98 protein-coding genes, 1 tRNA gene and 1 other RNA gene (2 of these 100 cut by a window edge) are annotated in these 115,343 nt (G+C 66.1%); 72 read left to right on the top strand and 28 right to left on the bottom strand.

All coding sequences use genetic code 11. The features are described 5' to 3' along the window. Together gap and tkt are read right to left on the bottom strand one after the other, a co-directional pair. Positions 1–714, bottom strand: partial view of a type I glyceraldehyde-3-phosphate dehydrogenase gene (gene gap, locus LC062_RS07745; protein ID WP_224910465.1) — the 5' portion only. Its footprint begins 294 nt before the window's first position; 714 of the gene's 1,008 nt are visible here — the first part of the coding sequence; it begins with the start codon at positions 712–714; its stop codon lies off the left edge, out of view. Positions 715–827: 113 nt separating this feature from the next. Beyond that, entirely contained in the window at positions 828–2,816 is a 1,989-nt protein-coding gene (tkt, locus tag LC062_RS07740) for a transketolase (protein WP_224910464.1), read from the bottom strand. Positions 2,817–3,326: 510 nt separating this feature from the next. Here tkt and LC062_RS07735 point away from each other — a divergent pair. The 7 genes from LC062_RS07735 to LC062_RS07705 all read left to right on the top strand — a co-directional run bounded on the left by LC062_RS07735 (position 3,327) and on the right by LC062_RS07705 (position 8,487). Next, positions 3,327–3,638: a DUF4164 domain-containing protein gene (locus LC062_RS07735; RefSeq protein ID WP_224910589.1), complete on the top strand. Its 312-nt coding sequence runs from the start codon at positions 3,327–3,329 to the stop codon at positions 3,636–3,638. An 8-nt stretch (positions 3,639–3,646) separates the two neighbouring features. Then, entirely contained in the window at positions 3,647–4,024 is a 378-nt protein-coding gene (locus LC062_RS07730; protein ID WP_224910463.1) for a cell division protein ZapA, read from the top strand. 153 nt (positions 4,025–4,177) lie between these two features. Further along, a non-coding RNA gene (gene ssrS, locus LC062_RS07725) (6S RNA) lies at positions 4,178–4,333 on the top strand. 149 nt (positions 4,334–4,482) lie between these two features. Beyond that, positions 4,483–5,115 carry a 5-formyltetrahydrofolate cyclo-ligase gene (locus LC062_RS07720; RefSeq protein ID WP_224910462.1) on the top strand — a complete coding sequence of 211 codons (633 nt, stop codon included), beginning with the start codon at positions 4,483–4,485 and terminating at the stop codon, positions 5,113–5,115. A 16-nt stretch (positions 5,116–5,131) separates the two neighbouring features. Then, complete coding sequence (locus LC062_RS07715; RefSeq protein ID WP_224910461.1) at positions 5,132–5,959, top strand: TIGR00282 family metallophosphoesterase; 828 nt, start codon at positions 5,132–5,134, stop codon at positions 5,957–5,959. 140 nt (positions 5,960–6,099) lie between these two features. Continuing rightward, complete coding sequence (locus tag LC062_RS07710; RefSeq protein WP_224910460.1) at positions 6,100–6,849, top strand: YebC/PmpR family DNA-binding transcriptional regulator; 750 nt, start codon at positions 6,100–6,102, stop codon at positions 6,847–6,849. 288 nt (positions 6,850–7,137) lie between these two features. Continuing rightward, positions 7,138–8,487 carry a globin-coupled sensor protein gene (locus tag LC062_RS07705; protein WP_224910459.1) on the top strand — a complete coding sequence of 450 codons (1,350 nt, stop codon included), beginning with the start codon at positions 7,138–7,140 and terminating at the stop codon, positions 8,485–8,487. A 2-nt stretch (positions 8,488–8,489) separates the two neighbouring features. Here LC062_RS07705 and LC062_RS07700 read toward each other — a convergent pair whose 3' ends face one another. Beyond that, entirely contained in the window at positions 8,490–9,266 is a 777-nt protein-coding gene (locus LC062_RS07700) for a sulfite exporter TauE/SafE family protein (RefSeq protein WP_224910458.1), read from the bottom strand. Positions 9,267–9,534: 268 nt separating this feature from the next. Between LC062_RS07700 and ruvC the strand changes: the two genes are divergently transcribed. The 16 genes from ruvC to serA all read left to right on the top strand — a co-directional run bounded on the left by ruvC (position 9,535) and on the right by serA (position 27,235). Beyond that, complete coding sequence (gene ruvC / locus LC062_RS07695; RefSeq protein ID WP_224910457.1) at positions 9,535–10,056, top strand: crossover junction endodeoxyribonuclease RuvC; 522 nt, start codon at positions 9,535–9,537, stop codon at positions 10,054–10,056. Next, the gene (gene ruvA, locus LC062_RS07690) at positions 10,053–10,667 is read left to right on the top strand and encodes a Holliday junction branch migration protein RuvA (protein ID WP_224910456.1); all 615 of its coding nucleotides are present in this window, start codon (positions 10,053–10,055) and stop codon (positions 10,665–10,667) included. The genes ruvC and ruvA overlap by 4 nt, the downstream gene beginning before the upstream one ends. Beyond that, complete coding sequence (ruvB, locus tag LC062_RS07685) at positions 10,664–11,728, top strand: Holliday junction branch migration DNA helicase RuvB (protein ID WP_263625530.1); 1,065 nt, start codon at positions 10,664–10,666, stop codon at positions 11,726–11,728. Before ruvA ends, ruvB begins: the two co-directional genes overlap by 4 nt. After that, complete coding sequence (ybgC, locus tag LC062_RS07680) at positions 11,715–12,197, top strand: tol-pal system-associated acyl-CoA thioesterase (protein ID WP_224910455.1); 483 nt, start codon at positions 11,715–11,717, stop codon at positions 12,195–12,197. The genes ruvB and ybgC overlap by 14 nt, the downstream gene beginning before the upstream one ends. A 238-nt stretch (positions 12,198–12,435) precedes the next feature. After that, positions 12,436–13,098 carry a protein TolQ gene (gene tolQ, locus LC062_RS07675; protein ID WP_404829694.1) on the top strand — a complete coding sequence of 221 codons (663 nt, stop codon included), beginning with the start codon at positions 12,436–12,438 and terminating at the stop codon, positions 13,096–13,098. A 6-nt stretch (positions 13,099–13,104) separates the two neighbouring features. Further along, on the top strand, positions 13,105–13,551 hold the full coding sequence (gene tolR, locus LC062_RS07670) for a protein TolR (protein ID WP_224910453.1): 447 nt from the start codon (positions 13,105–13,107) through the stop codon (positions 13,549–13,551). A 218-nt stretch (positions 13,552–13,769) separates the two neighbouring features. Then, positions 13,770–14,750 (top strand): TonB C-terminal domain-containing protein, encoded by a 981-nt coding sequence (locus tag LC062_RS07665; protein WP_224910452.1) that lies wholly within the window; start codon positions 13,770–13,772, stop codon positions 14,748–14,750. Between the two features lie 160 nt (positions 14,751–14,910). Then, entirely contained in the window at positions 14,911–16,260 is a 1,350-nt protein-coding gene (gene tolB, locus LC062_RS07660; RefSeq protein WP_224910451.1) for a Tol-Pal system beta propeller repeat protein TolB, read from the top strand. A 210-nt stretch (positions 16,261–16,470) separates the two neighbouring features. After that, entirely contained in the window at positions 16,471–16,956 is a 486-nt protein-coding gene (pal, locus tag LC062_RS07655; protein ID WP_224910450.1) for a peptidoglycan-associated lipoprotein Pal, read from the top strand. A 182-nt stretch (positions 16,957–17,138) separates the two neighbouring features. Next, positions 17,139–18,098, top strand: coding sequence for a tol-pal system protein YbgF (gene ybgF / locus LC062_RS07650; RefSeq protein WP_224910449.1), 960 nt, complete (start codon positions 17,139–17,141; stop codon positions 18,096–18,098). Then, a complete protein-coding gene (tilS, locus tag LC062_RS07645; RefSeq protein WP_224910448.1) occupies positions 18,085–19,446 on the top strand; it encodes a tRNA lysidine(34) synthetase TilS in 1,362 nt (453 codons plus the stop codon). Before ybgF ends, tilS begins: the two co-directional genes overlap by 14 nt. Before the next feature lie 128 nt (positions 19,447–19,574). Next, the gene (gene ftsH, locus LC062_RS07640; RefSeq protein WP_224910447.1) at positions 19,575–21,503 is read left to right on the top strand and encodes an ATP-dependent zinc metalloprotease FtsH; all 1,929 of its coding nucleotides are present in this window, start codon (positions 19,575–19,577) and stop codon (positions 21,501–21,503) included. Positions 21,504–21,739: 236 nt separating this feature from the next. Then, the gene (gene glmM, locus LC062_RS07635) at positions 21,740–23,086 is read left to right on the top strand and encodes a phosphoglucosamine mutase (protein ID WP_224910446.1); all 1,347 of its coding nucleotides are present in this window, start codon (positions 21,740–21,742) and stop codon (positions 23,084–23,086) included. Positions 23,087–23,408: 322 nt separating this feature from the next. Beyond that, a complete protein-coding gene (locus tag LC062_RS07630) occupies positions 23,409–24,197 on the top strand; it encodes an outer membrane protein (protein ID WP_224910445.1) in 789 nt (262 codons plus the stop codon). A 182-nt stretch (positions 24,198–24,379) separates the two neighbouring features. After that, entirely contained in the window at positions 24,380–25,558 is a 1,179-nt protein-coding gene (locus LC062_RS07625) for a phosphoserine transaminase (protein WP_224910444.1), read from the top strand. A 90-nt stretch (positions 25,559–25,648) separates the two neighbouring features. Then, a complete protein-coding gene (serA, locus tag LC062_RS07620) occupies positions 25,649–27,235 on the top strand; it encodes a phosphoglycerate dehydrogenase (RefSeq protein WP_224910443.1) in 1,587 nt (528 codons plus the stop codon). A gap of 107 nt (positions 27,236–27,342) precedes the next feature. Here serA and LC062_RS07615 read toward each other — a convergent pair whose 3' ends face one another. The 3 genes from LC062_RS07615 to LC062_RS07605 all read right to left on the bottom strand — a co-directional run bounded on the left by LC062_RS07615 (position 27,343) and on the right by LC062_RS07605 (position 31,953). Then, complete coding sequence (locus LC062_RS07615; RefSeq protein ID WP_224910442.1) at positions 27,343–29,145, bottom strand: hypothetical protein; 1,803 nt, start codon at positions 29,143–29,145, stop codon at positions 27,343–27,345. A gap of 81 nt (positions 29,146–29,226) precedes the next feature. Then, entirely contained in the window at positions 29,227–30,519 is a 1,293-nt protein-coding gene (locus LC062_RS07610; RefSeq protein WP_224910441.1) for an adenylosuccinate synthase, read from the bottom strand. Positions 30,520–30,684: 165 nt separating this feature from the next. Further along, the gene (locus tag LC062_RS07605) at positions 30,685–31,953 is read right to left on the bottom strand and encodes an MFS transporter (protein ID WP_224910440.1); all 1,269 of its coding nucleotides are present in this window, start codon (positions 31,951–31,953) and stop codon (positions 30,685–30,687) included. Positions 31,954–32,338: 385 nt separating this feature from the next. Between LC062_RS07605 and LC062_RS07600 the strand changes: the two genes are divergently transcribed. Next, positions 32,339–33,244 (top strand): DMT family transporter, encoded by a 906-nt coding sequence (locus tag LC062_RS07600; RefSeq protein WP_224910439.1) that lies wholly within the window; start codon positions 32,339–32,341, stop codon positions 33,242–33,244. Here the strand turns inward: LC062_RS07600 and LC062_RS07595 are convergent. The 3 genes from LC062_RS07595 to LC062_RS07585 form a co-directional block, all read right to left on the bottom strand. Then, positions 33,241–35,478, bottom strand: coding sequence for a CHASE2 domain-containing protein (locus LC062_RS07595; RefSeq protein WP_224910438.1), 2,238 nt, complete (start codon positions 35,476–35,478; stop codon positions 33,241–33,243). The genes LC062_RS07600 and LC062_RS07595 overlap by 4 nt on opposite strands. A 134-nt stretch (positions 35,479–35,612) precedes the next feature. Beyond that, positions 35,613–36,506: an RNA polymerase sigma factor RpoH gene (gene rpoH / locus LC062_RS07590; RefSeq protein WP_181760746.1), complete on the bottom strand. Its 894-nt coding sequence runs from the start codon at positions 36,504–36,506 to the stop codon at positions 35,613–35,615. A gap of 126 nt (positions 36,507–36,632) precedes the next feature. Next, a complete protein-coding gene (locus tag LC062_RS07585) occupies positions 36,633–37,679 on the bottom strand; it encodes an RluA family pseudouridine synthase (RefSeq protein ID WP_224910437.1) in 1,047 nt (348 codons plus the stop codon). Between LC062_RS07585 and LC062_RS07580 the strand changes: the two genes are divergently transcribed. The 3 genes from LC062_RS07580 (at position 37,678) to LC062_RS07570 (ending at position 40,953) form a co-directional block, all read left to right on the top strand. Next, positions 37,678–38,034, top strand: a complete 357-nt coding sequence (locus tag LC062_RS07580; RefSeq protein WP_181760744.1) for a hypothetical protein — start codon at positions 37,678–37,680, stop codon at positions 38,032–38,034. The genes LC062_RS07585 and LC062_RS07580 overlap by 2 nt on opposite strands. A 112-nt stretch (positions 38,035–38,146) precedes the next feature. Then, a tRNA-Glu gene (locus LC062_RS07575) sits at positions 38,147–38,222 on the top strand. 490 nt (positions 38,223–38,712) lie between these two features. Further along, the gene (locus LC062_RS07570; RefSeq protein WP_224910436.1) at positions 38,713–40,953 is read left to right on the top strand and encodes a PAS domain-containing protein; all 2,241 of its coding nucleotides are present in this window, start codon (positions 38,713–38,715) and stop codon (positions 40,951–40,953) included. Positions 40,954–41,027: 74 nt separating this feature from the next. Here LC062_RS07570 and LC062_RS07565 read toward each other — a convergent pair whose 3' ends face one another. Beyond that, positions 41,028–42,143 (bottom strand): coiled-coil domain-containing protein, encoded by a 1,116-nt coding sequence (locus LC062_RS07565; protein ID WP_224910435.1) that lies wholly within the window; start codon positions 42,141–42,143, stop codon positions 41,028–41,030. Between the two features lie 131 nt (positions 42,144–42,274). Further along, positions 42,275–42,883, bottom strand: coding sequence for a DUF1134 domain-containing protein (locus LC062_RS07560; protein WP_404829693.1), 609 nt, complete (start codon positions 42,881–42,883; stop codon positions 42,275–42,277). Positions 42,884–43,088: 205 nt separating this feature from the next. Between LC062_RS07560 and LC062_RS07555 the strand changes: the two genes are divergently transcribed. From LC062_RS07555 to LC062_RS07525, 7 genes are all read left to right on the top strand, one after another. Then, on the top strand, positions 43,089–43,538 hold the full coding sequence (locus tag LC062_RS07555; protein ID WP_224910434.1) for a YHS domain-containing (seleno)protein: 450 nt from the start codon (positions 43,089–43,091) through the stop codon (positions 43,536–43,538). 107 nt (positions 43,539–43,645) lie between these two features. Further along, positions 43,646–44,290 carry a histidine phosphotransferase ChpT gene (gene chpT / locus LC062_RS07550; protein ID WP_224910433.1) on the top strand — a complete coding sequence of 215 codons (645 nt, stop codon included), beginning with the start codon at positions 43,646–43,648 and terminating at the stop codon, positions 44,288–44,290. Positions 44,291–44,420: 130 nt separating this feature from the next. Continuing rightward, on the top strand, positions 44,421–47,183 hold the full coding sequence (locus LC062_RS07545; protein WP_224910432.1) for a hybrid sensor histidine kinase/response regulator: 2,763 nt from the start codon (positions 44,421–44,423) through the stop codon (positions 47,181–47,183). Further along, positions 47,180–47,659 (top strand): chemotaxis protein CheW, encoded by a 480-nt coding sequence (locus LC062_RS07540; RefSeq protein ID WP_181760739.1) that lies wholly within the window; start codon positions 47,180–47,182, stop codon positions 47,657–47,659. Before LC062_RS07545 ends, LC062_RS07540 begins: the two co-directional genes overlap by 4 nt. 57 nt (positions 47,660–47,716) lie before the next feature. Next, the gene (locus LC062_RS07535) at positions 47,717–48,082 is read left to right on the top strand and encodes a response regulator (RefSeq protein ID WP_181760758.1); all 366 of its coding nucleotides are present in this window, start codon (positions 47,717–47,719) and stop codon (positions 48,080–48,082) included. A gap of 22 nt (positions 48,083–48,104) precedes the next feature. Beyond that, positions 48,105–49,322 carry a protein-glutamate methylesterase/protein-glutamine glutaminase gene (locus LC062_RS07530; protein WP_224910431.1) on the top strand — a complete coding sequence of 406 codons (1,218 nt, stop codon included), beginning with the start codon at positions 48,105–48,107 and terminating at the stop codon, positions 49,320–49,322. Further along, on the top strand, positions 49,319–50,179 hold the full coding sequence (locus tag LC062_RS07525) for a CheR family methyltransferase (RefSeq protein WP_224910430.1): 861 nt from the start codon (positions 49,319–49,321) through the stop codon (positions 50,177–50,179). The genes LC062_RS07530 and LC062_RS07525 overlap by 4 nt, the downstream gene beginning before the upstream one ends. Before the next feature lie 99 nt (positions 50,180–50,278). Here LC062_RS07525 and LC062_RS07520 read toward each other — a convergent pair whose 3' ends face one another. Further along, complete coding sequence (locus LC062_RS07520; protein ID WP_224910429.1) at positions 50,279–50,734, bottom strand: DsrE family protein; 456 nt, start codon at positions 50,732–50,734, stop codon at positions 50,279–50,281. 165 nt (positions 50,735–50,899) lie between these two features. Further along, positions 50,900–51,589 carry a response regulator transcription factor CtrA gene (gene ctrA, locus LC062_RS07515; protein WP_181760736.1) on the bottom strand — a complete coding sequence of 230 codons (690 nt, stop codon included), beginning with the start codon at positions 51,587–51,589 and terminating at the stop codon, positions 50,900–50,902. A 370-nt stretch (positions 51,590–51,959) separates the two neighbouring features. Here ctrA and fliI point away from each other — a divergent pair, with 370 nt between their 5' ends. From fliI to LC062_RS07500, 3 genes are all read left to right on the top strand, one after another. Then, positions 51,960–53,285, top strand: coding sequence for a flagellar protein export ATPase FliI (fliI, locus tag LC062_RS07510; RefSeq protein ID WP_224910428.1), 1,326 nt, complete (start codon positions 51,960–51,962; stop codon positions 53,283–53,285). Between the two features lie 29 nt (positions 53,286–53,314). Beyond that, positions 53,315–53,731: a flagellar export protein FliJ gene (gene fliJ, locus LC062_RS07505; protein WP_224910427.1), complete on the top strand. Its 417-nt coding sequence runs from the start codon at positions 53,315–53,317 to the stop codon at positions 53,729–53,731. Between the two features lie 152 nt (positions 53,732–53,883). Continuing rightward, positions 53,884–54,324, top strand: a complete 441-nt coding sequence (locus LC062_RS07500) for a paraquat-inducible protein A (RefSeq protein ID WP_224910426.1) — start codon at positions 53,884–53,886, stop codon at positions 54,322–54,324. A gap of 59 nt (positions 54,325–54,383) precedes the next feature. Here the strand turns inward: LC062_RS07500 and LC062_RS07495 are convergent, their stop codons facing one another. Next, positions 54,384–55,397 (bottom strand): DUF2336 domain-containing protein, encoded by a 1,014-nt coding sequence (locus tag LC062_RS07495; RefSeq protein WP_224910425.1) that lies wholly within the window; start codon positions 55,395–55,397, stop codon positions 54,384–54,386. Between the two features lie 636 nt (positions 55,398–56,033). On the opposite strand from LC062_RS07495, the gene LC062_RS07490 reads away from it, so the two are divergent. The 7 genes from LC062_RS07490 to LC062_RS07460 all read left to right on the top strand — a co-directional run bounded on the left by LC062_RS07490 (position 56,034) and on the right by LC062_RS07460 (position 65,392). Beyond that, positions 56,034–58,427: a mechanosensitive ion channel domain-containing protein gene (locus LC062_RS07490; RefSeq protein WP_224910424.1), complete on the top strand. Its 2,394-nt coding sequence runs from the start codon at positions 56,034–56,036 to the stop codon at positions 58,425–58,427. A 359-nt stretch (positions 58,428–58,786) separates the two neighbouring features. Then, entirely contained in the window at positions 58,787–60,391 is a 1,605-nt protein-coding gene (locus LC062_RS07485; protein ID WP_263625524.1) for an ABC transporter substrate-binding protein, read from the top strand. A gap of 107 nt (positions 60,392–60,498) precedes the next feature. Continuing rightward, positions 60,499–61,506, top strand: coding sequence for an ABC transporter permease subunit (locus tag LC062_RS07480; RefSeq protein WP_224910423.1), 1,008 nt, complete (start codon positions 60,499–60,501; stop codon positions 61,504–61,506). Between the two features lie 15 nt (positions 61,507–61,521). Continuing rightward, the gene (locus LC062_RS07475; protein ID WP_224910422.1) at positions 61,522–62,436 is read left to right on the top strand and encodes an ABC transporter permease subunit; all 915 of its coding nucleotides are present in this window, start codon (positions 61,522–61,524) and stop codon (positions 62,434–62,436) included. Between the two features lie 5 nt (positions 62,437–62,441). Then, positions 62,442–63,299, top strand: coding sequence for an ABC transporter ATP-binding protein (locus tag LC062_RS07470; protein WP_224910421.1), 858 nt, complete (start codon positions 62,442–62,444; stop codon positions 63,297–63,299). Beyond that, positions 63,296–64,126 carry a dipeptide ABC transporter ATP-binding protein gene (locus LC062_RS07465; RefSeq protein WP_224910420.1) on the top strand — a complete coding sequence of 277 codons (831 nt, stop codon included), beginning with the start codon at positions 63,296–63,298 and terminating at the stop codon, positions 64,124–64,126. The genes LC062_RS07470 and LC062_RS07465 overlap by 4 nt, the downstream gene beginning before the upstream one ends. 150 nt (positions 64,127–64,276) lie before the next feature. Beyond that, entirely contained in the window at positions 64,277–65,392 is a 1,116-nt protein-coding gene (locus tag LC062_RS07460; protein ID WP_224910419.1) for an ATP-dependent DNA helicase, read from the top strand. Positions 65,393–65,469: 77 nt separating this feature from the next. Here the strand turns inward: LC062_RS07460 and LC062_RS07455 are convergent, their stop codons facing one another. Beyond that, positions 65,470–66,033 carry a fasciclin domain-containing protein gene (locus LC062_RS07455; protein ID WP_224910418.1) on the bottom strand — a complete coding sequence of 188 codons (564 nt, stop codon included), beginning with the start codon at positions 66,031–66,033 and terminating at the stop codon, positions 65,470–65,472. Positions 66,034–66,241: 208 nt separating this feature from the next. Between LC062_RS07455 and LC062_RS07450 the strand changes: the two genes are divergently transcribed. Beyond that, positions 66,242–68,695 carry a Tex family protein gene (locus tag LC062_RS07450; protein ID WP_224910417.1) on the top strand — a complete coding sequence of 818 codons (2,454 nt, stop codon included), beginning with the start codon at positions 66,242–66,244 and terminating at the stop codon, positions 68,693–68,695. Between the two features lie 59 nt (positions 68,696–68,754). Here the strand turns inward: LC062_RS07450 and LC062_RS07445 are convergent, their stop codons facing one another. Together LC062_RS07445 and bfr are read right to left on the bottom strand one after the other, a co-directional pair. Continuing rightward, positions 68,755–69,615: a 2-keto-4-pentenoate hydratase gene (locus LC062_RS07445; RefSeq protein WP_224910416.1), complete on the bottom strand. Its 861-nt coding sequence runs from the start codon at positions 69,613–69,615 to the stop codon at positions 68,755–68,757. A gap of 55 nt (positions 69,616–69,670) precedes the next feature. Next, positions 69,671–70,156, bottom strand: coding sequence for a bacterioferritin (gene bfr, locus LC062_RS07440; protein WP_224910415.1), 486 nt, complete (start codon positions 70,154–70,156; stop codon positions 69,671–69,673). Positions 70,157–70,365: 209 nt separating this feature from the next. Between bfr and LC062_RS07435 the strand changes: the two genes are divergently transcribed. Further along, the gene (locus tag LC062_RS07435) at positions 70,366–70,764 is read left to right on the top strand and encodes a DUF2177 family protein (RefSeq protein WP_224910414.1); all 399 of its coding nucleotides are present in this window, start codon (positions 70,366–70,368) and stop codon (positions 70,762–70,764) included. A gap of 122 nt (positions 70,765–70,886) precedes the next feature. Next, entirely contained in the window at positions 70,887–71,645 is a 759-nt protein-coding gene (locus LC062_RS07430; RefSeq protein WP_224910413.1) for an SDR family oxidoreductase, read from the top strand. A 41-nt stretch (positions 71,646–71,686) separates the two neighbouring features. On the opposite strand, the gene urtE is transcribed toward LC062_RS07430, so the two are convergent. The 7 genes from urtE to LC062_RS07395 all read right to left on the bottom strand — a co-directional run bounded on the left by urtE (position 71,687) and on the right by LC062_RS07395 (position 79,870). Beyond that, the gene (urtE, locus tag LC062_RS07425) at positions 71,687–72,388 is read right to left on the bottom strand and encodes an urea ABC transporter ATP-binding subunit UrtE (RefSeq protein ID WP_224910412.1); all 702 of its coding nucleotides are present in this window, start codon (positions 72,386–72,388) and stop codon (positions 71,687–71,689) included. A gap of 25 nt (positions 72,389–72,413) precedes the next feature. Beyond that, positions 72,414–73,202, bottom strand: a complete 789-nt coding sequence (urtD, locus tag LC062_RS07420; RefSeq protein ID WP_224910411.1) for an urea ABC transporter ATP-binding protein UrtD — start codon at positions 73,200–73,202, stop codon at positions 72,414–72,416. 10 nt (positions 73,203–73,212) lie between these two features. Continuing rightward, complete coding sequence (gene urtC, locus LC062_RS07415) at positions 73,213–74,364, bottom strand: urea ABC transporter permease subunit UrtC (RefSeq protein WP_224910410.1); 1,152 nt, start codon at positions 74,362–74,364, stop codon at positions 73,213–73,215. Between the two features lie 37 nt (positions 74,365–74,401). Beyond that, positions 74,402–76,060 (bottom strand): urea ABC transporter permease subunit UrtB, encoded by a 1,659-nt coding sequence (gene urtB, locus LC062_RS07410; RefSeq protein WP_224910409.1) that lies wholly within the window; start codon positions 76,058–76,060, stop codon positions 74,402–74,404. Between the two features lie 134 nt (positions 76,061–76,194). Next, the gene (urtA, locus tag LC062_RS07405) at positions 76,195–77,490 is read right to left on the bottom strand and encodes an urea ABC transporter substrate-binding protein (RefSeq protein ID WP_224910408.1); all 1,296 of its coding nucleotides are present in this window, start codon (positions 77,488–77,490) and stop codon (positions 76,195–76,197) included. 245 nt (positions 77,491–77,735) lie between these two features. Continuing rightward, positions 77,736–78,968 (bottom strand): CaiB/BaiF CoA transferase family protein, encoded by a 1,233-nt coding sequence (locus LC062_RS07400; RefSeq protein WP_224910407.1) that lies wholly within the window; start codon positions 78,966–78,968, stop codon positions 77,736–77,738. A 119-nt stretch (positions 78,969–79,087) separates the two neighbouring features. Then, positions 79,088–79,870, bottom strand: a complete 783-nt coding sequence (locus tag LC062_RS07395; RefSeq protein WP_224910406.1) for a DeoR/GlpR family DNA-binding transcription regulator — start codon at positions 79,868–79,870, stop codon at positions 79,088–79,090. Positions 79,871–80,038: 168 nt separating this feature from the next. Between LC062_RS07395 and LC062_RS07390 the strand changes: the two genes are divergently transcribed. Next, complete coding sequence (locus LC062_RS07390) at positions 80,039–82,489, top strand: GcvT family protein (protein ID WP_224910405.1); 2,451 nt, start codon at positions 80,039–80,041, stop codon at positions 82,487–82,489. 19 nt (positions 82,490–82,508) lie between these two features. Here LC062_RS07390 and LC062_RS07385 read toward each other — a convergent pair whose 3' ends face one another. Then, positions 82,509–83,393, bottom strand: coding sequence for a LysR substrate-binding domain-containing protein (locus LC062_RS07385; protein ID WP_224910404.1), 885 nt, complete (start codon positions 83,391–83,393; stop codon positions 82,509–82,511). Positions 83,394–83,630: 237 nt separating this feature from the next. Between LC062_RS07385 and LC062_RS07380 the strand changes: the two genes are divergently transcribed. From LC062_RS07380 to LC062_RS07295, 18 genes are all read left to right on the top strand, one after another. Next, positions 83,631–84,668: a putative 2-aminoethylphosphonate ABC transporter substrate-binding protein gene (locus LC062_RS07380; RefSeq protein ID WP_224910403.1), complete on the top strand. Its 1,038-nt coding sequence runs from the start codon at positions 83,631–83,633 to the stop codon at positions 84,666–84,668. 80 nt (positions 84,669–84,748) lie between these two features. Beyond that, complete coding sequence (locus tag LC062_RS07375) at positions 84,749–85,942, top strand: putative 2-aminoethylphosphonate ABC transporter ATP-binding protein (RefSeq protein ID WP_224910402.1); 1,194 nt, start codon at positions 84,749–84,751, stop codon at positions 85,940–85,942. After that, positions 85,939–87,645, top strand: coding sequence for a putative 2-aminoethylphosphonate ABC transporter permease subunit (locus tag LC062_RS07370; RefSeq protein ID WP_224910401.1), 1,707 nt, complete (start codon positions 85,939–85,941; stop codon positions 87,643–87,645). Before LC062_RS07375 ends, LC062_RS07370 begins: the two co-directional genes overlap by 4 nt. A 265-nt stretch (positions 87,646–87,910) precedes the next feature. Continuing rightward, positions 87,911–89,575 carry a Na/Pi cotransporter family protein gene (locus LC062_RS07365; protein ID WP_224910400.1) on the top strand — a complete coding sequence of 555 codons (1,665 nt, stop codon included), beginning with the start codon at positions 87,911–87,913 and terminating at the stop codon, positions 89,573–89,575. A 236-nt stretch (positions 89,576–89,811) separates the two neighbouring features. Beyond that, positions 89,812–91,005 (top strand): 2-aminoethylphosphonate--pyruvate transaminase, encoded by a 1,194-nt coding sequence (locus tag LC062_RS07360; RefSeq protein WP_224910399.1) that lies wholly within the window; start codon positions 89,812–89,814, stop codon positions 91,003–91,005. 36 nt (positions 91,006–91,041) lie between these two features. Then, positions 91,042–92,295 (top strand): phosphonoacetate hydrolase, encoded by a 1,254-nt coding sequence (phnA, locus tag LC062_RS07355; RefSeq protein ID WP_224910398.1) that lies wholly within the window; start codon positions 91,042–91,044, stop codon positions 92,293–92,295. A 40-nt stretch (positions 92,296–92,335) separates the two neighbouring features. Next, positions 92,336–93,784, top strand: coding sequence for a phosphonoacetaldehyde dehydrogenase (phnY, locus tag LC062_RS07350; RefSeq protein ID WP_404829696.1), 1,449 nt, complete (start codon positions 92,336–92,338; stop codon positions 93,782–93,784). Positions 93,785–93,849: 65 nt separating this feature from the next. Further along, a complete protein-coding gene (gene pbfA / locus LC062_RS07345) occupies positions 93,850–95,214 on the top strand; it encodes a (R)-1-hydroxy-2-aminoethylphosphonate ammonia-lyase (RefSeq protein WP_224910396.1) in 1,365 nt (454 codons plus the stop codon). 10 nt (positions 95,215–95,224) lie between these two features. Next, positions 95,225–96,064: an EamA family transporter gene (locus LC062_RS07340; RefSeq protein ID WP_224910395.1), complete on the top strand. Its 840-nt coding sequence runs from the start codon at positions 95,225–95,227 to the stop codon at positions 96,062–96,064. Positions 96,065–96,217: 153 nt separating this feature from the next. After that, positions 96,218–97,036, top strand: a complete 819-nt coding sequence (locus tag LC062_RS07335; RefSeq protein WP_224910394.1) for a phytanoyl-CoA dioxygenase family protein — start codon at positions 96,218–96,220, stop codon at positions 97,034–97,036. A 98-nt stretch (positions 97,037–97,134) separates the two neighbouring features. Then, entirely contained in the window at positions 97,135–98,796 is a 1,662-nt protein-coding gene (aepX, locus tag LC062_RS07330) for a phosphoenolpyruvate mutase (RefSeq protein ID WP_224910393.1), read from the top strand. A 7-nt stretch (positions 98,797–98,803) separates the two neighbouring features. Then, positions 98,804–99,961 carry a phosphonopyruvate decarboxylase gene (gene aepY, locus LC062_RS07325; protein ID WP_224910392.1) on the top strand — a complete coding sequence of 386 codons (1,158 nt, stop codon included), beginning with the start codon at positions 98,804–98,806 and terminating at the stop codon, positions 99,959–99,961. After that, entirely contained in the window at positions 99,954–101,063 is a 1,110-nt protein-coding gene (locus LC062_RS07320) for a 2-aminoethylphosphonate--pyruvate transaminase (protein ID WP_224910391.1), read from the top strand. Before aepY ends, LC062_RS07320 begins: the two co-directional genes overlap by 8 nt. Before the next feature lie 583 nt (positions 101,064–101,646). Then, positions 101,647–102,885, top strand: a complete 1,239-nt coding sequence (locus LC062_RS07315; protein WP_224910390.1) for an aminotransferase class I/II-fold pyridoxal phosphate-dependent enzyme — start codon at positions 101,647–101,649, stop codon at positions 102,883–102,885. A gap of 57 nt (positions 102,886–102,942) precedes the next feature. Continuing rightward, positions 102,943–103,578 carry a DUF4833 domain-containing protein gene (locus tag LC062_RS07310; protein WP_224910389.1) on the top strand — a complete coding sequence of 212 codons (636 nt, stop codon included), beginning with the start codon at positions 102,943–102,945 and terminating at the stop codon, positions 103,576–103,578. Between the two features lie 120 nt (positions 103,579–103,698). After that, positions 103,699–104,811 (top strand): inositol-3-phosphate synthase, encoded by a 1,113-nt coding sequence (locus LC062_RS07305; protein ID WP_224910388.1) that lies wholly within the window; start codon positions 103,699–103,701, stop codon positions 104,809–104,811. Positions 104,812–104,813: 2 nt separating this feature from the next. Continuing rightward, positions 104,814–105,641 (top strand): SDR family oxidoreductase, encoded by an 828-nt coding sequence (locus tag LC062_RS07300; protein WP_224910387.1) that lies wholly within the window; start codon positions 104,814–104,816, stop codon positions 105,639–105,641. Beyond that, positions 105,638–106,561, top strand: coding sequence for a phosphatidate cytidylyltransferase (locus LC062_RS07295; protein WP_224910386.1), 924 nt, complete (start codon positions 105,638–105,640; stop codon positions 106,559–106,561). Before LC062_RS07300 ends, LC062_RS07295 begins: the two co-directional genes overlap by 4 nt. Before the next feature lie 15 nt (positions 106,562–106,576). Here LC062_RS07295 and LC062_RS07290 read toward each other — a convergent pair whose 3' ends face one another. Beyond that, positions 106,577–107,032, bottom strand: a complete 456-nt coding sequence (locus tag LC062_RS07290; protein WP_224910385.1) for a phosphatidylglycerophosphatase A family protein — start codon at positions 107,030–107,032, stop codon at positions 106,577–106,579. Between the two features lie 163 nt (positions 107,033–107,195). Here LC062_RS07290 and LC062_RS07285 point away from each other — a divergent pair, with 163 nt between their 5' ends. Together LC062_RS07285 and LC062_RS07280 are read left to right on the top strand one after the other, a co-directional pair. Next, positions 107,196–108,413, top strand: a complete 1,218-nt coding sequence (locus LC062_RS07285; protein WP_224910384.1) for an LptF/LptG family permease — start codon at positions 107,196–107,198, stop codon at positions 108,411–108,413. Continuing rightward, positions 108,410–109,633 (top strand): LptF/LptG family permease, encoded by a 1,224-nt coding sequence (locus LC062_RS07280; RefSeq protein WP_224910383.1) that lies wholly within the window; start codon positions 108,410–108,412, stop codon positions 109,631–109,633. The genes LC062_RS07285 and LC062_RS07280 overlap by 4 nt, the downstream gene beginning before the upstream one ends. Before the next feature lie 16 nt (positions 109,634–109,649). On the opposite strand, the gene LC062_RS07275 is transcribed toward LC062_RS07280, so the two are convergent. Continuing rightward, positions 109,650–110,441 (bottom strand): phosphocholine cytidylyltransferase family protein, encoded by a 792-nt coding sequence (locus tag LC062_RS07275; RefSeq protein WP_224910382.1) that lies wholly within the window; start codon positions 110,439–110,441, stop codon positions 109,650–109,652. An 82-nt stretch (positions 110,442–110,523) separates the two neighbouring features. Between LC062_RS07275 and LC062_RS07270 the strand changes: the two genes are divergently transcribed. Both LC062_RS07270 and LC062_RS07265 read left to right on the top strand, forming a co-directional pair. After that, positions 110,524–111,243, top strand: a complete 720-nt coding sequence (locus tag LC062_RS07270; protein ID WP_224910381.1) for a CDP-alcohol phosphatidyltransferase family protein — start codon at positions 110,524–110,526, stop codon at positions 111,241–111,243. Further along, positions 111,240–112,370: a glycosyltransferase family 4 protein gene (locus tag LC062_RS07265; protein WP_224910380.1), complete on the top strand. Its 1,131-nt coding sequence runs from the start codon at positions 111,240–111,242 to the stop codon at positions 112,368–112,370. Before LC062_RS07270 ends, LC062_RS07265 begins: the two co-directional genes overlap by 4 nt. A gap of 28 nt (positions 112,371–112,398) precedes the next feature. On the opposite strand, the gene LC062_RS07260 is transcribed toward LC062_RS07265, so the two are convergent. Next, positions 112,399–113,379: a stealth conserved region 3 domain-containing protein gene (locus LC062_RS07260; RefSeq protein ID WP_224910379.1), complete on the bottom strand. Its 981-nt coding sequence runs from the start codon at positions 113,377–113,379 to the stop codon at positions 112,399–112,401. A gap of 156 nt (positions 113,380–113,535) precedes the next feature. Here LC062_RS07260 and LC062_RS07255 point away from each other — a divergent pair, with 156 nt between their 5' ends. Next, positions 113,536–115,098 carry a xylulokinase gene (locus LC062_RS07255; RefSeq protein WP_224910378.1) on the top strand — a complete coding sequence of 521 codons (1,563 nt, stop codon included), beginning with the start codon at positions 113,536–113,538 and terminating at the stop codon, positions 115,096–115,098. A 53-nt stretch (positions 115,099–115,151) separates the two neighbouring features. Further along, on the top strand, positions 115,152–115,343 hold the 5' end (the start) of the coding sequence (locus LC062_RS07250; protein WP_224910377.1) for a CDP-alcohol phosphatidyltransferase family protein. 435 nt of this gene lie beyond the right edge of the window; the window shows 192 of its 627 coding nt (coding positions 1–192); it begins with the start codon at positions 115,152–115,154; its stop codon lies off the right edge, out of view.

Here is a 115,343-nt window from a genome sequence, read left to right as displayed (position 1 = left end):
CGGCGTGGGAACGCGGATGGAAACGCCATCCAGCTTGCCGTTGAGCTCCGGCAGCACCAGGCCCACGGCCTTGGCTGCGCCGGTCGAGGTCGGGATCATCGACAGGGCCGCCGCGCGGGCGCGGTAGAGATCCTTATGCATGGTGTCCAGCGTCGGCTGGTCGCCAGTGTACGAGTGGATCGTCGTCATGAAGCCGGTTTCGATGCCGATCGCCTCGTTCAGCACATAGGCCACCGGTGCCAGGCAGTTGGTGGTGCAGGAGGCGTTGGAGACGACCGTGTCGGCGCTGGTCAGGCTGTCATGGTTGACACCAAAGACGATGGTCTTGTCCGCGCCGCCGGCCGGGGCGGAGACCAGAACGCGCTTCGAGCCGTTGGCCAGATGGGCGGAGGCCTTCTCGCGGTCGGCGAAGATGCCGGTGCATTCCATCGCCACGTCGACGCCCAGCTCGCCCCAGGGCAGTTCCTTGGGATCGCGGATGGCGGTGACCTTGATCGGACCGGTGCCGACGTCGATGGTGTCGCCGTCGACCGTCACGGTGCCGGGGAACCGGCCATGCACGGAATCATAGCGCAGCAGATGGGCATTGGTCTCGACCGGGCCGAGGTCGTTGATCGCGACCACCTGAATATCGGTCCGTCCGGATTCCGCGATTGCGCGCAGAACGTTGCGGCCAATGCGTCCAAAACCGTTGATGGCAACTTTCACGGTCATGTGTCACTCCCCGAATGCGGCGCCTTGCGCCTTCATGTCCGATCCCGCTGGGCACGGGTCGACTGGAAAAATCCCGGCCCGCCGCCAGGGCAATGCGGGCCGGTCCGTTGAAATCAGCGTCCCAGACGCTCCTTCGCGGCGGTCACCACCGCCTTGCTGGTAATGCCGAAGTGCTCGTAGAGCGCCTCGAAGGGCGCACTCGCGCCAAAGCTGTGCATGCCGATGAAGATACCATCATTTCCGATAAAGCGATCCCAGCCCATGCGAATTCCGGCCTCGACCGCAACCTTGACGGTGCCGGTGCCGATGATCTCAGCCTGATAATCGGCGGACTGCTGCTCGAAGCGCTCCATGCAGGGCACGGAGACGACCCGGGTGGCGATGCCGTCGCCTTCCAGAACGTCGCGGGCCTCAAGGGCGATGGCGACCTCGGAGCCGGAGGCGAAGATGGTCACGTCCGGCTCGTTCTCGCTGTCGGCCAGCACATAGGCGCCGCGTGCACAGGCGTTGTCTTCCTCGTAGGTCTCGCGCACGGGGGCGAGGTTCTGCCGGGTCAGCGCCAGAACGCTCGGCGTCTCGCTGCTTTCCAGCGCCAGCTGCCAGCACTCCAGCGTTTCGGTGACATCGGCCGGACGGAAGAAGGCAAGGTTCGGGATCGCCCGCAGGGCGGCGTAATGCTCGACCGGCTGGTGGGTCGGGCCATCCTCGCCCAGGCCGATGCTGTCATGGGTCATCACATGGATGACGCGTTGGCGCATCAGGGCCGAAAGGCGCATGGCCGGACGGGCATAGTCGGAGAACACCAGGAAGGTGCCGGAGTAGGGAATCACGCCGCCATGCAGCGCCATGCCGTTCATGGCCGAGGCCATGCCATGCTCGCGAATGCCCCAATGGACATAGCGGCCGGTGAAATCCTCCGGCGTGATGGCGGTGGTCTGCTTGGTGCGGGTGTTGTTCGAACCGGTGAGGTCGGCGGAGCCGCCGATGGTCTCCGGCACCGCCTCGTTGATCATGCCGAGGACGTATTCGGAGGCCTTGCGGGTGGCCATCACCGGCTTGTCGGCGGCGATCTGCTTCTTCAGCGCCTGCACCGCGTCAGCAAAGCCGGAGGGCAGGTCGCCGCGAATGCGCCGCTCGAACTCGCCGCGGGTTTCCGCGTCCGTGGCCGCCAGCCGCTTCTCCCACTCCTTGCGTTCCTGGCCGGAGCGCAGGCCGGCGATGCGCCAGTTGTCCAGCACCTCGGCGGGCACGTCGAACGGCTCGTGGTTCCAGCCAAGCGCCTTGCGGGTCGCCGCCAGTTCCTCGGCGCCGAGCGGGGCGCCATGCACCTTTTCCGAGCCGGCCTTGTTCGGCGCGCCGAAGCCGATGGTGGTCTTGGCGGCGATCAGGGTCGGGCGATCGCTTTCGCGGGCGGCGCGCAGGGCGTTGGCGATGGCGACCGGGTCATGGCCGTCGATGGAGACGGTTTCCCAGCCGCTGGCCTCGAACCGGGCGATCTGGTTGGTCGAATCGGTGATCGACACCTTGCCGTCGATGGAGATGCCGTTGTCGTCCCAGATGACGATCAGGCGCGACAGCTTCAGGTGACCGGCGAGAGACAGGGCTTCCTGGCTGATGCCTTCCATCAGGCAGCCGTCGCCGACCAGCGCATAGGTGTGGTGATCGGCAAGCTCCGCGCCGAAGGTCTCGCGCAGGTGCCGCTCCGCCATCGCCATGCCGACCGCGTTGGCCAGGCCCTGGCCGAGCGGGCCGGTGGTGGTTTCGATGCCGGCGCCGTGGCCGTATTCCGGATGGCCGGCGGTCAGCGCGCCGAGCTGGCGGAAATTCTTGAGCTGGTCGAGGGTGAAGTCCTCGGAGCCGAGCAGGTAGTGCACGGCATAAAGCAGCATGGAGCCATGGCCGGCGGAGAGCACGAAACGGTCCCGGTCGGGCCAGTCCGGCCGGGTCGGATCGTACTGCATGAACTGGGTAAACAGGACCGTCGCGATGTCCGCGGCGCCCATCGGCAGGCCGGGATGACCGGACTTGGCCGCTTCGACGGCGTCGGCGGCAAGGAAACGGATCGCATTGGCCATGCGGTGGTGCTTTTCGAGATCGCTCATCTGATTCCCGTTTGTCCCTCTTGAGGCCGCCGGCTGGCGACGCTGTCAGGGCTCGGTTTCCGGCTCGGTCTATCTCCCCGGTCCGGTCGTTGTGATCACGCGCAGGCGCGGCTCAAGGTGAATGCCGGCGCCATGTCTGCTTGCAAATCCGACCGCCCGGCGAGGCGGACCGACAAATATCAGGAACCTTGCGCGAGTCAACAAAGCCGGTTGCGGTGCGGGATACGGTTGCGGGGCTTTTTGCGCGGGTGGACGGGCCGCGACCTGGCGGATGTGGATCGTTGACGGCCGGCCATCTCGCTTCCGCTGCCATGTGATGCTATAGCGAAGTCTTGGGCCGGGCTCCGGTTTGGCCCGGGCGGCCGGATTCGAGCCTTGCACGAAAGGTGCATGCCTCCCTTATCGAGAGGGAGACGTGCCACCCTGGCGGCGCGGGCTGGCGGGCCCGGGCGCGGCGGCCTGAACGAGTTCAACTTCAATCCGGCGGGGACCCGGCAGCACTTGCAGAACATGGTGGACGGCGCATCTCATACCTCTGTGGACCCGGCGAATTCTCCGCTGGAGACCGCACTGGCGCGGCTGTCGCAGGCGATCGGCCGGCTGGAGGCGACGGCCCAGCGGCGGCTGGAGGCCGATGCGTCGGTCGACGGTCTGCAGGACGAGTTGCAGCGGCTGGGCGAGGACCGGTCGCAACTGGCGGCGACCCTCGACACGGCGGAGGCGCGGGTGGCGCGGCTGGAAGACGCCAACCGCGAGGTGTCGCGCCGCCTGGTATCGGCGATGGAATCGATCCGGTCCGTTCTGGAAACGCACGGCGGCTGAGGGGCGACATGGCGCAGATCATCGTGACCATCAATGGCCGCAGCTTCCGCATGGCCTGCGACGATGGCGAGGAAGACCGGCTCACCGCGCTGGCCAAGCGTTTCGACGGCTGCATCGACAGCCTGCGCGGCAGTTTCGGCGAGATCGGCGATCTGCGGCTGACCGTGATGGCCGGCATCATGGTGACCGATGAACTGACCGAGCGCGAACGGCGCATCAAGGCGCTGGAAGAGGAAATCGCCAGCCTGCGCGACGCACGCAGCGCCGCGCTGAACCGGGTGGAGCAGACCGAAACGCTGGTCGCCGAACGGGTGACAGCGGCCGCCGAACGGATCGAGGCGCTGGCCGACGGGCTCGGCCGGTCGGGCCGCACCGAGGACGACTGACGGCGTGCCGACAAGAGCCCCCAAACGGTATTATCGTAACTACTGAAGTTCGTTGATCTTTCCCGTCACCGCGCGGTTTTGCACAGCCGCCATGCGTGGGGGACGCGCTATTGCTGTTGTCTTTTTCTCTCCCGCGCGCCTATATCGGGGACGGCGTGGCTGCGCGGTTCGTCAGGAGACATATCCCCGGGGCCTTACGCATCCCTAGGGAGCTGTTCCTGCCCTTGCCCGAGGGCTCGGGCACACGGCGCCCACCTACATTGTAGGTTTCCCGGGATTGCAAACTCCAACGGCCGAGGCGGCCACGTCCGTATCGCCCGGCTCTCGGCTCCCCCAGCGGGCGTCACCTCGCGCGAAAGGCTGATGCCGAACGCCGCCATTGCGGCGCTTGCGCTTTGGGCTCGCGCCGCGCACCATGGCCGGCCCCCACCTTGTTCTTCGCCGCTTCCCGAGATGCCATGACGCAGCCTGACAAGCCCTTCCCGGCGCCTTCCGATGCTCTCGATCCGGACGAAATGCGCCAGCTCAAGGCCGCCTGCCGGTCTGGCGCGCTGGCCCGCCGGGCGGCGCTTGCCGCCAGTGCGCGGATCGAAGGCAGTCTGGCGCTGGCCGACCACGCGGCGGCGCTGGCGTTTCCCGGCGGTGCCGTTGTTTCCGGTTTCTGGCCCATCCGCGATGAGATCGACCCGCGTCCGCTGATGGATGCGCTGAGGGTGCGCGGTCATCCGTTGTGTCTGCCGGCGATGGTGGGCGAGGATCTGGTGTTTCGCCGGCTGACCCGGGACACCCCGCTGGTGCGGGGTGGGTTCGGGACGGTGGAACCGGCCGCCGAGGCGGAGGAGGTGGTTCCCGACTGTCTGCTGGTGCCACTGGCCGCCTTTGACCGGCGCGGCGCGCGGATCGGGTACGGACGGGGCTTTTACGATCGGGCGATTGCGCGTATCACCGACCGACGCGGCACGGCGCCGGAGACGGTCGGTCTTGCCTTTTCGGTTCAGCAGGCCAGCGCCGTGCCCGAGGAAGGGCATGACCGCCGACTGGAACGGGTGCTGACCGAAGCCGGCCTGATCACCTGCGGCGTTGCCGCCTAGAGGAGAATTTTGCGTCATGCGACTGTTGTTTCTTGGCGATCTGGTCGGGCGTACCGGCCGACAGGCGGCCATCGAGATCCTGCCTTCGCTGGTCGAGAAGCACCGGCTCGATTTCGTGATCGTCAATGGCGAGAACGCTGCCGCCGGCTTCGGCATCACCGAGGAGATCCTGCAGGATGTGCTCGACGCCGGCGCCGATGTGGTCACCACCGGCAATCACGTCTGGGACCAGCGCGACACGCTGGTCTATATCGAGCGCCAGGAGCGGCTGTTGCGGCCGGTGAATTTCCCGTCCGGCGCGCCGGGGCGCGGCGCCAATCTGTTCACCGCGCGCAACGGCGCCCAGGTCTTGGTGATGAACGCCATGGGCCGGGTGTTCATGGACAGTCTCGACGACCCGTTCACCGCCGTCGACATGGTGCTGGAGAGCAGTCCGCTCGGGCGGGTGGCCGATGCCATCGTCATCGACATGCACGCAGAGGCCACCAGCGAGAAACAGGCGATGGCCCATTTCGCCGATGGACGGGCGTCGCTGGTGGTGGGCACCCATACCCATGTGCCGACCGCCGATCATCAGATCCTGCCCGGTGGTACCGCCTATATGAGCGACGCCGGCATGTGCGGCGATTACGATTCCGTGCTGGGCATGGAAAAGGACGAGCCGGTGTCGCGCTTCCTGCGCAAGATTCCTTCCGGCCGCTTCACCCCGGCCAAGGGAACGGCGACGGTCTGCGGCGTGGCCGTGGAGATCGACGATGCCACCGGACTGGCGCTCGACATCGCGCCGCTGCGGATCGGCGGGCAGCTCAGCCAGACGCTGCCGCCCTCCTGGACGCAGGGGTAAGCGCAGCGGTTGGCAACGGCTCCGCGCTGGATTTTCGCGTGCGCGGGGCCTATAAGGCGCCGATCATCTTCATGGAAACGAAGCGGGACGGTGCGTGACGCGCGATGCCGCCGCCCCGACCCGACGAGGCAGGTAGGACGATGGCCGGACATTCCCAATTCAAGAACATCATGCACCGCAAGGGGCGGCAGGACGCGGTCCGCTCGAAGATCTTTTCCAAGCTGTCCAAGGAAATCACCGTCGCCGCCAAGATGGGCGGACCGGATATCAACTCCAACCCGCGCCTGCGTCTTGCCGTGCAGAACGCCAAGGCCCAGTCCATGCCCAAGGACAACATCCAGCGGGCGATCAACAAGTCCCAGGCGGGCGAGGGCGACAACTACGAAGAGCTGCGCTACGAGGGCTACGGCCCGGCGGGCGTTGCCGTGATCGTCGAGCTTCTGACCGACAACCGCAACCGTTCCGCCTCCAACGTGCGCTCCTACTTCAGCAAGTGCGGCGGGTCGATGGGCGAGACCGGATCGGTCGCCTTCATGTTCGACCGGGTCGGCGAGATCGTCTATCCGGCGGCGGTCGGCAGCGCCGATGACGTGCTGGAAGCGGCGATCGAGGCCGGCGCCGAGGACGTGCAGTCCGATGAAACCAGCCATGTGGTTACCTGCACCTTCGAGGATCTCGGCGACGTGTCGAAGGCGCTGGAAGCGGCGCTGGGCGAGGCGGAGACCGTGAAGACGATCTGGCGGCCGCAGACCCTGACCCCGATCGACGCGGACAAGGCCCAGACCATGCTGAAGCTGGTGGGGATGCTCGAAGACGATGACGATGTGCAGAACGTCTATGCCAACTTCGACATCGACGAGGAAACCCTGGCGAGCCTGACGGCGGCCTGAGTGCGTTTCCGCTGCGAAAGCTCTTGAGCGCTTCGGATTGCCCTGGGCAGATCACTTCATGTGCCGCGCACCTGCGCGGCACATGTGCGTTCGGGGGCCTGTAATGGATACCGGGAGTCGCTTGGGGCGATGTCGTTTTGAGTGGACTGTCGGTTGTCCGCTTTGACGTAAAAGATATATCTGCATTATATCTAATGCCGTTATTTGTTAAAGTTCTGGACTAATTTTATATTAAAAGTATTCATGCGATTTCTTCTTGCAACCTGTGGGGTGTTGGGAGGGAAAGCAATGACCGCAGATGACGCCATCGCGTCCCGACGTGCGTTTTTCGGTCTTTCAGAGGACGCGGCGCTACAGTTGCGGAGCATCAAGCCTCTGATCATGCGGGCGCTGCCCGGGGTTCTCGACAGTTTCTATGATCATGTGAGTGCCTTTCCGGAAACGGACGCCTTTTTCCGGAACAGGGCGCATATGGATCATGCCAAGGCGATGCAGATCCGGCACTGGGACCTGATCACCGACGGGCGGTTCGATGCGGATTACGTGACCTCGGTGACGCGGGTCGGCGAGACGCACAATCGTCTCGGTCTGGAACCGCGCTGGTATATCGGCGGCTACAACTATCTGGTGGCCGGGCTGCAGGCGGCAATCCTGCAGCGGTTTTCCGGTGGGGGCGTCTGGCGCCGGTCCTCGGAGAAGGCTGCTGCACTCAATAGGGCGATCCTGGCGGCGGCGCTGCTGGACATGGATCTCGCGATTTCCGTCTATATCGACGCGGGGCGGCGGGATCGGCGGGAGACGCTGGACGGGCTCGCGGAGCAGTTCGAGGGTGCGGTCGGCACCATCGTTGCGGCCTGTGTCGCCTCGGTCGAACAACTGGGGGCGGCCTCCGGCGATCTCGGCGAGGTGTCGAGCACCACCCTCGGGCGGGTCGGGGAGGTCTCAACCGCGGCCGCCGAGGCGGCGGGCAATGTGCAGGCGGTGGCTTCCGCCGCCGAGGAGCTTTCCGCCAGTATTCATGAAATTGCCCGCCAGGTCAGCGACGCGACGCGGATTTCCGGTCGCGCGGTCAGCGATGCGGCCCGGTCGAACGACAAGATCCGCTCCCTGACGGTGGCCTCGCAGAAGATCGGCGATATCGTCCGCTTGATCAGCGATATCGCCGAGCAGACCAACCTCCTGGCGCTGAATGCAACCATCGAGGCGGCGCGGGCCGGGGATGCGGGCCGTGGCTTTGCCGTGGTCGCGGCGGAGGTGAAGGGGCTCGCGGAGCAGACCGCCCGGGCGACGGCGGAGATTTCCACGCAGATTTCCGACATTCAACAGGCCACCAGCGAGTCTGCCGAGGCGATCGAGGGCGTGTCCGCGACCATTCAGAACATGAGCGAGATTTCGGCGACGATTGCGGCGGCGGTGGAACAGCAGGGAGCGGCCACCGGCGAGATTTCCCGCAATATCGTCGAGGCGGCGACGGGCACCGGGCGCGTGTCGGACAGCGTTGCCGGGATCTCCCGTGCCGCCGAACAGACCAGTGACGTCTCCGGCCGGGTGCGCAGCGAGGCCGGCGCGCTGGGAGATCAGGTGGCCCGTTTGCGCCAGCGTATGGGCGAGCTGATTGAGACGGTGCGGGCGGCCTGACCCTAGCGGAGCCAGCCGTCGAGAGCGGGCAGGCTGGTCAGCGCCGACATCAGGATGATGCCATAGGCAACCGGCCGGTAGGCGTTCTGATGGGCGGCGCCGAACATCCGCGCGCCGAGGAAGATGCCAAGGCCGTAAAGCGGTGCGGCGACCGCCACCAGCGCCAGCACCTGCAGGGTGTAGAAGCCGTTCGCCACGAAGGCGGTGAAGGCGGCAAGGCTGACAATGGCGAAGAAGGCGATCAGGTTGGCGCGGATGATGGCGGCCGGCTGCGGGCCGGCGGCCCAGAACACCACCACCGGCGGACCGGAGACCTGGGCGACACCGGAGAGCACGCCGGCAACCGCGCCGACGCCGAGCGAGGTGGCCCGGCCGGGCACGCCGTGATAGCGCCAGCCCAGCATCAACAGGCTGACCGCGCCAAGCACGATCACCGACAGGGACCAGCGCAGCGCCAGCACGTCGGCATGGGCCAGCATGGCGGCCCCGACCGGCACGGTCAGCATGGCGGCGAGGCTGACCGGGGCGACCGTCGGCCAGTCGCAACGCTTGAGCGCGCCCAGCACCATCGGCACCGTGACAAGCCAGTCGAGGATCAGGAAGCCGGCGGCGGCAGCGGCGGGCTCGATCACCGTCGAGGCGACCGGCATGAAGATCATTGCCGCGCCGAACCCGGCAAAGCCCCGCACCATGGCGGCGATGACGATGGCGGCCGCCAGCAGCCACAGATCCGGCGCTTGCGGAAGGTGCTGGAGGAGACTGGCGGCAAGATCCTGCATGGCGGGTCCGGGGCGAGAGGGCGAAGGCATCGGCCGCTCGGGACACCGGGCCGGATCCGGCTACAACTGCCGCATCGGCGCGGGAATGGCAAGGGGATGCCTGCCCTGGCGCCTTCGCCGGCGCGGGCGCGAAGCCGTGCCCAAGGGGCTGACCCCAGGCGCGCAGGGTGGGAAACCCCGGCGGAAGGGCCGGAAAAAACCGGCTGGAAGTCTTGCGAGGGCGGTCCCGGCTGGTCATCGGGCTGGAATGGCGTTACCGCTTTGTTCCATGACAGCGGCGATTCGTATCCTCGGCATCGATCCAGGTCTCCGGCGCACCGGCTGGGGGTTGATCATTGCCACCGGCAACCGGTTGTCCTTCGGCGGCAGCGGCACGATCCTGTCCGACAGCAAGCTGAGCCTGGCCGAGCGGCTGCGCCAGCTGCATGACGGATTGCAGGAGGTGCTGCAGCGCGAGCAGCCGGAGGAGGCGGCGGTGGAGCTGACCTTCGTCAACAAGGACGCCGGCGCCACCTTGAAACTCGGTCAGGCGCGCGGCATCGCCTTGCTGGTGCCGGCGCTCAACGGCTTGAGCGTTGCCGAATATGCGCCCAATCTGGTGAAAAAGACCGTTGTCGGCACGGGGCATGCCGAAAAGGAGCAGATCCGCATGATGGTGAAGGTCTTGATGCCGAAGGCGACGTTCAATTCCGACGATGCGGCCGATGCGCTGGCCATTGCCATCTGCCATGCCCAGCATCGCGGGGCCGCCGCAGCCACTGCCCGCATCGCCGCGCGGATCGGCTCATGATCGGCAAGCTGAAGGGGCGCGTCGACGAGATCGGCGAGGATCACGTTCTGCTCGACGTGGGCGGCGTCTGCTACCTCGTCTACTGTCCCGCGCGCACCTTGCGCGACCTGCCCGGCCCGGGCGAGGCGGCGGTGCTGTTCATCGAGACCATGGTGCGCGAGGACATGATCCGCCTCTACGGGTTTGCCTCGGTGGCGGAGAAGGCCTGGTTCCAGCTTCTGATGACCGTGCAGGGCGTCGGTGCCAAGGTGGCGCTCGGGGCACTGGGGCTGCTCAGCGCGGCGGAGATCGCCAATGCCATCGCGCTCGGTGATACCGCGACCATCACCCGCGCGCCGGGCATCGGCAAGCGGGTGGCGGAACGGATCATCGGCGAGTTGAAGAACAAGGCACCGGCCTATGCCAGCATCGACGCGGGCACCGTCGCCGTGGCGCAGACCGCCTCGGCCGGGGTGCCGACAGCGGTGGGCGATGCGGTGTCGGCGCTCGTCAACCTCGGCTATGCTCAGCCCCAGGCCAGCGCCGCCGTCGCCGCCGCCGTGAAATCGGCGGGCGAGGACGCCAGCGCCGAGAAGCTGATCCGGCTGGGGCTTAAGGAACTGGCGACATGAGCGCGGACACGGACCGCATCGACGACAGCGACCGGCTGGTTTCGCCGGGCGTGCGCGGCGACGAGATCGATACGACCATGCGGCCGCAGCAGCTCGACGATTTCGTCGGGCAGGCGCAGGCCCGCGCCAATCTCAAGATCTTCATCGGTGCGGCCAAGGCGCGCGGCGAGGCGCTCGACCATGTGTTGTTCGTCGGGCCTCCGGGTCTTGGCAAGACCACGTTGGCGCAGATCATGGCCCGGGAACTGGGCGTCAATTTCCGTGCGACCTCCGGTCCGGTGATCGCCAAGGCCGGCGATCTGGCGGCGCTTCTGACCAATCTGGAAGAGCGCGACGTCCTGTTCATCGACGAGATCCACCGGCTCAGCCCGGCGGTGGAGGAGGTGCTCTATCCGGCGATGGAGGATTTCCAGCTCGATCTGATCATCGGCGAGGGGCCGGCGGCGCGCTCGGTCAAGATCGACCTGGCGAAATTCACGCTGGTGGCGGCCACCACCCGGATCGGCCTGCTGACGACACCGCTGCGCGACCGGTTCGGCATTCCGGTGCGGCTGCAGTTCTACACCAGTGAGGAGCTAGAGCTGATCGTCACCCGGGGCGCGCGGATCCTCGGTATCGGCATGAGCCCGGACGGGGCGCGGGAGATCGCCCGCCGGGCGCGCGGCACACCGCGCATCGCCGGGCGGCTGTTGCGGCGGGTGCGCGATTTCGCCGTGGTCGCCGGTCAGGAAACGGTCGATGCGACCATCGCCGACCGGGCGCTGACCCAGCTTGAGGTCGACAATGCCGGGCTCGATCAGCTCGACCGGCGCTATCTCAACCAGATCGCCCTGAAATTCGGCGGCGGGCCGGTTGGCATCGAGACCATCGCCGCCGCCCTGTCCGAGCCGCGCGACGCGATTGAGGAAATCGTCGAGCCCTATCTGATCCAGCAGGGCTATATCCAGCGCACGCCGCGCGGGCGCGTTTTGACACCGCAGGCCTTCGCCCATCTCGGCTTGGCCGTGCCGGGGGGCGCCTCTGCAGCACAGCCGGGGTTGTTCGGCCATGACGCGGACTGACCGGCCGCAGGAGGCAAAATGGCCGGACCTGGCCGGGCGGCGCGAGGCGCGTGGCCATGTGCTGCCGGTGCGGGTCTACTATGAGGACACCGATTTCACCGGTGTCGTCTATCACGCCACCTATCTGCGCTTCATTGAGCGCGGCCGCTCGGACATGCTGCGGCTGGCGGGCGTGCATCATCACGAGCTCCAGCAGGGCGCCCATGGCGGCTCGCTCGCCTTCGCCGTTCGCCGGATGGAGATCGACTTCCTGGCGCCGGCGCGGATCGACGATCTGTTGGAGGTGGTGACCCGGCTGGACAGCGCGCGCGGTGCGCGCCTGTGCCTGTCGCAGGAGGTGCGGCGCGGCGATGAGGTGCTGTTCCGCGCGGTGGTGACAGTGGCGGTGATTTCCGCCGAAGGCCGGCCGCGCCGGCTGCCGGAAGCGCTGATTGCGCTCCTGGAAAATGACACGCAGACCGCGTCTTAACGCTGCAGTAACCCTAACGCCCCCTTAATGCGGTGAGTTTTCGGCCGAAACAGTCCCAGTTTCGCCAAAATCGCTCGCCATGCAGGCGGGTGACTCAGCGAACAGGCGATTGACCCGACCGAGCGGGCAACCGGTATCCGGTCCGGCAGGTATGGCCTGCGGTCCCGGACAAGAGGTCCTTATATCAATGAATCCCGTTGAACTTGCACAAACGACCCTCGCGGCACCCCAGGGCGACATGTCTTTCTTCGCCCTGTTCCTGCAGGCGCATCTGGTGGTCAAGATCGTCATGGTCGGTCTGATCGGCGCCTCGGTCTGGTGTTGGGCGATCATCGTCGACAAGTGGCTTCTCTATGCGCGCACCAAGCGGCAGATGAGCCGGTTCGAGACCGTGTTCTGGTCCGGCCAGTCGCTGGAGGAGCTGTACCGCACCCTGTCGGGGCGGGCGAACCACTCCATGGCGGCGCTGTTCATCGCGGCGATGCGCGAATGGAAACGCAGCCATGAGGGTGCGCGGCCGGCGATTGCCAGCCTGCGCCAGCGTATCGACCGGGTGATGGATGTCACCATCGCCCGCGAGGCGGAGCGGCTGGAAGCCCGCCTCCTGGTGCTGGCGACGGTCGGGTCGGCGGCGCCGTTCATCGGCCTGTTCGGCACGGTCTGGGGCATCATGACCAGCTTCCAGGCGATTGCCGCGTCGAAGAACACCAATCTTGCCGTGGTCGCGCCGGGCATCGCCGAGGCGCTGCTGGCGACCGCGCTCGGCCTTCTGGCCGCCATTCCGGCGGTGATTGCCTACAACAAGCTGTCCGCCGATGCCGGCAAACTGTCCGCGCGCATGGAAGGCTTTGCCGACGAGTTTTCCGCGATCCTGTCGCGGCAGATCGACGAGAGGGGCTAGAGCGCCATGGGTATGCAGGCCGCAGGCGGCGCGCGCGAAGGGGGCGGACGGCGGCGCAGACGGCGCCATCAGCCCCTTAGCGAGATCAACGTGACGCCGTTCGTCGACGTCATGCTGGTGTTGCTGATCATCTTCATGGTCGCGGCGCCGCTCTTGACTGTCGGGGTCCCGCTGGACCTGCCCGAAACCCAGGCCAAACCGATGGAAGGTTCGACCGAGCCGATCACCATCTCGGTGGCCGCCGACGGGCGGATCTACATCCAGGAGACGGAAATCGCCGCCGACGAGGTGATCCCGAAGCTGACCGCGATCGCCGAGAACGGATACGACGAGCGGATCTTCGTGCGCGGCGATGCGAACGCCGACTACGGCACGATCATGCGGGTGATGGGGCGGATCAGCGCCGCCGGCTACAAGCGGCTCGGCCTCGTCACGCTGGAAGAAGAGAAATAGCCACCGGCGCAGGCAGGTGGTGGACCGCCGGTGCCGGTATGGGCACTGGCTGCAAGGATGAAGCGGATGCAAAGGCATAGTCCGGAGCGGGCAGGGCATGAGACGGGCGGCATCGGCCGCACCGGTCGCGCTGCCGTGCGTCTTGCCGGCGCTCGTGGCGGCGCCTGTGGCGCGCGCGCGGCAGCGTTCGTCCTGCCGAACGAGAACAGGCTCTAGCCATGCGCGTGGGCCTGATCGCATCGACCGCGGGCCATCTGGCCGTGCTGCTTTGGGGCGTGGTGTCGTTTCCCAACGCCAAGCCGTTCGACGTGCCGCCGGTCGACAGCCTGCCGGTCGATCTGGTGCCGATTTCGGAACTGACCAAGCTGCGGATCGGCGAAAAGGATGCCGAGGTGCGCGAGGTCGAGGCGACCAAGCCGGTGAAGCCGAAGACGCCGGAGGTCAAGCCGGAGACGCCGCCGGTGCAGGCCAAGACCGAAACGCCGACACCGACGCCGACCCCTGCGAAACAGCCGGCGAAGCAGGCGGCCAAGCAACCCGCTGCCGCGCCGGAGCCCGAACCGGCACCGCCCACCCCGCCGCGTCCGGCCGAGCCGGTGAAGGCACCGGAGCCGGCCCCTGCGCCGGCACCGAAGGAAGCGGTTGCCGAGGCGCCGAAGGAAAAGGCACCGGAACCGGCGGAGAAGAAGGTGGCTGAGGCGCCCAAGCCGGTGCCCTCGGTGCGTCCGCGCTCAAAGCCGACCCCGCCGCCGAAGGCGACGAAAAAGAAAAAGGCGTTCAACCCGAACCAGATCGCGGCCCTCCTGAACAAGGTGGATCCGGCGGGGGGCGGCACGCCGTCCGCCTCGGAAAATCCCGCCTCGCTCGGCAGCCGCAAAGGCTTGAGCAACGTGTCCATGAGCCAGTCGGAGCTGGACGCGCTGCGCAGTCAGATTTCGCAATGCTGGAACCCGCCCGCCGGTTCGGCCGGGGCGAATGACCTCAATGTGCGGCTGAAGGTGTACCTGCGTCCCGATGGCGGCGTCGACATGCAGCCCGAGGTGCTGAATTCCAGCAGCAACCCGTCCTTCACCATCGCGGCGGAAAGCGCCCGGCGGGCGGTGCTGCGCTGTGCCCCGTATTCCCTGCCAGCGGCGAAATACGACGCCTGGCGGGAGGTGATCATCAATTTCGACCCGAGGGATCTGCTTGGTGGATAAGCTTCAGACCCGATCCGGTCTGGCCATGGCCGCTCGGATCGCCATTCGATCAGGAACCCGGTTTCCGAACCGCTTGCGCCGGATGTTGCGCGCGGCAGGTGGTCCGGCGGGTCAAACCGCATCGCCCCTTGCACGGGGCGAGACATGGGAGCTTCGACTGATGAAGAGACCGGTACCCCGACTTCTGGCTCTGGGCGCGGCGCGGGCGCTCGCGCTGGCGCTGTTCGTCGTCGCGGCGGCGCCGTTTTTCGCCGCCCCGGCCAATGCGGTGGTCGAGATCGACGTGACCCAGGGCAATATCGAGCCGCTGCCGATCGCCATTCCGGATTTTGTCGGCACTGGCGGCGAGGACAAGATGGCGCGCGACATCAGCGATGTCATCAAGGCGGATCTGGCCCGCTCGGGCCTGTTCCGGCCGCTCGATTCGGCCGCGTTCATCGAAAAGACCGTGAGCATCAACGCACCGCCGCAATTCGCCTCCTGGCGGCCGATCGGCGCGCAAGGGTTGGTGGTCGGCGCGATCAGCAAGCAGCCGGACGGGCGCATCCGGGCGGAATTCCGCCTGTGGGACGTGTTCGCCGGCCAGCAGATGCTGGGACAGCAATTCTACACCAGCGCCGACAACTGGCGGCGCATGGCGCATATCATCGCCGACGCGATCTATGAGCGGCTGACCGGCGAGAAGGGGTACTTCGATACCCGCATCGTCTTCATCGACGAGACCGGGCCGAAGAACAAGCGGGTCAAGCGGCTGGCGATCATGGATCAGGATGGGGCCAATGTGCGCTATCTGACCAATGGCGGCGATCTGGTGCTGACCCCGCGTTTCTCGCCGTCGCGTCAGGAGGTCACCTACATGGCCTATTCCGGTGCGGATCCGCGCGTCTATCTGCTCAACATCGAGACTGGGCAGCAGGAAGTGGTCGGCAACTTCCCCGGCATGACCTTCGCGCCGCGTTTCTCGCCCGACGGGCAGCGGGTCGCCATGAGCCTGCAACAGGGCGGCAATGCCAATATCTTCGTGATGGATCTGCGCTCGCGCCGCACCACCCGGCTGACCAATACGCCGGCGATCGACACCAGCCCGTCCTATTCGCCGGACGGGCAGAAGATCGTGTTCGAATCCGACCGGGGCGGTTCGCAGCAGCTCTATGTGATGAGCGCGGACGGTGCCAACCCGCAGCGCATCAGCTTCGGGCCGGGGCGGTATTCGACGCCGGTCTGGTCGCCGCGCGGCGATCTGATCGCCTTCACCAAGATGCATCAGGGCAGGTTCATGATCGGTGTGATGCGCCCGGACGGATCGGCCGAGCGCATCCTGACCGAGGGGTATCACAACGAGGGGCCGGCCTGGGCGCCAAACGGCCGGGTGCTGGTGTTCTTCCGCGACACGCCGGGGCCGAACGGAGGGCCGCAGCTGTGGACGGTCGACCTGACCGGCTACAACGAGCAGCGGCTGCCGGTGCCGGCCTTCGCCTCGGACCCGGCATGGTCACCCTTGCTGGAGTGAGGATGGCGCGTTAGGCTCCCCGGGCAATCGGGGCTTGGCCGGAAACGGCGGGAGTGCGACATGGGGTGGCATTCCACGAGAAATTTGATGCCCTAGCGGCATCGTGGTGGTAACCAGGCGTTAACCACGTTGATGAACGCCGGCTTAACCAGTTTCGCTTTAGAAGCGTTTACCCTGTCGGGGCCGGTGGGGATCAGGAGCAGGATATTCATGATGCAGATGGGCAAGCACGCACGCAACGTGCGCATTGCCGCGGTGTTGGCGGGCGGATTGCTGCTCGCGGCCTGTGCGCAGACCAAGACGGACGGGCTGACGGGCAATGTGCAGCCCGGCACCGGACAGGATTTCGTCGTCAATGTCGGCGACCGTGTTTTCTTCACCAATGACCAGACGTCGCTGTCCTCCCAGGCGCGGGCCACGCTGGACAAGCAGGCACAGTGGCTGAACAGCTACAGCCGCTACACGGTGACCATCGAGGGGCACGCGGACGAACGCGGAACCCGCCAGTACAACATCGCGCTCGGCGCGCGGCGTGCGGATTCGGTGCGCAGCTACCTCGTCTCGCGCGGGATTTCCGCCAGCCGGATCAAGACCGTCTCCTATGGCAAGGAACGGCCGATCGCTGTTTGCAACGACGAATCCTGCTGGTCGCAGAACCGGCGTGCCGTCACGGTGTTGAACAACGCCGGCAGCTAAGCTCTCGTTGCCCAAGCGAAATCGGCATGAAGCCGGCGGTCCCGACCGCCGGTTTTTTTGTGCGCGCGGGCCAGGCCCCACAGTCAAAATTTGGCCGAAGTCAAAGCGCTCTGTGCTATCCAATGCCCGTCCGACCGTTGCCCGGCGGTGGCGGGATGTGCTTGCAACCCTGGAGGATATGCATGACGGCACTGAGGAAATGCGCGGGGGCAATGCTGATGGCCTGGATGCTGGCGGCCATGCCGGCTCCGGCCAATGCGCAATTGTTCGGCTCCCGCGACGACGGCGAGACCACGGTCCGGCTGAGCCAGGTCGAGGATCAGATGCGATCCCTGACCGGTCAGATCGAGCAGCTCAATTTCCAGATCCGGCAACTGGAAGAACAGATCCGCCGGATGCAGGAGGACAATGAGTATCGCCTGCAGCAACTGGAAGGCGGCACCGGCAAACGTTCGGATGCCGGATCGGCAGGGGGGGCATCAAGCCTCCCCGGCGGGGTCGGCAGCGAAAGCTATGGCGCGGCCAGCGGAACGCTCGGCCAGCTTCCCGCCGATGTCGGCTCCGGCGATGGCGCCTATGGCGCTGCCGGCGGCTACGGGGACGCCCCGGCGGGCGGTCCGCTCGATCTCTCCGCATTGGCGCGCGGCCAGGGCGGCGGCGTGGCCGCGGGCGGCGGTGAGGCCACCGGCGGTGGTGCGGTTGCGCCCGGCGAAGGTTTCGGGACATCGGCCGGGCAGGTTGCGGCGGTTTCCGGCGGCGATCCGCGCTCCGACTACGATGCCTCCTATTCGATGATCCTGTCGGGGGATTATGCGGGTGCCCAGGGCGGGTTCGAACGGTTTCTTGAGGCGCACCCGAACGATCCGCTGGCGGCAAATGCCCAGTTCTGGCTTGGCGAGAGCCATTTTGCGCGCAAGCAGTATCGCGCCGCCGCCGATGCGTTCCTGAAGAGCTACACCGACTATCCGGACGGCACCAAGGTCACCGACAGTCTGCTCAAGCTCGGCCTGTCGCTGAAGGGGCTTGGCCAGGGCGAAGCGGCCTGCGCCACCTTCTCCGAACTCTTGTCGAAATACCCGGGTGCGCCGAGCGCGATTCGCGCCGAAGCCCAGGCCCAGAAGCAGGCCGGTGGCTGCGCCTGATGCAGCCCGGCCTGTCGATGCGGACGAGGCCGGCAGACTTTTTCAGCCGCTGACAGGGTATCGGCGCATCGCGCTGGCGGTGTCGGGCGGCAGCGATTCCCTTGCTCTTCTTGTCCTGGTGGCCCGCTGGCGCGCGGCGCTGGCCGACGGCCCGGACATTCATGTCTTCACGGTGGATCATCGGCTTCGGCCCGAGGCGCGCAACGAAACCGCGCATGTGGTTGCGGTGGCCGCCCGGTTCGGTCTGCCGGCGCGGGTGCTGAGCTGGACGGGTGCCAAGCCCTCGGCCAACCGGCAAGCGGCGGCGCGGGCGGCGCGGCGGGATCTTCTTTGCGCGGGCTTGCGCGATATCGACGGCGACGCGCTTGTGCTTGCCCATCATCTCAACGATCAGGCGGAAACCTTCCTGTTGCGGCTGGCGCGCGGCAGCGGGGTCTATGGCCTGTCCGCCATGCGGCCCTCCAGCTCCTGGCAAGGGGTGACCGTGCTGCGTCCCTTGCTTGAGATCGGCAAGGCGCGGCTGACGGCGAGCCTGCGCCAGGCCGGGATCGCCTGGCATGAGGACCCCTCCAACGCCAGCAACGCCTATGCCCGGGTGCGGATGCGCGCCCTGATGCCGCAACTCGCCGGCGAAGGGCTGTCGCCGCGTCGGCTTGCCGCGACGGCGGGGCGGCTGTCCGGTGCGGCCGAGGCGCTCGATCATTGGGTGGCAATGGTGCTTGCCACCGCCGGCACGGTTCATCCGGCGGGCGTGGTCTGTCTTGACCTCGCTCCGCTGGCGGAGCTGCCGCAGGAGGTCTTGTTGCGCTTGGTGGCCACCGTCTTGCTGCAGGTGACCGGAGCGGCCTACCCACCGCGGCTGGAGCGGTTGGCGCGGCTGGTGGAGACGCTCGGCGGGGCGGAGCAGGTGCAGGCAACCCTGGCCGGTGCCGTGCTGCGCCGGCAGGAGGGCCGGCTCTTCATCTGGCGCGAGCACGGCCGGGATGGTGTCGCTGAGCGGGTCGAGGCCCGTCCTTGCAGCTTCATCTGGGACGGGCGTTTCGCGGTCACCGGGACCGGCGCGGGGGTATTGCGCGTTCGTGCGCTCGCCGAGGTCCCCGAGGTCCGGGCGCAGATGACCTGGCCGGAAGGTTGGCCACGCGCGGCGTTCGACACGGCGCCGGTGGTGGATTTTTGCGCCGAGCGCGTGGGGAAAGACGATGTCGAAGGGGCGACGGATGCGCCATATTGTCCCGGCCTGTCCGCTCATTTGCCGCCTCAAGGGTTGGATCTGCGCCCGCTGGTCCGCTTCGCGCGACCGGACCGGCCGAAAAACTCCTTAAATTCGCTGCATTCTCCCCGGATTTAAGAAAATAGGAAAAGCTTTGGTGCGATTGTCGCACTCCACCTTGGCAGTGCCGCCCGCGAGACCTATCTTGCAAGGCAAGCTCACGTCATCAGCGCAGACCGCCGCGGGCCAGCGGCGAAGGGATCGCAATGAACGCCAATTTTCGTAATTTCGCCCTTTGGGTCATCATCGGCCTCCTGCTGATCGCCCTGTTCCAGCTCTTCCAGAACCCGGGACAGCGCGCGGCGACCAACGATATTCCCTTTTCCCAGTTCCTGAACCAAGCGGAGCAGGGGGATGTCCAGGAGGTCACGATCCAGGGCCAGCAGGTCACCGGCAAATACTCCAGCGGCGGGACGTTCCAGTCCTATGCGCCGGAATCGGCCGGGCAGTACATCGAGTTGCTGCGGTCCAAGGGCGTGCGCATCACCGCCCGTCCGCCTTCGGAAAACTTCTCGCTGATCGGCGCGCTGATTTCCTGGTTCCCGATGCTGATCATTCTCGGGATCTGGATCTTCGTCATGCGGCAGATGCAGGGCTCCGGCGGCAAGGCGATGGGGTTCGGCAAGTCCAAGGCCAAGCTCCTGACCGAGGCTCATGGCCGGGTCACCTTCGAGGATGTCGCCGGTATCGACGAGGCCAAGGAAGATCTGCAGGAGATCGTGGAATTCCTGCGTGATCCGCAGAAGTTCCAGCGTCTCGGCGGGCGGATCCCGCGCGGCGTCTTGCTGGTCGGCCCTCCGGGCACCGGTAAGACGCTGACCGCCCGCGCGGTCGCCGGCGAGGCCAATGTGCCGTTCTTCACCATCTCCGGTTCGGACTTCGTGGAAATGTTCGTCGGTGTCGGCGCCAGCCGGGTGCGCGACATGTTCGAGCAGGCCAAGAAGAACGCTCCTTGCATCATCTTCATCGACGAGATCGACGCGGTTGGCCGTCATCGCGGCGCCGGCCTTGGCGGCGGCAATGACGAGCGCGAGCAGACGCTGAACCAGTTGCTCGTCGAGATGGACGGTTTCGAGCCGAACGAGGGCGTGATCATCATCGCCGCGACCAACCGTCCGGACGTGCTCGATCCGGCGCTGTTGCGCCCGGGCCGTTTCGACCGCCAGATCGTCGTGCCCAATCCGGATGTCACCGGCCGGGAGAAGATCCTCAAGGTGCATATGCGCAAGGTTCCGCTGGCCCCGGATGTCAACGTGCGCACGCTGGCGCGCGGCACCCCGGGCTTCTCCGGCGCGGATCTGATGAACCTTGTCAACGAGGCGGCGCTGCTGGCGGCGCGGCGCGGCAAGCGGCTCGTCACCATGGCAGAGTTCGAGGATGCCAAGGACAAGGTGATGATGGGGGCCGAACGCCGGACCCTGGTCATGACCGAAGAGGAAAAGAAGCTCACCGCCTATCACGAGGCGGGCCATGCACTGGTGGCGCTGCACATGCCGGCCTCCGACCCGATCCACAAGGCGACGATCATCCCGCGCGGCCGTGCGCTGGGCATGGTGATGCGTCTGCCGGAAAAGGATCAGGTGTCCCTGACTCGGGCCAAGTGCAAGGCGGACCTCTCCGTTGCCATGGGCGGGCGCGTCGCCGAGGAAATGATCTTCGGCTACGAGAAGGTCACCTCCGGTGCTTCGGGCGACATCCAGATGGCGACCAAGCTGGCGCGGGCGATGGCGACCCAGTTCGGCATGTCCGACAAGCTCGGTCCGCTGCTCTACGGCGAGAATCAGGAAGAGGTGTTCCTCGGCCATTCGGTGGCCAAGAACCAGAATGTCTCCGAGGATACGCAGAAGATCGTCGATGCGGAGATCAAGTCCTTCGTCAATGCCGGCTATGAGACGGCAAAGCGGGTCTTGAGCGAGCATGAGGACCAGTTGCACATCATCGCCAACGGGCTGTTGGAGTACGAAACCCTGTCGGGTGACGAGATCAAGGATCTGCTCAACGGCAAGCCGCCGGTGCGTGATACCGACGATGATCAGCCCGTGGGCCGCTCTTCCGCGGTGCCGACCACAGGCGTCAAGCGCGGCGGTCCCGGCGATGCGGCGAGCGGCGGCATGGAGCCGCAGCCGCAGGGCTGACCGGCTCAGCCAGCGCCAAGGCGAAAACGTTCCAGGCCCGGTGGATCCGTCCTCCGGGCCTTTTCCTTTCGTTACGCATGAAAACAATTTTTGAACGGTCTTGCCTCACCTTGGTGATAAATGATGGTCATTCCTGTTTTCCAGACCGGCCTGTTTTCCAGGCCGGGGGGTGCGGCAATCGCTGCGCGCCAGCGCGGGCAGGCGGAATGACGCCTCACAGGCAATAGGTTTAAAAGATGACACGCAAGTATTTCGGCACGGACGGCATTCGTGGCACGGCCAATCAGGTGCCGATGACACCGGACATCGCGCTCAAGGTGGGCATGGCGGCCGGGCTGTCGTTCCGCACCGGCAATCACCGGCACCGGGTCGTGATCGGCAAGGACACAAGGCTGTCCGGTTACATGATCGAGAACGCGCTGGTGGCCGGCTTCACCGCCGTTGGCATGGATGTCTTGGTGCTCGGTCCGATGCCGACCCCGGCGGTGGCCATGCTGACCCGCTCGGTGAGGGCTGATCTCGGGGTGATGATCTCCGCCTCGCACAATCCGTTTCAGGACAATGGCATCAAGTTCTTTGGCCCGGACGGTTACAAGCTGTCGGACGATGTGGAGCGCGAGATCGAGGCCCTGCTGGAACAGGATCTGTCCACCCGCCTGGTTGGTCCCTCCGAGCTCGGTCGGGCCAAGCGCATCGACGGCATGCGTGACCGCTATATCGAGTTCGCCAAGCGCACCCTGTCGCGGGAAATGAGCCTTGCGGGCCTGCGCATCGTCGTCGATTGCGCCAATGGCGCGGCCTACAAGGTGGCGCCGGAGGTGTTGTGGGAACTGGGCGCCGATGTGATCGCCATCGGCGTGGAGCCGGATGGCTACAACATCAATCGGGGATGCGGCTCGACGGACACAAAGGCGCTCTGCGCCAAGGTGCATGAGGTACGGGCCGATATCGGCATTGCTCTGGATGGCGACGCGGACCGGGTGATCATCGTCGACGAGAACGGTCAGGTGGTCGACGGCGACCAGCTGATGGCCGTGGTTGCCCAGTCCTGGCAGGAGGACGGGCGCCTGTCCGCCTCCGGCATCGTGGCGACGGTGATGTCGAATCTCGGCCTTGAGCGCTATCTTGCCGGCCTGGGGCTGGAGCTGGCACGTACCAAGGTGGGCGACCGCTATGTGGTGGAGCATATGCGCCAGCATGGCTTCAACGTCGGCGGCGAGCAGTCCGGCCATATCGTGCTGTCGGATTTCGCCACCACCGGCGATGGCCTCGTCGCGGCGCTGCAGGTGCTGGCCTGTGTGGTCAAGCTCAACCGTCCGGTGTCCGAGGTCTGCCGCCGCTTCGAGCCGGTGCCGCAGATCCTCAAGAATGTCCGCTATGCCGGCGCGACGCCGCTTGACGATCCCAGGGTACAGGCGGCGATCGAGGACGGCCGCAGGGAGCTGGGCGATCATGGCCGGCTGCTGATCCGCCCGTCGGGCACAGAGCCGCTGATCCGGGTGATGGGCGAGGCGGACAACGAGATGGTGCTGAGCGGCGTCGTCCAGCGCATCGCCGATGCGGTGGCGCACGCCGCCGCCTGAGCCTTTCGTTTCTGGCAGCTGTCTTCGGAAGGCGAGGCTCGCTCGGGTCTCGCCTTTTTCGTTGTCGCCCCGCCAGTCGTACTGCCGCACGGCTCGCCGGCGTGGGGAGGTGGTCCTGCCAGCCGGCGGCGTTCATTCGCCTGCTGTATCCGTTTGCATATCGCAAGGAGACTTGTGACGTTTACATTTCATTAAGGTAAAAAAACGCGGTTAAGTTTTACGGTTAAGGCAACCTTAAGTATTTTCGACAAATCTTGTCTCGTGTTTCACGTATGCGGCCGGCGAGGGATGTAGCTCGGACGCTTTTCACGAGGACCGAGACATGAGCAGCCATTTGAAGAGATTTTCCCTGGCTGGCGTCGCGATGATCGTCTCGTCAGCCGTCTCTGCCGCAGATATGCCGATTCCGGTGATCGAGCATGTTCCCCAAGTGCCCGTCGTCGCGGGCAACTGGTACCTGCGCGGGGATATCGGCTACAAGATCTATCAGAATCCGAGCGTGAGTTATGGTGCGCTTGACTTCGTCAACGAGGATATGAACAACACGGGCGTTGTCGGCATCGGTGCCGGTTACCGGTTCAGCGACTACCTGCGCGCCGATGTGACGCTCGACTACGAGTTTCCCGCCAGCGTCAAGGCCAACGCGCCCTGTGGCACTTGCGGCATCGGCGGTACGGCCAGCTACTCGCGGGAAACTGCGGATATCGACGTCTGGACCATGCTGGTCAACGGCTACATCGACATCGGCACCTGGCGTGGTTTCACCCCCTATGTGGGTGGTGGTATTGGTACGTCTTACGTGACAACCCGAAACATCAAGTTCCAGAATCCGAATGGCGCGACCGGCACCTATCCGGGCGACAGCACCTGGAACTTCTCCTGGGCGCTGATGGCCGGTGCCTCCTATGCGATGACGCCGAACTGGTCGCTGGATGCGGGGTATCGCTATCTCAACATCGGCAATGGTTATTCCTCCAGCTTCACCACTGGTGGCGTGACCCGCAAGATCCGCTACGAGGATCTGGCCGCGCATGAATTCCGGGTCGGTGTGCGGTATACCTTCGATTCTGGGCCGAGCTATATCTCCGATCCGATCATCACCAAATACTGATCGCGGATCGAACGATGATTTGAAGAGGCCGGGCCTGGTGCCCGGCCTTTTGCCGTTGGCGACAGAGCGTCGCGGGGGGCGCTACGCCCGTCAGCGGCGCTTGCCTTCCTCGATGGGCTCCGTTATGCGGATAGGTGGGCCACCCCTCCCCACCGAGGGGCACCTATCTGGAAGGATAGCCAATGAGTGCAGTGTTGAATGAACCGGCCGTGCGGCCGGAGAATCCCCGTTTTTCTTCAGGTCCTTGTGCCAAGCGCCCGGGGTGGGGCCTTGAGGCTCTCGCCAATGCGCCGCTCGGCCGCTCGCATCGCGCGAAGATCGGCAAGCAGTGCCTTGCCGAAGCGATCGACCGGACCCGCGACATTCTGAAAGTCCCCGCCGATTACCGCATCGGCATCGTGCCTGCTTCCGACACTGGTGCCATGGAAATGGCCCTGTGGTCGCTGCTCGGCCCGCGCGGCGTCGATCTGCTCGCCTGGGAAAGCTTCGGCTCGGGCTGGGTCACCGATGTGCTCAAGCAGCTGAAGCTTGAGGACACCCGCGTGCTGGAGGCGGACTACGGCCAGCTGCCCGATCTCGCTGCGGTCGATTTCAGCCGCGACGTGGTGTTCACCTGGAATGGCACCACCTCCGGCGTGCGGGTGGCCAATGGCGACTGGATCCCTGCGGATCGCGAGGGGCTGACCATTTGCGATGCGACCTCGGCCGCCTTCGCCCAGGATCTCGATTTCGCCAAGCTCGACGTGGTCACCTTCTCCTGGCAGAAGGCGTTGGGAGGCGAGGGCGCCCATGGCGTTCTCATCCTCAGCCCGCGTGCGGTGGCGCGTCTGGAAAGCTACTCCCCGCCCTGGCCGATGCCCAAGCTGTTCCGCATGACCAAGGGCGGCAAGCTGAACGAGGGTATCTTCAAGGGCGAGACCATCAACACCCCGTCCATGCTGTGCGTCGAGGATTACATTGATGCGCTGAAATGGGCCGAAGAGATCGGCGGCCTCAAGGCGTTGATCGCCCGCGCCGATGCCAGCTCCGGCGCCATCGCCGACTGGGTGGCCCGCACCGATTGGGTCGATTTCCTTGCCGTCGATCCGGCAACCCGCTCCAACACCTCCGTGTGTCTGCGGATCGTCGATCCCCGGGTTGCCGCGCTTGCGCCGGCGGAGCAGGCAGCGTTTGCCAAGGCCATGGTGGCCGCGCTCGACGCGGCTGGTGTCGCCTATGACATCGGTGCCTATCGCGATGCACCGAGCGGTTTCCGCATCTGGTGCGGGGCAACGGTGGAGACCGCCGACGTGGCGGCGCTGTTGCCGTGGCTGGAATGGGCGTTTGCCCGGCAGCTTGGCACGCTCGATCAGGCGGCCTGAGCCGCCTCTCCAGTTTTTGCCGTAGACAGCCAGCGTCGGGGGATTTCCCCGGCGCCTGGCGACGCGCATCCCCCATTCGGAGTGTTTCAGATGGCCCCCAAGGTCTTGATTTCAGATAAGCTTTCCGCCGCTGCCGTCGATGTTTTCAAGTCGCGCGGTGTCGAGGTCGACTACTTGCCGGATCTTGGCAAGGACAAGGACAAGCTGCTGGCGGTGATCGACCAGTATGACGGGCTGGCGATCCGCTCGGCGACCAAGGTCACGGAAAAGGTGATCGCGGCGGCGAACCGGCTGAGGGTGGTCGGCCGGGCCGGCATCGGCGTCGACAATGTCGATATTGCTGCGGCCAGCGCCCGCGGTGTGATCGTCATGAACACGCCCTTCGGCAACTCCATCACCACGGCGGAACATGCCATTGCGATGATGTTCGCCGTCGCCCGCAAGATTGCGGCGGCCGATGCCTCGACCCAGGCCGGCAAATGGGAAAAGTCGAAGTTCATGGGTGTGGAGATCACCTCAAAGACCCTTGGCCTGATCGGCTGTGGCAACATCGGCTCGATCGTTGCGGAACGGGCGATCGGCCTGAAGATGCGGGTGATCGCCTTCGATCCCTTCCTGTCGCCGGAGCGGGCGCTGGATCTCGGCGTCGAGAAGGTCGATCTCGACACGCTGTTCGCGCGCGCGGACGTCATATCCCTGCACACGCCGCTGACCGACAAGACCCGCAACATCATCGATGCGGCGGCCATCGACAAGATGCGCGACGGGGTGATGCTGATCAACTGTGCCCGTGGCGGGCTGGTCGACGAGGCGGCGCTGCGCGCCGGGCTCGACAGCGGCAAGGTCGGCGGTGCCGGGGTTGACGTGTTCATCGAAGAGCCGGCCCGCGAGAACGTGCTGTTCGGCGCGCCGAACCTGGTTTGCACGCCGCATCTGGGCGCCTCCACCAATGAGGCGCAGGAAAACGTCGCGCTGCAGGTGGCCGAACAGATGTCCGACTATCTGGTCAACGGGGCGGTGTCCAATGCGCTCAACATGCCGTCGATCACCGCAGAGGAAGCGCCCCGGCTGACGCCGTTCGTCAAGCTGGCGGAACAGCTTGGCTCCTTCGCCGGCCAGCTGACCGAATCCGGCCTCACCGGCATCCGCCTCGAATACGAGGGCGATGTGGCGGAGATGAACACGCGCGCGCTCACAGCCGCCGCGCTGACCGGGGTGCTGCAGCCATTGCTGCAGACGGTCAACATGGTGTCGGCGCCGGTGATGGCACGCGAGCGCGGAATTTCCGTTGAGGAGGTCAAGCGGCCCCGGCAGGGGGCCTATGAGACCTATATCCGCCTGACGGTCAAGACCGAGCGGCAGGAGCGCTCGGTTGCCGGCACGGTGTTCGCCGATGGCAAGCCGCGCATCATCCAGGTCAAGGGCATCAACATGGAGGCCGAACTCGGCGCGCACATGCTCTATGTGACCAATGAGGACAAGCCGGGCTTCATCGGGTATCTCGGCACCGTCCTTGGCGAGGCCGGGGTCAACATCGCCACCTTCAACCTTGGCCGCACCGCGCCGGGCGAAGATGCGATCTGTCTGGTCGAGGTCGATGGCGCGGTCGGGGACGAGGTGATTGACCGGATCGAGGCACTGGCCCATGTGAAGCAGGTCAAACCGCTGCAGTTCTGATCCGTAAGGGGGCAAGTCCTTCCCGGATCCCCGCTTCAACAAAAACGGCCGGTGCTTGCGCATCGGCCGTTTTTCGTTCGCAAAATCTCAGGTGAACCAGTCCGGCGTCAGCCGGCCTTCCCCCAGGCATCGGTCGCTTGTTCGATCGCGCGGGTGCCGGGCGTGCCCTTTTCCAGGGTGAGGATGGCGCGCTTGCCATTCTCGTAGAGCATCGGAATGTCGATCCAGCCGCGATCGCGCAAGAGTGTCAGGTTGCGCTCCTGCTCGTCGGGAAGGTTCGATAGCGCGACCCAGAAGAGATCGTCGCTGACCTTCACCGACGCGCCGATCAAGGCATCGCCCCGGGCTTCCTCGGTGGTCTTCATCACCAGTCCGGGCACCTGGCCAACGCCCTGGCCGGCGAAGTTGTCCGGCAACTCGAAGCGCACTTCCAGCAGGTGGCTGGCGGGCAGGGCCGCGTCGCGATTCGGCTTGAGCGTCAGGTCGGCGGCGATGTTGCGCTCAGGCACTTCGACCCGCATGCGCAGGACGGTTTCCTTGCGCCCGTCGATGGTTTCTTCCTCGACCCGCCAAACCGCATTGCCGGCCGATGCCTGTCCGGCGCTGCCGGCTTCCGCGCCTTCCTCATAGAGGATGGCGCGCTGGGCAACCGCCGGGGAGCCGGTGGTCGCTGCTGGAGCCGTGGTCGCGGGCGGCGGTGTGACGGCGGCCGGCGGCGTGGTGCTGGCCACATCCTGGCCGCCGTCTGGCGTTCCGGCCGTGGTCGTGTCCGGCGTGGCGGCGGGCGTCACCTGGCGCGGGGGCTCGGCAGGCGTGGTCGCGGGCGCGGGCTGGGCCGGATCTGTCGCCGTTGCCGCCGGTTCGCTGGGGCGGATCCGGGTGGTGGTGACGGTTCGGGCGTCCGGAGCGACAGAGGTCTCGCCATTGTCGAGGAGGCGCGCGCTATTCTTTTTCGAGGCCGGCTCGGTCGGACGAGCAGCTTCGGTCGGTAGGGTGGGGTCGGGCGCCTGCGGCGTCTCGGTCTGCGTAACGGCAGCCGGCTCGTTTCCGCCGTCAAACATCGCGGCGATGGTGTCGCGCTGGGAATAGCCGATCGCACCGATACCGATCAGCACAAGCAGGGCGCCGCCGACACCAACAATCATCGGAAGGTGGGACGGGGCGGCGGGCGGCAGTGGATGTATGTCCCCCGGCAGGGGGGAGCTGCCTCGCTTCGCACGGCGGAGGCTTGCCTTTTTCTCGGCGGGCTTTTCTGGCGCTGTCGGCCTGGTGCCGGGGGGCGCGGAAGACGGCCCAGCGGGTGCCGCTGCTTCGGATGCCCGTGCTTCAGATGCCCGTGCTTCGGGGGCGCGTGCTTCGGATACCGGTGCCGCGGGTCCCATGGTGGGTTCGCGGCGGACCGGCTCCTCCGGGCCGCTGCTCAAGGCGCCGCGTGCGGTCCGGCTTGCCTGATCGGCGGCATTGCCCAGCTTCCTGGCATCGTCAATCGCATCCTTGAACACACGATGGGACGGATCGTCGGGCGTTGGGGTCGCAGGTGGGGCGACCGTCGGCGATTCGACGGTCGGGCTCGCGGCCGGTGCCGGTTCCGCCCGTGTGGGCGGAGGCGGCGGAGCAGCCGGGGTCGGCTCTTTCGGGGCGGGGGCGGCAGGGGCCGCCGCTGCGGGGGCGGGACGGGGCGGCGTGGGCGATACGGGCGCCGCACCGACGCCGAGCGTTGCGCGCGCGGCCTCGGCTTCGATCTTGCGGATCGCCTCTTCCAGCCGCAATTGCTCCGTGGTGATCTCGGAGGGCGAGAGCGGTGGATCGTATGCCTTCAACTGGGCGACGATGGCTTTTCGGGCGCGTTGATAGATCTCACGCCGTGCCGCGCCCGTGTTCTGCGGGAGCGCGCCAACGGTTTTCTTCAAAACCGAATAATAGTCTGCCATGTTTTCAACTCGTCGTCGCGGCGTTGCGGGCCGCCCCGAAACGCGGAACCCGGTTAAGGCTTAATCCTGAAACGGATTCTGGACAAGGATTGTGTCATCCCGTTCCGGACTGGTCGAGAGTAGCGCGACCGGCGCGCCGATCAACTCCTCGACGTGGCGGACGTATTTCACCGCCTGTGCGGGCAGGTCCGCCCAGCTGCGTGCGCCCTCGGTGGACTCTTTCCAGCCCGGCAGGGTTTCGTAGATCGGCTTCACCCGTGCCTGCGCTCCTTGCGAGGCGGGCAGATGGTCGATTCGCTCGCCGTCGAGCTCATAGGCGACGCAGATCTTGATCTCGTCGAGACCGTCGAGCACGTCGAGCTTGGTGAGAGCGATGCCGTTGATGCCGTTGATGCAGCAGGCCTGGCGCACCAGCACCGCGTCGAACCAGCCGCAACGGCGCTTGCGGCCGGTCACGGTGCCGAATTCATGGCCGCGGGTGCCGAGGAAATGGCCGACGTCGTTGTCCTGCTCGGTCGGGAACGGGCCTTCGCCGACGCGGGTGGTATAGGCCTTGGTGATACCCAGCACATAGCTGAGAGCGCTGGGGCCGAGGCCGCTGCCGGCGGCCGCCTGTCCGGAGACGGTGTTGGACGAGGTCACGAACGGGTAGGTGCCGTGGTCGATGTCGAGCAGCGAGCCCTGGGCGCCCTCGAACAGGATGCGGCGGCCCTCGCGGCGCTTGCCGTCGAGCAGGTTCCACACCGTGTCCATGAAGGGCAGCAGGTTGCCGGCGACGGTTTCCAGTTCGGTGAAGATGGCATCGGCGGAGACTTCCGGCTCGCCGAGACCGCGCCGCAGGGCGTTGTGATGGGTCAGCAGCCGCTCGATCTTGCCCGGCAGGGTCGCGAGGTTGGCCAGGTCCATGACGCGAATCGCCCGCCGGCCGACCTTGTCCTCATAGGCCGGGCCGATGCCGCGTTTGGTGGTGCCGATCTTGGTGCCGGCGGCGGCCGCGTTCTCGCGCAGCGCGTCCAGCTCGCGGTGCAGCGACAGGATCAGCGTCGCATTGCCGGCGATCACCAGGGTCTCGGGGCTGACCGTGACGCCCTGTTCGGCCAGTCGGGCGATCTCCGCGACCAGTGCATGCGGGTCGATGACGACACCGTTGCCGATCACCGACAGCTTGCCGCGCACGACGCCGGAGGGAAGCAGGGACAGCTTGTAGCTGGTGCCGTCGATGACGAGCGTATGGCCGGCATTGTGCCCGCCCTGGAAGCGAACCACCACATCGGCCTGCTCCGACAGCCAGTCGACGATCTTGCCCTTCCCTTCGTCTCCCCACTGCGATCCGACAACGACGACATTGGCCATGCTTGCATATCCTCTAAGTGGCGTCTTCGCGTGCGGCGCGGCGGCCAGCCGCGCACAAGAAAAACCCCGGTCGGCAAACCGGGGGTCGGTGGCGGACTATATCGAAGCGGCGGCGCGATGGCGAGCCCTTGCGCAGCGCTTTCGCGGGTTCATTGCGTCGAAGTCTCACCGTTTCGTCTTGCGGGCACCCTTTCGGGTGTCGCGCGCCAGGCGGAAGATCATCGGCGAGGTTCTCAGCAGCCAGACGAAGCGCTTGCGCTGGTCTCGCGGCACGGCGGGATGGCGGATCAGCCGCACCAGCACATAGCCGACCAGCGCCAGATGCATGGCGGCGGTATAGGCGAAGAAGGCGCCGGGGCCGAATCTGTCCATCACCAGCGAGGCAAGCAGCGGGCCGACCATCGCGCCAAGGGCGAAGAACATGGTCAGCCCGGCGGCGAGTTCCACATACTGGCCCTTGCCGGCATGGTCGTTGGCATGGGCGGCCGAGAGGGAATAGAGCGGCAGGGCGAAGCCGCCGAACAGGAAGCTGCCGGCATAGATGACCAGCGGGTCCGAGGCGCCGGACAGGAACAGGCAGGCCAGCCCCGCGCCGATGGTCGACAGGAGCAGCACATAGCGCCGGTCCATCCGGTCCGACGCCCAGCCGAGTGGAAACTGGAAGATCGCCCCGGCGATCACCCACAGGCTGATCAGGAGGGCCAGCCCGTCGGCGTCGAGCCCGACGCCCTCCGCATAGACCGGGCCGACGGTCCGAAAAGCGCCATTGGTCAGGCCGATGGTCAGGCAGCCCACCACCGCCACCGGCGAGATCCGCCAGACCGCCAGATAGTTGATGCGGGTGTTGGCCGGGGTGGGCGGATTGTCCTCCCGCGACAGCGACACCGGCACCAGCGCGGCGCAGAACAACAGGGCGATGACGATGATGATCTCGGCCCCGGAGCCGCCGAAGGCCGGCAGCAGGAACTGGCCGCCGGTGACCGCGCCCAGGTCGACGATCCGGTAGATGCTGAGAATCCGGCCGCGCTCGGAATTGCTGGCCAGGGTGTTGAGCCAGCTTTCCAGCACCATCGCGGTGCCGCAAAATGCCATGCCGCTGATCAGCCGCAGCACCGCCCAGCCGAAGCCGGCGGGGGTCAGCATCAGGGCCAGCACCGAAATCGCGCTGATCGCCGCCAGGGCGCCGAAGACCCGGATGTGCCCGACTCGGCGGATCAGGATCGGCGTCAGCAGAACGCCAAGGATGAACCCGGCATAATAGGCCGAGCCGAACAGGCCGATGGTCGCATCGGACAGCCCGTTCGCCCGTCCGCGCACGGCAATCACCGTCATGGCAAGGCCGTTGGCGCCCAAGAGCAGCGCCGCCGCGATCAGCAGGGAGGGCAGCCGGGCAATCAGCGAAGGGGTGCCGGCGGTGGCGGAATGATCGGGCATTGTGGGCGCGGGTGGAGTGATCGGGAGAAATGGAAAGGGCGCCGGCGTGCGGCATCGGCAGGGCACTCACAGTGGACGGGCTTTTGCGGGGAAACAAGCGCTGATTTGCCTTGCTTGGTCGCGCGCTGAAGGCATCGCTCCGGCCCCTTCGACGCCGGCACGCCGCCCGTAGCTGATTGCCCCCGTCTCTCACGGCTCGCAAATCGTGTGGTTGGCGCGTGCGCCGGAGTGATATGTCGGCGGTTGTCGCCCAGGTCCTTTTGGTGTGCTTCTCTTCGCCACGGTGGAGCGGGAACTGTGGGGCGGTGGCGAGGAACTGCCCGGTGGAAGCCGCCGGGGGGGAGGTACAGGAGGATCCCATGCGACCGAAGATAAGGTGCTGCACATGACACTCATCAACTGGCTGCTGCTGGCCCTGTTGTCACTGATCTGGGGTGGCACCTTCCTGTTCGCCAAGATCGCTGTGGCCGAGATCCCGCCGCTGGTGCTGGTGTTCCTGCGGGTGTTCCTGGCAGCCTTGGTGCTGCATGCGGTGCTGCGGATTGCCCGGCAGCGGTTTCCGCTGGCGCCGGGGATGCTGCTGTCCTTCCTGATGATCGGGCTCCTCAACAACGCGATCCCGTTTTCGCTGATCTTCTGGGGGCAGACGGCGATTTCCGCGAGCCTGGCCTCGATCCTCAATGCGACGACGCCGATCTTCACGGTGCTCGTGGCGACCCTGGCCTTCCGCCACGAAACCCTGCAGGTGCATCGGGTGATCGGCATCGGCCTTGGTCTTGCCGGGGTGGCGGTGCTGTTGCTGCCCGGGCTGGAGGGCGCGGATGGATTTCCGCTCTGGGCGCAGCTCGCCTGCCTCGGCGCGGCCCTGTCCTATGCGGTGGCGGCCTCCTTCGCCCGCCGGTTCAAGGGCTTGCCGCTGATGGTGCCGGTGGCGGGGCAACTGACCGGCGCAAGTGTCTGGATGCTGCCGCTCGCCCTGTGGCAGGGAGCGTCCTGGAGCCCGGCGCAGACAAGCCTTGCCGTCTGGGCCTGCGTCATCGCCCTTGGCACCATCGGCACCGCCTTTGCCTATCTGATCTACTTCCGCCTTCTGACCGGTGCAGGGGCAACCAACGCCTCGCTGGTCACGCTGCTGGTGCCGGTGTCGGCGAGCGTGCTGGGCGCGCTGGTGCTGGGCGAAAGCCTGACCGGCGGCCAGTTCCTCGGCATGGCCATCCTGCTGCTCGGGCTGGTGGTGCTGGACGGCCGGGTTCTCACCCTGTTGCCCAGCTCGCGGCTGCGGCGCGGTTAGCCGATCCGGCCTTCCGCTGCTTGCGGCAGGGCGGCGATGCGTTCGGCGAAGCGGTCGTAGAAGCCGCTTAGTCGGTCTGGGGCATGGGCGCGGCAGGTGGCAAGGGCGCGGGCCGCTGCTTCCCCCTCGTCGGCGTCGATATGGGCAATCAGGCTTTCGTGCGCCGTCTTGAGGGCAATGAAGTCCGAGGTGGTGGCAAGTTCCGGCGGACCGACCAGTGCAAACAGCTTGACCGGCGCGCTCTTGCCCTTGAGCGGAATGGCGCCGGCCTCCAGCAAGGCGAAATCCCCTGCCGCGCGGGCGGTGTCCTCGGAGACCAGGCATTCGGCGCCCACTGCCTTGCAACTCGATTCGATCCGGGCGGCGACATTCACCGCATCGCCGATCACCGAATAGTTGAAGCGCTGGTCCGAGCCCATGTTGCCGACGCAGGCCTCGCCGGTGTTGAGGCCGATGCCGATGCGCACCGGGCCGACCGGCAGGGACCGGGCGTGAAAGCCGAAGGCATCGGCCGCGTTCAGGTTCTCCACGGTGTCGATCATGGCCAGCGCCGCGCGGCAGGCAAGGCGGGCATGGTCGGCAACCTCCACCGGCGCATTCCAGAAGGCCATGATGCTGTCGCCGATGTATTTGTCGATGGTGCCGTGCCGGGCCTGGATCTCCGCGCTCAAGGGGGACAGAAGAGCGTTGAGAAAGGCGACGAGGTCGGTCGGCGTCAATTGCTCGGAAATCGGCGTGAAGCCGCGCACATCCATGAACAGGATGGTCATGTCGCGCATCTCGCCGCCAAGGCGCAGGTCCTCGGGGGTTTCCTCCAACCGGCGCACCAGTTCCGGTGCCAGATACTGGCCGAAAGCGGTGCGCACGAAGCGTTTTTCCCTCTCCGTCAGAAAGTAGAGCAGGGCGGTGGCGGCGGCGTAGACGACAAACAGGTTGGCGGCGGTGGGATAGACCGGGTCGACCAGCAGGCCGTGGTTGCGAAACAGGGCGATGGCGCCAAAATAAAGCGCCGCGGCGATGAACCCGCCAAGGGCGGCAGCCCAGAGCGCGCCGAGCGACAAGACCAGCGCGATGACGATGAGGCCAAGCAGCAGGGTGGCGATCAGTTCCGCCCCGTCCGCCCAGTCGGGCCGGCTGAGAAAGTCGCCGGCGATGATCTGCTCGGCCGCCTGGGCGTGGATCGAGACCCCGGGCACCAGCTCGCCAAGCGGGGTCGCGCGCATGTCGTTCAGGCCGACCGAGGAGGTGCCGATGAAGACGATCTGCCCCTCGATCAGCGGCGCGATTCGCGCGGTCTTTTCAGGGGCGAGAAGATCGGCGGCGGAGACGTAACGGTCCGGCCGGTCGGCGTTGAAATAGACCCACAGCTCGCCAAACGCGGTTGTTGGCAAGGCGATGGCGCCGGTCTTGATATCGGTGATCGCGTCGGTGCCGGAGGCCGGTTCGCCGCTGGCGCCGGTGGAGCGAATAATCAGGCCGCTTGCCCCTTGCGCCACCCGCAAGGCCTCCAGCGCCAGGCTGGGGTAGAGCGTGGTGCCGTCGGAAAACAGCATCGGGATGCGCCGGACGATGCCGCCGGTGTCGCGGGTCGACAGGCTGACCCCGCCGCTCCCCGCCGCCGGGGCCTCCAGCGCGGGCAGGCTGGTCAATGCGGAGGGAAAGGCCGGCAGGATCGCGGCCGGATTGCTGCCGGCATAGGCAATGCCCGCCTTTTGTTCCGGTGAGCGGCCGTTTGCGTCCGGCCGCACGGCGAAACCGAGAACCACCGGCGCGGTGGCGATGGCCTCGGCGAACTGGGCGTCGGTGTCGGGCAGGCGGCGCAGCAGGCGGGCGATCTCGCGCCGGTCCGGCGTTTCCGCATTTGGAGAGGGTGCGGCGTCCGGGTTTGCGGGAAGAAAACGGTGCGGCGACAGCCGGTCGGCCTCGGCGAAGATGATGTCATAGACGATGGCCGCCGCGCCCAGATCTCTGAGGCGCTCGGTCATTTGCGCCAGAAGATCGCGGGACCAGGGCCATTGGCCATGGATCGCAAGGGCGCGCTCGTCGATGTCGACGATGCGCACGGGGATTTCCGGGCGTTCCATGCGCGGCCAAAGCTTCTGGTAGTAGTCGAAGCCGAGCAGGCGGATGGAGGTCAGGAAGCCGGGATCGAGGGCACGCAACAGCACCACCGCGAGAAGAAACGCGCTGGTCACCGCCGCGACCTTCGCGCGTTTCTTTCGCAGGATCGACATGGGCTTCCCCGGCCAGGATCGCGGCGCCGCTGCGCCGCCGCCCGGCAAGGTTAGAAAAAGGCGGCGGCCCCGGCAAGCGGGCCGGGGAGGGGAAGGGAAGGGGAGGAGATCGAGCGGCCCTGTGGCCGGGCCGCTCAGGCGCCAGAGGCGCGGGGCTGTTCCAGCTCCCGCGCGCTGCGGCGGACTGCCTTCTGCACCTTTTCGAAGGCGCGGACCTCGATTTGCCGCACCCGTTCGCGGCTGACGCCGAATTCGCCGGACAGCTCTTCCAACGTGATCGGGTCTTCGGCCAGGCGCCGGGCCTCGAAGATGCGCCGTTCGCGATCGTTCAGGACCTCCATGGCGTCGCCGAGCATCTTGCGGCGCATGTCCAGCTCTTCCTGACGGGCGAACAGGGTCTCCTGGCTTTCGCTCTCATCGACCAGCCAGTCCTGCCACTCGCCGCCATCGGCTTCGGCGCGGATCGGTGCGTTGAGCGAGGCATCACCGGCAAGCCGGCGGTTCATCGACACCACGTCGCCCTCGGTCACCCCCAGCTTGGTGGCGATCTGGGTCACCTGCTCGGGCTTCAGGTCGCCTTCGTTCAGCGCCTGGATCTTGCCCTTGAGGCGGCGCAGGTTGAAGAACAGCCGCTTCTGATTGGCGGTGGTGCCCATCTTCACAAGGCTCCAGGAGCGCAGGATATACTCCTGAATCGCGGCCTTGATCCACCACATGGCATAGGTGGCAAGGCGGAAGCCCTTGTCCGGCTCGAAGCGCTTGACCGCCTGCATCAGGCCGACGTTGCCTTCCGAAACCACCTCGGAAATCGGCAGGCCGTAGCCGCGATATCCCATGGCGATCTTGGCGACGAGCCGCAGATGCGAGTTGACCAGCCGCTCGGCGGCCTGCGGGTCTTCATGCTCCTTGTAGCGCTTGGCGAGCATGTATTCTTCCTGCGGTTCCAGCATGGGGAACCGGCGGATTTCATCGAGATAGCGGCTGAGCCCTCCTTCGGCGGAGCTCAGTACCGGAATGTTCTGGGCCATGAACAGCGCCCCCTTTCTCGCAAAACTGGCCCCCGGATCGGAGTGTTTTCCGATCCCACGGCGGGCCGTTCGACCGGCGCCCCTCAGGCGCGCCGAGGTCTCAATATAGGGAGCAATTCGACAAAATCAGGGCTTAATTTTCGTCATTGAGGTGCCGAGGGTCCGGAAGCCGGCGACAAGTTCGGCAAAATCGGCGGGCAGCGGGCTTTCGAATTTCAGCGTCTCGCCGCTCACCGGATGGGCGAAGGCGAGGAGGCCAGCATGCAGCGCCTGACGGTGAAATCCCTCCACCTTCGCGCGCAAGGGCTCGGGCAGCCGCGCCGCCTTGGTCTTGAAGCCGGCACCGTAATCGGCATCGCCGACGAGCGGGTGGCCGATATGGGCCATGTGAACGCGGATCTGGTGGGTGCGCCCGGTCTCCAGCCGGCAGGTGATCAGGGAGGCGAGCGGTTCTTCGCCGATCGGACCGAAGCGCTCGTTGATCTGCCAATGGGTGATCGCATGACGCCCGCCATGGCGCACCACGGCGATCTTCTGCCGGTTGGAGGCGGAGCGGGCAAGATCCGCCTCGATGGTGCCACTCGCCCGGCCCGGCGCGGTCCAGACCAGTGCCGAGTAGGCCCGCTCCAGCGGACCGGTGCGGCCGTGATCGGCGAATTGCTCGCTCAATGCCTGATGGGCCTTGTCGGTCTTGGCGACCACCAGCAGGCCGGTGGTGTCCTTGTCGATCCGGTGGACGATGCCGGGCCGGCGCACGCCGCCGATGCCGGACAGGCTGTCGCCGCAATGGTAGAGCAGCGCATTGACCAGCGTGCCCGACCAGTTGCCGGCGCCGGGATGAACCACGAGACCCGCCGGCTTGTCGATCACGATCAGTTGATCGTCCTCAAAGACCACGTTGAGCGGAATGTTCTCCGGCTCCGGATCGGCGTTTTCCGGGGCCGGAAGCTCCAGCACCACGGTCTCGCCCTCGTTGACCCGGTATTTGGGCTCAACTATGGTCCGCTCGCCGATATGGGCCCGTCCCTGCTTGATCAGGGCCTGGATCCGGTTCCGGCTGAACTCGGGCAGGTGCCGGGCAAGGCAGGCATCGAGCCTGGATCCGGCATCTTCCGTAGCAACCGTTACTTCGGCCCGACCGGTTTCGGGCTGTTCTTGAGTGGAAACGATCATGACACATCCCGCTGTTGACGAGAGCCCCGACACGGAGGCGCCGCTCGATCCGGCGGCGCAACGGCTTCAGGCAAAGCTCAAGCGTTTGCTGGCCGTTTCGAGTCTCATCATGGTGCTCGGGTTCGTCGCGGTGTTCGCGGCCATCATCTACAAGCTGACCGAGGGCGGGACGCGGCCCGGTGCCGGCGATATAGCCGCTACCGTCGCCATCGGCAAGGACGGACAGGTGGAAAGCATGGCAATGGCCGAGGGACGGCTCATCCTCCTGGTGCGCGAAGGCACCGCCAGCCGGCTGCTTTATCTCGACCCGGCAACCGGCCAGGTGCTCGGCGAAACGGCCTTCGTGGCCCGTTGATCCACAGCTTTGCCGGGGTGTCCGTCGCCGGGATGCATTTTTCCTGCGCGACGGGCTTGCAATTGATCCGGCAAGCGGCTACTACCCGCTCACTGTCGCTCGACCGGCCGATGCCCCCATCGTCTAGCGGTCTAGGACGCCGCCCTCTCACGGCGGAAACAGGGGTTCGAGTCCCCTTGGGGGTACCATTTCCGGCGGTCGCGATACGTCCAGCCAAATCAGCATGCATAAGCATTCAGGGCCCCCCCGCAAGGGGATGCAAGCGGTCTGCCGTGTTGTGTCCGGTCGATGTCGCGTCCCTGTCGCCGTGAGTTCCCGGAACGCCTGCTCGTCCTGGCGGCCGTGAGCGAATCGCCTGTCCTTTCCCTGCCCGCCGCTGCCATGGAGGGAGCTTTTCCTTCAGGCGCAAGACGCGCGGGAAGGGCAGGGAGCCTCCGCCTTTTCGATAAGCGACGGATTCTTTTCCGGTATCAGTGATCCCGCGCGCAGCGCACGGTCCTATTTTCCCGCTAACGTATGTTCTTCCCTTGCGGCATGATTGGCGAATTGCGCATATGAACGTCTGACGCGCGGGAAATCGATCGCGGCGCAGCGGCGTGGGGGGCTCAACTGTACGACGAGGTCTGGAGCGAGAGCGAGCGGGCGGATGATGGCGAAACCGCCTGGGACCGGCAGGCCTTGCGCCAGTGCGTGGCGCGGGCGCGGCTGCCGATCTATGTTTGCGATCGGTCCTATGTCATTCGGATCGCCAATCAGGCTTATGCGGATATCGAGGGCCTGCAGGTCGATGAGGTCATCGGCCAGCCCCTTGCCGAGGTCATCGGAACGGGCCTGTTCGAGATCCGCAAGGAATGGCTGGATCAGGCGCTCTGCGGGCAGGATTGCGAAATTCGCACCTGGGTGCGGCCCCGGCACGAACCGTCGGGCCGGCAATATGATGTGCAGTACCTTTCCCTGAAAAACGATGCGGGTGATGTCGCCGGTGTGGTGGTGCTGGCCACCCCGGTCGGCGCGGCGGAGGTAGAACCGGGCGCCGGGGCGCTGCGGAGCTATCGTCAGGTGTTCCGTCAGGCGGAGGACGGGTTGTTGCGGCTGGAGGCGCTGCGGGCGCCGGATGGCCAGGTGGTGAGTTTCCGTATTCTGGAAGCCAATCCCTCGATTGCCCGCGTGGCCGGGCGACAGCAGGACGAGCTGGAGGGTGAATTGCTGTCCGATGCGCTGGCCGAACTGGAGCCGTCGGACCTACAGGACCGGCTTGAGGACGCCATTCGCGCGGGGGCGCCGCAGCAGTTCGATATTCATCACCGCCTCTGTGGGCGCGAAGGCTGGCTCCGGGCCGGGGTCTACAGCGGCGATGGCAACGAACTGACGGTGTTGTTCAGCGACATCAGCGAAGCGGTCGACCACAAGCGCCAGCTGCAGACGATGGTCGAGCGACTTTCCAGCGAAACGCGCCGGTTCCAGCGGCTTTACCAGAAAACGCCGGCGCTGCTTTTGTCATTGTCGGAGGCCGGTATCATCGAGGATGCCAGCGATCTCCTGTTCGAGCGCATGGGTGTGGCGCGCGGATCCCTCATTGGCCGGCCATTTTCACAGTTCCTGGCGCCAGATGCGCTTGAGCGGCTGAGCGAGGACAGCTGGCCGCGTCTGTTTCGCGACGGGGCGATCGATGCGGAACCTTGTTGCCTGATCTTGCCGGAGAGCGGTCAGCGCTTCGAGGTGGAACTGTCGGCGTTTCTTGCCGAGGAAGGGCTGCGCAGTGGCGTGCGCCAGGTGATGATCGTGCTGGCGGATGTGACCCAACGCAACCGGGCGCTGTACAACAGCAAGCGCAGCGAACGGGACTACCGCATTCTTGTCGACCGCCTGCCGGATCTGATCTCGCGCGCCCGGCCCGATGCCACGCTGTTCTTCGTCAATCGGCACTACATCGATTTTTTCGGGCCGGATGAGGCGGGGTTGCTGGGGCGCAAGTTTACCGAGCTGGTCCCGGAAACCGGTCAGCAAGCGCTGCAGGGGCAGCTTGCGGCGATGACCCGGGAGGCGCCGGCATCGATCCTGGAGCAGGTCAACTACGATCGCTATGGCGCGGCCCGCAATATTCTCTGGTTCAGCCTGTTGATTCACGATGTTCATGGCCAGCCACAGGAAATCCTGTCGATCGGTCGGGATGTCACGGCGCTGCGCGAGGCGAACAATCGGCTGCTCGACCATGCGGCCCGGCTGGAAAGCGCGAATGAAAGCCTGCAACAATTCGCTTTCGTGGCCTCGCATGACCTGCAGGAGCCCTTGCGCAAGATCCGGCTCTACGCCGATGTGCTGCGGTCGGTGACGGCGCCGGAGCGGGGAGGCGAGGCGGACGAGGCGCTGGAGGTCATCACGCGCGCGGCGCGCAACGGCAGCCGCCTGATTTCCGACCTTCTGACCTACACCCGCTCGGTGAGCCGCGATCTGGAGGTCAGGGGCATACAGGTTGGCGATGTGGTCGGTCGGGTGCTTGAGGAGCTGGGCGAGGAAATCGCCCAGGCCGGGCTAACGGTCACCTGCGAGATCCTGCCCGATCCGGTCCTGGCCGATCCGATTTCCTTGCGCGAAGTGCTCTACAATCTGGTGAGCAACGCGATCAAATATCGTGCTCCGGACCGGGCGGCGGCGATGACGATCCACTTCGCCGCGACCGTCGGCGAGGCACGCGGCTTCACGCTCACTGTCGAGGACAATGGCATCGGCTTTGAGCAAGGCTATGCGGAGTTGATCTTTCAGCCGTTCAAACGCCTGCACAGCCGGGGCGCGGTGGAGGGCACCGGGATCGGCCTCGCCATCTGCGAAATGGTGGCACGGCGCAATGGCTGGACGATCCGTGCCTCGGGCCGACCGGGCGAAGGAGCGCGGTTCGACCTGATCCTGCCAAAGGGCTGAATGAGGCCGGCTTCCATCTGACGGCGGCGCCTGGGCGGACGGATGCCTTGGGCCAGCCGGGCGTCAGCCGGTGCTCAGGATTTGGCCTTCTGCCTGTGGTGGGGGGGCTGAGCAGCGCCTGGGCGCGGGCGGGGCCCAAGGGAGCTGTCGCTGTTCAGGCGCTGCCGCGCATCCTGGATGCGGGCAGAGAGCGAGGCCGCTTTCCGGGCCAGATCGCTGGCGCCGGGAGGCGTGCGCGCCGTGTCCTGGGCGAGGGCGGCAAGCTCTTCATCGGAGGCGACGGACGCGACAACGGAGGCCGCCAGATCCGCCAGTTGGGTTCGCAGTGCCTGGAAGGACACGTCATCTTGCAACTGGGCGCGCAGGCGGGCGTTTTCCGCTTCGAGCCGGGCGGCGGCCGCAGCGGTCTCCGCCGCATCGCCGGGCCGGCGATGGTGGACAGGGTCATCCGCCGCGTGCATCTGCTGGCTTTCTTCAAGCTGCAGCGACAGCCGGGCGATTTCCGCCTGGGCGCTGACCAGGCGGGACTCAGCCTCGAACAGGCGGTCGTCGCGCGCGCGTTGCGCCGCCCGGTCCGTGCCGTCAGCGCCTGCGGCGGTTTCGCCGGTCTTCAGCCGAAGGCGCAACGCGGCAATCTCCGATTCAAGTGCGGCGACCTGGGTAAGATGAGACGCATCGGCCCATTCCCGCGCGCCGGCACCGGAGGGGGGCGTCGGCGCGGACTGCGCCTCATCGGCCTCGCCTTCGGCCATTTCGTTCCGCCGTTTTACCACCCGTTCCAGTTCCCGCATGCGCGCTTTCGCCCGTGCCAGGGCCTCTTCCCGTTCAAGGATATCCCGGTGCAGCGCGTCCTCGCGCTCCTGGGCGTCGGCCAGGGCCTGCTCCCGGGCCAGAACCTCCTTGCGCATGTCGCTGGAGGCAGCTTCCGCCCGGTCTCGGGCCAGACGGTTGGCGGTGGCCTGCTCATGCAGTTGCTGCAGGTTGATTTCCAGGCGCCGGCACTCCAGCGCATGTGCGGCGCGCAAGCCGCTGATCTCGGCACGGACATCGGCATGGGACATGGGGCTGGTCGCCTCGACGGCGCGCCGGGTCAACCGCACAGCCCGGCGCCACACCGCCGGCAGTATCGCGATGGCAATGAGCCCGGCAATGAAGAAGCCGAGCGCCATGTACATTGCCGCTTCAATCAAGGCCGATCACCATGGTTTGCCATCTCGGGCGCCTGCCCGCGCGGACGTCCGCCGCTGCAAGCTTTATTCCCCCACGCCTCTTGATTACCCGACCGTCAGCCTCGCGCCAAGCATCGTTGTCGGTTCGCCGGTCAAAACGGGTTCCAGGTCGGCTCGGGGGTGAATTTCAGATAGCCGATATTGACGCCGAGACGGGCGCCCAGGCCAGCGCGAACCGGAACCACGTAGATATCGTGGTTCGACAGCACGGTCATGCCGAAGCCGCCGACCAGATAGGCCGAGCCGTTGACGCCGACATAGCGGCGATACATGGCATTCGTGTCGGGCAGGTTGTAGACCAGCATCATCACCCGGGCGCCATCGCCGCCCACATCCCAGCCGAGCGAGGGGCCTTGCCAGAACACCTTGTGGGTGCCGGCGTTGCGGGTGTAGAGCTGGCCTTCGCCATAGCGGGCACCGGCGAGCAGGGCCGCCGAACCCTCCTCGCCAAGGATGTAGCCGTTGGGCTGGCCATATTGCGCGACGGCCTTTTCCACCACCGAGGCGAGCCCGCCGGAGATCTGCCCGAAGAACCGGTGGCCGGTGTCGAGCAGTTCGCCCTGATTGTACTGTTCGGGCTGCTGTGCCGAAGCCGGAGCGGAGAGCGCGACGGTGGCAACGATCCCGAGACAGACCAGCAGCAGATGAGGCCAATGGACGGCCCGGATGCCCAGGCGCTGGATCATCATTGTCTGGATCATGTGCACTCTTCCTTCCAACTTCCCATTCTCGTCCCCACCGTCCGGCGGCCATCGCCCCGGAACTGTCACCCCGGAACTGGTGCGGCTGGCCCTCGGCCGGTTGCCTGGCGGGCGCTCCCGGGGGCACAGTCCGGCCAGGAGAACCTGCGGGACTGATTCGGTGACAGAGTGTAGTCGAAATCGGAAAACATTATGGTCGGCGGTTGTGGCACTTTGCGTGGGGCTTCTGGCGGTCACGGGTGGCGCGGCGGCGCTGGCGCAGGGCTTCGCCACCGATGTGATGACCGGCTATGCGGTCGGCGGACACGATCCGGTCGCCTATTTCATCGATCGCAAGCCGCGTCGCGGGGTGCCGGACCATGAATTGCGCTGGGCCGATACGGTCTGGGTGTTCGTCAACGAGGGCAATCGGGCGGCGTTCGAAAAGGCGCCGGAGGTGTATGCCCCCTATTTTTCCGGATGCGACCCCTATGCCCTGGCGCAGGGCGGGGTGACCCAGGGCAATCCGATGATCTTCGCGCTCTATGACGGGCGGCTCTTGCTGTTTCACTCGGAGATCAACCGGTTTCTGTTTCTCGCCGATCCGGCGGTGCTCGATGAAGCGGCGCGAGCCAACGCCCGGCGGCTCGGCTGTCCGCTGCTGGCACGACGCTGATCCGGCGCGGTTGGCTTGGCAGCGCGCGGGCGGGGGTGTAACCCTGTCGAAACTGGCGAATCAGCCGCCTTTCCTGTCCGATGTGTCCGGCCACCGAGGATCCCCGCATGACCGCTATCGACGATCTTACCGCACTCGATCTTGCCGCGCTGGTGGCCAGCCGCGTCTGTCATGACATCATCTCGCCGGTCGGTGCGATCACCAACGGCCTGGAGGTGCTGGACGAGGAGGGCAACGAGGACATGCAGGAATTCGCCATGGACCTGATCCGCAAGAGCGCGCGGCAGGCCTCGGCGAAGCTGCAGTTCGCGCGGCTGGCGTTCGGCGCGGCCGGGTCCGCCGGCTCGGAGATCGATCTGGGCGATGCCCATGCGGTCGCCGTCGGCTTCCTCGCCAACGAAAAGGCGGAGATCGACTGGCAGGTGCCGCGCCTGTTGATGGCCAAGAACCGGGTCAAGCTGCTGCTCAACCTCATCCTGCTGGCCAATCAATGCGTCCCGCGCGGCGGCCTGATCACCGTGCGGATGGACGGAGAGGTTAACGCACCGACCTTCGAACTGGCGGTGACCGGGTCGACGACCAAGGTGCCGGCGCTGGTGCTCGACATGATGTCCGGCGTCGAGCCGGAACGGATCGATGCACATACGGTGCAACCGGTGTATGCCGTTTTACTTGCACGTGAATCGGGAATGCATTTAGATGTTGTTAAGGAAGAAGCTGGCGTGAAAATCATCGCGTCGTCTTCCTCGTGATTTCTGTTCTGCGCTAGAAGAGGCGTTTCAATTTATCTTAACTGTTTCGGTCTCATTCTCACTGGCAGGGATGGGTTGTCCGGTCACAGGATCGGGTGGCGTACCAGTAACCAGTCGGGTGAGTTTGACCATGGACGACTTGCTTAGCGAGTTCCTTACAGAAACGAACGAGAGCCTTGATGTCGTCGACGTCGAGCTTGTGAAGTTCGAACAAGAACCGAATAACGCGAAGATCCTCGATAACATCTTCCGTCTGGTGCACACGATCAAGGGAACCTGCGGGTTCCTTGGTCTGCCCCGCCTTGAGGCGCTGGCGCATGCGGCCGAGACCCTGATGGGCAAGTTCCGTGATGGCGCGCCGGTCACCCAGGAAGCGGTGTCGCTGATCCTGATTTCCATCGACCGGATCAAGGAGATCCTGGCCGATCTGGAGACCGCCGGCGGGGCCGAGCCGGAAGGCAGCGACGACGATCTGATTTCCGAGCTGGAGCGTCTGTCCCTGTCCGCCCGCACCGGAGCCGAAGCGGAGGCCGAGGCCGAGGCAGCGGCGGGACCGGATGTCACCACCGGCGCATTGGTCGAGCAGGTGCTGGAACGGCCGCTGCGCCCGGGCGAGGTGTCGCTCGACGATCTGGAGCGCGCCTTCCGCGAAGCGGAATGCGAGGTCGAACTGCCCGTTGAGGCGGCGACGAACGCCCCGGCCGCCGAGGCGCAGGAAGACGCGCCGCCCCCGCTGACGGTGAAGGCCGGCGCGGCGCGCAAAGCGACCGCGGAGCCCAAGGGGCCGGAGAAGGCGGAAAAAGAGAACAAGTCGGGGTCTTCGGTGTCGAGCCAGTCCATCCGCGTCGCGGTGGAAACGCTTGAGCACCTGATGACCATGGTCTCGGAGCTGGTGCTGACCCGCAACCAGCTTCTGGAGATCGTCCGCCGCCACGAAGACAGCGAGTTCAAGGTGCCGCTGCAGCGGCTGTCGAACGTGACGGCGGAGCTGCAGGAAGGCGTCATGAAGACGCGGATGCAGCCGATCGGCAACGCCTGGCAGAAGCTGCCGCGCATCGTGCGCGATCTCAGCCAGGAGCTGGACAAGCCGATCGAGCTGGAAATGGTCGGCGCGGAAACCGAGCTGGACCGGCAGGTTCTGGAGCTGATCAAGGATCCGCTCACCCACATGATCCGCAACTCCGCCGATCACGGGCTGGAGATGCCGAGCGACCGGCGCGCCGTCGGCAAGCCGGAGAAGGGCACGATCACCCTGTCCGCCTATCACGAGGGCGGCCATATCATCATCGAGGTCAAGGACGACGGCCGCGGCATCGATGTGGAGCGGGTGAAGTCCAAGGTTCTGGAACGCGGCCTGGCAAGCGAGGCCGAGCTGGAGAAGATGACGGATCAGCAGATCCACAAGTTCATCTTCCATGCGGGCTTTTCCACCGCGACCAATGTCACCAGCGTGTCCGGCCGCGGCGTCGGCATGGATGTGGTGCGCAACAATGTGGAGCTGATCGGCGGCTCGATCGACCTGCGGTCGACGGCAGGCCAGGGCTCCAGCTTCATCATCAAGATCCCGCTGACGCTGGCGATCGTCTCGGCGCTGATCGTCGAGGCGGGCGGCGACCGCTACGCCATTCCGCAGCTGTCGGTGGTGGAACTGGTGCGGGTTCAGAACAATTCCGAGCACCGTATCGAGCGGATCAAGGACACGCCGGTGCTGCGCTTGCGCAACAAGCTCCTGCCGCTGGTGCACATGTCCTACCTGCTCGGCGCCGACGAAACGGATGTGAACAGCGAGCTGGAATCCGATACCGGGTTCATCGTCGTCATGCAGGTCGGCAACCAGACCTTCGGCGTCGTCGTCGACGGGGTGTTCCACACCGAGGAAATCGTCGTCAAGCCGATGTCCTCCATGCTGCGCAACCTGACCATGTTCTCCGGCAACACCATCCTGGGCGATGGCGCGGTGATCATGATCATCGACCCGAATGGTGTCGCCTCGGCGATGGCCAGCCATGCCTCCAGCGTGGTGGCGGAAGGGGAGCGCAAGGGAGTGGAGGAAGCCATCGCGGCGGCGATCGACGGTCAATCGTCGGTGTCCATGCTGCTGTTCCGCGCCGGCTCCTCCGAACCCAAGGCGGTGCCCTTGTCGCTGGTCACCCGGCTTGAGGAATTCGAGGTCTCGAAGATCGAGCATTCCAACGGACGCGACCTGGTGCAGTATCGCGGTGCCCTGATGCCGCTTGTCTACATCGAGCCGGGGCAGACCCGCCGTTCGGAAGGCACCCAGCCGATGCTGGTATTCTCCGATGCGGGCCGTTCGATGGGCCTCGTGGTCGACGAGATCGTCGACATCGTCGAGGACCGGATGAACATCGAGGTCGGTTCGGACCGGGCCGGCATTCTCGGCTCGGCGGTGATCAAGGAAAAGGCGACCGAGGTGATCGACCTTGGTTACTACCTGCCGCAGGCCTTCGAAGACTGGTTCATGCGCAAGGAAATGGACATCGCCGCCCTGACCAAGAAGGTGCTTCTGGTCGATGACAGCGCGTTCTTCCGCAACATGCTGACGCCGGTCCTGAAGGCGGCGGGCTATGACGTGACTGCCTGCCAGAGCGCCCAGCAGGCCTTTGAGCTCCTGGAAAACGGCGACACGTTCCATGCGATCGTCAGCGACATCGAGATGCCGGACATCAACGGCTTCGAGTTCTGCGAGGCGCTGCGGCGCGACCCGCGTTTCCGCAAGCTGCCGGTGCTCGCCCTGTCGGCGGTGGTCTCCCCGGCCTCGATCGAGCGCGGGCGCCAGGCCGGCTTCGATGATTACGTGGCGAAGTTCGACCGGCCGGGGCTGATTGCGTCGCTCAAGGACATGTTCTCTGGTGAATTGGGGATTGCGGCATGAGCAGCAACGACAATCTTGCGACCGGCGCGGAAGACAGCATCCAGTATGTGACCGTCGTCATCGGCGGCCAGCTGTTCGGTCTGCCGATCAGCCAGGTGCATGACGTGTTCGTGCCCGACAGCGTCACGCGGGTACCGCTGGCGGCACCCGAAGTGGCGGGGGTGCTGAACCTGCGCGGTCGGATCGTCACGGCGATCGACATGCGCAAGCGCCTGCATCTGCCCGACCGGGACGAGAACGCGCAGGTGATGGCAGTCGGCATCGAGCACAAGGGCGAGAGCTACGGGCTGGTGATCGACACGGTCGGCGAGGTCCTGCGCCTGTCGATGGATTCGCACGAGCCGAACCCGTCGAATCTCGACAAGCGCTGGGCGGAGATCTCCGGCGGCGTGCATCGCCTCGATGGCAAGCTGATGATCATCCTCGATATCAAGCGTTTGTTCGGCGCCATGGTGGAGCCGATGGCGGCCGCGTGAGCTTCATAAAACACCGGGATCGGCATGTCGGGTACCGGCATTCGGGAGCAAGTTGAAATGAAACACTGTCTCGTCGTCGACGATTCAAGCGTGATCCGGAAGGTCGCTCGTCGCATCCTCGAGGAGCTGGAATTCGAGATCAGCGAAGCGGAAGATGGCCTGAAGGCGCTGGAGCTGTGCCGCCAGCGGATGCCGGACGCGATCCTGCTGGACTGGAACATGCCGGAGATGGACGGCCTGGAATTCCTGCTTGCTCTGCGCAAGGAAGAGGGCGGGGGAGCGCCGATCGTGGTGTTCTGCACCACCGAAAACGATGTGGCGCATATCACCCGGGCCATCCGGGCCGGTGCGAACGAATACATCATGAAGCCCTTCGACAAGGACATCGTCGAAGCGAAGTTCCAAGAAGCCGGTCTTCTGTGAGCGGCCCGAAGGAACCAGGACAATGAGCCCTATTCCTTCTGCCACCGCAGCCCCGGGTCGGGCTGCCGGCGCGGCGATCCGCGTGATGGTGGTGGATGATTCCGTCGTCATTCGAGGTCTGATCGGTCGCTGGGTCGAGGAAGACCCGGCTCTGCAACTGGTCGCAGCTCATCGCAATGGCAAGCTCGCGGTCGACGACATCGAACGCAGCGCCCCGGATGTGGTGGTGCTCGATATCGAAATGCCGGAAATGGACGGTCTGACCGCCCTGCCGCTGATGCTCAGGAAGAAGCGCGACCTCATCGTGGTGATGGCCTCGACCTTGACCCGGCGCAACGCCGAGATCAGCCTGCGGGCGTTGTCGCTTGGAGCTCAGGACTATATCCCGAAGCCGGAAACCTCCAGCGCGGTCACCACCTCCCAGGATTTCCGGCGGGATCTGATCGAAAAGATCAAGGCTCTTGGCCAGCGTCGGCGGGGGCAGCCCTCGGCCGGGGCACGGCCGATGCGGGCTCAGACCAGCGCCGGCCGGCTGGCGGCACAAACGCCGGTCTCGCGGGCACCGGCAGTGCCGCGCGGCTATGTGCGGGCCGCCGCCATGCCGCATGCCGCACCGGCGGCGCCGGAGACGAAGACGCGCGCCTACTCAAACGTTCGGCCCCGGATCATTGCCATCGGCTCCTCGACCGGTGGGCCGCAGGCGCTGCAAAAGGTTCTGTCGGACATCGGCACGGCCATCCGCGAAGTGCCGGTGGTGGTGACCCAGCACATGCCGCCAACCTTTACGGCGATCCTGGCCGAGCATTTGGCCAAGGCGGCCATGCGCCCGGCCAAGGAGGCCGAGCATGGCGAGGTGCTGAAGCCGGGGCATATCTATGTGGCGCCCGGCGGCCATCACATGACGGTGGCCAAGGACGGCGGCCAGGTGGTGGCGCAGCTCAATGACGAGCCGCCGATCAATTTCTGCAAGCCGGCCGTCGATCCGTTGTTCGACAGCGTGGCCAAGGCGTATGGCTCGGCGGCCCTGGCCGTGGTGCTGACCGGCATGGGGCATGACGGTGCCGATGGCGTGCGCACGATCGCCGCCGGCGGTGGCAGTATCATTGCCCAGGACGAGGCAACGAGCGTGGTCTGGGGGATGCCCGGCGCGGCGGTTCAGACCGGCATGTGCAGCGACATACTTCCGATTTCCGATATCGGCCCGAAGATCGTTCGGGTCTTGAGTGGAGGCTTCAGGTGATTGCGTCTCAGTTCGAGTATCTCCAGCAGTTCCTGAAGTCCCGGTCCGGGCTGGTCCTGTCTAACGAAAAACAATATCTCGTCGAAAGCCGGCTGCTGCCGGTGGCCCGGCGACACGGGCTGACGAGCCTGAGCGAGCTGGTGCAGGCCATGCAGAAGCCGGGGGCGACACAGATCGCAACCGATGTGGTGGAAGCAATGACCACCAACGAGAGCTTCTTCTTCCGGGACGGCACGCCGTTTCAGCTGTTCCGGGAGACCATGCTGCCCGCCATGATCAAGGCGCGGGCCGACCGGCGGACGATCCGCATCTGGTGTGCGGCGGCCTCGACCGGCCAGGAGCCCTATTCGCTGGCGATCTGCCTGAAGGAGGCAGCGCACAAGCTGGCCGGCATGCGGGTGGAGATCATCGCCACCGACCTGTCGAGCGAGGTGCTCGACAAGGCTCGCAACGGCATTTACAGCCAGTTCGAGGTGCAGCGCGGCCTGCCGATCCAGATGTTGCTGAAGTATTTCACCCAGAAGGGCGATCTGTGGCAGATCAATGCGGACCTCAGGGCGATGGTGCAGTGGCGCAAGCTCAACCTGCTGGAGAGCTTCGCCGGCCTTGGCACCTTCGACATCGTGTTCTGCCGGAATGTGCTGATCTATTTCGACCAGCCGACCAAGGTCGATGTGTTGCAGCGGATCGCCCGTGGGATCGCCCCGGATGGTTATCTGGTGCTTGGCGCGGCGGAAACCGTGGTCGGGCTCACCGATGCGTTCCGTCCGGTGCCGGGCCTGCGCGGTCTCTATCAGACCGGCCAGGCGGGGCCGAGCGCTGCGACGCCCCGCCCCCGGTTGTCGGTCGCCGGATAACTGCCGACGCCAGTGCCGAATACCCAAACGGCCGCCCCTTGCCGGGGCGGCCGTTGTCATGTCTGCCGCTTTCGCGGGGCGGCGCGGCGCCGCCTTCGCTTACCAGGCCAGCGTCTTGACCGCCGGATCGAACAGCAGGCTCTCGACCACCGGCCAGGTCCCCATCTCCACGCCGTCGATATAGTCCGCCTTGGTCAGTCCGGAGGCCTTGGAGCAGGCGCTGCACATCACCACGCGGCCACCGTCGGCCATGAACGCGGTCAGCATGTCCTGGATGGAGGTGTCCGCCGAACGCAAGAGGCCCGGGACATTGGAGGGGCGCTTCTTGTCCGCCAGATAGACGGCGCGGACGTTGAGCCAGATCGCCACCGGTTTGTGACCGCCCTTCAGAACCCGCTGATGGGCGAAGGAGATCGCCTTGGCAGCCGACCAGGTGTCATCGGTGGTCAGATTGACGAACAGGCCGGCGGTCTTGTCGGTCTCCGCCGTGGCGGGCTGGAGGGCGGCAACGGCCATCGCCAGCGCGGCAACCAGGAACATCGCGAATTTCTGCATGGGGATCCTCTGATTTCGAATATTCGAATATACCAGGGATACCTATAGGTCATCTTCGCTGTCAATCAGGAGTGGTGTCGGTCTCGACCCTAGGGGCCGGAAACGCAAAGACCCCGCCAGGGGCGGGGTCCAAGGAGGTCGGGAAACTGGCCTTGCGTGGGCGGCTCAGGCCGCTTTTTCTTCCGGCTCGCGCAGCACGTAGCCGCGTCCCCAAACGGTCTCGATGTAGTTGCGCCCGGCGGTTGCCGCCGCGAGCTTCTTGCGCAGCTTGCAGATGAACACGTCGATGATCTTCAGCTCCGGCTCGTCCATGCCGCCATAGAGATGGTTCAGGAACATCTCCTTGGTCAGCGTCGTGCCCTTGCGCAGCGAAAGCAGCTCGAGCATCTGGTATTCCTTGCCGGTGAGATGCACGCGCTGGCCCGCGACCTCGACCGTCTTGGTGTCCAGATTGACCACCAGATCGCCGGTGGTGATGACCGACTGGGCATGACCCTTCGAGCGTCGCACGATCGCATGGATGCGCGCCACCAGCTCGTCCTTGTGGAACGGCTTGGTCATGTAGTCGTCGGCACCGAAGCCGAGACCGCGAACCTTGTCCTCGATACCGGCAAGACCGGAGAGGATCAGGATCGGCGTCTTGATCTTCGACACACGCAAGGTGCGCAGGACCTCATAGCCCGACATGTCCGGCAAGTTGAGGTCCAGCATGATAATGTCATAGTCATAGAGTTTGCCGAGGTCGATGCCTTCCTCGCCAAGATCCGTCGTGTAGACGTTAAAGTTTTCGGACTTGAGCATCAGTTCGATGCTCTGCGCCGTGGCGCTGTCATCCTCGATCAACAGGACACGCATGCCAATCCCCTATGTCTGCCTATCCTGGGCAAGCCGCTCCGGCCGAAATGCTCCCGGTGCGAAGGACTGCGGTTAACCCCGACTCACTGTGTGAGACAATGGTTAACAAATTCTGATTCACACCTGCAAGCACCGATGAAGCGAGTTTGGGATTTCCGCCCAATTAGCTGAAAAAACTTCGGAAATTAAGCCCGAAGAATCTTCAGATTTCACATTAACAAGACGGCGTAACCGACTCACGTGACTCACTTCGATGCCGGATATGGGCCCAAGCTCGGCTCATCATCCACAAAACCCTCGGGATTAAGATTAACCAAACATGTAAACGATAGGTTACCGTGCCCGACCGAGCTCGCAATCTGGTGCGCGAATGGAACCGCTGTTTGCCGAAATAGAATCACTGATGTCCGCCGAGGTGTTCGGCCGTGTCGTGTCCGTGCAGGGGCTGCTGCTGGAGGTGGCCGGGCCGATCCACGAAATGAGCGTGGGCGCGCTGTTGGCCGTCGATTGCGGCGAGGGCGAGCCGCCCGTTCATGCCGAGGTGGTCGGGTTCCGCGAGGGCCGTGCCCTGTGCATGCCCTTCGCCGGGCTGGAGGGGGTGCGCATGGGCTGCCGTGCCGTGCTGACCGCGCGCGACAGCCTCACCTATCCGTGCGACGCCTGGCTCGGCCGGGTGGTCAATGCCATGGGCGATCCGATCGATGGCCGCGGACCGCTGCCCAGCGGCGGCGTGCCGCGGCGGCTGCGCTCGACCCCGCCGCCGGCCAGCGACCGGGGCCGGGTGGGGCCGGCGCTCGACCTGGGTGTCCGGGCGCTGAACACCTTCGTCACCTGCTGCCAGGGGCAGCGGATGGGCATCTTCGCCGGCTCGGGCGTGGGCAAGTCGGTGCTGATGTCGATGATTGCCCGCAACATGGCGGCGGATGTGGCGGTGATCGGCCTGATCGGCGAGCGCGGCCGCGAGGTGCAGGAGTTCGTCGAGGACGATCTGGGGCCGGAGGGGCTGGCGCGCAGCGTGGTCGTCGTCGCCACCTCCGACGAGAGCGTGCTGATGCGGCGCCAGGCCGCCTACATGACCATGACCGTCGCCGAGCACTTTCGCGATGCCGGGCGCAATGTCATGTGCATGATGGATTCGGTGACGCGCTTTGCCATGGCGCAGCGGGAGATCGGCCTGTCGGTCGGCGAGCCGCCGACCTCCAAGGGGTATACGCCGACCGTCTTTACCGAATTGCCGAAACTGCTGGAGCGGGCGGGGCCGGGCAAGGCCGGCAGCGGCTTCATCACCGGCCTGTTCACGGTGCTGGTGGAGGGGGACAATCACAACGAGCCGGTCGCCGATGCGGTGCGCGGCATTCTCGATGGCCATATCGTCATGGAGCGGGCAATCGCCGAGCGCGGTCGCTATCCGGCGATCAATGTGCTGAAATCGGTGTCGCGCACCATGCCGCGCTGCGTGCCGGACGACGTCCTGCCGGTGCTGCGCAAGGCCAAGCAGCTGATGGCGACCCACGCGGACATGGAGGAGCTGATCCGGCTCGGCGCCTACCGCCGGGGTTCCGATCCGTTGGTCGACGAGGCGATCGGCCGAAACGAGGGGCTGGAAACCTTCCTGTCCCAGGGCAAGGGCGAGGCGACATCGCTTGATGAAGGCTATCAGCGTCTCGCCAACCTTTTGGAAATGACTCTTGCGTAGGATTGCGGCTTAGACGGGAGTGCTGAGTGATGAAGTCGCGTGAAAGTTTAATTCGTTTGAAGCAGTTTCAGGTCGATGAGCGGCGCCGGCAGGTGAGCCAGATCGAATCGATGGTGGACGAGTTCAAGCGCATGGCGCGAGAGCTGGACGACCAGATCGCGTCGGAACAGAAGCGGGTGGGAATCACCGACGAGACCCATTTCGCCTATCCGACCTTCGCCAAGGCAGCGGCGCAGCGCCGGGACAACCTGTTGAATTCCGCCGAGGAATTGAACGAGCAGCTTGAGAATGCCCGCGAGGAGCTGCGCGAGGCACTCGAAGAGCTGAAGAAATTCGAGCTGCTGGAAGAGCGGGACCAGATCCGGGAGCGCGGCGAGCGCGAGGCCCGTGAGCAGGACGAGCTCGACGAAATCGCCGGACGGCGCCGGGCCCACACCGTGCGCTGAGGCCGCCGCGCGGGTCCCTTCGCACGGTCGTTCCGCCCGTTGGCGGCAGGGCGAAGGGCGCGCGGGCACGGGCTGGTGCCTCTCGCCGGCCGGGCCGTTCTGTCGGGGGGAGGGATCAGACCCTAGCCCCCATCTTTCTCCTGGAGCTGACTGTGCGCCGCCTGCTGATATCCCTGCTTTTGCCCCTCGCCACGGTGTGCTTCGTTCTTGGCCTGACCATGCCGCTCCTGCAGATGGAGCGGCTGTATTTTTTTCAGGACCAGCCGACGCTCATTCAGGTTGTCGCCGGCCTGTGGATCGACGGGGAGCGCGCCCTGGCCGGTCTGGTGGCGGCGGTTTCCATCGGCTTTCCCGCGCTCAAGATCCTGGCGCTGCATGTGGGCGTGGTCGCCGGACGGGCGGCGGTGCCGCACGGGCTGATGGCGGCGCTGGGCAAGTGGTCGATGATGGATGTGATGCTGGTGGCGCTGGTCGTGTTCGCCGCCAAGTCCAGCGGACTGGCGACCGCCATGGCACTCCCCGGTCTCTGGTTCTATGGCACGGCGGCGCTTTCGACCGCGCTGGCGGCCTGGCTGGCCCGCCCCCTGACGTGAACTGGCCTGACCTGAACTGAGCTGATCGGCGGGGCCGCACGCCCCTGGCCGGGCCGCCGTCAGTTCGGCGCCCGGGACGTTGGCGACGATTTGGCGGGGGATGGCCCGCTGTTCCGGGACGCAGGGGCGAGCTGGCGGAACATGTCCAGCCATCTGGTCGCCTGGCTTTCGGGAATGCGCAGATGCTGGCAGCGCAGTTGCGCCAGCGCGAGGAAGACCTGATCGGACAGTCGGGCGGCATGGGCCTGGGAGATCAACTCATCGATCCCGGCCTGGAACACCGTTCCCTGCATGGCATGCAGCGCCCGTTTCATGCGGCGGGCGAACAGGTCGAGCGCATCATTGTGACGCCGTTCGGCGAGCAGGACGAGCATCAGCTTGTCGAGGCTGAAGTCGTCGTCGCGAACCAGTTGCCACAGGCGTTCCACGTCGCAGGTCTCGATCGAGATGTCGAAACGCGACCGCAACTCCTTGCGAATCTGCTCCGGGGTGGTCATCTGGCCCGGGTTGGAGCCGGAGCGGATGGCTTCCAGACGGATGCGGGTGGGGGTGTTCACATGCGGGATCAGCCAGTCGCAGATCAGCGGTGTCAGATCCTGCCGGGCACTCAGGTTGCGGCGAAGCTGGGTGTCGGAAATCGACCGCTTGGCGAGCGTGCGCATGGCCCAGTCGGACATGCTGCTGCGGGTGTTGCCGGCCATGGTCCGCCAGACCCGGATCGTTCCCTTTTCCACCAGGAGGTCGGACACGCGCCTGGGCATGTCCACCCGGTGGGCGATGGCGATCAGATGGGTCTGGGGCATCCGCCGGGTCAGCTTGAGCAGATCGCTTTCCGTCAGGCTGGGGCTTTGCTCCAGCATGGGCGCGGCAACGGTGATTTCATCGCTGGCCAGGCGATAGGCGACCCGATTCGGGGTCTCGCCCCAGGGGGCCATGCGCCGGGACAGGCGCGCGCGCTGGGCCAGGCTGCTGCCCTCCAGCAATTTGAGGATGATCTCGCAAAACAGGACCAGCTCGGCCTCTGTATGCTTGCCGACGCCGTCCAGGAACACGTCCGCGACGCGCTGAAGCAAATGGCCTCGCGCCTCGCGGGACGGGTTCCGTGCAAGCGTCAACAGGTCGTTGAGCATTTCAAACCTTTCATCTCCACCTAAAATTATAGGACGCGCGTTACGAATCTGTTGAGGCTTTTTGTGCCTCTTGCGCAACTTCGCGGGGGATACGCGTGTAACGCTGGGGGAGGTGCGGCAGATCTGGCGTGGCGCTCATAGCGCCGGTCGCGATTCATCTCCGGGATGCAAGCAGGGGTGGACCCTTTGCCACAGTGTGCGTAGGCTGCAACTGTCAGCGAGGCAGAGGATGGTGTCTGCCTGGAAACTCTTGCGGCGCACCGTACTACCTGCAAGGCGCTGGCGCCCGGGCGGGACGACGCGGGGGACGTATCCCGCTGCTCCCTCTGGAGCCAATGGCCTCGGTACGTGTCGTTTCAGGCCGCGATTGCGCCGAGCAGTTTTGCGGCTGCCTTGGTACCTCGCCCTCTCATGGCCGGGAGCGTGGAAGCCATGCGGCCGGTTGACGGCGTTTCTCTTTCAGCTAGGTAGAAAGGGCCGGCGCTCCTTGGGAGGGGCGGCATCGCTTGCGACGTGCCCGCAGGGTGTGCGCCCACTGGACTAGGGTCCAGACCCTGGAGAGCTTCTGGAGACGAACCGATGATGCGCTGGCCCGGGCTTGTTGCCCTTCTCATTGCAGTTGCACTGATGGCATTTCCCGTGGGGTCGGTGGCCACTGCGCAGACGGGAGCAGCTGCCCCAACTGCTGCCCCGGTCGCTGCGCCGGGCGCGGCCGCAGTGTCGGATGAGGCGGCGCGGTCCGGTGCCGATGCGCTGATCCGCATTCTTGAGGATCCGGATGCGCGCGACGCGATGATCCGGTACCTGAAGGAAGGGCGCGCCGCGCCGGTGGACGCGCCGCCCCCAGCGCCCGCTGCAGAGGCGCCGGACGCGGCCGCCACGGCAGAGACGCCGACAGGCGCGGCGGCAGGAGCCGATGAGGCCGTCGCCGAGAAGCAGCCGGACCATCTGGCGGTGCGCATCGCCCAGGCGAGCCAGGGCCTGGTCAAGGAAGCCGGGATTTATCTTGACCGGATTACCCGCTCACTCTCCTCGCTGCCACGGGCATTGACCTATGCCAGCGGCGCGAACTGGGATCAGGTCAACGGCATCCTGATCCAGCTCGCCCTGCTGGTCGCCGCCACGGTCATTCTCCTTTACATCTTGCGCCGGCTTTCCGACCGTTTCTTCGCGCGGATGGCGGAGGGGGCGGAGACCGGCACGATCCTGCGCCGCGCCATGCTGCTGCTGTTGCGGGCGGGGCTGGAGCTGGTGATCGTCGGTCTGTGTTTCGGCGTGGGCTATGCGGTGGCGATTTCCTATGGTCAGGTGCGCGGGCAGGTCGAACTGGTCGAATCCCTGTTCCTCAACGCCTTCTTCTTCGTGCAGATCGCCAAGGTGAGCCTCCGCTTCGCGCTCAGCCCGAAGTTTTCCGCCTTGCGGCTGGTGCCGCTCGACGACGTCCAGGCGCTGTACTGGCGTCGCTGGCTGTTCGCGATTGTCAACGTGCTGGGCTATGGCACCATGGTGGCGACACCGCTGGTGTCCCGTTACATCTCCTTCGTCCTCGCCGATTCCTTGCGCATGATCCTGGTGCTGCTGAGCGTCGGGATGGCGATTTTCGCGATCCTGCGCAACCGTCTGGCGACGCGGAGCCGGATCAGCGCCTATGCCGAGGCGCAGACCAACATGTTCACCACCGGTCTGGTCGAAGTGGCCGCCCGCACCTGGCATCTGGTGGCGATCTTCTATGTGCTGTTGCTGCTTTCGGTCTGGCTGTCGCGGCCCATCGATGCCACCACCTTCATGATGCGGGCGACGGCGCTGTCGGTGCTGTCGGTGATGATCGGGACGCTGGTGTCGCTGGCGCTGACCCGTGCCATTGCCGGCGGCATTCGCCTGCCCGGCGGGGCCCATACCACCCTGCCGCTCTTGGAGCGGCGGCTCAACACCTTCATCCCGCGCATTCTCTCACTGTTGCGGCTCGGCGTGTTTGTCGGCGTTGTCGTCTCGATCCTGCATGTGTGGGGGGCGGTCGACGCGCAAGGTTGGTTCCGCAGCAATGACGGGCGCAATTTCCTGGGCGGGACTGCCTCGGCCGGCATCGTGCTTCTGGTCGGTTTCCTGATCTGGCTGGCGGTGATGTCCTGGGTGGACCTGAAGCTCAATCCGCGCGGTCGCCTGCCGACGTCACGGGAAAAGACCCTGTTCGGTCTGTTTCGCAATGCGTTTTCCATTGTCCTGGTGGTGATGATCGCATTGCTGACCCTCTCGGAACTGGGGGTCAACATCGGCCCGCTGATCGCCGGTGCCGGTGTCTTCGGTCTGGCGATTTCCTTCGGCTCGCAGAAGCTGGTGCAGGACATCATCAACGGTGCCTTCATCCAGTTCGAAAACGCCATGAACGAGGGGGATGTGGTGACGCTCGGCGGGGTGACCGGAACGGTGGAGAACCTGACCATCCGTTCGGTGCGGCTGCGCGACATCGACGGCACGGCGCATGTGATTCCGTTCTCCACCGTCGACCGGATCGCAAACTTCATGCGTGGTTACGCCTATCACGTGGCGGCGATCGGCGTGGCCTATGACAGCGACATCGGCCAGGTGAAGCGGGCGATGGAAACCGCGTTCGAGCGGCTGAAGAAGGAAGAGATCGGCGTGCAGATCCTGGAGCCGCTGGAGATGCACGGCATTACCACCTTCGGCGACAGCGCGATCACCGTGCGGGCCCGGATCAAGACCGTGCCCGGTTCGCAATGGGCGGTCGGGCGCGCCTACAATGAAAAGATCAAGGCGGTGTTCGACGAAGAGGGAATCGAAATCCCGTTCCCGCAGGTCACCTACCACCCGGCAACCCCGCCCGTGGCGCTGCCTGCCAACGAACCCGCTGCCGCCACGGCCGCCGATGGCGACAGGTCGCCGCAGCCGCGCAAGCGCCCGTCGGTGCCCAAGGCCAAGCCCGGCGATATGCCGGGGGGCGAGGACGAGCTCTAGCGCCTTCCTCGCCGTCGCCGCGCGCGTCCTGCCGTCACGTTACGGCATGACGTCGCGTGTCCGGCGTCTTCTTCCGTTTGGGTTCCGGCGGTGCCGGACGATGGCGAGAAACCTCTCCCGACGGAAGAATGTTCCATGCCGCTCTGAACGTAAGGTGGTCGATCGGCTCACCATTCCGGCAGATGAGGCAAAATCTTCCTTTAAATTCGGAAATTGAGAAGATCGTCACGGTTGTACGGGGGCTTTCGCGGCACTAGAGTGCCGGCAGGGTCTGCCGGACCGATGGCATCTTTCCGTTTTGGAAGGGGCCAAACAAGAAAACTCCGGCGGGCCGAAGACATTTATGGGAGACGTTTTCAATGATCATCCGCCGTACCATGAAAGCTGCGCTTCTGGGCGCCAGCCTGTCCGCGCTGCTGGTGTCCGCCGCTTCGGCGAAGACGCTGGTCTATTGCTCGGAAGGCTCGCCGGAAGGCTTCGACAGCGCCCTTTACACCACCGGAACCACCTTCGACGCCTCGTCCAAGCCGGTGTTCAACCGCCTGGTCGAGTTCGTGCGCGGCTCCACGGAGGTCCGTCCGGGCCTCGCCGAGAGCTGGACCGTGTCCGACGACGGGCTGGAGTATACCTTCAACCTGCGCAAGGGGGTGAAGTTCCACTCCTCCGCGTCCTTCACGCCGACCCGCGACTTCAACGCCGATGACGTGATCTTCTCCTTCGCGCGTCAGCTCGACAAGAACCACCCGTGGCACAGCTACACCGCCGGTGCGTCCTGGGAGTATTTCAACGGCATGTCGATGCCCGATCTCGTGAAAGAGATCGTCAAGGTCGATGACTACACCGTGAAGTTCGTGCTGACTCGCCCGGAAGCGCCGATGATCGCCAACCTGGCGATGGATTTCGCGTCGATCCAGTCGCAGGAATATGCCGACAAGCTCGCTGCTGACGGCAAGATGGAACTGATGAACCAGGAGCCGGTCGGCACCGGTCCGTTCCAGTTCGTCGGCTACCAGAAGGACGCGGTGATCCGCTACCAGGCCTTCGCCGATCACTGGGCCGGCAAGCAGCCGATCGACAACCTGATCTTCGCCATCACCACCGATGCCTCGGTGCGCCTGCAGAAGCTGAAGGCTGGCGAGTGCCACGTGGTGCCGTTCCCGGCGCCGGCGGATGTTGCCGACATCAAGGCTGACCCCAACCTGACCCTGATGGAGCAGGAAGGCCTCAACGTCGGCTACATGGCCTACAACACCACGAAGGCGCCGTTCGACAATCCGAAGGTCCGCAAGGCGCTGAACAAGGCGATCAACAAGCAGGCCATTCTGGATGCGGTGTTCCAGGGCACCGGCCAGGCGGCGAAGAACCCGATCCCGCCGACGATGTGGTCCTACAACGCGGCGATCGAGGATGACGCTTTCGATCTGGAAGCGGCCAAGGCGATGCTCGACGAAGCCGGCGTCAAGGATCTGAAGATGAAGATCTGGGCGATGCCGGTGCAGCGCCCGTACAACCCGAACGCACGGCGCATGGCCGAGGTGATGCAGGCCGATTTCGGCAAGATCGGCGTCGATGTGGAAATCGTCTCCTATGAGTGGGGCGAGTACCTGAAGCGCTCGAAGGAAACCGATCGCGATGGCGCGGTGCTGCTCGGCTGGACCGGTGACAATGGCGATCCGGACAACTTCCTCGCCGTTCTGCTCGGCTGCGACGGTGTCGGCGGCTCCAACCGCGCCCACTGGTGCCACAAGCCGTTCGAGGACCTGATCCAGAAGGCCAAGGTGACCTCCGACAAGGCCGAGCGCACCAAGCTCTACGAAGAGGCCCAGGTGGTCTTCAAGGAGCAGGCGCCGTGGGCGACCATCGCCCATTCGGTGGTGTTCATGCCGATGTCGAGCAAGGTTTCGGGCTATGTGATGGACCCGCTTGGCGGCCATTGGTTTGACGGCGTGGATATCGCCGAGTAAACCACAGTCCAGACGAGGGATCGCGGCGTTGATGACGTTGCGGAATCCCGGCACAAACCGACGCACCGGCCGGACCTCCGGCCGGTGCGCTCCTTGTGGATACATTCATGTTCCGATTCCTGTTCAGCCGAATTGGCCTTCTGATCCCGACATTTCTCGGCGTGACGATCATCTCATTCGGTTTCATCCGCCTTTTGCCTGGCGACCCGGTCCTTCTCATGGCCGGCGAGCGCGGCATCTCCGACGAGCGTTATGCCGAGCTGATGGATCAGTTCGGCTTTTCGCGTCCGATCTGGGAGCAGTATTTCGACTATCTGGTCGGTCTGCTCAGCGGCGACCTTGGGACGTCGATCGTCACCAAGAAGCCGGTCCTCACCGAATTCCTGACCCTCTTTCCCGCGACCGTCGAGTTGGGGCTTTGCGCGATCATCATCGCCGTGGCGCTGGGCATTCCGGCCGGGATCATCGCCGCGGTGCGGCGCGGGTCGTTCACCGACCAGACCATCATGGGAACCGCGCTGGTCGGCTATTCCATGCCGATCTTCTGGTGGGGCCTTCTGCTGATCATCCTGTTCTCCGGCATTCTGCAATGGACGCCGGTGTCGGGGCGGATCTCGCTGATGTATTTCTTCCCGCAGACCACCGGGTTCATGCTGATCGACAGTCTGCTGTCCGGCCAACCGGGGGCGTTCAAGTCGGCGGTCAGCCATCTGATCCTGCCGTCCATCGTGCTGGCGACGATCCCGCTGGCGGTGATCGCGCGGCAGACGCGCTCGGCGATGCTGGAAGTGCTGGGCGAGGATTACGTGCGCACGGCGCGGGCCAAGGGCCTGTCCTCCAGCCGGGTGATCGGTCTGCATGCACTGCGCAACGCGCTGATCCCGGTGATCACCACCATCGGCCTTCAGGTCGGGGTGCTGCTGGCGGGCGCGATCCTGACGGAAACGATCTTCTCCTGGCCGGGCATCGGCAAGTGGATGGTCGACAGCATCGCGCGGCGCGACTATCCGGTCGTGCAGGGCGGGCTCTTGATGATTGCCGCCATCGTCATGATCGTCAATCTGATCGTCGATGTGCTTTACGGCCTCGTCAATCCCCGTATTCGCCATACCTGATCGCGGAGCTCTCCCATGTCTTCTCTTGATGCCTCCGCCGCGGCAAAAACCGAAAGCCGCAATGCCAACCGGGCGATGCTGGCCGAGTTCTGGTTCTATTTCTCGCAGAACCGGGGCGCGGTGATCGGCCTGTTCGTGTTCCTGACGCTGGTGCTGATCGCTCTGCTCGCGCCGCTGGTGGCGCCGCATGACCCCAACTTCCAGTATCGCGACAACTTCCTGACGCCGCCGTTCTGGCAGGAGGGGGGCAATGTCAGCTTCCTGCTCGGCACCGATGCGGTCGGGCGCGATATCCTGTCGCGGCTGATCTTCGGCGCGCGCTTTTCCCTGTTCATCGGCGTGGTGGTGGTGACCATCGCCCTGTCCGGCGGCGTGGTCCTTGGGCTGATCGCCGGCTATTTCCGGGGCTGGGTCGATACCACCATCATGCGGGTGATGGACGTGATCCTTGCCTTTCCCTCGCTGCTGCTGGCGCTGGTGCTGGTGGCCGTGCTCGGGCCGGGGCTGGTCAATGCGATGATCGCCATCGCCATCGTGCTGCAACCGCATTTCGTGCGGCTGACCCGCGCGGCGGTGCTCAGCGAGCGCAACCGCGACTATGTGGTGGCGGCGCGGCTGGCGGGCGCCGGCAATCTGCGGCTGATGTTCAAGACCATCCTGCCGAACTGTCTGGCGCCGCTGATCGTGCAGGCGACCCTGTCGTTCTCCAATGCCATCCTCGATGCGGCCGCGCTGGGCTTCCTGGGCATGGGCGCGCAGCCGCCGACGCCGGAATGGGGCACCATGCTGGCCGAAGCGCGCGAGTTCATCCTGCGGGCGTGGTGGGTGGTGACCTTCCCGGGTCTGGCGATCCTGATCACCGTGCTGGCCATCAACCTTGTCGGCGACGGTCTGCGTGACGCGCTCGATCCGAAGCTGAAGCGGAGCTGAGCCAGATGAGTCTTCTGCAAATCCGCAATCTGCGTGTCGAGTTCGACACCGCCGCCGGCCCGTTCCGGGCGCTCGACGGGGTCGACTACACGGTCGAGGCCGGCGAGGTGCTGGCGATCGTCGGCGAATCCGGGTCGGGCAAGTCGGTCGCCATGCTGGCGATGATGGGTCTGTTGCCGGACAGCGCGACGGTGACCGCCGATGAAATGTCTTTCGAGGGCGTTGATCTGCGCAGCCTGAGCACGGCGCAGCGGCGCAAGGTCATCGGCAAGGACATTTCGATGATCTTCCAGGAGCCGATCGCCAGCCTCAACCCGTGTTTCACGGTCGGGTTCCAGCTTCTGGAAACCCTGAAGGCGCATACCGATCTCAACCGGCGGCAGCGCCGGGACCGGGTGATCGAGCTTCTGACCGCCGTGGGCATTCCCGAGCCGGAGCGGCGGGTGAACGCCTTCCCGCATCAGATGTCGGGCGGCCAGTGCCAGCGGGTGATGATCGCCATCGCCACGGCCTGCCATCCCAAGCTGCTGATCGCCGATGAGCCGACCACCGCGCTGGATGTGACCATCCAGAAGCAGATCCTCGATCTGTTGACCGGGTTGCAGCGCGACCACGGCATGGGCCTGATCATGATCACCCATGACATGGGCGTCGTCGCCGAAACGGCGGATCGGGTGGTGGTCCAGTATCAGGGCAAGCAGATGGAAACGGCGGATGTGCTGACGCTGTTCGAGGCGCCGGAGCATCCCTATACCCGCGCGCTGCTGTCGGCCTTGCCGGAGAACGCCACCGGCGACCGGCTGCCGACCGTCAGCGACTACACCGAAGCGTTCGCACGTGAGCAGACGGAGGCGCGGACATGAGCGATGCGATCCTCAAGGTGCGCGACCTGAAACGCGACTACGTCACCAAGGGCGGGATGTTCACCCCGCCGCGCGTGTTGCACGCGGTCAAGGGCGTCAGCTTCGACGTGGAGCGTGGCAGCACCCTGGCGGTGGTCGGCGAATCGGGCTGCGGCAAGTCGACCCTGGCGCGGATGCTGACGATGATCGACGCGCCGACCTCCGGCTCGATCGAGATCGACGGGGCGCCGATCGACATCAATGCCGGCAAGGTGACGCGGGAGATGCGTCAGGCGGTGCAGATCGTCTTCCAGAACCCCTATGGGTCGCTCAACCCGCGCCAGAAGATCGGCGCAGTGCTGGAAGAACCGCTCCTGCTGAACACCTCGACCCCGGCGGCCGAGCGGCGCGACCTGGCGATGGCGATGCTGGAAAAGGTGGGCCTGAAGCCGGAGCATTACGGCCGCTATCCGCACATGTTCTCCGGCGGTCAGCGCCAGCGCGTGGCCATCGCCCGGGCGATCATGCTGAAGCCGAAGCTCCTGGTGCTCGATGAGCCGGTGTCCGCGCTCGATCTTTCGGTGCAGGCGCAGATCCTCAATCTGCTCGCCGATCTGCAGGACGAGTTCAACCTCACCTATGTGTTCATCAGCCACGACCTGTCGGTGGTGCGCTACATCGCCGACCAGGTGATGGTGATGTATTTCGGTGAGGCGGTGGAATACGGCACCCGGGATGCGGTGTTCGACAACCCGCAGCACGACTACACCAAGACCCTGTTCGCTGCGACGCCGCGGGCCGATGTGGCCAGCATCAAGGCGCGGCTGGCGGCCAAGTCGGCGGCTTGAGGCCGGCGATGTGACAGCCCCCCGGCGCGTGGCGCCGGGGGCGCTCTTTCCGGATCACGACAGGCCTTGCTTTTCCCGGTTCGCCGGATCGGGGCGTGCCATCGCGCCGCGAACCGGTTAGGAAGGGGCGAACGAAACGGGAATCGCTCGATGGATTGGTCGCCGCAACAAACCGACGCCCTTACCGAAACCGCGCGCTGGCTGAAAAACCGCGACAAGCAGGTGTTCCGCCTGTTCGGCTATGCCGGCACGGGCAAGACCACGCTTGCCCGGCATCTGGCCGAGGGCATCGACGGGGCTGTGGCCTTCGGCGCCTTCACCGGCAAGGCCGCGCATGTGCTGCGGCAGAAGGGCTGCGCCGACGCCTCCACCATCCATGCGATGATCTACCGCCCGCGCGGGCGCAAGGAGGAGACGGAGGACGAGGAGGAGGGCGCGCTCAGCTTCTCGATCAACCGGGACAGCATCGCCGCCAAGGCCAAGCTGATCGTCATCGACGAATGTTCGATGGTCGATGAGGACCTCGGCCGCGATCTCCTGTCCTTCGGCACGCCCGTGCTGGTGCTCGGCGATCCGGCGCAGTTGCCGCCGGTCAAGGGTGGCGGTTTCTTCACCGAGGCCGAGCCGGACATCATGCTGACCGAGGTGCACCGGCAGGCGCGCGACAATCCGATCGTGCATATGTCGATGCTGATCCGCGAGGGCGGTGAACTGGCCGCCGGCACTTATGGCGACAGCCGCATCATCTCGCGCCGTGAGATCGACGCCGAGGCGATCCTTGCCGCCGATCAGGTGCTGGTTGGCACCAACCGGACCCGCCGGCTGTACAATGGCCGGATCCGCGAGCTGAAGGGCTTCACCACGCCGATGCCCGGTGTTGGTGACAAGCTGGTGTGCCTGCGCAACGACAAGACCAAGGGGCTCCTCAACGGCGGTTTGTGGACGGTCGACCGGCTGCGCCCCTCCAAGGGAAACACCATCCGGTTCGACATTCGTCCCGAGGACGATGCGGGCGGCCGGGCGAAGGTCAGCGTCAAGGTGCTGCCGGGCTTGTTCGAGGATGGTGCCGAGCAGATCCCCTATGCCCTGCGCCGCCGCTCCGACGAATTCGACTACGGCTATGCGCTGACCGTGCACAAGGCACAGGGCTCGCAATGGGATGATGTGGTTCTGTTCGATGAAAGCTGGGCGTTCCGCGAACATCAGGCGCGCTGGCTCTATACGGCGGTGACGCGGGCGGCGGAACGGATCACCGTGGTGCGCTGATCGCGGCAGGCCACGCGCGGAAAAAAAACCGGCACGCGGGCGCGCGCCGGGACAGTTTATCAGTTGGGCCGGACGGGTCAGCTTGCCGGCAACAGCACGGTGTCGATCACATGGATCACGCCGTTCGACTGGTCCAGATCGGCAGCGATTACGGTCGCCATGTTGCCCTGGCCGTCTTCCAGCATGATCTTGCCACCTTCGCTCTTGGCGGTGAAGACGCAGCCGCCCACGGTCTCGACCGGATGGGAGCCGCCGCCATCGGCGATCAGCTTGGCGATGGCGCTGGACATCGCCTCGGCGGCGACCACATGGCAGGTCAGGATCTTGGTGAGCTGCGCCTTGTTCTCAGGCTTCAACAGGGTGTCGACCGTGCCGTCCGGCAGCTTGCCGAAGGCGTCGTTGGTGGGAGCGAACACCGTGAACGGGCCAGACCCCGACAGGGTTTCGACCAGCCCGGCGGCCTTGACCGCGGCGACCAGCGTGGTGTGATCGCTGGAGGCGGCGGCGCGTTCCACAATGGTCTTGGAGGCGGACATCTGCGCATCCGCCGCGGCGAGGGTCGCGGCGCCCACCGGCAGGACGGCGGCGAGCAGGGCGCCGGCAAGGGTGTTGCGGGCAAGCGTCTTGAGGGAAACAGTCATCTTGAATTCCTCTGTTCTCAGCTGTTTTCTGTCGTAGCCCCGTGGAAAGCTACGCAGCGTCTTGGCGCCTGGTTCAGTCCGGCGCGCGAAAAAAATCTGAACAGCGGACGGGAGAGGCGCGGCGTCGGTCTTTTGCTTTGCCGGCGTCCCGAGTAGGGTCTGGCGCCCGTCACAAGACGGATGATTGACGAAAGTGAAGAGCCTGATCATGTCCGAGCCGATTGAACCTGCCGCAGTCGCCACCGGGAAGAACCAGCCGCCGGCCCCCGGGGTCGCGGCGCAGATCGCCCGCCGTATCGCCGGGGAGCTTGCCTGCCGGCCGGAGCAGGTGGCGGCGACGGTGGCGCTCTTGGATGAAGGGGCGACCGTGCCCTTCGTCGCCCGCTACCGCAAGGAAGCGACCGGTGGGCTCGACGACACCCAGCTGCGCACACTGGAAGAGCGGCTCGTCTACCTGCGGGAAATGGAAACGCGGCGGTCGGCGATCCTGAAATCCATCGAGGAACAGGGCAAGCTGGAGCCGGATCTGGCGGAGCGGATCCGTGCCGCCGACAGCAAGGCGCAGCTTGAGGATCTTTATCTGCCCTTCAAGAAGAAGCGGCGGACCAAGGCGCAGATCGCCCGCGAGGCGGGGCTGGAGCCGCTGGCCGATGGGCTGCTTGGCGACCCGTCCCAGAACCCGGAGCAGGTGGCCGCCGGCTATGTGGATGCGGACAAGGGCGTTGCCGATGTGAAGGCGGCGCTCGACGGGGCGCGGCAGATCCTGATGGAGCGGTTTTCCGAGGATGCGGCGCTGGTGGGGCGGCTGCGCAACCACCTGATGCGCGGCGGTCAGTTGCGCTCCCGCGTCGTCTCCGGGCAGGAGGAGGCCGGGGCCAAGTTCTCCGACTATTTCGAGCATCAGGAGAAATGGGCGGACATCCCGAGCCACCGGGCGCTGGCGCTGATGCGCGGGCGCAACGAGGGGATTCTGGCGCTCGATCTGGTGGTTGACGCGGAGGACACCGCGCCGGTCAGGCCGGTGGAGCGGATGGTGATGACCGCCGCCGGGATCGAGGATAGGGGGCGTCCGGCCGACAAGTGGCTGATGGACTGTGCCCGCTGGGCCTGGAAGGTGAAGCTGGCGCTGCATCTGGAGCTGGAGCTGATGAACAGCCTGCGCGAGCGCTCCGAGGATGAGGCGATCCACGTGTTCGCGCGCAATCTCAAGGATTTGCTCTTGGCCGCGCCGGCCGGGCGCAAGTCGGTGCTCGGTCTTGATCCGGGCATTCGCACCGGCGTCAAGGTGGCGGTGGTCGATGGCACCGGCAAGCTGATCGAGACGGCGACGATCTACCCGTTCCAGCCGCGCAACGATGTCAGCGGTTCGCGCGCCACCCTGCAGGCGCTGATCGCCCGGCACGATATCGCCCTGGTGGCCATCGGCAATGGCACCGCCAGCCGCGAGACCGACCGTCTGGTCGCCGATTGCCTCGCCGATATTCCGGCGGACCGGAAGCCGGTCAAGGTGATCGTCAACGAGGCGGGCGCGTCGATCTATTCGGCCAGCGCGCTGGCGGCGAAGGAGCTGCCGGATGTGGATGTGTCCCTGCGCGGGGCGGCCTCGATTGCCCGGCGGTTGCAGGATCCGCTGGCGGAACTGGTGAAGATCGAGCCGAAGTCCATCGGCGTCGGCCAGTATCAGCATGACGTCAACCAGACCAAGCTGGCGCGCTCGCTCGACGCGGTGGTCGAGGATGCGGTGAACGCGGTCGGCGTCGACCTCAACACCGCCTCGGTGCCGTTGCTGACCCGGGTGTCGGGCCTGTCGGAGGGGCTCGCCAGCGCGATTGTCGCGCACCGGGAGGCGCAAGGGGCGTTCCGCACCCGCAAGGATCTGCTCACCGTGCCCCGGCTCGGTCCGAAGGCGTTCGAGCAATGCGCCGGCTTTCTGCGGATCCCGGGTGGTGACAATCCGCTGGATGCCTCCTCGGTGCACCCGGAAGCCTATCCGCTGGCCAAGCGCATCGTTGCCGCCTGCGGCCGCTCGCTCGACGAGGTGATGGGCCATCCGGAGCGGCTTCGGGCGCTCGATGCGGAAGAGTTCACCGACGAGCGCTTCGGCCTGCCGACCGTGCGCGACATTCTGGCGGAACTGGAAAAGCCGGGCCGCGATCCGCGTCCGGAATTCCGCACCGCCCGGCTGCAGGATGGGGTGGAGACCCTGTCCGACCTGCGGCCCGGCATGGGGCTGGAAGGCACGGTCACCAACGTCACCAATTTCGGCGCCTTCGTCGATATCGGCGTGCATCAGGACGGGCTGGTGCATGTGTCGCAGATCGCCGACCGGTTCGTGCGCGATCCGTCCGAGGTGGTGAAAGCGGGCGATATCGTCCGGGTCCGGGTGATCGAGGTCGATCTGCCGCGCAAGCGCATCGCCCTGTCCATGCGCAAGGACGGCGGCGCGGACGCGGGCCAGACCGCCGGCGGTGCGCGCGGCAAATCCACCGGGCCGAAGGGCGGTGACCGGTCCGGGCCGAAAACAGGATACGGGAAATCCGGCGGTCCGAAGTCTGGCGGTTCGAAGTCTGGCGGACAGCGCCAGGGCGGCGGCGCTGCGCCGGATCAGAACAGCGCCATGGCGGCGGCGCTGGCCGCCGCGTTCAACAAGAAAAAGAAATAACGAGGCAAGCGGCCGGCCCCCATTCGGAGGCCGGCCGGATTTTTCCGTGGATCGCCGGCTTACTCGAAACTGGCGTCGAGGCTCGGCGTGCCGGGAAGTCCCTCGTAGGTGAGGCGGACGCTCATGCCCGGCTTCATCGGCGTCAGCGGTCCGAAGGTGCCGACCGAGACGAGATCGCCGGGCGCCAGCGCCTTGCCTTGCGCCTTCAGGGTCTTGGCGACCCAGATCACCGCATTGAGCGGATGACCAAGCACCGCCTTGCCGGGCGCGGCGGACAGCGTCTCGCCGGTCTTGGCATCGGTCATGCGGGCGGTGAAATCGGCCAGCATGGCAACGCCGGCGTCGCCCTCGGGCAGGGCGATCAGGTCACCCATCACCCCCTTCCAGGCACCGACATTGATGGCGGTGATGGCCGCGCCGTCCAGCTTGGTGTCCGGCCCGACGACCAGGGCGGGCAGTTCCAGGAAGGGCCGCACGCCACGGATCGAGGCCAGCACCTCGGCCGGCGTGGTGGCCTCGTTGACGGCGGCATCGCCGATCTCGACGATCATATCCGCCTCGAACAGGGGGCGCACCGCCTCGGCCGGGCGCACCGTCGCGCCCGATTCAAGGATCATGCCCTTCAGCAGGGTGCCGAACACCGGCTCGCTGACGCCGAAGGCCTTTTGCGCCGGCGGCGAGGTCAGGCCGGCCTTGTAGCCGATCACCGGACCGAGGCTTTCCGTCAGCCGGGCGACCAGCATGTCCTGGGCGCATTGGCCGTCGGCAAGCGGCGCGCCGGCGGCGATGGCCAGGGGCGCGGGCTCGGCGGCTTGCCGTGCGGCGAAGAAGGCGTCGACGGCGGCGTCATCCGGACAGGCGGCGCTTGCCGCACCGGTCAGCGCGAAGGCGATCGCCGCGGCGATCAAGGGCATTTTCATGAGTGTCTCCCCCCAAAAAGAAAAAGGCCGCGCCGTTTCCGGCGCGGCGAAAGGCTTATTCGGCCTCGTCGGCGGAGCCGGCGTTCAACTGACTGTAGCGTTCCACGCCGATCTTCTCCAGAAGGTCGAGCTGGGTTTCGAGGAAGTCGATGTGGCCTTCCTCGTCGGTCAGCAGCTCCTCGAACAGATGCATCGACACATAGTCGCCTTCTTCGCGGCAGATGTCGCGCGACTTGGCGTAGGAGGTGCGGGCCTCATGCTCGCCGGCCAGATCGGATTCCAGCACTTCCCTGACGTCCTGGCCGATGCGCAGCGGGGCAACGCTCTGCAGGTTGGGATGGCCTTCCAGGAACAGGATCCGCGCGACCAGCTTGTCGGCGTGCTGCATCTCCTCGATGGATTCCGCGCGCTCCTTCTTGGCCAGCTTGGTCAGGCCCCAGTCGTCCAGCATCCGGTAATGCAGCCAATACTGGTTGACCGCGCCAAGCTCCAGAAACAGGGCCTCGTTCAGACGCTCGATAACCTTCTCACTGCCCTTCATTCCATCAACTCCTCTATGCATCTTCCGGGGACACGCATCGCGTCATGCGCTGCGGATTCGCGGCATCTTAGTTTAGAATTATTCCAAATTCCAGAGCGGAGACCATCCGACTGCCCCGATCTACGGCGGACCGACGAGATTGGTTTTTCGGTGAACCGATCGCGGTCTGATTGCGTTTATCCTCCAGACGGCACAACGAGGAATGACCAATGTCATATGCGATTGGGTTTCTGGGCTCGGCCATCGTCTTCCTTGCCCTCGACTATCTGTGGTTGGGGCATCTGGCCGGTGGATTTTATCGGGAGAGACTTGGCAGCCTGATGGCGGATCAGGTGAATTTCGCCGTCGCGGCGGCGTTTTACACCGTCTATGTGGTCGGGATCGTCATCTTCGCGGTGGCGCCGGCGCTGCGCAGCGGCCAGTGGTGGGACGCGGCCGTCTATGGCCTGCTGTTCGGCTTCTTCGCCTATGCCACCTATGATTTCACCAATCTGGCGACCTTGCGTGACTGGCCGCTCGACGTGACCCTCGTGGATGTCGCCTGGGGCGCCTGCCTGACCGGCGTCTCCGCCACCTGCGGTTTCCTTGTCGCCCGCGCATTGGGGTGAGGGGCGGGGGCAGGCCTGGACCGCTTGCCTTTGCCCGCTTGCCTTTGCCTGCTTGCCTTTGACTGTGGGCATCGCGCATGGTGCGGCGGCTTTGAAATTCAGCAGTTCAGCGGAGGGGATAGATGGCGGGTGCGGGAGATGTGGTGCTGGTGACCGGGGCGTCCTCCGGCATCGGGCGGGCCTGCGCGGTGGCGTTTCTGGAGGCCGGCTACCGCACGGTGCTGACCGGGCGGCGGGCCGAGCGGCTGGCGGAAACCGCTGCCCTGTCGTCGGCTGGTCGCGAGAACGCCCTGTGCATTGCCTGTGATGTCACCGATCCGGTGGCGGTCGATGATCTGTTCGGCGGCATCGCCGACAGGTATGGCCGGCTCGACGTGGTGTTCAACAATGCGGGCACCAACGTGAAGGGCGCCACCGTGGGCGACACGTCCTTCGAGGAGTGGCGCCGGGTGCTGTCGGTCAATCTGGATGGGGCGTTCCTGATCGCCCGGGCCGCCTTCATCGCCATGCGCGATCAGGACCCGCAAGGCGGGCGTATCATCAACAACGGCTCGATCTCTGCCCATGTGCCGCGCCCGGGTTCGGCGCCCTACACCGCCTCCAAACATGCGATCACCGGGCTGACCCGCTCGCTGTCGCTGGATGGGCGGGGCTGCAACATCGCCTGTGGTCAGATCGACATCGGCAATGCGGCGTCGGACATGACCGAGGCGATGCAGCAGGGCGTGCCGCAGGCGGACGGCTCCCTGCGTGCCGAACCGGTGATGGATGTCGCCAACGTAGCCAATGCGGTGCTGCATATGGCGAGCCTGCCGCTCGACGCCAATGTGCAGTTCATGACGGTGATGGCGACCGCGATGCCCTATATCGGCCGGGGCTGACGGGGCGGGCGGCACTGCCGTTCGATCAGACAGTGATTCGATCAGACAGTGAGATGGGCGCGCACCGCCTGTTCGTCCAGATCGGATTTCTCGCCGGAAAGGACGATGGTGCCCCGATCCATCACCGCGAACCGGTCGGCGAGATCGCGGGCGAACTCGAAATACTGTTCCACCAGCAGGATCGCCATCTCGCCGGTTTCGCGCAGATAGGAAATCGCCCGGCCGATGTCCTTGATCACGGACGGCTGGATGCCTTCCGTCGGCTCGTCGAGCAGCAGCAGCGATGGCCGCATGACCATCGCCCGGCCGATCGCCAGTTGCTGTTGCTGTCCGCCGGAAAGGTCGCCGCCGCGCCGGTGCAGCATGTCGGCAAGGATCGGAAACAGCTCGAACACGGTATCGGGAATGAACCGGCTGGCCCGTGGGAGCGGGGCGAAACCGGTCTCCAGGTTCTCGCGAACGGTGAGCTGGGGGAAGATGTCGCGCCCCTGCGGCACCAGGGCAATGCCCTGCCGCGCCCGCCGATGGGCGGGCAGGTGCGCGATATCCGCGCCGCGCCAGAGGATGCGGCCGCCGGAAATCGGCTGCTGGCCGGCAATGGCGCGCAAGGTGGAGGTCTTGCCAACGCCGTTGCGGCCCATCAGACAGGTGATCCGGCCGGGCTCGGCCTGAAGGCTGACGCCCTTCAGCGCTTGCGCAGCGCCATAGGAGAGGTCGATGGCCTCGACGGTCAATGTGCCCATGGCCCTCGGGTCGGGCCGGTGTCCGCTAGCGTCCGAGATAGACATCGATCACCTTCCGGTTTGCTGAGACATGGTCGAGCGAGCCTTCGGCCAGCACCGATCCCTCGTGCAGCACGGTCACCTTGACATCGAGCGCCCGCACGAACGCCATGTCATGTTCGACCACCACCACCGAGTGGGTCCGGGCGATGTCGCGCAACAGCTCGGCGGTGGCCGCCGTTTCCGCATCGGTCATGCCGGCGGCGGGTTCGTCGATCAGGAGAAGCTGCGGGTCCTGGGCCAGCAGCATGCCGATCTCCAGCCATTGCTTCTGGCCATGGCTGAGCCCGCCGGCCGGCGCGGCCCGCAGGTGCGCCAGGCGGATCAGCGACAGCAGGTCGTCGATGCGCTGGCGTTCGTCATCGCCTGTCACATGGAACAGGGCGGCGAAGGGGCCGCGCCGGCCCTTCAGCGCCAGCGCCAGGTTGTCCTCCACCGTGTGGCTTTCGAACACGGTCGGTTTCTGGAACTTGCGGCCAATGCCGAAGCCGGCGATGTCCGCTTCGTCATGGCGGGTGAGGTCGATGGTCTCGCCGAAGCGCAGGGTGCCGCTGTCGGGCCGGGTCTTGCCGGTGATGACATCCATCATGGTGGTCTTGCCGGCGCCGTTCGGGCCGATGACCGCGCGCATCTCCGTGCGCGCGACCACCATTGAGAGGTTGTTCAGCGCCTGGAAGCCGTCGAAGGCGACACTGACCCCGTCGAGATAGAGCAGGGTGTCATGCCGGTGAGGATCGGGCTGGCCGGGCATGGTTGGGGGGGCATGGTGGGGCATGGTCATTCTCCTACTCCGCCGCCGCCGGCGCCTTGGTGCGCGCGTCAGGCGGGGCCTTGGATCGGGCGCTGGTGGCGTTGGCCCACAAGCGAGGCAGGCTGCCGACAAGGCCCTTGGGCAGGAACAGGGTCACGGCGATGAACAGCGCGCCGAGGGCGAAGAGCCAGAGTTCGGGCAGGGCGGCGGTGAACCAGCTCTTGGCGAAATTCACCAGGCCGGCGCCAAGGACCGGGCCGACCAGCGTGCCGCGCCCGCCGATGGCCACCCAGATCACCGCCTCGATGGAGTTGGCCGGGGCGAATTCGCCCGGGTTGATGATGCCGACCTGGGGCACGTAGAGGGCGCCGGCGAGCCCGGCCATCATCGCCGAAACGGTCCAGACGAACAGCTTGTAGTGCTCGACCCGATAGCCGAGGAAACGGGTGCGGCTTTCCGCGTCGCGCACGGCAACCAGCACCTTGCCGAGCCTTGAGGAGGTGATGGCGACGCACAGCACGAAGGCAAGGCCGAGGGCGAGCGCCGAGGCGGCGAACAGCCCGGCGCGGGTCGCATCGGACTGCAGGTCGAAGCCGAGAATCTCCTTGAAATCGGTCAGGCCGTTGTTGCCGCCAAAGCCCATGTCGTTGCGGAAGAACGCCAGCAGCAGCGCGTAGGTCATCGCCTGGGTGATGATCGACAGGTAGACGCCGCCGACGCGGGCGCGAAAGGCGAACCAGCCGAAGACGAAGGCGAGGAGGCCGGGGACAACAAGCGCCATCGCCAGGGCGACGGGAAAGGCGTCGAAGCCGAGCCAGTACCAGGGCAGTTCCTGCCAGTCGAGGAAGACCATGAAATCCGGCAACAGCGGATCGCCATAGACGCCGCGCGGGCCGATCTGCCGCATCAGGTACATGCCCATGGCATAGCCGCCAAGGGCGAAGAAGGCGGCATGGCCAAGGGAGAGGATGCCGCAATAGCCCCAGACCAGATCGAGCGCCAGCGCCAGCAGCGCATAGGTCAGGTACTTGCCGGAAAGCGTCACCGCATAGGTCGGCATGTGCAGGGGGTGCCCTGCGGGGAGGCCGAGGTTCAGAGCCGGAACGAGCACACCGGCCGCCGCCAGCAGCGCCAGGAAGACCCAGCTGCCCCGGGTCATGCCATGGGTGAAGAACCGTCGTGTCATGGGGCCGGCCTTTCTGGCGTTTTGCCGCGTGCGCGCGTCATGCCTCCACCGCCCGCCCCTTGAGGGCGAACAGGCCGCGCGGGCGCTTCTGGATGAACAGGATGAGGAAGACGAGGACCAGGATCTTGGCCAGCACGGCGCCGGCGAAGGGCTCCAGGAACTTGTTGGCGATGCCAAGGCTCATGGCCCCGAGCAGGGTCCCCCAGAGATTGCCGACCCCGCCGAACACCACCACCATGAAGCTGTCGATGATGTAGGATTGGCCGAGGTTGGGCGACACATTGTCGATCTGCGACAGGGCGACGCCGGCAATGCCGGCGATGCCGGAGCCGAGCCCGAAGGTGAGCGCGTCGACCAGCGGCGTGCGGATGCCCATGGAGGCGGCCATGCGCCGGTTCTGGGTGACGGCGCGGATGGTCAGGCCGAAGCGGGTCTTCCTCATCGCCGCGATCAGCGCGGCGAACAGGGTGAGCGAGAAGACGAGGATCCACAGCCGGTTGTAGGTGATGGTCAGCTGGCCGAGTTCGAAGGCGCCGGACATGAAGGAGGGGCTGCCGACCTCCCGGTTGGTCGGGCCGAAGAGGGTGCGCACCCCCTGTTGCAGGATCAGAGACACCCCCCAGGTGGCAAGCAGGGTTTCCAGCGGCCGGGCATGGAGAAAGCGGATCACGCCGCGCTCGATGGCGATGCCGACAAGGCCGGTGACGAGGAAGGCGGCGGGCAGGGCGACCACCAGGGCATAGTCGATCAGCCCCGGCGCGAGCGCGCCGAAAAGGCCCTGCACCATGAAGGCGGTGTAGGCGCCGAGCATCACCATCTCGCCATGGGCCATGTTGATGACCCCCATCACGCCGAAGGTGATGGCAAGGCCGATGGCCGCCAGCAGCAGCACCGAGCCGAGCGACAGGCCGTACCAGATGTTGCGGGCGACATCCCACAGCGCCTGGCTTCGTTCCATGCGGGCGACGGCAGCCTTGGCCTGCGCCGCAAGGGGCGCGTCCCCGGCGGTGGCGATGCTTGCGACAATTGCCATGGCCTCGCGGTCGCCGCGGGCGGCGAGCAGGTCGATGGCCGCGCTCTTTTCCTCGGCGCTGCGGTCGGAGGCCAGCACCGCCGCCGCCCGTGCGGCCTGCATGACGGCGGCCACCTGAGGATCGGTCTCGCGGGCAAGTGCCTGGTCCAGCGCTTCGACCGCTTCCCCATCGCGGGTCTTGAGGATCGCTTTGGCGGCCGCAAGTCGTCGGGCCGGATCGGACGCGCTCAAGGTGAGGGCGCCAAGGGCGGCGCGGATTGTCCGCCGCAGCCGGTTGTTGACGCGGATCTTCTTGACCTCGCGGCGTCCGGCGGTGCCGACGTCTTGCAAGCTCAGCGGTTCGGTGAGCCGATAGCCGCCGCCGGCGCTGCGGGCGATGAAGACCGCGCCATCGGCCTCGCGGCGGTAAAGATCTCCGCCAGCGAGCGCTTCCAGCGCCGGGACGGCACGGGCATCGCCAAGGGCGGCGAGCGCGGCGATCCGTTTCTCGGTCTCAGCAAAGGAACCCTTCGCCAATGCGGCGATGGCCGCGCGCAGATCGGCGCTTTCCTCGGCGCGGGCCAGGCTGCCGGCAAGGGAGGCGCCCAGCACGAGGGCGAGGAGCAGCAGGGCACGAAGGGCGGGGATCGCCTGGGCCGGAGGCAAAAGGCAAGCTCGGATCATGGGACCTCTGGACGACTTGGGTGCGGGCGGAGCCGATGCGGCGGCGCCGGCGTTGAGCGCAGCGCGAGGCAAGGTCGGGGGAGGCGGATACATTGTCCGCCCCCCTCCCTCTGGATGCGAAGGTCAGGCGCCTGTCAGCTGCCCGAACCGCCGCACTTACCCGTTGCGGTGTTGAAGTTTCCGCAGGCCATCGGCGGGCGCCAATCGGCGATCAGGTCCCTGGAGCCGTCCAGATAATCGGACCAGGCATCGCCGACCACGAGCCCGGGCGTTTCCCAGACTGTCTCGAACTGGCCATCGTCCTGGATCTCGCCGATCAGCACCGGCTTGGTGATGTGGTGGTTCGGCATCATCGCCGAATAGCCGCCGCTGAGGTTGGGCACGGTGACGCCGACGATGGCGTCGATCACCGCATCCGGTTCGGTGCTGCCGGCCTTCTCCACCGCCTTCACCCACATGTTGAAGCCGAGGTAATGGGCCTCCATCGGATCGTTGGTGACCCGTTCGCCGTCGCCGGTGAAGGCGCGCCAGGTCTCGACGAAGGCGGCGTTCGCTTCCGTGTCGACCGACTGGAAGTAGTTCCAGGCGGCGAGATGGCCGACCAGCGGGCCGGTGTCGAGCCCGGCCAGTTCCTCCTCGCCGACGGAAAAGGCGATGACCGGAATGTCCTCCGCCTTGATGCCGGCATTGCCCAGCTCCTTGTAGAAGGGGACATTGGCATCGCCATTGATGGTGGAGACCACGGCGGTCTTCTTGCCGGCCGAGCCGAAGGCCTTGATATCGGCGACGATGGTCTGCCAGTCGCTGTGGCCGAACGGGGTGTAGCTGATCATGATGTCCTCGGCGGCAACGCCCTTGGACTTCAGGTAGGTCTCCAGGATCTTGTTGGTGGTGCGCGGATAGACATAGTCGGTGCCGGCCAGCACCCAGCGTTCCACCCCTTCCTCCTGCATCAGGTATTCGACGGCGGGGATCGCCTGCTGGTTCGGCGCCGCGCCGGTGTAGAACACGTTGCGCTGGCTTTCCTCGCCCTCATACTGGAGCGGGTAGAACAGCAGCCCGTTCAGCTCCTCGAACACCGGCAGCACCGATTTGCGCGATACGGAGGTCCAGCAGCCGAAGACGGCGGCGACCTTCTCGACCTCGATCAGCTCCCGCGCCTTTTCGGCGAACAGCGGCCAGTCGGAGGCCGGATCGACAACCACCGCCTCCAGCTTCTTGCCGAGCACGCCGCCCTTGCGGTTCTGCTCCTCGATCAGCATCAGCACGGCATCCTTCAGGGTCGTCTCGGAAATCGCCATGGTTCCCGAAAGCGAATGCAGGATGCCGATCTTGATGGTGTCCTCGGCGCGCAGGCCCTGGGGCGTTGCCGTCGCCAGAAGTGCCGCAAGCGCCAGGCCCGCCGTTGTCTTCAATACCGCCGCAGTCATCGCTGTCCCCCTGTCTCATGTCGCCGTCACCGGCATGACAAGAGGGGACTTCAAGATGCATGCCAGATGCAGGGGAAATGTTTATCGGCGGGAATTGTCAAATTAATTGAATGGCTTGGTTCGAAAGCCCGCAGGCCGACGGGCACGCCGGAGGGAAGGGCGGCGTGCCCGGCTGCGCCGCAGAATTTTGCGCTGCAGCGAAAAATTGCACAGAAATCTTGCAGTGCAACCTGGTCGGCGGCGGGCTACCCAGCGGCGACGGTGCCCTCGGCCTCGTGAGCACCGATTTCCGTCTCGCTGAGCCCAAGCACCTCGGCGAGAACCTGGCGGGTGTGCTGGCCGAGCATCGGCGGGGCGACCTTGTCGTTCACCGGCGTGCGGGAGAAGCGCAAGGGGCTGGCGACACCGGGCGCGGTGGCGCCACTGGCGTGGGCCATCTGGGTGGCGAGGCCGCGCGCCAGCGCCTGCGGCTCCTGGAACACCTCGGCGATGGTATTGATCGGGCCGCAAGGAACGCCGGCGGTTTCCAGCGCGGCGATCCAGTCGGCGGTGGTGCGCTTGGTCAGCATCTCGGCGATCTGCGGCACCAGGGTGTCCCGGTTGGCGACCCGCGCCTGATTGCTGAGGTAGCGCGGATCGGTGGCCAGTTCCGGCCGGCCGGCGATCTCGCAGAAGCGGGCGAACTGCCCGTCATTGCCGACGGCGAGAATGAGATGGCCATCGGCGGTCTCGAACGCCTGATAGGGCACGATGTTGGGATGGGCATTGCCCAGCCGCACGGGGGCGGTGCCGGACACCAGATAGTTGAGCGACTGGTTGGCAAGGGCGGCGACCTGAACATCGAACAGCGCCAGGTCGATGTGCTGGCCTTCACCGGAGCGCTCACGCTCGGCGAGCGCGCCGAGAATGCCGATGGTGGCGTAAAGCCCGGTGAGAATGTCGGTCAGGGCGACGCCGACCTTCTGCGGTCCGCCGCCGGGCCGGCCGTCGGCCTCGCCGGTGACCGACATCAGCCCGCCCATGCCCTGGATCATGAAATCGTAGCCGGCGCGGGCGGCATAGGGGCCGGTCTGACCGAAGCCGGTGATCGAGCAATAGATCAGGCGCGGATTGACCTCTTTCAGGCTGTCATAGTCGAGCCCGTATTTCTTCAGCCCGCCGAGCTTGTAATTCTCCACCAGAATGTCGGAGCGCTTGGCGATCTCCAGCACCAGGTGCCGGCCTTCCTCGCGCGAGAGGTCGACGGCGACCGATTTCTTGCCCCGGTTGGCGGAGAGGAAATAGGCGCTTTCCCGGGTCTCGTTGCCGTCCGCGTCCTTGAGGAAGGGAGGGCCCCAGCCCCGGGTGTCGTCGCCGGCGCCGGGCCGTTCGATCTTGATCACCTCGGCGCCCATGTCGGCGAGCGCCTGGGTGGACCAGGGTCCGGCAAGAACCCGCGACAGGTCGAGAACACGCAGATGGGAAAGAGGGCCGGTCATGAAGTCGCTCACCACTGGGAATGATCTTGTCTTCGGTCATAGCCCCGGCGGGGGCGGACGTCCAATGACTTGCGGTCCCGACCCCATTCCTCCCGGTCTTGCTGCTTTCGGGTGTGTGGTCAGGTGATGTCGGGGGCGATATCGAGGGTCATTCCGGCGCTCTCCAGCGCCTGGGTCAGAGGCGGGGTGGGCGGCCGGTCGGTGATCAGCCGGGTCCCTGTGGGGATATCGGTCAGCCGGACGGGGGCGGGCCGGTCGATCTTGCTGTGGTCGGCCAGCAGCACGGGGCGGCGGGCAGCGGCGAGCATGGCACAGCGCAGGGCGGCGCCATCTCGGCTGAAGTCGGACACCAGCCGGTCGGCGCTGAGCCCGCCAACGCCGACAAAGGCAATGTCGACGGTGTAGCCGCGCAGCATGTCGATGGCATCGAGCCCCTGGGTCGCTTCCTCATCCGTGCCGAGTTGTCCGCCCAGCACATGCACGGCGCGGGCGCTGGCCCTGAGATCAAGGGCGATGCGCAGATCGTTGGTGAAGATGCTGAGGCCGCTGCGCCGGGCCAGCAGCTCGGCCAGCATCCGGGTGCTGGTGCCGGAATCGATCAGCACCGAGGCGTTGTCGGCAACGAGGCCGGCGGCATGGCGGGCCATCGCCCGTTTGCCCTCCGGGTTGGTCTGGGTGCGCTCCTCCACTGGCGGTTCCTGCGCATCGGCGATCACCGCGCCGCCGCGCACCTGGCGCAGGCAATTGGCCTCGGCCAAGAGGGCGATGTCCTTGCGCAGGGTCTCGCGGGAGACGCCAAGCCGGTCGCTGAGGGCGCGGATCGTCACCGCCTGATGACGGTCCAGCTCCTCCAGGATCAAGGCCCGGCGGTGCTCGGCGGGAAAAGGGGATGTGTCGCTCACCTGAACAAGGATCCTGTCTGGTTTCATCGCGCGGAGACTGGTCGCCGAAGGCCGCGGTTGGCAAATCCGGTATATCACGAATTTTGCAAAATAACGAAAATATTTGCAAAGTTTTGCAAAGCGTGATCTGTCTTGATCCCGTTGGATCACCTGCATCGGAGCCCTGCCATGTCGCCAGCACCCGTTCCCTCCCAGGCGGAAATCGTCATCATTGGCGGCGGCATCGTCGGCGCCAGTCTCGCCTATCACCTGACGAAGCTCGGCAAGCGGGATGTGGTGCTGCTGGAACAGGGCAAGCTCTCGGGCGGCACCACCTGGCACGCGGCCGGCCTTGTCGGCCAGTTGCGCTCGCATGAGAGCATGACCCGGCTGATCCGCGCCTCCACCGAGCTGTATGCCGGGCTGGAGGCGGAGACCGGACTTGCCACCGGCTGGAAGAACTGCGGCTCGTTGACCGTTGCCCGCAGCGCGGAACGGATGACGGTGCTGCGGCGCACCGCCGCCTCTGCCCGGGCGCAAGGGGTGGAGATCGAGGTGCTGAGCCCGGCGGAAGCGGGCGCGCTCTGGCCGGTGATGGCGACGGAGGATCTGGTTGGCGCGGTGTGGCTGCCGGGCGATGGCAAGGCCAACCCGACCGACCTCACCCAGTCGCTGGCGCGGGGCGCGCGCCAGGGCGGCGCGCGGATCATCGAGGGTGTGCGGGTCACCGGCGTGACGACGGCGAAGGGCGCGGTCACCGGCGTTGAGACCGATCACGGGGCGATCACCGCCCGGACGGTGGTCAATTGTGCCGGGCAATGGGCGCGCAAGGTCGGAGCGATGTGCGGCGTCGACGTACCGCTGCATTCGGCCGAGCACATGTATATCGTCACCGGCAAGATGGCCGGGGTTCATCCGGACCTGCCGGTGATGCGCGATCCGGACGGCTATATCTATTTCAAGGAAGAGGTTGGCGGCCTCGTCATGGGCGGCTTCGAGCCAGAGGCCAAGCCCTGGGGCATGGAAGGCATTCCCGACGATTTCGTCTTCCAGCTCCTGCCGGACGACTGGGACCAGTTCCAGATCCTGATGGAAAACGCGCTGCAGCGGGTCCCGGATCTGGAGAAGGCGGAAATCCGCCAGTTCTACAACGGGCCGGAGAGCTTCACGCCGGACAACAATTTCATTCTCGGCGAGGCGCCGTCCTTGCGTAATTTCTTCGTCGGCGCCGGGTTCAACTCCATGGGCATCGCCAGCGCCGGCGGGGCCGGCATGGCGCTGGCCGAATGGATCGTCAACGGCGCGCCGACCCAGGACTTGTGGCCGGTCGACATCCGCCGCTTCGGCCGGTTCAACAACAACCCGCGCTGGCTGCATGACCGGGTGAAGGAGACGCTCGGCCTGCATTACGCCATGCCCTGGCCGAACCGGGAGCTGGAGACCGCCCGCCCCTTGCGCAAATCGCCGCTCTATGACCGGCTGGCGGCAAAGGGCGCGGTGTTCGGCTCGAAGATGGGCTGGGAGCGGGCCAACTGGTTCGCCGGGCCGGGGGAGGAGCGGGCGACCCGCTATTCCTTCGGTCGGCAGAACTGGTTCGAGGCGGTGGGCCGCGAGCACAGGGCCGTGCGCGAGGCCGTGGCGGTGTTCGACCAGACCTCCTTCGCCAAGTTCCTGTTTCAGGGCAAGGACGCGGTGACGGTGCTGAACCGGATCTGCGGGGCCAATGTGGACGTGCCGGTGGGGCGCTCGGTCTACACCGGGCTCTTCAATGCGCGCGGTGGCTATGAAAGCGATCTGACGGTGATGCGGCGCGGGCCGGACAGCTTCCTGATCGTGACCGGCACCGCGCAGCCGGTGCGGGATGCGGACTGGATCCGCCGGCAGATCCCGGAAGGCGCCGCAGCGGTGCTCACCGATGTCACCTCCGCCCATGCGGTCCTCAGTGTGATGGGGCCGCAGGCGCGCACCCTGCTTTCCCGGCTGACCGATGCGGATCTGGGCAGTGACGCCTTTCCCTTCGCCAGCCACCGGGAGATCGATCTCGGCCATGCCACGGTGCTGGCCAACCGCATGACCTATGTGGGCGAGCTTGGCTTTGAGCTCTACGTGCCGGCGGAATTCGCCGCCGGGGTCTATGACGCGCTGTTCGAGGCCGGTGCCGATCTCGGGCTGCGGGACGCGGGTTACTACGCGCTGGAGGGGCTGAGGCTGGAAAAGGGCTATCGGGCCTGGGGGCGGGAACTCGACCCGGATGTCACCCCGTTCGAGGCCGGCCTCGCGTTTGCCGTCGATTTCGACAAGCCTGGCGGCTTCATCGGCCGGGAGGCGCTGCTGGAGCGTCGCGGGACACCGCCCCGCCGGCGGGTCGTGCAATTGGTGGTCGGCGATCCGCAGGCGGTGGCCTGGGGCGGGGAACTGGTGCTGCGCAATGGAGAGCCGGTGGGCGATCTGCGCTCCGCCGCCTATGGCTTCTCCCTCGGCGGGCCGGTGGCGCTGGCGATGGTGCGGGCCGAAGGCGGTGTCGATGCGGCCCATGTCGCGGACGGCACATGGGAGGTCGATATCGCCGGCCAGCGCTATCCGGCAACCGCATCCCTTCGCCCGGCCTATGACCCGCGCGGCGCCCGGATCAAGGCATGAAGTGGGGGCGGGCCTTGCGTCAGCCGGTGGGCTGTTCGTCCGTCCGGCTTTCGGCGGCGATTTCGAAGAAGGCGGAAATCAGCTTGGCCTGGGCGCGCTCGCTGAGGCAGAGCAGGGCTTCTTCCATGTGCATGTCGGCATCCAGGATCGGGATGATCGCCAGCCGCGGATCGTGGCCGAACTCGGCCTGGGAGACGACGCCGACGCCAAGGCCGGTGGCGACGATCTCGCGCACGGCCTCGCGCCCCTCCGCCTCGATGGCGATCTGCAGGGGCAGGCCACGCCGGTGCACCTCATCCTCGAACTTCTGCCGGGTCTTGGAGCCGTTCTCGCGCAGGATCAGCGGCTGGGAGCAGATTTCGGCAAGGGTCGCCCCGCTCCGCTGGCTCCAGGGGTGGGAGCGGGCGACAAAGGCGATCAGCGGTTCGCTGCCCAGGGTCCTGGCCTTGAAGCCGGGACGCTCGATCATCTCGCCGAGCACGCCCACATCGGCGGCATAGTCGCCAAGCGCCTTGAGCACGGTTTCGGTGTTGCCGCTGCGAATGGAAATCTCGATGCCCGGATAGCGCTGCTTGAACGGCGGCAGCAGATGCAGGAGGTGAAGGGCGCTGTCGGCGATGATGCGCAAGCTGCCGGTGCGCAGGTCCCGCGCCTCGGACAAGAACTCCATCGCCTGGTTTTCCGTATCGAACATGCGCCGGGTGATCTCCAGCAGCCCGTGTCCGGTATCGGTCAACGAGACCTGGCGCTTGTTCCGGTAAAACAGCGCGATGTCATACTCTTCCTCCAGCTTGCGCACCTGGTCGGAGACCGCCGGCTGGGTCAGCCCGAGGACATCCGCCGCCTTGGAAAAGCCGCCGGCCATGGCGACGTTGTGAAAGGCGCGCAACTGCACATACCGCATTCCGGGTCCTCGATTTCTCATGCCGGCAAACACCTGGACAAGACAGGCGCGCTCGGCGCACAGATGTCTTTTATATTAATTCATGCGATACGTCGTATCGAAATTAGCGATTTGACTTATGGGCTTCGCCAATCGTTTCCTTGTAGCGTAAGGTTTGCGCCCAGTCGCACCGGCAAAACGACAAAACAACCTGCCGGGCGGCGAGTGAACCGATCACCTTCGCGGATGGAGACTTATATGGGAACGGTAGCACAGACCTTTGGCCGCATTGCAGGATTCGCCGCGGTCGCCACGCTCGCCATTGGCATCGAGGCGGCCGCGGCGCGGGAGAAGATCACGGTCTACACGGCGGTCGAACCGGAGGAGCTGACCGGGTTTGCCGAAGCCTTCGAGGCGGACAACCCGGACTATGAAATCCAGTGGGTGCGCGATTCCACCGGCGTGATCACGGCGAAGCTGCTGGCGGAGGGGGAGAACTCGCCGGCGGATATCGTCTGGGGTCTTGCCGCCACCAGCCTTCTGATGATGGCCGACCGGGGCCTTCTGGAGGGCTACGCACCGGCCGGGGTCGACAAGCTGTCGCCGGCGCTGATGGACAAGCAGTCGCCGCCGCGCTGGGTCGGCCAGCGCGCCTGGGTGGCTTCGCTCTGCGTCAACACCTATGAGGCGGAGGCCAAGGGCCTGCCGATGCCGACGAGCTGGCAGGATCTGCTGAAGCCGGTCTACAAGGGTCATATCGTCATGCCGAACCCGGCCTCTTCGGGCACCGGGTTCCTCGATGTGTCGAGCTGGATGCAGATCTGGGGCGAGGACATGGCCTGGTCCTACATGGACGGCTTGCACGAAAACATCGGCATCTACACCCATTCCGGCTCCGCCCCGTGCAAGATGGCCGGGCGCGGCGAATATCCGATCGGCGTCTCCTTCGCCTACAAGGGCGCACAGCTCAAGAGCGACGGCGCGCCGGTGGCGGTGATCGCCCCGTCCGAGGGGCTCGGCTGGGACCTTGAGAGCTTCGGCATCATGAAGACGGCCAAGAACAAGGCCGGCGCCAAGGCCTTCGCCGATTGGTCCGTTACCGAAAAGGCCAACCGGATGTACAACGAGGCCTATGCGGTGGTGGCCATGCCGGGCATCGCCAAGCCGGTCGATAACTTCCCGGAGAACATCCAGGACAAGATGATCGACAACGATTTCGGCTGGGCGGCTGAAAACCGCAAGCGTATCCTTGAAGAGTGGGAAAAGCGCTACGGCTCGAAGTCCGCGCCGAAATAAGCGGCACATCAGCGAGACCGGCCGGCGCGTCCGGCCGGACTTCTTCCTTCTTTCCAATCAGCTCGGAAGGATCGCCGGTCATGAACATGGCAGCGAAACGCCCGGCCCTTGCCCAGTCGGCGCGCCTGTCGCCCGAACCCGAGGCAGCGGAGAGCGATGTGTTTCTTGAAATCCGGGACGTCTGCAAGCGCTTCGGCGACTTCTCGGCCCTTGCCGATATCTCGCTGACGATCGAGCGCGGCTCGTTCGTCTGCTTCCTCGGCCCCTCGGGCTGCGGCAAGACCACCTTGCTGCGGTCGATCGCCGGCCTGGAGCGCCAGTCCTCGGGGCGGATCGTCCAGGACGGGCGGGATATCTCCAACCTGCCGCCCTCGCAGCGCGATTTCGGCATCGTCTTTCAGTCCTATTCCCTGTTTCCCAATCTCACCGTCAACGCCAATGTCGGCTATGGCCTGGTCAATCAGGGTCTGCCCAAGGCGGAAATCGCCAAGCGGGTGCAGGAGCTCCTGGAACTGGTGCATCTGCCCACCTCGGGGCGCAAGTATCCGGCGGCGCTGTCGGGCGGCGAACAGCAGCGGGTGGCACTGGCGCGGGCGCTGGCGATGCAGCCGGGCCTGTTGCTGCTCGATGAGCCGTTGAGCGCGCTCGATGCCAAGGTGCGGGTGGATCTGCGCCACGAGATGAAGGACCTGCAGCGCCGGCTTGGCGTCACCACCGTGATGGTGACCCACGACCAGGAGGAGGCGCTGGCGCTCGCCGATATCGTCGTTGTCATGAGCAAGGGCAAGATCGAGCAGGTCGGCACGCCGATGGAGGTCTATTCCCGCCCGCAAAGCGCCTTCGTCGCCGATTTCGTCGGGCACATGAACCTGTTGCGTGGCCGCATCGGCGCGGACGGTTCGGTGCGCATCGGCGAACAGGCCCTGTCGCTCGACACGGCCCAGGTGCCGGACCGGGCCAGCGAGGTGCTGGTCAGCTTCCGGCCCGAGGACGTGGTGTTCCGCGGGCTGGAAGAGACGGCGGAAAACCGCTTCCTCGGCTATGTGGAGAGCATCGACTTCCTCGGCTCCTTCAGCCGGGCACGGGTGCGGGTCGACGGTTTTGAGGGGGAAGCCTTCGACGCCGATCTTTCCGCCAACATCCTGCGCGATTTCGGCATCAGCGAAGGCAGCACGCTGCCGTTTTCCCTGCCAAGAGACCGGCTGTGCGTCTATCCCGGCGATGAACGCACCGCCGGCGGGCGGGCGCAGCCGGCGGCGGAGGCCGGGGCATGAGCGCAGCCGACAGCACCGCTTTTGCCGGGCGGGCGCCGATCGACGGCGGCCGTCTGGTGTCGACGCTGGGACTGCTGGCGGGCGTCGGGCTGCTCATCGTCTTCGTCGCCGCGCCGCTGGCGACGATCTTCATCAAGAGCCTACAGGATGACTTCGGCGCCTATGTCGGGCTCGCCAACTTCGCCAAGTACTTCTCGTCCGCCGGGTTGATCCAGTCGATCTTCAACTCGGTCGAGATCGCCCTGGTGGTCACGGTTCTCGCCTGTCTTCTCGCCTTCGGCTACGCCTATGCGCTGACCCGGACCTGCATGCCCGGGCGCGGCCTGTTCCGGGCGATTGCCATGATCCCGATCCTGGCGCCGTCGCTGCTGTCGGCGATTGCGCTGATCTATCTGTTCGGCAATCAGGGGATGATCAAGGGGCTGTTGTTCGGCAACTCGATCTACGGGCCGATCGGCATCGTGCTCGGCATCACCTTCTATGTGTTTCCCCATGTGCTGATGATCATGGTAACGGCGCTGTCGACCGCCGATGCGCGGCTCTACGAGGCGGCGGAGGCGATGGGCACCTCGCGCTGGCGGGCGTTCTGGACCATCACCATTCCCGGCGCGCGCTACGGGCTGATCAGCGCCGGCTTCGTCGTCTTCACCCTGACGATCACCGATTTCGGCGTGCCCAAGGTGATTGGCGGCAACTTCAATGTTCTGGCGACGGATATCTACAAGCAGGTGGTCGGCCAGCAGAGCTTTTCCATGGGCGCCGTCGTCGGCCTGATCCTCCTGTTCCCCGCGATCATCTCGTTTTCCGTCGACCGGATCGTGCGGCGCAAGCAGGTGGCGCAGCTTTCGGCGCGGGCGGTGCCTTACGTGCCGGTGCCGAACAAGACCCGCGACCGGGCCTTCCTCGCCTTTTGCTCGCTGGTCGCGGTGTTCCTGATTGGCATCATCGGCACGGCGGTGTTCGCCTCGCTGGTGACCTACTGGCCGTACAATCTGACCCTGTCGCTGGTGCATTACGACTTCAACGCCATCGACCCGAACGGCTGGGCCTCCTTCACCAATTCGCTGGAAATGGCCGCCTGGACGGCGGTGATCGGCACCAGCGTGATCTTCCTCGGCGCCTATTTCGTCGAGAAGTCGGACGGGCTGCCGTTTGCCCGCGGTCTGCTGCACATGCTGGCGATGATCCCGATGGCGGTGCCCGGCCTGGTGCTGGGTCTTGCCTATGTGTTCTTCTTCTCCAATCCGCTCAATCCGCTGAGCGGGTTCTACGGCACGATGGCGATCCTGGTGCTGTCGACGGTGGTGCATTTCTACACGGTCTCGCACCTGTCCTTCGTCACCGCGCTGAAGCAGGTGGATCGGGAGTTCGAAGCGGTCTCCGCCTCGCTCAAGGTGCCGGCCTACAAGACCATGTGGCGGGTGCATGTGCCGATCTGCCTGCCCTTGATTATCGACGTGGCGATCTATCTTTTCCTGAATGCGATGACGACCGTCTCGGCGGCGGTGTTCCTGTATGCGCCGGATACGAAACTGGCCTCCATCGCCGTCCTGAACATGGATGACGTCGGCGATCAGGCGCCGGCGGCGGCGATGGCCATCATGATCGTGCTGACGTCGGTGTGCGTGAAGCTCGTTCAGGTGGTGGCGACCGGCTCCCTGCTGCGCCGAACCAGTGTCTGGCGCCGGCGGGACGGGCACTAGAGTAGCGCCGCGCGCATCTGCGAGGTGGGTGCGCGCGGCAGATCGGCGGAAGGCCGATCCGATTGTCATATGTAGCGGTTAGGGTCGCCCATGCGGGCGTGTCACCGGTTTCGCGGACCGGCGGGGTGTAGTGCCCCGGGAGGTCGCAAAGCCACCGCAATCCTGGGTGATATTGGACGATTCGACCGGAGAAACCTGCCCGCGACCCGCGCGGCGGGGGCGTGGCGATTCCCGGGTCGGCGGTTGAAGCAAGAAGGACAGAAACATGACCGTATCGTTGATGCTGCTGCATTTGGCGGGTGCCGTTACGTTGCTGCTCTTCGCGGTCCGGATGGTGCGGACCGGAGTGGAGCGGGCACACGGGGCTGGATTGCGCCGGGCCATCGGCCGGGCCCGCACTGGCGCGGTGAAGGCGGCCGCCAGTGGAACCATCGCCGCCGTGGTGCTGCAAAGCTCCACCGCCGTGGCGGTTCTGGGCGCCGGCTTCGCCGCCAGCGGCCTGCTGGGCTTGCCGGTGGGGCTGTCGTTGATGCTGGGGGCGGATCTCGGCTCGGCGCTGGTGGTGCGCATTCTGGCTTATGACATCTCCTGGCTGATGCCGATCTGTCTGGTCGTCGGCGGTGCGCTGTTTCTCAACGGACGCAGCCGCGAACAGCGCCAGAGCGGCCGCATTCTCGTCGGTATCGCCCTGATCCTGTTGTCCCTGCGGTTGATGGGCGAGGCGACGGCGCCCTTGCGCGAAGGCACCTTCTTCGCCCTCGTGGTCGACTATCTGTCGGGCGACTTCCTGACCGCTTTCCTGCTCGGCGCGCTGTTCACCTGGGCGGTGCATTCCAGCGTCGGGGCGATCCTCCTGTTCATGACGCTGGCGGCGCAGAACGTGTTGCCCGCCGATCTGGGCATCGCGCTGGCGTTGGGCGCCAATTTCGGCGGTGGGCTGATCGCCCTCGGGCTGACCCGGGGCGCGTCGATCGAGGCGCGGCGCATCGTCATCGGCAACATGGTGTTTCGTGGCGGCGGTTCGCTGGCGGCCCTCTTCCTGCTCGTCACCGTGGCGCCGCCGCTCGACCTGCTCGGCGCGAGTGCCGCAGCGCAGATCGTCAACGCCCATCTCCTGTTCAACGCAACCCTGTTGCTGATTGGCCTGCCGCTCTGTCACCCGATGGCCCGGGTCATCGAAGGGGTGATCGGCCTGGCAGCGGCGGAAAAGGAAGAGCTGCCGGAGACCCGCATCAGCGCGCTCGACCGCGGCGCCCTCAAGGTGCCGCATCTGGCGATTGCCGGCGCGACCCGCGAGTTGCTGGGCATGGGCGAGACAGTGCAGCGGATGCTGGCGCCGGTGATGGAGCTTTATGAGAGCGGCTCGGCGCCGCTGATCGCCCGCACCCGGGCGCTGGATGACGACCTCGACCGGGCGCAGGCGGAGATCAAGACCTATCTCACGGAACTGGCCCGCTCCCGCCTCGATCAGGCCGACGCGCAGCGTTGCTTCGAGCTGACCGGCCATGCGATCAGCCTGGAGCATGTGGGCGATATCATCGTCAAGGACCTCCTGGCGCTGGCGGAAAAGCGGCGGGACCGGCGGCTGGCGTTCTCCGAGGATGGCTGGCGGGAGCTGACCGACCTGCATCAGCGGGTCTTGTCCAACCTGCAACTGGCGCTCAATCTGCTGGTTTCCGGCGACCGGGAGACCGCGCGGCAGCTGGTGGAGGAAAAGGACCGGCTGCGGCAACTGGAGCGGGACAGCAGCGCCCGGCACCTGAAACGCCTGCGCGAGGGCAGCATCAATGCCATCGAGACCAGTGAAATCCATCTGGAAACGATCCGCCATTACAAGCAGATCAACTCGCTGATCGCCACCATCGCCTACCCGATCCTCAGCCAGAGCGGCGACCTTCTGGAAAGCCGGCTGGCGGTCGCCGAGGGCTGACCTCGCGGGTCCGCGACGGCCGGATTTTATGTATAAGTGAAATCGTTCAAATCCATTTGAAATAGCGATTTTACAAATATTTCGCTTCCTCGCATCATCGGGCGGTCAACAGGGGTCGCCCGATTGGGCGGCGTCTGGACCGGACGGGTACGGGCCGTGCGGGCGCCTTGGGTGCCTTAGCTGGCGGCTGCCGAACAGGTCCCGGCCGATCCCTTTTGCCTGGAGGCTTTGATCCGATGTCGACTGATTGCTCGCAGGCCGTCCTGCCCGCGCCGCTGTGCGGCGAACCTTACCTGCTGACGCCCGGTCCCCTCACCACCTCGCACGAGGTGAAGAAGGCCATGCTGCGCGACTGGGGCTCCTGGGACGATGACTTCCGCGCCATGACGGCGCAGCTCCGCCGCGAGTTGCTGGCGCTGATCGGGCCGGGCGGCGAGGATTACGACTGCGTGCCGGTGCAGGGCAGCGGCACCTTCGCGGTGGAGGCGATGCTCGGCAGCTTCCTGCCGCGCGATGGCAAGGCCTTGGTGCTGATCAACGGTGCCTATGGCCAGCGCACCGCCCAGACGCTGGACTATCTGGGACGCGCCTATGCGGTGATCGACAAGGGCGACTATCTGCCGCCGCGCGGAGAGGAGGTCGCCCGGGCGCTGGAGGCCGATCCGGCCATCACCCATGTGATCGTCGTTCATTGCGAAACCAGTTCCGGCATTCTCAATCCGGTCAGGGAAATCGCCGATACGGTGGCCGCGCATGGGCGCAAGCTCCTGGTCGACAGCATGAGCGCCTTCGGCGCGGTGCCGCTGGAGGTGGGCGAGATCGCCTTCGAGGCGATGGTGTCCTCGGCCAACAAATGCATCGAGGGCGTGCCGGGCTTCGGCTTCGTCATCGCCCGTAGAAGCGCGCTGGAAGAGGCCAAGGGCGTCAGCTCCTCGCTCAGCCTCGATGTTCATGCCCAATGGGTGCATATGGAAAAGACCGGCCAGTGGCGCTTTACCCCGCCGACCCATGTGGTCGCCGCTTTCATCGAGGCGCTGCGCCAGCACCGTGAGGAAGGCGGGGTGGCCGGACGTCTGGCCCGCTACACCGCCAATCGCGATACGCTGGTGGAGGGCATGCGCGGGCTCGGCTTCGAGACCCTGCTCAGCGAGCGCTGGCTGTCGCCGATCATCGTCACCTTCTTCACCCCGGCCGACCCGGCCTTCGGCTTTGCCGACTTCTACGCGCGGATGAAGGCCAAGGGCTTCATCATCTATCCCGGCAAGCTGACGGTGGTGGAAAGCTTCCGCGTCGGCTGCATCGGCCGGATGGATCCGCCGGTGATGCGCAAGGTCGTCGCCGCCGTCGCCGAGTGCCTGGCCGAAATGGGCGTGTCCAGCGCCGTGCCGCCGACCATCGCCCTTGAAGAACGCACCAAGCTCGTTGCCTGAGCGCCCCATCCTTTCGAACAAAGCGAAGTCCATCCGATGAACCAGATCACCAAGTTCCCCGTCCAGGTCAACGGCCGCGCCTATCCGCGCCCGAAGGTGCCGGCCATCGCCATCTGTCTCGATGGCTGCGAGCCGGCCTATCTCGACGAGGCCATCGCCGCCGGCCTGATGCCGACCTTGAAGCGGATCCGCGAGACCGGGACCGTGCGCACCGCCCATTCGGTGATCCCGAGCTTCACCAACCCGAACAACCTGTCGATTGCCACCGGCCGGCCGCCGGCGGTGCATGGCATCTGCGGCAACTACCTCTATGAGCCGGAAACCGGCGAAGAGGTGATGATGAACGATCCGCGCTTCCTGCGCGCGCCGACCGTGTTCAAGGGTTTCTACGATGCTGGCTGCCGGGTCGCCGTGGTGACCGCCAAGGACAAGCTGCGGGCGCTGCTCGGCTCCGGCCTTGCCTTCGACGAGGGGCGGGCGATCTGCTTTTCCTCGGAGAAATCGGCCACGACCACCAAGGCTGAGCATGGCATCGACAATGCCAGCGCCTGGCTCGGCCGTCCGGTGCCGGAGGTCTATTCGGCGGAACTGTCCGAATTCGTCTTCGCCGCCGGCGTCAAGCTCTTGAAGGAATTCAAGCCGGACGTCATGTATCTGACGACCACCGACTACGTGCAGCACAAATATGCGCCGGGCGTGCCGGAGGCCAATGCCTTCTACGAGATGTTCGACCGCTACCTGACCGAGTTGGATGCGCTGGGCGCGGCCATCGTCATCACCGCCGATCATGGCATGAAGCCCAAGCACACCGCCGATGGCGCGCCGGACGTGATCTATCTGCAGGATCTGTTCGACGGCTGGCTCGGCAAGGACGCGGCGCGGGTGATCCTGCCGATCACCGACCCCTACGTCGTCCATCACGGCGCGCTGGGTTCCTTCGCCACCACCTATCTGCCGGACGGGGCGGATGCGGCCGATCTGATCGCCCGGCTGTCGGCCATCGACGGCATCGATCTGGTGGTCGACCGGGCGGAGGCCTGCCGCCGCTTCGAGCTGCCGGCGGACCGGATCGGCGATCTGGTGCTGATCTCCTCGGAGAACAAGACGCTGGGCACCAGCGCCTCGCGGCACGACCTGTCCGCGCTGAACGAGCCGCTGCGTTCCCATGGCGGGCTGACCGAGCAGGCGGTGCCGTTCATCGTCAACCGGGTTCTGCCCGATCTCGGCAACGAGCCGGACTTGCGCAACTTCGACGCCTTCCAGGTGGCGGCGACGGCGGCGGCGGGCTGACCCGGCGCGCGGGGCACGCAGAGGAGGTTCCGACATGAACATGAGCGAACGCGGCTTGAGCGTGCGTCACGAGCCGATGCGGATCGCCGGGCGCAAGGTCGATGCCGAGGATGTCATCGAGGTGCGCTACCCCTTCACCGGGGAGGTGATCGGCACGGTGCCGGCGGGAACGGCGGCCCATGCGCGCGAGGCCTTCGCCATCGCCGCCGCCTACCGGCCGAGCCTGACGCGCTACGAGCGGCAACAGATCCTGTTCCGCGCGGCCGAGCTTCTGGTGGAGCGCAAGGAGGCGCTGTCCGATACGATCACCCTGGAGCTGGGGATTTCCAAGAAGGATTCCCTTTACGAGGTGGGGCGCGCCTATGACGTCTTCACCCTGTCGGCGCAGATGTGCATCATCGACGATGGCGAGGTCTACTCCTGCGATCTGACGCCCCATGGCAAGGCGCGCAAGATCTTCACCACCCGCGAGCCGCTGAACGCGATTTCCGCGATCACCCCGTTCAACCATCCGCTCAACATGGTGGCGCACAAGGTGGCGCCGGCGGTGGCGACCAACAATTGCGTCGTCGTCAAGCCGACGGAACTGACGCCGCTCACCGCGTTGATGCTGGCGGATATCCTTTACGATGCCGGGCTGCCGCCTGAGATGCTGTCGGTGGTCACCGGCTGGCCGAAGGATATCGGCGCGGAGATGATCACCAATCCGGAGATTGAGCTGGTCACCTTCACCGGCGGCGTTCCGGTGGGCAAGATGATCGCCGATACCGCCGGATACAAGCGCACGGTGCTGGAACTTGGCGGCAACGATCCGCTGATCGTGCTCGACGATCTGGGTGAGGAGGATCTGGCCCGGGCGGCGGATCTGGCGGTTGCCGGGGCAACCAAGAACTCCGGCCAGCGCTGCACGGCGGTGAAGCGGATCCTGGCGCAGGAGAAGATCGCCGACCGGCTGGTGGAGATGATCGAGGAGCGGGCGCGCAAGCTGGTGTTCGGCGATCCGATGGACGCGAACACGGATCTGGGCACGGTCGTCCACGCCGAAGCGGCGGCGATGTTCGATGCGCGGGTGACCAAGGCCGCCGAAGCCGGCGCAAAGGTGCTCTACCATCCGGGGCGCCAGGGCGCGCTGCTGCCGCCGATCGTGGTCGACCATGTGCCGCATGAAAGCGAACTCGTGCTTGAGGAAACCTTCGGGCCGGTGATCCCGGTGGTGCGGGTGCCCGGGGACGATGCGGCGGTCATGCGTATTTCCAACTCCACCGCCTTCGGCCTGTCGTCGGGGGTCTGCACCAACCGCATGGACCGGGCGACCGCCTATGTGAAAGGGCTCAACGTCGGCACGGTGAACATCTGGGAGGTGCCGGGCTACCGCATCGAGATGTCGCCCTTCGGCGGCATCAAGGACAGCGGCCTTGGCTACAAGGAAGGTGTCATCGAGGCGATGAAGAGCTACACCAACATCAAGACCTTCTCCCTGCCCTGGTAGGGGGAAGCCTGCCGCGCCGGCCTCGAACCTTGCCGGCGTGGGTGTCGTCACCGAGGAAAACCCGCATGACGCAGGAGCCTGAATCGCCCGTGCACACGGAAGGGGAGGCCAATACCTCGGCGGCGCGTCAGGCCTGGCGCGCGGCAAGCCGGCACGGGCCGACCGACGCGCTGCTGGAGCGGGACGCCGACGCCTTCCTGCATCAGAGCCTGTCCTCGCCGTGCCTGTCGGCGATTGCGAAGGCGGAAGGGATCTGGATCGAGGACACCGCCGGCCGGCGGTTCATGGATTTCCATGGCAACAGCGTTCATCACATCGGCTATGGCCACCCGCGTCTGACGGCGGCGATCAAGGCGCAGATCGATGCACTGCCCTTCGCGCCGCGCCGCTTTACCTGCGAGCCGGCGGTGGAACTGGCGGAAAAGCTCGGTCGCATCGCGCCGGGAACCCTGTCGCGCTGTCTCTTCACCACTGGCGGGTCCGATGCCAACGAGGTGGCGCTGAAGATCGCCCGTGCGGCGACCGGCCGGTTCAAGACCATCTCGTTCTGGGATGCGTTCCACGGGGCCGGGTTCGGCGCCGCCAGCGTCGGCGGTGAGCACACCTTCCGCTCCGGCATTGCCGGGCCGCTGCTGCCGGGCACGGAGCATGTGGCGCCGTTCGCCTGCTATCGCTGCCCCTACAATCACGCCGGCCCCGAGACCTGCGGGCTCGCCTGCGCCGGGATGGTCGATTATGTGCTGGAGCGCGAGGGCGATGTGGCGGCGGTGATCGCCGAGCCGATGCGCGCGGTGCCCTACGTTCCGCCTCCCGGCTTCTGGAAGGCGGTGCGGGAGGCCTGCACCCAGCGCGGCGCGCTGCTGATCTTCGACGAGATCCCCACGGGTCTGGGCAAGACCGGGCGCTATTTCGCCTGCGAACATGATGAGGTCACGCCGGATATTCTGGTGATGGGCAAGGCGCTGGGCGGCGGCATCCTGCCGATTGCAGCGGTGGTCGCCCGGCCGGAGCTGAATGTCGCCGGCGATTTCGCCATCGGTCACTACACCCACGAGAAAAACCCGGTGACGGCGCGGGCGGCACTGACCACCTTGCAGATCATCGAGGATGAGGGGCTGGTGGAGCGCGCGGCAACGCTTGGCGCCCATGCCATCGCCCGGATGGAAGAGCTGAAGGCGCGCGCGCCGATCATCGGCGATGTGCGCGGACGCGGGTTGATGTTCGGGCTGGAAATCGTTACCGATCGGGCAGCGCGCACGCCCGGCACAGCGCTGGCGGAGGCGATCTATTATCGTTGCCTCGATGCGGGGCTGAGTTTCAAGATCAGTCAGGGATGCGTCCTCACCCTGTCGCCGCCCCTGGTGATTTCCCGTGAGGATCTCGACCGGGCGCTGGATATTGTCAGCGAGGCCGTCCTTGCCCATTGCTGAGGCAATCTGAGTGTCCGGTTTCGCTCTTTTCCTGGTGCTGACGGCGGCGGTCCTGCACGCCAGCTGGAACGCCATGGTCAAGGCCGCCGGCGACCGGGCGCTGATCCTTGCCTGCGTGGCGATCGCCCATACCTTCGTCGGCGGGGCGATGGTGCTCTTGTCGCCCGCCCCGGCACCGGAAAGCTGGCCGTTCATTCTAGCCTCCGCCACGCTGCATTACTTTTACTACCTGTTCCTGTTCGTCTCCTACCGGATCGGCGATCTGTCGCAGGTCTATCCGATCGCCCGGGGCCTGTCGCCGATGCTGGTGGCCCTTGGCGCCTTCGTTTTCGCCGGCGAGCGGCTGCCGATGCCAGCGGCCATCGGCATTGCCTGCGTCTCCGGCGGCATCGCCCTTCTGTCCTTCACCGCGCGCCGTTCTCTGGCCGAACAGCCCCTGGCGCTGGCGGCGGCCATCGGCACCGGTTTCATCATCGCCAGCTACAGCCTGGTCGATGGCATGGGGGTGCGGCTGTCCGGCAGCGCCTTCGGCTACATGGGCTGGCTGTTCCTGTCCGAGGCGCTGGTGGTGGCGGTGGTCGCCCAGCGGCGCTGGGGACAGTTGCGGGTGCTGGCGCGGCCGATGGCGAAATACACATTGCTCGCCGGGTTCAGTTCGGTCGGTGCCTATGCGCTGGTGATCTATGCCAACCTGCTGGCGCCGCTTGGCGCCGTGTCCGCCGTGCGCGAGGTCAGCGTCGTCGTCGCCGCAACCATCGGCGTGATGCTCTTCGGCGAACGCCCGTGGAAAAGCCGGATGATCGCCGCCGTTGCGGTTGCGGGCGGCGTGGTACTGCTCGCCGGCTCCTGACCTCTGCGCCCGTCCTGCGGCGCTGTCGCGCGGCGGCGTGGTCCTTTTCTTTTGCCAGCTCCTTCGCTACCAATGAGCCGCCCGAGCGCCCCGGGGTAACTTCCGGGTGCAGGCTTGCGGGCGATCGGATCGGCGGCAGCGAGGGGAAGACGCATGGGAGAGACGACGGGCGGCATGGCACTGAACACGGCGGCGCCGGCGGATGAAAACGGCTTCGCCTTGCCGCGCGCCATGAGCGCTGAGGAAAGCGCGCGCTACCAGGCCGATGGGTTCCTTCTGCTCAAGAACGCCTTCGATCCGGCGGCAATTGCGGCCATCGAAGCGGAGATCGAACGGCTGGAAAAGGTGCCGGAAGCGCCGGGCCAGCATTGGGTCTACGGCGAGACGGTCGAGGACCCGGAGCCGCGCCGGGTGATCAGCCGGATGGAAAATCTGGTGCCGTTCTCTCCGGTCTTCGCCGGGCTCAGTACCGCACTGCTCGGCTATGCCGGCGAAGCGCTCGGCGGACCGGCGGCGCTGTTCAAGGAGAAGGTCAATTTCAAACGCCCGGGCGGCGCCGGCTTCACGCCGCATCAGGACCAGCAGGCGGGCTGGTGGAACTACGCGCCGCGCTTCGTCTCCATCATGGTGTGCGTCGATCCGGCGACACCGGAAAGCGGCTGCGTCGAGTTCGCCGCCGGCCATCACCAGCGCGGCATGTTCCGCGAATGGGAACCCTTGACCGACGAGGATATGAAGGACATGACCTTCGTGCCGGTGGCGACAGAGCCGGGCGATGTGGTGCTGATCGACAGCTTCTGTCCGCACCGGTCCGAGACCAACCGCAGCGATCGTCAGCGCCGGCTCTATTTCGCCACCTACAACCGCGCGGCGGACGGCGACCATCTGGCGCGCTACTACGCCGACAAACATGCGAATTATCCGCCGGATGTGGAGCGTGCCGCCTCGACCGAATACAGGTTCAAGGTCTAAGGAAGGGACCGGCCCGGGTCCGCTCAGGGCCTGCACCGGCGCCTGACCCATCCTCTTCCTTGCCTCCCAGCCTGCCGTCATCATTGAAAGGACTGCCCTTGCTGTTGGAAAACACGCGCGGATCGAACGCCGCACCCGTCTCCCGGTTCACCCGGTTGCGCCAGTTGCTGACCCGGCCGGAGATGGCGTTCCTGATGGAGGCGCACAGCGGATTGTCGGCGAAGATCGTCGAGGAAGCCGGCTTTGAGGGGATCTGGGCTTCGGGCCTGTCCATGTCGGCGACGCTCGGCGTGCGGGACAACAACGAGCTGTCCTGGACCCAGGTGCTGGACATGCTGGAATACATGTCCGACGCCTCTAGCCTGCCGATCCTGGTCGATGGCGATACCGGCTACGGCAACTTCAACAATTTCCGCCGTTTCGTGAAAAAGCTGTGCCAGCGTGGCGTGGCCGGGGTGTGCATCGAGGACAAGATCTTCCCCAAGACCAACTCGTTCCTCGGCGAGAACCAGCCGCTCGCCGACATCGACGAGTTCTGCGGCAAGATCAAGGCCGGCAAGGACACCCAGGAGCACGCCGACTTCTCCATCGTCGCGCGGGTCGAGGCGCTGATCGCCGGGCGCGGGCTGGAGGAAGCGCTGAAGCGTGCCCATGCCTATGCGGATGCCGGGGCGGACGCCATCGTCATTCACTCCAAGAAAAGCTCGGCGGACGAAATCCTCGCCTTCTGCCGGGAATGGGACAACCGGGCGCCGGTGATCCTCATTCCGACCAAATACTACCGCACCCCGACCGATCGGTTCCGCGAGGTTGGCGCGTCGATGGTGATCTGGGCGAACCACAATCTGCGCAGCTCCATTCAGGCGATGCGCGACACCTGCGCGGAGCTGAAGCGCAGCGAGACCCTGATCGACGTGGAAGACAGCGTCGCGCCGCTGGCCGATGTGTTCGCACTGGCCGGCGCCGGGGAACTGGAAGCTGCCGAAAAGCGCTATCTCGCCGCGTCAAGCGGATCGGCGCAGGGCGTGATCCTGGCGGCGACGCGCGGCGAGAGCCTGGGCGATCTCACCCTGGAACAGCCCAAATGCATGGTGCCGGTCCGGGGCCGGTCGATCCTGGGCCGTCAGGTCGAGGCGCTGAACCGGCATGGGGTGAGCGATATCACCGTGGTTGCCGGCTATCGCGCCGATGCGGTGACCGTGCCGGGCATCCACAAGGTGGTGAACGAGGACCATGCCACCACCGGCGAGGCGGCCTCGCTGGCGCTGGCGCTGGAGCGGCTCGACGGGGCGATGGTGCTGTCCTTCGGCGATATCGTCTACCGCCCGTTCTTCCTCGGCCTTCTGGAGGAGCGGGAGGAGGACATCGTCCTGCTGGTCGACCCGGACGGGAGCACCACCGGTCGCGATCCGGTCGCCTGCACGCTGCCGTTCAGCGACGATCCGGACCTTGGCGGGGTGGCGCCGCTGCTGACCCGGTTCGTCGAGGGCCAGAGCGATGCGAAAAGCGATGGGAAAAGCGATGGGGCCGGCGACGGGGAATGGATCGGCCTGCTGCGCACCAGTGCCGAGGGCACACGGCGCCTGAAGGCGGAGCTCGCGGCGATGCAGGGCGAAGGCCGCCTCGAATCCGCCGATACCGGTGCGGTGCTGACCCGGCTGGCGGAGAAGGGAGCACGCATCGCCGTTGTCTATGTGCGCGGCTACTGGCGCAACGTGAACGACGTGATGGACCTTGCCCAGGCGCGGGATTCGATGTGAGCGGCAGATGATCGAGGCATCCGACTTTCTTTCCGCCGCCACCAGGCAGGGCATCGATTTCTTTACCGGGGTGCCCTGCAGCTTCCTCACCCCCCTGATGAACGCGGTGATCGCCGATCCGGCGGCCCGCTATGTGGGGGCGACCAGCGAGGGCGAGGCGGTGGCGATTGCCGCCGGCGCCTGGCTGGCCGGCCGGGACACGGTGGTGATGTGCCAGAACTCCGGTCTTGGCAATGCGGTCAATCCGGTGACCTCGCTGAACCATCCGTTTGAGATCCCGACGCTGATGATCGTCACCTGGCGCGGTCAGCCGGGGCTGAAGGACGAGCCGCAGCACGATCTGATGGGGCGGATCACGCCGGAGCTTCTGGAACTGATTGGCGCGCGCCACGAGCTCTTTCCCGCCTCCGCCGACGAGGTGGCGGGAAAGCTCGCCGCCGCACGCGCGCATATGTCGGAGACCGGGCGGCCCTTCGCCTTTGTCCAGCCGAAGGGAGCGATCCGACCGATGCCGCTCACGCAGGAGCGCCCGCCGGTGCGCGCGGCCGTCGCTGTCGCCGATTTTGTTGGCGCCACGGGCCCGGCACGGCGGGTGGCGGTGATGGAGCGGATCGTCGCGGCGCTGCCGCCGGGCGCGGGGGTGATCGCCACCACCGGCTTCACCGGCCGGGAGCTGTTCACGCTGGAGGATCACCCGCGCAATCTTTATTGCGTCGGCTCCATGGGTGGAGCCAGCGCCATCGGCCTTGGTGCGGCGCTCAATTCCTCGCGCCAGATCGTGGTGCTGGATGGCGACGGCGCGGCGTTGATGAAGCTCGGCAACATGGCGACCATCGGCGCCGAGGCGCCGGAAAATCTCACCCATGTGATCCTCGACAACGGCATGCATGAATCCACCGGCGGCCAGGCGACGGTCTCGCCGCAGGTGGACTTCGCGGCGGTTGCCGCTGCCTGCGGCTACCGGTTCGCCGCGCGGGTGGATGGTCTCGATCAGGCGCAGGCTGCGTTCCGCGCGGCGCTGGACCAGCCCGGTCCGCGCTGCCTCCACATTCGGGTCGCGGCCAGCGGCATGGAAAATCTTGGCCGACCGACGACGGCGCCGCGCGATGTGGCCCGCCGGTTTCGCGCCTATCTCTCACAGCATGGAGCCAATGGCGATGCATGACGAACCGATCCTGCTGACACCGGGACCCCTGACCACCAGCGCCCAGGTCAAGCAGGCCTTGCCGCAGGACTGGGGCTCGCGCGATCCGGCCTTCGTCGCGTTGACCGGGCGGGTGCTCGACGGTGTGCGGGCTGTGGCCGGCGCCGGTGCCGACTACGCCGCCGTGCCGGTGCAGGGCAGCGGCACCTTCGCGGTAGAAGCCATGCTCGGCACGCTGGTCGCCCCGGATGTGGGCGTTCTGGTGCTGGTCAATGGCGCCTACGGCCAGCGGATCGCCGAGATCTGCCGCCGCATCGGCCGCCACCATCAGGTGTATGAGGTCGCCGAGACCGAGGTGCACGACATGGCGGAGCTGGCGCGCCGGCTGGAGGATGCGCCGGAGATCGGCTTCGTCGCGGCGGTGCATTGCGAGACCACGTCCGGGCTGCTCAATCCGCTGGCGGAGATCGCCCGGACCGTGCGCGAGGCCGGACGCGAGCTCCTGGTGGATTCCATGAGCGGGTTCGGCGCTCTGCCGCTCGATGCGCGGGAGCTGGCCTTCGCCGGGCTGGCGGCCTCGGCCAACAAATGCCTGCAAGGGGTGCCGGGGCTGGGGTTCGTTCTGTGCCGGCGCGAGCTGCTGGACCGCTGCGCCGGCCATGCGCATTCGCTGGTCCTTGACCTCCATCTGCAGGAACAGGCGCTGGCGGGCGATGGGCAATGGCGCTTCACCCCGCCGGTGCAGGTGATGGCAGCGCTCGATGCGGCGCTTGCGGAGTTGCGCGAGGAAGGCGGCCCCGCGGCCCGGCTCGCCCGCTATACGGAAAATTGCGACACGCTGCTCGCGGGCATGACGCGGCTCGGCTTTGCCAGCGCGCTGCCGCGCGAACGCCAGGCGCCGGTGATCGTGTCGTTCCTCGAACCGCAGGAGAGTTGGTTCGACTTCACCCGCTTCTACGATGTGCTGCGGCGGCGAGGCTATGCTATCTATGCGGGCAAGATGCGCCAGCACGGCACCTTCCGAGTCGGCACCATCGGTGCGATCACCCCTGAGACCATGCATGGATTTCTGGAGGCCGTGACCGCCGTTATAACAGAAATGAAACAGAAATTGATTGCCTGAGGTTGTGGGGCGCTTTCCTGCGCTCTTGCGAGGAGGCGCGGCGATCGCGCGCGCCTTGCCCGCGCGGACGCACGGCGGAAGATCGCTGCGGCGCGACCTCTGGCACGCTGCCCGTATAGGGCGGAAGCCGTTGATTTCCGCCCTATACGGGCGCTTCCCAGCGCCGACCAGTGCCGCCACGCCTCCTGCGCGAGGGGGCGGACGGGCCTGTGTAACCGGTTGAAAACGCCTCGACAAATATATCGATGACGTGGCACGTCAGCGTGGCATCACGATGGGTTTCGCCGCCGAGGGGTGTGTTTTGCCGGCGACCCTGCGCCGGCTTACTCGACAGGTTGGGGCCTTTGAGGTATTTACGCAGCCTCACCGTATCGTGACCTTTGCGGCGAGTGGAGCGCCCCGGTCTGGACACGCTTTCAGAAGTCTCGGGTGTTTCCGGCGGATTGCGTCGGGGGATGGGCAGGGGCCTTCGCCCCGCGGCCGGCGCGCTGTGGTCAAGGTGACGCCCACCGGTCCTGGGTGGGAAAATTGATAAGTTCCGTATTGTTCTCGACATTCGTTCGGGCGCTGGGGGTAGACTATAATGAAGCCTGATCGGCCAAGCTTTTCCGTTGTCGCTGAGCGGCGCTTCCGTCTCGCCGGCAAGTCGATCATCGAGCGGCACAACCCCTACTTCCTTCCGGTGGACCGGCAGCGCGAGATCTGCGAACAGAAGAACATCCCCTTCGTCAGTTTCGGGCACTACGACTACCTTGGCCTCAGCCATCATCCAGAGGTCATCAAGAAGGCGAGCGAGGGATTGCATCGGCTCGGCAGCAGCGTCGGCGCGTCCCGGCTGGTCGGCGGCGAGCGGTCCGGTCACCGGGCCTTCGAAAGCGAGATGGCCGAATTCCTCGGTGTCGGCGATGTGATGTGCCTTGTCAGCGGCTATCTGGTGAACCTGTCGCTGATCAACTATCTGATGGGACCGCGCGATCTGGTGCTGATCGACGAACTGGCCCACAACTCGATCTTCGTCGGCGCCAAGAATGGCCGCTACGATCACCGCACCTTCCGGCATAATGATCTGGACGACCTCGAGCGGCAGCTTGCCGAGGTGCGTGGCCAGTACCGCAACGTGCTGGTGGTGGTCGAGGGTCTTTATTCGATGGATGGCGACATCCCGGATCTGCCGCGCCTGGTCGAGATCAAGGAAGCCCACGATGCCTGGCTTCTGGTCGATGAGGCCCATTCCTATGGCGTTCTCGGCGCCACCGGCCGGGGGCTGTGCGAGCATTTCGAGATCGATCCGGGCCGGATCGAGCTGACCGTCGGCACCCTGTCCAAGTCTTTCGTGTCCTCCGGCGGCTTTGTCTGCGCGGAAAAGGGCGTGATCGACTGGCTGCGCTTCGCGTTGCCTGGCTTCGTCTACAGTGTCGGCTTGTCGCCGGCGGCGCTGGGCAGCGCGCATGGCGCCCTCATCCAGTTGCGGGAACATCCGGAACTGGTCGAGCGACTGCATCGCAACTCCGTCTACTTCCGCGACAAGGCACGGGAAGCCGGGCTCGACACGGGCGCCTCCATCGGCCGCGGGGTCGTGCCGCTGCTGTTTTCCACTGTCGAGCAGACCATGATCGCCTCCCAGGCGCTGCTTGAAGAGGGTATCTACGCGCCGCCGATCGTGCAGATCGGTGTGCCCAAGGACCAGCCCCGCATCCGCTTCTTCATCTCCGCCGCTCATACGGATGAGGAAATGGACCGGACGATCGGCATCATCGCGGCGGTGGTCGCCGCCGGGCAAGATCCGGAACGGGTGCGCGCGCTGGCGCTTGGCGGGGTCTGAGCCCGCGCCATGGTTGCCCGTTCCGGCTCACCATTGGCTCCTGCTGGATCGCGCCGGTTGCTTCACCTGGCGTGCGCGCTGACATTGCTGCTTGGGCTGCTGTGTCTTGCAGGCGGACCGGGCGGGCCGGCGGTTGCACAGGAAGGGGTGAAGCGGGGCTTCGCCGCGTCGACCCAGCGGGCGCGGGCCTCCGCCGTGACCGAGGTGAAGACGCTGCCGGTGGTGCGGCCGGAGTTTCCGGTGCCGAACGAGCCGAACATGCTGTTCTACCTGCAGCGTTCGACCAATCCCAACACGGTGATCTACGCCGCGCGCTTCCGCGAGGACGGCACGCTCGACCCGAATGAGCCGGTGGCCGCCTACTGGCGCCGCTACAACACGACGGGCGAGCGCCTGCCGCTGAAGATGATCGAGGACAATTTCGCCTTCGGCGTGCGGACCGAGCGGACGGACGATCCGACCGTGTTCCGGCTTTACGTGGTGTCCTATCCGGAACGCAAGGCGACCCTGCGACTGGTGGCGCCAGGGCGGGCAGAACTCACCGTACCGGCCGGGGGGCGGCAGATGCGGCCGATCTATGCCTATATCGATGTGGATGAGAGCGGGCTCATGCCGAGCGTGCGCACGGTCTCGGTGATGGGACATGACGCGGCGACGGGCAGGCCGCTGGTGGAACGAATCCAGATCGAGTAAAGCGGCAGCATCGGATGCTCGAACGACACTTCACATGAAGACAGCCGCGTGCGCTGGTGGCGCCGCAAGAACGAAAGGCCGGCGCGGCGCGCCGGCAATTGGCAGGGGTTAAGCAGTAACATGACAGGTTCTTCCGCCACTTCGATCCGCACGGCGATCGTCGGCGCCGGCAACTGCGCCAGCTCGCTGGTGCAGGGTGTTGCCTATTGCCGCGAAAAGGGCGAGGACGCGATCGGCGTTCCGTTCCCGGTGCTTGGCGGCTACAAGCCGTCCGACGTGGAAATCGTCGCCGCCTTCGATGTGGACGCGCGCAAGGTCGGGCGCACGGTCGGCGAGGCGGCGGTGGCCCTGCCCAACTGCACCGAGATCTTCCACGATGCCCTGTCGGAGATGATCGCGCCGGTGTTTCGCGGTCCGGATCTCGATGGCGTGTCCGCCTTCATGCGCAACCAGGCGCCGGACCGCAGCTTCGTGGTCTCGCCGGACGCACCGCTCGACAAGGCGGGCGTTGTTGCCGCCCTGCGCGAGGCGCGGGCCGAGGTGATCATCAACTTCCTGCCGGTCGGCTCGATCGAGGCGACCGAGTTCTACGCCGAATGCGCGCTGGAGGCCGGTTGCGCCTTCGTCAATGGCATTCCGGTGTTCATCGCCTCCGACCCGGTCTGGGCCAAGCGGTTCCGCGATGCGGGCGTGCCGATTGTCGGCGATGACTTCAAGGCGCAGTTCGGCGCGACCATCACCCACCGCACCCTTGCCCGGCTGGCCGACATGCGCGGCGTCAAGGTGGACAAGACCTATCAGCTCAATGTGGGCGGCAATACCGACTTCCTCAACATGATGGACATGGACCGTCTGACGATGAAGCGGGAATCGAAGACCGAGGCGGTGCAGACGGCGATGAATGCTCGTCTCGACGACAGCGAGATCCGCATCGGCCCGTCGGACTACGTGCCGTGGTTGGAAGACCGCAAGGTGGCCTATGTGCGCCTTGAGGGGCGGCTGTTCGGCGGTGTGCGCACCCATGTGGAAATGCGGCTTGAGGTGGAGGATTCGCCGAATGCGGCGGCGATGGCGCTGATCGCCATCCGCTGCGCGCGGATCGCCCGTGATCGCGGCTTGGCTGGGCCGATCGATGATGCCAGCGCCTTCCTGTTCAAGCATCCGCCGACGCAGATCGAGGATTCGGAAGGCTACGAGCGGCTTATCGCCTTCGCGGAAGGCCGGGAGGGCTGACCATGCCGGCCGGTGGGCGCGACAGGCAGGACGGACGGCCGGTTGCGCTGATCACCGGCGGCAGCAGCGGCATCGGCCTGGCGCTGGCGGGCAAGCTCGCCGGCCTTGGCTTCGATCTGGCGCTGGTGTCGCGCCGCGCCGACCGGCTGGAGGTCGCACGGCAGCAGCTGGCGGCCATGGCGCCGGAGGCGCGGATCGGCCTCTATCCGGCCGATGTGGCCGATGCACAAGCCGGCGCGGCCGCGGTGCAGGCGGCGATCGCGGAGATGGGGCCGCCGGATTGGGCGGTGCTCAATGCCGGGATCGCACGGCCCGGCCATTTCCTCGACCAGCCGGTTGATGACCATCACGACCAGATGGCGACCAATTATTTCGGCGCACTCAATATCGCCCGGGTCGTGGCCCCGGAGATGGCCGAGGCCGGTGGCGGACGCATGGTGTTCGTCTCGTCCGGCGCGGCGTTTTTCGGCATTTACGGCTATGCGGCCTATGCGCCGTCGAAATTCGCCCTGCGCGGCCTGGCCGAGGTGTTGCGGGTCGAACTGGCCGGCAAGGGCATTTCCGTGACGCTGGCCTATCCGCCGGATACGGACACCCCACAGCTTGCGGCGGAAAACGAGACCAAGCCGGCGATCACCCAGGCGATCACCGCCGGCGGCGGGTTGTGGTCGGCGGAGCGGGTTGCCGAGCGGATCGTCAAGGGCGCCTCGCGCGGACGCTTCCTGGTGGCGCCGGGCGCGCAGATGACCATGCTGGCCTATGGCCACAGCATGCTGGCGCCCTTGCTGCGCCGCTATCAGATGCGCATCGCCCGCAAGGGGCGGTCGTGACGGTCGTTCTGGCGCCGGATCTGGTGCTCTGGGCGATCGCCATTGGCCTCGGCTTCGGCGCGCTGGTGCTGGGGCTGGGCAGTCTCGTGCCGGCGACGGCGGCCAAGGCCCGTCCGCTCTGGCCGACCTTCGTCACCGAACTGGTCATTGTCGCCGCCGCCGTTTTGCCCTTCGTGTTTGGCGGGGCGGTGCTGTGGCTGTGCCTTGCCGCCCTTTGCCTGCGCATCGGCCATGAGGCCGGGCAGGTGGCGCTGCTGCGCTGCGAGGGGGCAAGCGGATCGGTCATGCGCAGGCTTCTGCCCCTCGGTCTGGGGGGGCTGTGCTTCGGAGCCGGCATGGCAGTTGATGCCCTGCCGCTCGTCTGGAGCGCCGGCCTTGTGACGCTTTCCGGGCTGATCGCGGCTGGTACCCTGGCGATGATGCCGGGCGGTGAGGGACGAGGGGCACGGATCGCCGCTGAACTTGTGCTCTTCCCGGTGCTGCCGCTGGTGTTGTTCGTCGCCTGCGCGCTGACCGGTGACAATGCCGGTCTGCTGCTGCTCGCCTTTCTTCTGGTGGAAACCTACGACAGCTATGCCCTGCTTGGCGGCAAGATGTTCGGTCGCCGTCCGGCGTTTCCGGTTTTGAGTCCGCGCAAGACCATCGAGGGGCTGGCGATTGGCGGCGCCGCGCTTGCGCTGACAGCGGCGCTGGCCGGACCGCTGGTGCTTGGCTGGCCGCTGTGGCTGGCGGTGCTGGTCGCCGCCCTGATCGCGGTGACGGCGGTTGTCGGCGATCTTGCCGGGTCGCGGCTGAAGCGGGCCTCCGGGGTCAAGGACTATCCGCAGGTGCTGCCCCGGCAGGGCGGAGTGCTGGATATCGCCGATGCCTGGCTGATCGCCGGCCCGGCGCTCGTTCTTTTGTTGCGGCTGATCGGCTAGGGGAGACTGCGGTGATCAATTGCCCAGAAGCCAGCTTGCCGGCAGCAGCAGAAGGATCGCATAGACAGCGGCGGCGGCATCATCGAGCATGATGCCGAGCCCGCCCTTCACCTTGTCCTGCACCCAATTGACCGGGAAGGGCTTGAGAATGTCGAAGGCGCGAAAGGCGATGAAGCCGGCTGCCCACCAGAGCGGATCGAACGGCAGCACCAGAACCACGGCGGCGGCGCCGAAGCTTTCATCGACAACGACGATTTGCGGATCTTCAAGACCGGTATCGGCGGCAACCGCCGCCGAGGCCCAGACACCGATGACAAACAGCAGCACGAGGCCCGCGAGCTTGACCGGCCAGGCAAGCGCCATCAGGCTGGCGGCGAAGAGGAGGCCGACGGCGGCGCCGAAGGTGCCGGGCCAGAACGGCGCATGGCCGGCGCCCAGTGACAACCCAACGAGATAGGCAAGACGGCGCATCGTCGGCAACCTATGATATTAAAGGGAATCGGGCGGTGTTGTTGCCGACTGACTATCACGAAACCGGCCCGGAGACGATGCGGACAGACCTGCGCGATGCGATGTGCCGAGGGCGGCGGGCAGGTGTGCGGCCCGTGCGTTCCCCCATGCTGTGCGGTCCGGCATGAGGATGGGAGGGCTTGCCTCGCGCGCCCTGATGGCGCGCATCGCGGCCAAGGTGGTGATCGTTGTCGCCACCATCGAGGTGGTGTTTCTCGCCGAGAAGCTGACCGGCATACTGGAAGAGGTGCTGGGCAATGGCGGCGGGCTTGTCTCCGCGCTGTCGATCCTGTTGCTGACCTCGCCGGAGATCTTCGACTTCGCCCTGGCGCTGGCCTGCGTCATCGGCGTCTATTTCGCGCTGGTCGCCGCGCGTGAGGAGCGGGAGCTGGTGGCGCTGTCCGCCGCTGGCGTGTCCTGGTCATTGGCCCTGAAAGTGGTGCTTGTGGTGGGCGTCATGGCCTTTGGCGCCAGCTTGCTGGTGTCCGGCTTCCTCAACCCTCTGGCCGCCAGCGCCAACCGGGCGGTGGTGTTCAACCTGACGAGCGATCTTCTGTTCCGCCGGATCACCGAACCCAGCGAGGGCACGCTGATCGAGACCATTCGCGGCAAGACTTTCGCCGCGCTGAGCGACAGCAGCGTCTCGCCGCCGCATGAGAGCCTGTTCGTGCACCAGCCGGGCGAGGATGGCGCCTGGCGCGTGACCCAGGCGGAGGACTGGAAGCTGATCGGTCCGGACGCGGAGGGCAACTACAATCTCGGGCTCGGCCGGGTGAACGCCTATGACTTCAAGCGCGTCGATGAGGGCGGCGGTGATGCGGTGTCGAGCGGTGGGCGTGGCCCGAATCTCAGGTCTCTGGGCGGATCCGATATCGCCGATGTGCCGATGCTGCCGCTGGTGCGGGTGGAAAACGTCGAGGTGCCGGTGAGCCTGCGCAACATCCTGCGCCATGCCGCGCGACGCGAGGTGGCGGAGGAATGGACCTTCGCCGAAGCCTTGTGGGCGCAAGGGGGAAGCGACACGGCGCGCGAGGCCCGGGAGATCGCCGCGGAACGCTATGGCCGGGCGCTGGCGGCGCTGGTGGCACCGGTGCTGGCGCTGGTTGCCTGCGTTCTGGCGCAAGGGGGGCTGTCGAATTTCTTCGTGATGCCGGCGGGCTGTGCCGCGCTGCTGGCGTTCGATCTTGCCTTGCGCGCCGCGCTCGCCGATCTGGCCGGCAAGGGCGCATGGACGATGGTCGGCGGAGGTGCGGTGATGGCCATGGCCGCGCTGCTGCTGCTGGGCCTGATGGTGCGGGCGCGCCGCCATTCCCTGCTGCGCCCGGTCGGACAGCGGGCATGACCATGAGCGCCCTGACCTCCACGCTTCAGGGACGGCGGCAGGCGGGTGCCTGGTCTGGCGCGCGGGCGCCGGTGTTCGGCATTGCCGGGCGGCGGGCGCTGCTGCTCTATCTGCGAGTGAGCGGCCTGGTGATGCTGATGTTCCTGATCATCGCCTTCGCGATCGATCTGGCGCAGAACCTCGATGACGTTCTGGCGCGGGCCGAGGCGCTGGAGATGGGCAAGGGCGGCATTCTGGCCCGGTATCTGCTCTACCGGGCGGTGGATATCGTCACCCGGCTGTTTCCGGTGGCCTGTTTCATCGGCCTTTTTGCCTCCGAGCTCTATCGTCTGTTCAACCGCGAGACGACGGTTCTGGCCGGGGCGGGATGGTCGCCGGCGCAGACGCTCGCGGTGGTGGCGGTGTTCGGGTGCCTTACCGGCGCGCTGCAATTCTCGCTCGAACGCTGGTGGCGACCGGCGGCGGTGTTTGCCCAGGCGGAGCTGGAACTGGGCGGTTATGGCGCGCGCTTTGCCCGTGGCATCGTCGATGAAAAACGCTGGTTCGTCCTGAGCGGCAACGCGCTGCGGGCAACGGTCTTGCGTGACGGGGCGCCGGAGCTGCGGGATGTGGAACTCTACCGGGGGGTGGTGAGCGGCGATCTGCGCGATGTGCTGGTCGCCAAGCGCGCCGTGCCGACCGGGCATGAGAACTTCTGGCGGTTCTACGATGTCGATCTCTGGGCCAGCCTGCCGCAACAGGGCGGTGAGGGGGCGGCCCGCAGCCAAGGCTACGCGCGCAAATCGCTCTATCTGATGACGCGCTACGACAGCATCGATATCCGGCTGGATCTTTTCCCCGAAACCCTTGAGTTCTACGACGTTCCGGCATTTTACCTGCCGCAGGCGCCGCTGGAGAGGCTGGCGGAGGCGGGCAATCCGCTGAAGACACCGGATGTGGATGCGGCGCTGTGGCGCCGCTGGGCGGCGCTGTTCCTGCCCGGTGTCTATGCGCTCCTGGGCGCGAGCCTTGCGCCGGTTGCCGGCTCGGGGCGGATCATCGCGCCGACCCGGATCGTCGCGCTGGCCCTGTGCGGCTATCTGGCGCTGGTGGCGACCAAGGTCTCCTGGGCGATGGGGGAGATCGGCAGCCTGTCCGGGTTCACCAGCAGCTGGCTGGCGATTGTCCTGGCGCTTGGCGGAACGCTGGCCGCACAGCAGGTGCTGTCGCGGCCTCATTGACGGAAGGCCGGGGGCCTCAGGCGGGAACCGGGGTGCCGGCAGCGCTTTGGTTCGTGGCGGCCTGGCGGGCGGCGACAATGCGCGGATAGACCCGCTCGGCGGCGCGGGCGAGCATGGTCTCGTCATCAACCTCCGCCCAGGCGAGATCGTCGATCTTCGGGCAGGTCACCGGATGCTCGCGGGCCAGCGCCACCAGGCCGGATTCGTAATCGGCCATCGGCGTTTCCGCCACCATCCCCGCGCCGATTGCCTTCAGCGCCTCGACCGCCTCGCCAGTGAGATGGGTGATTCCGACCAGCTCGCCATGGTGAGGATCCGGCCATTGACCGGCGGTCTTGGACATGTCGCGCAGACACAGGGTGCCGGTGCGTTCATCCGCCCAGACATAGACCTCGTCGCCGGCCTCAGTCGGCCCGGACACCAGCAGCGCCGACCGGTCCGCAGTGCCGATGGCGGCAGAAATGGCGCGCGGTTCGTAGATCAGGTCGGTCTCCAGCACCAGGCAGGGGCCGGTGTGGCCGTCAAGCCCGACCAGCAGGCTGTGCAGCGATCCCTTGACCGCGTAGTCGGGATTGTGCGCCAGCGTCACGCCGGGCTGACCTTTCCCAGCCATCTCCCGATACTGCTCCTCCAGATGCCCGGTGACGATCCGGATTGCTCCGATGTCATGGGCACGCAAGGTATCGAGCGATTCCTCGACAAAGGACCGGTCGCCGAGCGACAGCAGGCCCTTTGGCGTCATCCGGCCTCGGGCACCCATGCGCACGCCCCGTCCGGCGGCAAGAAGAATAGCGGTGATATTGCGCATATGACCATCGGTTTGTGATAAGGCGGGTCAGTATTAGGGGAGGCGTGAGGCCTCGGCAAGGGACAGTGTGGGTATCGGGCACATGCGGCGAAAGCCAACGCTGGCGGCACTCGCCGCCGATTATCGGAACGGCAAGGTGCAGGACGAGCTGCGCGGCGACTGGGCGGTGGTGATTTTCTACCGGATCTGGAGTTTTCCGCTGGTCTGGCTGTTTGCACGCACGAGGGTGAGCCCGAGCGCGATCACCGCTTTTTCTGGCCTTTTGGTGCTGATGCTGCCGGCAAGCGCCGGGCTGTTGCCGCTCTCTGTCGCGGGGCCTGCCGTAGCCGCGTTGAGCTGCGCGGTGTTGACCCTCGACTGTGTCGATGGCGCGCTTGCCCGGATCACCGGTCGGGCGTCGCGGCTGGGCGGGATGCTCGACTTCCTCGTCGACATGGCCCACTGGGGCCTGCTCTATGCCAGCATCGGTGTGCTTGCCGACCGGGTCGCCGGAACCGGGTTTTTCTGGACCGCGCTTGGCTGCGCCGCCGGCTGGCTGCGGCTCTATGCACGGGTTGTCCGCGATGCCGGCCCGGCAAAACCGGAGGCCAGCACCGATGTGGCGGCGGCGATCTCATCCGGTGTTTCGGCGGGCGAGGTGCTGGTTGCCTTCGTCGCCGGTCTCAGCGGCGCCATTCCGCTTCTGCTCCTGGCCGGCTGGGCGTTTGGCGGCATCGGCTGGCTGGTGGTGTTCCTCATCGCCTATGCGGTGACGGATGTGGTCGATGCCGGGCTGCAATCCTTCGGCCGGGCGACTTCATGAAGATCGTCGAGATCTGTCCCTATGACCTGACCCGGCCGGGCGGGGTGCAAAACCACGTGCTCGACCTTGCTGCCTGGCTGGAACGGGCCGGGCATCAGGTGCGGATCGTCGCACCGCTGCCGGTCGCAGGAACAGGCCTTGGCCACGTCGACCACATTGGCGGCGGGCGCGGATTTTCCCTGTTCGGCACTGGCTTTGAGCTGACCTATGCCCGTAGGGGCGCCCGCCGCAGGCTGGTCGCGGAGTTGCGCGACTGGGGGGCGGAACTGGTGCATCTGCACACGCCCTGGACACCGCTGATGGCCTGGCAGGTGTGGCGCGGACTGCGGTTGCCGACGGTGACGACCTTTCACGCCACCTTGCCGGCGGACAAGACCACCGGGGCCGGTGGCCGGGCACTGGCCGGGGCGGCGCGCTACTTCCTGAAACGCTCACGGGCGGCCATCGTGCCCTCGGTTTCGCCGCTGGCGCATTTGCGGCCGGAGGCGACGGGAACGCCGGCGCATGTGCTGCCGCCGACCATCGATCTTTCCTCCTGGCGTCAGGCGGGGGATGCCGTGGGCACCGCTCCCGATGAGCGCGAGGGGCTGGAGATCGTCTTTCTCGGCCGGTTCGAGGAACGCAAGGGGCTCGATGTGCTGCTCACCGCCTGGCCGACAATCGCCGAGGCGGTCAAGGGCGCGCGGCTGACGGTCGCCGGTGGCGGCAAGCTGGAGCCGCTGGTGCACAGGGCGATGGCGGGACCCGGCGGCGACCGCATTCGGCTCGTGTCCGTACCGGATGCGACCTCGGCGCGGGATCTGGTGGCCCACGCCGACTTTTTGGCAGCGCCTTCGCCTTATGGCGAGAGCTTCGGGCTGGTGCTGATCGAGGCGATGGCCGCCGGCACCCTGCCGCTGGCGGCGGCCAACGAGGGCTATGCCACGGTGATGACCGGCCCGGGCGCACGGTTGCTGGTGCCGCCGGGGGATGCGCCGGCGCTGGCGGCGCTGGCGATCGATCTGGCACGAAAGCCCGAGGAGCGGGCGCGTTTGCGTGCCTGGGCTGAAGGCCATGCGGCCAGCTTCGACGTGGCGCGGGCAGGCCCTGCGTTCGTCGAGGTGTTCCAGGCCGCGCTCGGCCGATAACCCGCCGGCGGGCGAGCGAGGGGAATGCTTATTTCTCGAAGCGTGAGGGCGTTGGAAACCAGCGCTCCAGCGTCCGGCGCACATAGGCGACCACCCGCGGATTGGGTCGGTCGTTGAAGCTGTCGTTGAGGGTGACCGTGGCCGGGCGGCGCCGTTCCAGCCGGGCCAGTTGGAACCAGGTCCAGGGCAGGATGTTTTCCAGCGACGCATAGCCGGTCATGCGGCGGGTCTGCGCGGCCGTCGCCAGTTCCGCCCGTCCGGTCTCAATGAGGAACTGCGGGTAGAGATACTCCGGCGGCACGTTGCCATTGGCGCGGAAGCGCGAGCGGCGGGTTGCCTCGATCTCCGCCGGGAAGGTGGCGCACATCTGTTCGAACAGGGTCCGGTCGATCAGCCGAGGGCCATGGGCGAGAAACTTCCGACGCTTTTCCGAGAAGGTCCGGTCTAGCGCGGCATTGGCGGTGGCAAGCGCCAGGTTCCAGGGGCTTTCAGTCTCCGGGTTGAGCTTCTCATGCACCGGCGCGTCATGGCCCTTGGCGAAGATCCGGGGCAGGCCCTCCCCATTCAGAAAGTCATCCGGCCGGAACGGCGCGAAGGCGAGCATGTCGTCCTCGAAATAGAGGAAACGTTCGGACAGCTCCGGCAATTTCGCCAGGTGGCTGACGATGGCGAAGGAGTTGAAGGTCGGCAGGATCTCTGGATCCATGACCTCGTCATGATGCACCAGACGGAGATCGGGATGCCCGGCGTTCAGCCAGTCCGGCACCTGCGGGCGGCAGGTCAGAAGATGGACCCGGCGCACGAAGGGCGCGTTCTTCTCCAGTGAGCGCAGCGAATATTTCAGAAGGTCGAGATTGTCGCGGGTGCGGTTGGGATTGAGGTCCCTTGTGTCGCTGGCATGGCCGCGCAGGGTCTCGGCATAGCCGGAGAAAGTGTCGTCGACCCAAGTGTAGACCACATCCATTCCGGTCTCGGCTGAATGGGGCTGGGCGGTGCTGGCTTCCGGCATCGAGCGCCTTTCCGACAGATCGACCCGGGCCGGCTCTTCGCCGCAGCCGGGCGGGAGTGTGATGAATGATGCGGCGGACTGTTCTCTTTGGCTGCAAGTCTCTATAAACCCGTGGCCGGCGAAAGAGCAATCAAACGATCGGGTTGGGAACAGGGCTTGAGCGAACAGGCTAAGGCGCAGGGGCGCGATCTGGTGATCGCCGCCGATTTCGGAACCTCGGGCGTCAAGCTCGCGGCGGTGGACAGAAAGCTTGCGATCATCGCCAGCGAGGTGGTCTCCTACCCGCTGTCCTTTCCCGCAGCTGGACAGGCGGAGCAGCACCCTCAGGACTGGTGGGACGCGCTCGGCAGCGGCATTGCCGGTCTCGCCGCCAGGATCGGGAACCTTGGCGAGCGTTGCGCCGCACTGGTGTTCAGCGCCCAGATGTGCGGCCTCGTCTGTACGAACCGCGACGCTGCCCCTTTGCGCCCGGCGATCATCTGGCTGGACAAGCGCGCCGGCACCCTGTCGCGGCGCATGAACGGCGGCTTCCCCTCCATCGCCGGTTATCGGCTCGACAAGCTTCTTGCCTGGACCCGGGTCGCCAATGGCGCGCCGTCGCACAATGGAATGGACCCGCCGGCCAAGATGCTCTGGGTCAAGCAGAACGAGCCTGAGATCTGGGCGGCCTCGCACAAGCTGCTCGACGTCAAGGACTGGCTGCTGGCACGCGCCACCGGCAGGTTCACGACGACGGCGGACAGTGCCAATCTCACCTGGATGATGGACACCCGCCCCGGCCGGGAGGGCTGGTCGCCCAATCTTGCCGGGCGGCTCGGGCTGCCGCTCGACAAGCTGCCGGAGATCGTCGATGGCACCAGCATCGTTGGCGGTCTGACCGCATCGGCTGCGGTGGAACTCGGGCTTGCGCCCGGCCTGCCGGTCATCGCCGGGGCGGGCGATGTCAACGCGGCGGCCATCGGGTCCGGGGCGATGGCGGATGGCGAGCTTCATGCCTATGCTGGAACCAGCGCCTGGCTCTCCGGCTTTTTCCCTTCCCGGCGGATCGATATCTTTCATTCCTACGGAACGATTGCCAGCAGCGTCGGGTTCCGGCCGCTGCTGATCGCCACCCAGGAAAGCGCGGGCACCGCCTTTGCCTGGGCGGCGCGGCTGACCGGCGAGACCGCCGGCGACAGCGATGCGGCGCTGGGTGCACTTTACGAGGATATCGGCGAGCCGTCCGAAAGCGATCCGGTGTTCGTGCCGTGGCTTGCCGGCGAGCGGGTGCCGGTCGATGACGACCGGCTGCGCGGTGTGTTCTACGGGCTCAGTGTCCAGCATGACCGCAATGCGCTGTTGCGTGCGGTGCTGGAAGGGGTGGCGCTCAACATGCGCTGGGCCATGTCCAAGGTCGCGCGGCAAAAGGGCGTGCGCAACGACCTGCCGATGCCGCTGGTCGGCGGGGCGGCGGTCAATCCGCATTTCGTCCAGTCGCTGGCCGATGCACTGAAGCGGCGGATCGAGGTGCGGGAACCGCGTAACGCCGGCGTGCTCGGCGCGGCGGTGATCGCCGGCGCCGGGCTCGGATGGTTTAAGAGCGTCGAGGCAGCTGCCCCGGTTCTCTCCGCATTGCCCGCCCGCAGCTACGATCCGCAGCCGGCGGGCATGGCTCGGCTCGACAGCCGCTACCGGGCGCTCGACCGGCAGCGCTCCCGCCTTCTCAAGCTTTATCGCTGAGCCTCACGCCATTTGCGCTGCGTGCGGTCGGCCAGGAAACGGAACCAGTATCGATGATCGACGGCCTGTTCAAACGCCATATCGACCCGTTGTGGGAGAGCCTGTCCACGCCGCTGGTGCGCATCGGCATGACGCCCAACCAGGTGACGGCGACCGGTCTCTTGCTGGTGGCGGCAACCTCACTGGCCTATGCCTTCCACGGCAATGCGCTGATCTTCGGTGTTACGCTGGCGTTTTCCTTTGCC

It is taken from the genome of Stappia indica (assembly GCF_020177335.1).
GTDB classification, from domain to species: domain Bacteria; phylum Pseudomonadota; class Alphaproteobacteria; order Rhizobiales; family Stappiaceae; genus Stappia; species Stappia indica_B.
The sequence above is the reverse complement of the archived record's forward strand: the minus strand, read 5'-3'. Positions and strand labels throughout refer to the sequence as shown.

What these genes read in the sequence shown, in the direction of transcription:
- LC062_RS07580 (WP_181760744.1), top strand. Translation starts at nt 37,678, where the DNA reads ATGACACATCCCGCTGTTGACGAGAGCCCCGACACGGAGGCGCCGCTC.
- tkt (WP_224910464.1), bottom strand. Translation starts at nt 2,816, where the DNA reads ATGAGCGATCTCGAAAAGCACCACCGCATGGCCAATGCGATCCGTTTC.
- LC062_RS07730 (WP_224910463.1), top strand. Translation starts at nt 3,647, where the DNA reads ATGGCGCAGATCATCGTGACCATCAATGGCCGCAGCTTCCGCATGGCC.
- LC062_RS07665 (WP_224910452.1), top strand. Translation starts at nt 13,770, where the DNA reads ATGCGCGTGGGCCTGATCGCATCGACCGCGGGCCATCTGGCCGTGCTG.
- LC062_RS07450 (WP_224910417.1), top strand. Translation starts at nt 66,242, where the DNA reads ATGTCCGAGCCGATTGAACCTGCCGCAGTCGCCACCGGGAAGAACCAG.
- LC062_RS07370 (WP_224910401.1), top strand. Translation starts at nt 85,939, where the DNA reads ATGAGCGCAGCCGACAGCACCGCTTTTGCCGGGCGGGCGCCGATCGAC.
- LC062_RS07490 (WP_224910424.1), top strand. Translation starts at nt 56,034, where the DNA reads ATGATGCGCTGGCCCGGGCTTGTTGCCCTTCTCATTGCAGTTGCACTG.
- LC062_RS07285 (WP_224910384.1), top strand. Translation starts at nt 107,196, where the DNA reads ATGAGGATGGGAGGGCTTGCCTCGCGCGCCCTGATGGCGCGCATCGCG.
- phnA (WP_224910398.1), top strand. Translation starts at nt 91,042, where the DNA reads ATGAACCAGATCACCAAGTTCCCCGTCCAGGTCAACGGCCGCGCCTAT.
- LC062_RS07605 (WP_224910440.1), bottom strand. Translation starts at nt 31,953, where the DNA reads ATGCCCGATCATTCCGCCACCGCCGGCACCCCTTCGCTGATTGCCCGG.
- LC062_RS07710 (WP_224910460.1), top strand. Translation starts at nt 6,100, where the DNA reads ATGGCCGGACATTCCCAATTCAAGAACATCATGCACCGCAAGGGGCGG.
- LC062_RS07290 (WP_224910385.1), bottom strand. Translation starts at nt 107,032, where the DNA reads ATGCGCCGTCTTGCCTATCTCGTTGGGTTGTCACTGGGCGCCGGCCAT.
- serA (WP_224910443.1), top strand. Translation starts at nt 25,649, where the DNA reads ATGGCCCCCAAGGTCTTGATTTCAGATAAGCTTTCCGCCGCTGCCGTC.
- LC062_RS07520 (WP_224910429.1), bottom strand. Translation starts at nt 50,734, where the DNA reads ATGCAGAAATTCGCGATGTTCCTGGTTGCCGCGCTGGCGATGGCCGTT.
- urtA (WP_224910408.1), bottom strand. Translation starts at nt 77,490, where the DNA reads ATGACTGCGGCGGTATTGAAGACAACGGCGGGCCTGGCGCTTGCGGCA.
- LC062_RS07630 (WP_224910445.1), top strand. Translation starts at nt 23,409, where the DNA reads ATGAGCAGCCATTTGAAGAGATTTTCCCTGGCTGGCGTCGCGATGATC.
- LC062_RS07365 (WP_224910400.1), top strand. Translation starts at nt 87,911, where the DNA reads ATGACCGTATCGTTGATGCTGCTGCATTTGGCGGGTGCCGTTACGTTG.
- urtC (WP_224910410.1), bottom strand. Translation starts at nt 74,364, where the DNA reads ATGACACGACGGTTCTTCACCCATGGCATGACCCGGGGCAGCTGGGTC.
- chpT (WP_224910433.1), top strand. Translation starts at nt 43,646, where the DNA reads ATGACCGCTATCGACGATCTTACCGCACTCGATCTTGCCGCGCTGGTG.
- ruvC (WP_224910457.1), top strand. Translation starts at nt 9,535, where the DNA reads ATGACAGCGGCGATTCGTATCCTCGGCATCGATCCAGGTCTCCGGCGC.
- phnY (WP_404829696.1), top strand. Translation starts at nt 92,336, where the DNA reads ATGAGCGAACGCGGCTTGAGCGTGCGTCACGAGCCGATGCGGATCGCC.
- LC062_RS07625 (WP_224910444.1), top strand. Translation starts at nt 24,380, where the DNA reads ATGAGTGCAGTGTTGAATGAACCGGCCGTGCGGCCGGAGAATCCCCGT.
- urtB (WP_224910409.1), bottom strand. Translation starts at nt 76,060, where the DNA reads ATGATCCGAGCTTGCCTTTTGCCTCCGGCCCAGGCGATCCCCGCCCTT.
- LC062_RS07335 (WP_224910394.1), top strand. Translation starts at nt 96,218, where the DNA reads ATGGGAGAGACGACGGGCGGCATGGCACTGAACACGGCGGCGCCGGCG.
- LC062_RS07260 (WP_224910379.1), bottom strand. Translation starts at nt 113,379, where the DNA reads ATGCCGGAAGCCAGCACCGCCCAGCCCCATTCAGCCGAGACCGGAATG.
- LC062_RS07720 (WP_224910462.1), top strand. Translation starts at nt 4,483, where the DNA reads ATGACGCAGCCTGACAAGCCCTTCCCGGCGCCTTCCGATGCTCTCGAT.
- LC062_RS07735 (WP_224910589.1), top strand. Translation starts at nt 3,327, where the DNA reads ATGGTGGACGGCGCATCTCATACCTCTGTGGACCCGGCGAATTCTCCG.
- LC062_RS07705 (WP_224910459.1), top strand. Translation starts at nt 7,138, where the DNA reads ATGACCGCAGATGACGCCATCGCGTCCCGACGTGCGTTTTTCGGTCTT.
- urtE (WP_224910412.1), bottom strand. Translation starts at nt 72,388, where the DNA reads ATGGGCACATTGACCGTCGAGGCCATCGACCTCTCCTATGGCGCTGCG.
- ruvA (WP_224910456.1), top strand. Translation starts at nt 10,053, where the DNA reads ATGATCGGCAAGCTGAAGGGGCGCGTCGACGAGATCGGCGAGGATCAC.
- tolQ (WP_404829694.1), top strand. Translation starts at nt 12,436, where the DNA reads ATGTCTTTCTTCGCCCTGTTCCTGCAGGCGCATCTGGTGGTCAAGATC.
- LC062_RS07600 (WP_224910439.1), top strand. Translation starts at nt 32,339, where the DNA reads ATGACACTCATCAACTGGCTGCTGCTGGCCCTGTTGTCACTGATCTGG.
- tolB (WP_224910451.1), top strand. Translation starts at nt 14,911, where the DNA reads ATGAAGAGACCGGTACCCCGACTTCTGGCTCTGGGCGCGGCGCGGGCG.
- fliJ (WP_224910427.1), top strand. Translation starts at nt 53,315, where the DNA reads ATGAAGTCGCGTGAAAGTTTAATTCGTTTGAAGCAGTTTCAGGTCGAT.
- LC062_RS07485 (WP_263625524.1), top strand. Translation starts at nt 58,787, where the DNA reads ATGATCATCCGCCGTACCATGAAAGCTGCGCTTCTGGGCGCCAGCCTG.
- LC062_RS07265 (WP_224910380.1), top strand. Translation starts at nt 111,240, where the DNA reads ATGAAGATCGTCGAGATCTGTCCCTATGACCTGACCCGGCCGGGCGGG.
- LC062_RS07400 (WP_224910407.1), bottom strand. Translation starts at nt 78,968, where the DNA reads ATGACCGGCCCTCTTTCCCATCTGCGTGTTCTCGACCTGTCGCGGGTT.
- aepY (WP_224910392.1), top strand. Translation starts at nt 98,804, where the DNA reads ATGATCGAGGCATCCGACTTTCTTTCCGCCGCCACCAGGCAGGGCATC.
- fliI (WP_224910428.1), top strand. Translation starts at nt 51,960, where the DNA reads ATGGAACCGCTGTTTGCCGAAATAGAATCACTGATGTCCGCCGAGGTG.
- LC062_RS07315 (WP_224910390.1), top strand. Translation starts at nt 101,647, where the DNA reads ATGAAGCCTGATCGGCCAAGCTTTTCCGTTGTCGCTGAGCGGCGCTTC.
- LC062_RS07385 (WP_224910404.1), bottom strand. Translation starts at nt 83,393, where the DNA reads ATGCGGTATGTGCAGTTGCGCGCCTTTCACAACGTCGCCATGGCCGGC.
- LC062_RS07270 (WP_224910381.1), top strand. Translation starts at nt 110,524, where the DNA reads ATGCGGCGAAAGCCAACGCTGGCGGCACTCGCCGCCGATTATCGGAAC.
- LC062_RS07455 (WP_224910418.1), bottom strand. Translation starts at nt 66,033, where the DNA reads ATGACTGTTTCCCTCAAGACGCTTGCCCGCAACACCCTTGCCGGCGCC.
- LC062_RS07435 (WP_224910414.1), top strand. Translation starts at nt 70,366, where the DNA reads ATGTCATATGCGATTGGGTTTCTGGGCTCGGCCATCGTCTTCCTTGCC.
- LC062_RS07610 (WP_224910441.1), bottom strand. Translation starts at nt 30,519, where the DNA reads ATGGCCAATGTCGTCGTTGTCGGATCGCAGTGGGGAGACGAAGGGAAG.
- LC062_RS07445 (WP_224910416.1), bottom strand. Translation starts at nt 69,615, where the DNA reads ATGAAAATGCCCTTGATCGCCGCGGCGATCGCCTTCGCGCTGACCGGT.
- LC062_RS07380 (WP_224910403.1), top strand. Translation starts at nt 83,631, where the DNA reads ATGGGAACGGTAGCACAGACCTTTGGCCGCATTGCAGGATTCGCCGCG.
- LC062_RS07305 (WP_224910388.1), top strand. Translation starts at nt 103,699, where the DNA reads ATGACAGGTTCTTCCGCCACTTCGATCCGCACGGCGATCGTCGGCGCC.
- LC062_RS07585 (WP_224910437.1), bottom strand. Translation starts at nt 37,679, where the DNA reads ATGATCGTTTCCACTCAAGAACAGCCCGAAACCGGTCGGGCCGAAGTA.
- LC062_RS07375 (WP_224910402.1), top strand. Translation starts at nt 84,749, where the DNA reads ATGAACATGGCAGCGAAACGCCCGGCCCTTGCCCAGTCGGCGCGCCTG.
- LC062_RS07390 (WP_224910405.1), top strand. Translation starts at nt 80,039, where the DNA reads ATGTCGCCAGCACCCGTTCCCTCCCAGGCGGAAATCGTCATCATTGGC.
- LC062_RS07300 (WP_224910387.1), top strand. Translation starts at nt 104,814, where the DNA reads ATGCCGGCCGGTGGGCGCGACAGGCAGGACGGACGGCCGGTTGCGCTG.
- LC062_RS07480 (WP_224910423.1), top strand. Translation starts at nt 60,499, where the DNA reads ATGTTCCGATTCCTGTTCAGCCGAATTGGCCTTCTGATCCCGACATTT.
- LC062_RS07465 (WP_224910420.1), top strand. Translation starts at nt 63,296, where the DNA reads ATGAGCGATGCGATCCTCAAGGTGCGCGACCTGAAACGCGACTACGTC.
- ybgF (WP_224910449.1), top strand. Translation starts at nt 17,139, where the DNA reads ATGACGGCACTGAGGAAATGCGCGGGGGCAATGCTGATGGCCTGGATG.
- LC062_RS07715 (WP_224910461.1), top strand. Translation starts at nt 5,132, where the DNA reads ATGCGACTGTTGTTTCTTGGCGATCTGGTCGGGCGTACCGGCCGACAG.
- rpoH (WP_181760746.1), bottom strand. Translation starts at nt 36,506, where the DNA reads ATGGCCCAGAACATTCCGGTACTGAGCTCCGCCGAAGGAGGGCTCAGC.
- LC062_RS07595 (WP_224910438.1), bottom strand. Translation starts at nt 35,478, where the DNA reads ATGTCGATCCTGCGAAAGAAACGCGCGAAGGTCGCGGCGGTGACCAGC.
- ybgC (WP_224910455.1), top strand. Translation starts at nt 11,715, where the DNA reads ATGACGCGGACTGACCGGCCGCAGGAGGCAAAATGGCCGGACCTGGCC.
- LC062_RS07545 (WP_224910432.1), top strand. Translation starts at nt 44,421, where the DNA reads ATGGACGACTTGCTTAGCGAGTTCCTTACAGAAACGAACGAGAGCCTT.
- ruvB (WP_263625530.1), top strand. Translation starts at nt 10,664, where the DNA reads ATGAGCGCGGACACGGACCGCATCGACGACAGCGACCGGCTGGTTTCG.
- urtD (WP_224910411.1), bottom strand. Translation starts at nt 73,202, where the DNA reads ATGCCCCACCATGCCCCCCCAACCATGCCCGGCCAGCCCGATCCTCAC.
- LC062_RS07535 (WP_181760758.1), top strand. Translation starts at nt 47,717, where the DNA reads ATGAAACACTGTCTCGTCGTCGACGATTCAAGCGTGATCCGGAAGGTC.
- LC062_RS07280 (WP_224910383.1), top strand. Translation starts at nt 108,410, where the DNA reads ATGACCATGAGCGCCCTGACCTCCACGCTTCAGGGACGGCGGCAGGCG.
- LC062_RS07700 (WP_224910458.1), bottom strand. Translation starts at nt 9,266, where the DNA reads ATGCAGGATCTTGCCGCCAGTCTCCTCCAGCACCTTCCGCAAGCGCCG.
- LC062_RS07320 (WP_224910391.1), top strand. Translation starts at nt 99,954, where the DNA reads ATGCATGACGAACCGATCCTGCTGACACCGGGACCCCTGACCACCAGC.
- LC062_RS07460 (WP_224910419.1), top strand. Translation starts at nt 64,277, where the DNA reads ATGGATTGGTCGCCGCAACAAACCGACGCCCTTACCGAAACCGCGCGC.
- ftsH (WP_224910447.1), top strand. Translation starts at nt 19,575, where the DNA reads ATGAACGCCAATTTTCGTAATTTCGCCCTTTGGGTCATCATCGGCCTC.
- LC062_RS07430 (WP_224910413.1), top strand. Translation starts at nt 70,887, where the DNA reads ATGGCGGGTGCGGGAGATGTGGTGCTGGTGACCGGGGCGTCCTCCGGC.
- pal (WP_224910450.1), top strand. Translation starts at nt 16,471, where the DNA reads ATGATGCAGATGGGCAAGCACGCACGCAACGTGCGCATTGCCGCGGTG.
- LC062_RS07470 (WP_224910421.1), top strand. Translation starts at nt 62,442, where the DNA reads ATGAGTCTTCTGCAAATCCGCAATCTGCGTGTCGAGTTCGACACCGCC.
- LC062_RS07560 (WP_404829693.1), bottom strand. Translation starts at nt 42,883, where the DNA reads ATGATCCAGACAATGATGATCCAGCGCCTGGGCATCCGGGCCGTCCAT.
- glmM (WP_224910446.1), top strand. Translation starts at nt 21,740, where the DNA reads ATGACACGCAAGTATTTCGGCACGGACGGCATTCGTGGCACGGCCAAT.
- LC062_RS07360 (WP_224910399.1), top strand. Translation starts at nt 89,812, where the DNA reads ATGTCGACTGATTGCTCGCAGGCCGTCCTGCCCGCGCCGCTGTGCGGC.
- tolR (WP_224910453.1), top strand. Translation starts at nt 13,105, where the DNA reads ATGGGTATGCAGGCCGCAGGCGGCGCGCGCGAAGGGGGCGGACGGCGG.
- LC062_RS07530 (WP_224910431.1), top strand. Translation starts at nt 48,105, where the DNA reads ATGAGCCCTATTCCTTCTGCCACCGCAGCCCCGGGTCGGGCTGCCGGC.
- bfr (WP_224910415.1), bottom strand. Translation starts at nt 70,156, where the DNA reads ATGAAGGGCAGTGAGAAGGTTATCGAGCGTCTGAACGAGGCCCTGTTT.
- LC062_RS07475 (WP_224910422.1), top strand. Translation starts at nt 61,522, where the DNA reads ATGTCTTCTCTTGATGCCTCCGCCGCGGCAAAAACCGAAAGCCGCAAT.
- pbfA (WP_224910396.1), top strand. Translation starts at nt 93,850, where the DNA reads ATGACGCAGGAGCCTGAATCGCCCGTGCACACGGAAGGGGAGGCCAAT.
- LC062_RS07275 (WP_224910382.1), bottom strand. Translation starts at nt 110,441, where the DNA reads ATGCGCAATATCACCGCTATTCTTCTTGCCGCCGGACGGGGCGTGCGC.
- LC062_RS07540 (WP_181760739.1), top strand. Translation starts at nt 47,180, where the DNA reads ATGAGCAGCAACGACAATCTTGCGACCGGCGCGGAAGACAGCATCCAG.
- ctrA (WP_181760736.1), bottom strand. Translation starts at nt 51,589, where the DNA reads ATGCGTGTCCTGTTGATCGAGGATGACAGCGCCACGGCGCAGAGCATC.